Source organism: Bradyrhizobium sp. ISRA430 (genome assembly GCF_029909975.1).
Taxonomy (GTDB): domain Bacteria; phylum Pseudomonadota; class Alphaproteobacteria; order Rhizobiales; family Xanthobacteraceae; genus Bradyrhizobium.
On record NZ_CP094516.1, the window covers coordinates 3,042,947 to 3,158,289 of the forward strand.

82 protein-coding genes and 1 pseudogene (2 of these 83 running past the window's edge) are annotated in these 115,343 nt (G+C 63.0%); 41 read left to right on the plus strand and 42 right to left on the minus strand.

The window, feature by feature from the left end:
- Both fsrB and MTX21_RS14800 read right to left on the minus strand, forming a co-directional pair.
- Positions 1-1,209, minus strand: partial view of a siderophore utilization protein FsrB gene (fsrB, locus tag MTX21_RS14795; protein ID WP_280965537.1) — the 5' portion only. The gene continues 81 nt to the left of window position 1, outside the view; the window shows 1,209 of its 1,290 coding nt (coding positions 1-1,209); its start codon is at positions 1,207-1,209; the stop codon falls past the left edge of the window.
- An 85-nt stretch (positions 1,210-1,294) separates the two neighbouring features.
- Complete coding sequence (locus tag MTX21_RS14800; protein ID WP_280971054.1) at positions 1,295-3,283, minus strand: TonB-dependent siderophore receptor; 1,989 nt, start codon at positions 3,281-3,283, stop codon at positions 1,295-1,297.
- 1,181 nt (positions 3,284-4,464) lie between these two features.
- On the opposite strand from MTX21_RS14800, the gene MTX21_RS14805 reads away from it, so the two are divergent.
- Both MTX21_RS14805 and MTX21_RS14810 read left to right on the plus strand, forming a co-directional pair.
- Positions 4,465-6,213 (plus strand): hypothetical protein, encoded by a 1,749-nt coding sequence (locus MTX21_RS14805; protein ID WP_280965538.1) that lies wholly within the window; start codon positions 4,465-4,467, stop codon positions 6,211-6,213.
- A gap of 72 nt (positions 6,214-6,285) precedes the next feature.
- Complete coding sequence (locus MTX21_RS14810) at positions 6,286-6,576, plus strand: TonB-dependent receptor plug domain-containing protein (protein WP_280965539.1); 291 nt, start codon at positions 6,286-6,288, stop codon at positions 6,574-6,576.
- A gap of 58 nt (positions 6,577-6,634) precedes the next feature.
- Here the strand turns inward: MTX21_RS14810 and hutU are convergent, their stop codons facing one another.
- From hutU to hutI, 3 genes are read right to left on the minus strand one after another with little or no spacing between them, the layout of a single operon-like run.
- A complete protein-coding gene (hutU, locus tag MTX21_RS14815; protein WP_280965540.1) occupies positions 6,635-8,305 on the minus strand; it encodes a urocanate hydratase in 1,671 nt (556 codons plus the stop codon).
- A gap of 10 nt (positions 8,306-8,315) precedes the next feature.
- Complete coding sequence (gene hutH / locus MTX21_RS14820) at positions 8,316-9,887, minus strand: histidine ammonia-lyase (RefSeq protein WP_280965541.1); 1,572 nt, start codon at positions 9,885-9,887, stop codon at positions 8,316-8,318.
- Complete coding sequence (hutI, locus tag MTX21_RS14825; protein ID WP_280965542.1) at positions 9,884-11,098, minus strand: imidazolonepropionase; 1,215 nt, start codon at positions 11,096-11,098, stop codon at positions 9,884-9,886. Before hutI ends, hutH begins: the two co-directional genes overlap by 4 nt.
- Before the next feature lie 84 nt (positions 11,099-11,182).
- Between hutI and MTX21_RS14830 the strand changes: the two genes are divergently transcribed.
- The 6 genes from MTX21_RS14830 to MTX21_RS14855 all read left to right on the plus strand — a co-directional run bounded on the left by MTX21_RS14830 (position 11,183) and on the right by MTX21_RS14855 (position 17,206).
- Entirely contained in the window at positions 11,183-12,541 is a 1,359-nt protein-coding gene (locus tag MTX21_RS14830) for a formimidoylglutamate deiminase (protein ID WP_280965543.1), read from the plus strand.
- Positions 12,538-13,266 (plus strand): histidine utilization repressor, encoded by a 729-nt coding sequence (hutC, locus tag MTX21_RS14835; protein ID WP_280965544.1) that lies wholly within the window; start codon positions 12,538-12,540, stop codon positions 13,264-13,266. The genes MTX21_RS14830 and hutC overlap by 4 nt, the downstream gene beginning before the upstream one ends.
- Positions 13,267-13,380: 114 nt before the next feature.
- Positions 13,381-14,346, plus strand: a complete 966-nt coding sequence (locus tag MTX21_RS14840; protein ID WP_280965545.1) for an ABC transporter substrate-binding protein — start codon at positions 13,381-13,383, stop codon at positions 14,344-14,346.
- A gap of 79 nt (positions 14,347-14,425) precedes the next feature.
- Positions 14,426-15,199: an ABC transporter permease gene (locus MTX21_RS14845; RefSeq protein WP_280971055.1), complete on the plus strand. Its 774-nt coding sequence runs from the start codon at positions 14,426-14,428 to the stop codon at positions 15,197-15,199.
- Complete coding sequence (locus MTX21_RS14850; RefSeq protein ID WP_280965546.1) at positions 15,196-15,981, plus strand: ABC transporter ATP-binding protein; 786 nt, start codon at positions 15,196-15,198, stop codon at positions 15,979-15,981. The genes MTX21_RS14845 and MTX21_RS14850 overlap by 4 nt, the downstream gene beginning before the upstream one ends.
- Positions 15,974-17,206, plus strand: a complete 1,233-nt coding sequence (locus MTX21_RS14855; RefSeq protein ID WP_280965547.1) for a Zn-dependent hydrolase — start codon at positions 15,974-15,976, stop codon at positions 17,204-17,206. Before MTX21_RS14850 ends, MTX21_RS14855 begins: the two co-directional genes overlap by 8 nt.
- A gap of 239 nt (positions 17,207-17,445) precedes the next feature.
- Here MTX21_RS14855 and MTX21_RS14860 read toward each other — a convergent pair whose 3' ends face one another.
- Positions 17,446-17,907 carry a hypothetical protein gene (locus MTX21_RS14860; RefSeq protein WP_280965548.1) on the minus strand — a complete coding sequence of 154 codons (462 nt, stop codon included), beginning with the start codon at positions 17,905-17,907 and terminating at the stop codon, positions 17,446-17,448.
- A 398-nt stretch (positions 17,908-18,305) separates the two neighbouring features.
- On the opposite strand from MTX21_RS14860, the gene MTX21_RS14865 reads away from it, so the two are divergent.
- On the plus strand, positions 18,306-19,232 hold the full coding sequence (locus MTX21_RS14865) for a catalase family peroxidase (protein ID WP_280965549.1): 927 nt from the start codon (positions 18,306-18,308) through the stop codon (positions 19,230-19,232).
- A gap of 15 nt (positions 19,233-19,247) precedes the next feature.
- Here MTX21_RS14865 and MTX21_RS14870 read toward each other — a convergent pair whose 3' ends face one another.
- Together MTX21_RS14870 and bamA are read right to left on the minus strand one after the other, a co-directional pair.
- Positions 19,248-20,180: an AraC family transcriptional regulator gene (locus MTX21_RS14870; RefSeq protein WP_280965550.1), complete on the minus strand. Its 933-nt coding sequence runs from the start codon at positions 20,178-20,180 to the stop codon at positions 19,248-19,250.
- Positions 20,181-20,524: 344 nt separating this feature from the next.
- Positions 20,525-23,035, minus strand: coding sequence for an outer membrane protein assembly factor BamA (gene bamA, locus MTX21_RS14875; RefSeq protein WP_280965551.1), 2,511 nt, complete (start codon positions 23,033-23,035; stop codon positions 20,525-20,527).
- A 335-nt stretch (positions 23,036-23,370) separates the two neighbouring features.
- Between bamA and MTX21_RS14880 the strand changes: the two genes are divergently transcribed.
- From MTX21_RS14880 to MTX21_RS14905, 6 genes are all read left to right on the plus strand, one after another.
- Positions 23,371-23,727 (plus strand): hypothetical protein, encoded by a 357-nt coding sequence (locus MTX21_RS14880; RefSeq protein ID WP_280971056.1) that lies wholly within the window; start codon positions 23,371-23,373, stop codon positions 23,725-23,727.
- 304 nt (positions 23,728-24,031) lie between these two features.
- Positions 24,032-25,480, plus strand: a complete 1,449-nt coding sequence (locus MTX21_RS14885; protein WP_280965552.1) for an efflux transporter outer membrane subunit — start codon at positions 24,032-24,034, stop codon at positions 25,478-25,480.
- The gene (locus tag MTX21_RS14890) at positions 25,477-26,703 is read left to right on the plus strand and encodes an efflux RND transporter periplasmic adaptor subunit (protein ID WP_280965553.1); all 1,227 of its coding nucleotides are present in this window, start codon (positions 25,477-25,479) and stop codon (positions 26,701-26,703) included. The genes MTX21_RS14885 and MTX21_RS14890 overlap by 4 nt, the downstream gene beginning before the upstream one ends.
- Before the next feature lies 1 nt (position 26,704).
- A complete protein-coding gene (locus MTX21_RS14895) occupies positions 26,705-28,666 on the plus strand; it encodes a MacB family efflux pump subunit (protein ID WP_280965554.1) in 1,962 nt (653 codons plus the stop codon).
- Between the two features lie 90 nt (positions 28,667-28,756).
- Positions 28,757-29,470 carry a response regulator gene (locus tag MTX21_RS14900; protein ID WP_280971057.1) on the plus strand — a complete coding sequence of 238 codons (714 nt, stop codon included), beginning with the start codon at positions 28,757-28,759 and terminating at the stop codon, positions 29,468-29,470.
- Positions 29,467-30,783: an ATP-binding protein gene (locus tag MTX21_RS14905; RefSeq protein ID WP_280965555.1), complete on the plus strand. Its 1,317-nt coding sequence runs from the start codon at positions 29,467-29,469 to the stop codon at positions 30,781-30,783. The genes MTX21_RS14900 and MTX21_RS14905 overlap by 4 nt, the downstream gene beginning before the upstream one ends.
- A 52-nt stretch (positions 30,784-30,835) precedes the next feature.
- On the opposite strand, the gene MTX21_RS14910 is transcribed toward MTX21_RS14905, so the two are convergent.
- The 8 genes from MTX21_RS14910 to MTX21_RS14945 all read right to left on the minus strand — a co-directional run bounded on the left by MTX21_RS14910 (position 30,836) and on the right by MTX21_RS14945 (position 40,678).
- On the minus strand, positions 30,836-33,163 hold the full coding sequence (locus MTX21_RS14910; protein ID WP_280965556.1) for a hypothetical protein: 2,328 nt from the start codon (positions 33,161-33,163) through the stop codon (positions 30,836-30,838).
- 274 nt (positions 33,164-33,437) lie between these two features.
- Positions 33,438-33,902 (minus strand): hypothetical protein, encoded by a 465-nt coding sequence (locus MTX21_RS14915; RefSeq protein ID WP_280965557.1) that lies wholly within the window; start codon positions 33,900-33,902, stop codon positions 33,438-33,440.
- Positions 33,886-34,800 (minus strand): DUF2950 domain-containing protein, encoded by a 915-nt coding sequence (locus MTX21_RS14920; protein ID WP_280965558.1) that lies wholly within the window; start codon positions 34,798-34,800, stop codon positions 33,886-33,888. The genes MTX21_RS14915 and MTX21_RS14920 overlap by 17 nt, the downstream gene beginning before the upstream one ends.
- Positions 34,797-36,485 (minus strand): DUF3300 domain-containing protein, encoded by a 1,689-nt coding sequence (locus MTX21_RS14925; RefSeq protein ID WP_280965559.1) that lies wholly within the window; start codon positions 36,483-36,485, stop codon positions 34,797-34,799. The genes MTX21_RS14920 and MTX21_RS14925 overlap by 4 nt, the downstream gene beginning before the upstream one ends.
- A gap of 127 nt (positions 36,486-36,612) precedes the next feature.
- Complete coding sequence (locus MTX21_RS14930) at positions 36,613-38,514, minus strand: ATP-binding protein (protein WP_280965560.1); 1,902 nt, start codon at positions 38,512-38,514, stop codon at positions 36,613-36,615.
- 84 nt (positions 38,515-38,598) lie between these two features.
- Positions 38,599-39,009, minus strand: coding sequence for a hypothetical protein (locus MTX21_RS14935; RefSeq protein WP_280965561.1), 411 nt, complete (start codon positions 39,007-39,009; stop codon positions 38,599-38,601).
- A gap of 24 nt (positions 39,010-39,033) precedes the next feature.
- Positions 39,034-40,266: an HlyD family secretion protein gene (locus MTX21_RS14940; protein WP_280965562.1), complete on the minus strand. Its 1,233-nt coding sequence runs from the start codon at positions 40,264-40,266 to the stop codon at positions 39,034-39,036.
- Entirely contained in the window at positions 40,259-40,678 is a 420-nt protein-coding gene (locus tag MTX21_RS14945) for a hypothetical protein (protein WP_280971058.1), read from the minus strand. The genes MTX21_RS14940 and MTX21_RS14945 overlap by 8 nt, the downstream gene beginning before the upstream one ends.
- Before the next feature lie 178 nt (positions 40,679-40,856).
- Between MTX21_RS14945 and MTX21_RS14950 the strand changes: the two genes are divergently transcribed.
- Positions 40,857-41,312, plus strand: coding sequence for a hypothetical protein (locus MTX21_RS14950; RefSeq protein ID WP_280965563.1), 456 nt, complete (start codon positions 40,857-40,859; stop codon positions 41,310-41,312).
- Between the two features lie 37 nt (positions 41,313-41,349).
- A complete protein-coding gene (ppk2, locus tag MTX21_RS14955; protein ID WP_280965564.1) occupies positions 41,350-42,150 on the plus strand; it encodes a polyphosphate kinase 2 in 801 nt (266 codons plus the stop codon).
- A gap of 51 nt (positions 42,151-42,201) precedes the next feature.
- Here the strand turns inward: ppk2 and MTX21_RS14960 are convergent, their stop codons facing one another.
- The 3 genes from MTX21_RS14960 to MTX21_RS14970 form a co-directional block, all read right to left on the minus strand.
- Positions 42,202-42,633: a hypothetical protein gene (locus tag MTX21_RS14960; protein ID WP_280965565.1), complete on the minus strand. Its 432-nt coding sequence runs from the start codon at positions 42,631-42,633 to the stop codon at positions 42,202-42,204.
- A 315-nt stretch (positions 42,634-42,948) separates the two neighbouring features.
- The gene (locus tag MTX21_RS14965; RefSeq protein ID WP_280965566.1) at positions 42,949-44,646 is read right to left on the minus strand and encodes a SulP family inorganic anion transporter; all 1,698 of its coding nucleotides are present in this window, start codon (positions 44,644-44,646) and stop codon (positions 42,949-42,951) included.
- A complete protein-coding gene (locus MTX21_RS14970) occupies positions 44,643-44,864 on the minus strand; it encodes a hypothetical protein (protein ID WP_280965567.1) in 222 nt (73 codons plus the stop codon). Before MTX21_RS14970 ends, MTX21_RS14965 begins: the two co-directional genes overlap by 4 nt.
- Before the next feature lie 53 nt (positions 44,865-44,917).
- On the opposite strand from MTX21_RS14970, the gene MTX21_RS14975 reads away from it, so the two are divergent.
- Both MTX21_RS14975 and MTX21_RS14980 read left to right on the plus strand, forming a co-directional pair.
- A complete protein-coding gene (locus tag MTX21_RS14975; protein ID WP_280965568.1) occupies positions 44,918-45,805 on the plus strand; it encodes a dienelactone hydrolase family protein in 888 nt (295 codons plus the stop codon).
- A 23-nt stretch (positions 45,806-45,828) separates the two neighbouring features.
- The gene (locus MTX21_RS14980) at positions 45,829-46,410 is read left to right on the plus strand and encodes an invasion associated locus B family protein (RefSeq protein WP_280965569.1); all 582 of its coding nucleotides are present in this window, start codon (positions 45,829-45,831) and stop codon (positions 46,408-46,410) included.
- A 13-nt stretch (positions 46,411-46,423) separates the two neighbouring features.
- Here the strand turns inward: MTX21_RS14980 and MTX21_RS14985 are convergent, their stop codons facing one another.
- Both MTX21_RS14985 and MTX21_RS14990 read right to left on the minus strand, forming a co-directional pair.
- Complete coding sequence (locus MTX21_RS14985; protein WP_280971383.1) at positions 46,424-46,792, minus strand: response regulator; 369 nt, start codon at positions 46,790-46,792, stop codon at positions 46,424-46,426.
- Between the two features lie 188 nt (positions 46,793-46,980).
- Positions 46,981-47,604, minus strand: coding sequence for a response regulator (locus MTX21_RS14990; RefSeq protein ID WP_280965571.1), 624 nt, complete (start codon positions 47,602-47,604; stop codon positions 46,981-46,983).
- Between the two features lie 317 nt (positions 47,605-47,921).
- Between MTX21_RS14990 and MTX21_RS14995 the strand changes: the two genes are divergently transcribed.
- Positions 47,922-48,605 carry a helix-turn-helix domain-containing protein gene (locus tag MTX21_RS14995; RefSeq protein ID WP_280965572.1) on the plus strand — a complete coding sequence of 228 codons (684 nt, stop codon included), beginning with the start codon at positions 47,922-47,924 and terminating at the stop codon, positions 48,603-48,605.
- A 182-nt stretch (positions 48,606-48,787) separates the two neighbouring features.
- Here MTX21_RS14995 and MTX21_RS15000 read toward each other — a convergent pair whose 3' ends face one another.
- Positions 48,788-49,315 (minus strand): potassium channel family protein, encoded by a 528-nt coding sequence (locus MTX21_RS15000; RefSeq protein ID WP_280965573.1) that lies wholly within the window; start codon positions 49,313-49,315, stop codon positions 48,788-48,790.
- A 170-nt stretch (positions 49,316-49,485) separates the two neighbouring features.
- Here MTX21_RS15000 and MTX21_RS15005 point away from each other — a divergent pair, with 170 nt between their 5' ends.
- Both MTX21_RS15005 and MTX21_RS15010 read left to right on the plus strand, forming a co-directional pair.
- A complete protein-coding gene (locus MTX21_RS15005) occupies positions 49,486-50,133 on the plus strand; it encodes a 3-oxoacid CoA-transferase subunit A (RefSeq protein WP_280965574.1) in 648 nt (215 codons plus the stop codon).
- A 4-nt stretch (positions 50,134-50,137) separates the two neighbouring features.
- Positions 50,138-50,788 carry a 3-oxoacid CoA-transferase subunit B gene (locus tag MTX21_RS15010; RefSeq protein WP_280965575.1) on the plus strand — a complete coding sequence of 217 codons (651 nt, stop codon included), beginning with the start codon at positions 50,138-50,140 and terminating at the stop codon, positions 50,786-50,788.
- A gap of 465 nt (positions 50,789-51,253) precedes the next feature.
- Here MTX21_RS15010 and MTX21_RS15015 read toward each other — a convergent pair whose 3' ends face one another.
- Entirely contained in the window at positions 51,254-52,285 is a 1,032-nt protein-coding gene (locus MTX21_RS15015) for an IS110 family transposase (protein WP_280964601.1), read from the minus strand.
- A gap of 138 nt (positions 52,286-52,423) precedes the next feature.
- Complete coding sequence (locus MTX21_RS15020; protein ID WP_280971059.1) at positions 52,424-53,974, minus strand: winged helix-turn-helix domain-containing protein; 1,551 nt, start codon at positions 53,972-53,974, stop codon at positions 52,424-52,426.
- A 160-nt stretch (positions 53,975-54,134) separates the two neighbouring features.
- Between MTX21_RS15020 and MTX21_RS15025 the strand changes: the two genes are divergently transcribed.
- Together MTX21_RS15025 and MTX21_RS15030 are read left to right on the plus strand one after the other, a co-directional pair.
- Positions 54,135-55,112 carry a tripartite tricarboxylate transporter substrate-binding protein gene (locus MTX21_RS15025; RefSeq protein WP_280965576.1) on the plus strand — a complete coding sequence of 326 codons (978 nt, stop codon included), beginning with the start codon at positions 54,135-54,137 and terminating at the stop codon, positions 55,110-55,112.
- A 25-nt stretch (positions 55,113-55,137) separates the two neighbouring features.
- Positions 55,138-56,154, plus strand: a complete 1,017-nt coding sequence (locus tag MTX21_RS15030) for a methyltransferase (RefSeq protein ID WP_280965577.1) — start codon at positions 55,138-55,140, stop codon at positions 56,152-56,154.
- A 119-nt stretch (positions 56,155-56,273) separates the two neighbouring features.
- On the opposite strand, the gene fabI is transcribed toward MTX21_RS15030, so the two are convergent.
- From fabI to MTX21_RS15055, 5 genes are all read right to left on the minus strand, one after another.
- A complete protein-coding gene (gene fabI, locus MTX21_RS15035) occupies positions 56,274-57,062 on the minus strand; it encodes an enoyl-ACP reductase FabI (protein WP_280965578.1) in 789 nt (262 codons plus the stop codon).
- Positions 57,059-58,273, minus strand: a complete 1,215-nt coding sequence (locus MTX21_RS15040) for an acetate/propionate family kinase (RefSeq protein ID WP_280965579.1) — start codon at positions 58,271-58,273, stop codon at positions 57,059-57,061. Before MTX21_RS15040 ends, fabI begins: the two co-directional genes overlap by 4 nt.
- A 5-nt stretch (positions 58,274-58,278) precedes the next feature.
- Positions 58,279-59,238, minus strand: coding sequence for a phosphate acetyltransferase (locus tag MTX21_RS15045; RefSeq protein WP_280965580.1), 960 nt, complete (start codon positions 59,236-59,238; stop codon positions 58,279-58,281).
- 29 nt (positions 59,239-59,267) lie between these two features.
- Entirely contained in the window at positions 59,268-61,490 is a 2,223-nt protein-coding gene (locus MTX21_RS15050; RefSeq protein ID WP_280965581.1) for a DUF3141 domain-containing protein, read from the minus strand.
- 64 nt (positions 61,491-61,554) lie between these two features.
- Positions 61,555-62,700 carry an AI-2E family transporter gene (locus MTX21_RS15055; protein WP_280965582.1) on the minus strand — a complete coding sequence of 382 codons (1,146 nt, stop codon included), beginning with the start codon at positions 62,698-62,700 and terminating at the stop codon, positions 61,555-61,557.
- 649 nt (positions 62,701-63,349) lie between these two features.
- Here MTX21_RS15055 and MTX21_RS15060 point away from each other — a divergent pair.
- From MTX21_RS15060 to MTX21_RS15075, 4 genes are all read left to right on the plus strand, one after another.
- Positions 63,350-68,734, plus strand: a complete 5,385-nt coding sequence (locus MTX21_RS15060; protein WP_280965583.1) for a hypothetical protein — start codon at positions 63,350-63,352, stop codon at positions 68,732-68,734.
- A 146-nt stretch (positions 68,735-68,880) separates the two neighbouring features.
- Positions 68,881-79,788 carry an Ig-like domain-containing protein gene (locus MTX21_RS15065; RefSeq protein ID WP_280965584.1) on the plus strand — a complete coding sequence of 3,636 codons (10,908 nt, stop codon included), beginning with the start codon at positions 68,881-68,883 and terminating at the stop codon, positions 79,786-79,788.
- Between the two features lie 62 nt (positions 79,789-79,850).
- Entirely contained in the window at positions 79,851-81,623 is a 1,773-nt protein-coding gene (locus tag MTX21_RS15070; RefSeq protein ID WP_280965585.1) for a type I secretion system permease/ATPase, read from the plus strand.
- A 27-nt stretch (positions 81,624-81,650) separates the two neighbouring features.
- On the plus strand, positions 81,651-82,985 hold the full coding sequence (locus MTX21_RS15075; RefSeq protein ID WP_280971384.1) for an HlyD family type I secretion periplasmic adaptor subunit: 1,335 nt from the start codon (positions 81,651-81,653) through the stop codon (positions 82,983-82,985).
- Between the two features lie 100 nt (positions 82,986-83,085).
- Here the strand turns inward: MTX21_RS15075 and MTX21_RS15080 are convergent, their stop codons facing one another.
- Genes MTX21_RS15080 through MTX21_RS15090 form a run of 3 tightly spaced genes read right to left on the minus strand, consistent with a single transcriptional unit; the run spans position 83,086 to position 85,578 of the window.
- On the minus strand, positions 83,086-83,625 hold the full coding sequence (locus MTX21_RS15080) for a DUF4863 family protein (RefSeq protein WP_280965587.1): 540 nt from the start codon (positions 83,623-83,625) through the stop codon (positions 83,086-83,088).
- A 25-nt stretch (positions 83,626-83,650) separates the two neighbouring features.
- Positions 83,651-84,370: a nitroreductase gene (locus tag MTX21_RS15085; RefSeq protein WP_280965588.1), complete on the minus strand. Its 720-nt coding sequence runs from the start codon at positions 84,368-84,370 to the stop codon at positions 83,651-83,653.
- Positions 84,346-85,578 carry an ABC transporter substrate-binding protein gene (locus MTX21_RS15090; RefSeq protein ID WP_280965589.1) on the minus strand — a complete coding sequence of 411 codons (1,233 nt, stop codon included), beginning with the start codon at positions 85,576-85,578 and terminating at the stop codon, positions 84,346-84,348. Before MTX21_RS15090 ends, MTX21_RS15085 begins: the two co-directional genes overlap by 25 nt.
- 217 nt (positions 85,579-85,795) lie before the next feature.
- On the opposite strand from MTX21_RS15090, the gene MTX21_RS15095 reads away from it, so the two are divergent.
- Positions 85,796-86,779 carry a LysR family transcriptional regulator gene (locus tag MTX21_RS15095; RefSeq protein ID WP_280965590.1) on the plus strand — a complete coding sequence of 328 codons (984 nt, stop codon included), beginning with the start codon at positions 85,796-85,798 and terminating at the stop codon, positions 86,777-86,779.
- Between the two features lie 170 nt (positions 86,780-86,949).
- Here the strand turns inward: MTX21_RS15095 and MTX21_RS15100 are convergent, their stop codons facing one another.
- Positions 86,950-88,536: a porin gene (locus MTX21_RS15100; protein ID WP_280965591.1), complete on the minus strand. Its 1,587-nt coding sequence runs from the start codon at positions 88,534-88,536 to the stop codon at positions 86,950-86,952.
- Positions 88,537-89,399: 863 nt separating this feature from the next.
- On the opposite strand from MTX21_RS15100, the gene MTX21_RS15105 reads away from it, so the two are divergent.
- Positions 89,400-89,780, plus strand: a complete 381-nt coding sequence (locus MTX21_RS15105; protein WP_280965592.1) for a hypothetical protein — start codon at positions 89,400-89,402, stop codon at positions 89,778-89,780.
- Positions 89,781-89,990: 210 nt separating this feature from the next.
- On the opposite strand, the gene MTX21_RS15110 is transcribed toward MTX21_RS15105, so the two are convergent.
- From MTX21_RS15110 to MTX21_RS15130, 5 genes are all read right to left on the minus strand, one after another.
- Entirely contained in the window at positions 89,991-91,235 is a 1,245-nt protein-coding gene (locus MTX21_RS15110; protein ID WP_280965593.1) for a PAS domain-containing sensor histidine kinase, read from the minus strand.
- 285 nt (positions 91,236-91,520) lie between these two features.
- Complete coding sequence (locus tag MTX21_RS15115) at positions 91,521-92,036, minus strand: hypothetical protein (protein WP_280965594.1); 516 nt, start codon at positions 92,034-92,036, stop codon at positions 91,521-91,523.
- A 102-nt stretch (positions 92,037-92,138) separates the two neighbouring features.
- On the minus strand, positions 92,139-93,152 hold the full coding sequence (locus MTX21_RS15120) for an HAD family hydrolase (protein WP_280965595.1): 1,014 nt from the start codon (positions 93,150-93,152) through the stop codon (positions 92,139-92,141).
- Between the two features lie 72 nt (positions 93,153-93,224).
- Positions 93,225-94,832 (minus strand): arylsulfatase, encoded by a 1,608-nt coding sequence (locus MTX21_RS15125; protein ID WP_280971060.1) that lies wholly within the window; start codon positions 94,830-94,832, stop codon positions 93,225-93,227.
- A 137-nt stretch (positions 94,833-94,969) separates the two neighbouring features.
- A complete protein-coding gene (locus tag MTX21_RS15130; RefSeq protein ID WP_280965596.1) occupies positions 94,970-95,254 on the minus strand; it encodes a hypothetical protein in 285 nt (94 codons plus the stop codon).
- A 386-nt stretch (positions 95,255-95,640) separates the two neighbouring features.
- On the opposite strand from MTX21_RS15130, the gene MTX21_RS15135 reads away from it, so the two are divergent.
- Positions 95,641-97,443, plus strand: a complete 1,803-nt coding sequence (locus MTX21_RS15135; protein WP_280965597.1) for a tetratricopeptide repeat protein — start codon at positions 95,641-95,643, stop codon at positions 97,441-97,443.
- A gap of 166 nt (positions 97,444-97,609) precedes the next feature.
- Positions 97,610-99,997, plus strand: a complete 2,388-nt coding sequence (locus MTX21_RS15140; protein ID WP_280965598.1) for a tetratricopeptide repeat protein — start codon at positions 97,610-97,612, stop codon at positions 99,995-99,997.
- 216 nt (positions 99,998-100,213) lie between these two features.
- Here the strand turns inward: MTX21_RS15140 and MTX21_RS15145 are convergent, their stop codons facing one another.
- On the minus strand, positions 100,214-100,981 hold the full coding sequence (locus tag MTX21_RS15145) for an outer membrane beta-barrel protein (RefSeq protein ID WP_280971061.1): 768 nt from the start codon (positions 100,979-100,981) through the stop codon (positions 100,214-100,216).
- Between the two features lie 526 nt (positions 100,982-101,507).
- Here MTX21_RS15145 and MTX21_RS15150 point away from each other — a divergent pair.
- On the plus strand, positions 101,508-101,894 hold the full coding sequence (locus MTX21_RS15150; protein WP_280965599.1) for a helix-turn-helix domain-containing protein: 387 nt from the start codon (positions 101,508-101,510) through the stop codon (positions 101,892-101,894).
- Positions 101,895-102,070: 176 nt separating this feature from the next.
- Here MTX21_RS15150 and MTX21_RS15155 read toward each other — a convergent pair whose 3' ends face one another.
- Both MTX21_RS15155 and MTX21_RS15160 read right to left on the minus strand, forming a co-directional pair.
- Positions 102,071-103,453, minus strand: coding sequence for a cation:dicarboxylase symporter family transporter (locus MTX21_RS15155; RefSeq protein WP_280965600.1), 1,383 nt, complete (start codon positions 103,451-103,453; stop codon positions 102,071-102,073).
- Positions 103,454-103,507: 54 nt separating this feature from the next.
- On the minus strand, positions 103,508-104,593 hold the full coding sequence (locus tag MTX21_RS15160) for a 4-oxalomesaconate tautomerase (RefSeq protein WP_280965601.1): 1,086 nt from the start codon (positions 104,591-104,593) through the stop codon (positions 103,508-103,510).
- A 90-nt stretch (positions 104,594-104,683) separates the two neighbouring features.
- Between MTX21_RS15160 and MTX21_RS15165 the strand changes: the two genes are divergently transcribed.
- Both MTX21_RS15165 and MTX21_RS15170 read left to right on the plus strand, forming a co-directional pair.
- Positions 104,684-105,583 carry a LysR family transcriptional regulator gene (locus tag MTX21_RS15165; protein WP_280965602.1) on the plus strand — a complete coding sequence of 300 codons (900 nt, stop codon included), beginning with the start codon at positions 104,684-104,686 and terminating at the stop codon, positions 105,581-105,583.
- A 449-nt stretch (positions 105,584-106,032) separates the two neighbouring features.
- Complete coding sequence (locus MTX21_RS15170; protein ID WP_280965603.1) at positions 106,033-107,403, plus strand: integrase family protein; 1,371 nt, start codon at positions 106,033-106,035, stop codon at positions 107,401-107,403.
- A gap of 639 nt (positions 107,404-108,042) precedes the next feature.
- Here the strand turns inward: MTX21_RS15170 and MTX21_RS15175 are convergent.
- Positions 108,043-108,903: pseudogene (locus MTX21_RS15175) on the minus strand (LysR family transcriptional regulator); the annotation flags it as partial.
- A gap of 140 nt (positions 108,904-109,043) precedes the next feature.
- Here MTX21_RS15175 and gcl point away from each other — a divergent pair.
- From gcl to MTX21_RS15205, 6 genes are all read left to right on the plus strand, one after another.
- Positions 109,044-110,819: a glyoxylate carboligase gene (gene gcl, locus MTX21_RS15180; RefSeq protein WP_280965604.1), complete on the plus strand. Its 1,776-nt coding sequence runs from the start codon at positions 109,044-109,046 to the stop codon at positions 110,817-110,819.
- Between the two features lie 19 nt (positions 110,820-110,838).
- On the plus strand, positions 110,839-111,654 hold the full coding sequence (gene hyi / locus MTX21_RS15185; protein WP_280971062.1) for a hydroxypyruvate isomerase: 816 nt from the start codon (positions 110,839-110,841) through the stop codon (positions 111,652-111,654).
- Complete coding sequence (gene glxR / locus MTX21_RS15190; protein WP_280965605.1) at positions 111,651-112,535, plus strand: 2-hydroxy-3-oxopropionate reductase; 885 nt, start codon at positions 111,651-111,653, stop codon at positions 112,533-112,535. The genes hyi and glxR overlap by 4 nt, the downstream gene beginning before the upstream one ends.
- 63 nt (positions 112,536-112,598) lie before the next feature.
- Positions 112,599-113,912 carry a C4-dicarboxylate transporter DctA gene (locus tag MTX21_RS15195; RefSeq protein WP_280965606.1) on the plus strand — a complete coding sequence of 438 codons (1,314 nt, stop codon included), beginning with the start codon at positions 112,599-112,601 and terminating at the stop codon, positions 113,910-113,912.
- Positions 113,913-113,989: 77 nt separating this feature from the next.
- Positions 113,990-114,817, plus strand: coding sequence for a transporter substrate-binding domain-containing protein (locus MTX21_RS15200; RefSeq protein ID WP_280965607.1), 828 nt, complete (start codon positions 113,990-113,992; stop codon positions 114,815-114,817).
- Positions 114,814-115,343 carry the start of a glycerate kinase gene (locus MTX21_RS15205; protein WP_280965608.1) on the plus strand. Its footprint extends 790 nt past the window's final position, so only the first 530 of its 1,320 coding nucleotides appear in the window; its start codon is at positions 114,814-114,816; its stop codon lies off the right edge, out of view. The genes MTX21_RS15200 and MTX21_RS15205 overlap by 4 nt, the downstream gene beginning before the upstream one ends.

Consider the following 115,343-nt stretch of genomic DNA (forward strand, 5'->3'; position numbering starts at 1 on the left):
CCAGATCACGACGCCGGTCACCGAGAGTGCCGCCACCACGAAGCCCATGATCGAGATCAGGATGCGGCCGAACAGTCCGGCGATGCGGCCAGAGTGCAGCGGAAACTGCGCCTGCACGAAGATATCGGCGGCGGTGCCGACCCAGGGCAGCCGCTCGCCGAGCGGATGTCCGTCCTCGCTGTCGTAGTAGAGCTGCGCCGGGCCGACGCCGCCGGCACCATGATCATCGCCGGGACGAAAGAAGGCCGCGGCATAGACGCCATGGGCCGGGCCGTAATTGATCGAGCCGACCGGCGTGGTCCAGCCGCGACTGCGGCCGTCGGCGGCAGCGCGTGCGGCGATGTCGGCAAAGGAGACCTTGGGCTCGATCGGATCGTCCAGATTACGGTACGGCCTCTGCTCATAGGGTGTCGGCGTGTAGTTCGACACCATCTTCATCAGCGGAGAGAAGACCTCGAAGTAGAGATTGAGCGAGAACGCCGTGAAGGCGATCACGAACAGCAGGCTCCAGGTCCAGAGGCTGAAGGCGCGGTGAATGTCGAAGTTGATGCGGTAGGCGCTGCCGCTGGTCTTGATGGTCCAGGCCGGCCTCCAGCGTGCGAAGAAACCGCGCGCGAGCTGACGCCTGACTGCGGGTGCCTGCGTGGCATTGGCGCTGCGCCGCATCGGTAGCGTGAGATAGAATCCGACGAAGCAATCAATAGTCCAGATGATGGCGATGACGCCCAGAAGGCGCATGCCCCAGCGGTCGCTGCCCCAGAATTCCGGGATGTGCATCGTGTAATGCAGCTTGTAGAGGAACGAGACGAAATTCTCCCGCGTCACCGGCCACACCGCGCCCCAATAGCGGCGCCCGAGCTCGGCGCCGGTGTTGGGATCGAGGAAGATCTGATTGTAATCGAGCGTGTAGCGCTTGCCGGTCGCGGGATCGATCCGCGGCAGCACGAAGAACCACAGCGACTGGCCCTCCTCCGGTGTCATGAACAAATAGACCACGCGCGCACGGGGATCGCGTTGCTCGATCAGCTTGGCGAGCTCAATCGAGGGCATCGCGGGTCCCTGACTGGTTACATCATAGAAACGCCGGTTCAGGACCTCGTCGATCTCGTGATCCCACGAGATTATCGCGCCGGTTATCCCCGAGAAGAACAGAAAGCCTGCGGTCAGCAAGCCGGCCCAGCGATGGAGTCGCCCGAACATCGATCTCATGGCATTCACAACTCGTTGCTGCCCGTCATTGACGAGGTTGCCACCGCCGGTCAACACCACCGGCGGCGACGGATCGTCGCGAAGGTCACCAGCGATAAGTGACCTTGCCGATTGCCTTGCGTCCCTCGGCGTAGAAGCAGCCCGACAGGCTGTAGCAGGCGGCGACATAGCGCGTGTCGGCAAGGTTGGTGACGTTCAGCGACAGGCGCCAATTGTCTTTGGTGTAGGCAAGCAGTGCATCCAGCACGGTGGATGATCCGACCTTGAACGTATTGGCATCATCGCCCCAGGTCGCACCGACGTAACGGATGCCGCCGCCGAACTGCAGGCCGGCAAGCGGCCCGCTCTGCAGCGTGTAGTCGCTCCACAGCGAGGCACGATTGAGCGGCACGGTGGGCGGCGCCTTGCCGAGATTCACCGGATCTTGCGACAGCACGGCATCGACATAGGCATAGGCGGCGCGCAGATTCCAGCCATCGGCGAGCGACATTGTGCCTTCGAGCTCGATGCCGCGCGACTTCACCTGGCCTATCTGATCCGCGAGATAGGTCGGGGGCGGATACGTCACGACGTTGTCGCGCGTCAGGTCGAAGGCGGCGAAGGTGAACAGGGCGTTCCAGCCGATCGGCTGGTACTTGACGCCGACCTCGTACTGCACCCCAGTCTCGGGATTGAGGAGCTGGCCCGCGGGGCCAGTCGCGAGTATCGGCAGGAACGACTCGGAATAGCTGAAATACGGCGCGATGCCGTTGTCGAAATTGTACATCACCGCGGCGCGGCCGGTGAAGGCCGAGGCATCGGCCGTGGCTGACGTGTTGAAGAGATCGGCGTTGACCTTCGTCGTGACGAAATCCTGGCGGCCGCCGAGCAGGAACGATAGCCGGCCGAGCTTGATCTGGTCCTGCGCGTAGAAACCGACCTGGGATTGCTTGACGCCGGTGTTGTCGGTCATGGCGCCGATGGTCCAGTCGTAGCTATAGACCGGCGCAAAGACATTGATCTCGGGAGCCGAGGTCGTGACACCAAAGGCTGTATCGCGGAACGTGGTGTTACGATAGTCGATCCCGACCAGCGTGGTGTGGCTGAGGAAGCCGGTGGCGAACTTGCCCTGGAGCTGATTATCCACCGCGAACGAGTTGATGTACGAGTTGCTGGTGCTGCCGACATGCGCGAGCAGACCCGCAGCCTCATTGGTGTAGCCGGCGCCGTAGAACACCTTCTCCTCGTTGTGCTGATAGGCGTAGCGCAGGTTTTGCCGGAAGGTGATGGCCTCGTTGAAGTCGTGCGAGAGCTGGTAGCCCGCAGTGGCGATCTCGGTGTTGAACGCATCGAAGCTGGGCACGCCGGCGAAGAAGGAGACCGGGATGGTGCGGCCGTTGTTCGGCCACACGGTGCCCGAGGCCGGCAGGAACTGCAGGCCCCACCCTGCCCGGTCTCTCTGATAGTTGGCCAGGAACGTGATGGTGGTGTCGTCGTTCGGCCTGAAGGTGACGGCGGGCGCGATGAAAATGCGGTTGTCCTTGGTGAAGTCGACCTGGGTCTCGCCGTCGCGCACGACGCCGGTCAGACGCCACAGCACGGTGCCTTCCTTGTTGGCGGGACCGCCCATGTCGAACTGGCCCTGATAGCGGTTGAAGCTGCCGCCCGAGACCGAGACTTCGCCGAATTGTTGCGCGGTCGGCAGCTTGGTCACGTAATTGAGGATGCCGCCGGTGCCGCTGCCGCCATACATCGCCGAGGACGGTCCCTTGAGAACCTCGAGGCGCTCGGCGCCGTAGGGATCGAGACCGTTGAAATGCACGTAGTTGCTCGACGGAATCCGCAGACCGTCGATGTAGAGCCCCGGCATGGTCATGTCGAAGCCGCGGATCTGAAGGCCGCCGAAGCGGGTGTCCGAACCGCCATTGACGTCGCCGCTGACGCCCGCGGTGTAGCGCAGCGCCTCACCGATCGAGACTGCGTCCTGGTTCCTGATCTGATCGGTGGTGATGACGGACACCGATTGGGGGGTCTCGATGAGCGGTGTGTCCGTCTTCGTCGCTGTGCCGCTGCTCGTCGCCACGAAGCCGCGCACCGGACCGTTGGCACGCTCTCCACTCCGGGCAGTCGATGCGGCCTGCGTTGGCGCTGCCTGCTGCGCCGGAGAACGACGCGCGGCGCGTGTGGTGCGCGTGGCCGCCGTGCGTCGCGACGACGGGACCGCTGCGGGACGTACGCTTTGCACCGGCGCGTCGACGGTGACTGAAGGAAGCTGCGTTTGCGCTTGCACCGCATTGCTTGTCAGCGAGAGAGCAAATGCGCTGGCAGAGATCAGGCAGGCCGATAAGACCGTTTGCTTTCGTGTGGTGAAAGACAAGTCATCAAAGCATAGAAATTTCACGTTCGCGACGCCCCGCAAGTAGGCCGGCTTTTTGCCGGGTATGATTGTTGGTGCCTCGCTCTATCGCAGCCATCTTCGAACTTCGATGCGTGCGCCGTTAGAATTTCTCCAGAGCAGCCATGTTGCGACGATCTGTCCGCTGCTTGTTTAGAAGTGTTCAAACACAGCGCGATTGATGCCGCGCATGACGCCATCGAGAGGCGCGGTGCGGATCACGATCCGGCATCGCCGTACGAGACTGAGAGATCCGCCAGCGACCTCACGGATTAGTCACGCGCATTGAACCCAGCGTGAGCCTTTGCGAGTTCATGCGACAGATCGGAATATCTCGCGGCTTGAGCGATCCCTTTCAATGGATCGCCTGGGAGCCTTCTCATGACAAAGATATACGTCGTCGCTGCCTTGCGGCTCGTTCTGTCACTCGCGACACCCAATGCGGCACAGGCCTGGTCCGGACCGGCATCCGTCGGTATCGCGCCGCCCACAGCCATTGCATGCCCCGAGAACGATGAGCGAACGGAATGCAGCTCCGCCGTGCTTGCGCGCGGCATGGCTGTCGCGCTCGCGCGCAAGGCGATGCAACCGCACCCCTACGTTCGCCGGAGCGCGCAACACTCGACCAATTCACCGCCTCCATCGCCGCGATCCCCGGCTCATGAAGAAGATCCGTTGGCGTCGATGCATTTCGAATGAACGGCACGGCCGCGTCACAGCCGCGATTGTCGCAGCAAGCGACTGAACCGTTTGCGGAGCGCTCGTGGATGCGCCGGCTCAATCGGGCCGCATCCATTGACATCGACGTGACGACCGGGGCAATTTTCGCTTTGCTGGCGAATCAGCATGTCTCATGCCGGGTACCTCTTGGACAATTTCCAGTGCTTTCGAGACTGATAGCGTTGCTGCGCCGCCTTCCTGCGGTGCAATGGGCGTTCGGCAGGCTTCGGCCTTCGCCGCAGGTCGATGCCGCGAGCATCGCGCCGGTCGCTCTGGAACCCCCTCCGGCCGCTGTTGTCGATAGCACGGAAGCTTCTCCGGCGGCTTGCACTGAGGCCGGCATCGGCAGCGAGCCATCTCACGACATCATCACAGAGGTCGCCCCGATTGCCGTGGAGAGCGAGACGATCGCGGATCTCGCGGAAGAGCCTTCGGAAGGCCGCCCCGATGTCGGCACTGTCTCATCCTGCACCACGCTTGCGGACGTCGAGCCGGTCATCGCAAATGACGCTCCGGTCCTCGTTGTCGATAGCTCGGACCACTCCGATGCGCCGGTCATCAGCATCGCCGGCGATCCAGGCCCCAGCGGCGCGGAGGAGGTCGAGCCGGTCGCCGCGGACGGACCAGCTATTCTTGAGGTCACCGAGAGCTCGCCGGGAACCCCGGCAGATATTGTCGGCGATGGGTCACTCGGCAGCAGGGCCGCTGACGTCGAGCCGGTCACGCTAGACGCCTCTGCGGTCACCCCAACTGTGCTCCCGAAAGATCTTCAGGCCGATCGTCCGGATGTCAGCATCGACTACGACACCGCAGAGATCGAGGCTGTCACGGTCGAAAGCACGCCGGCCGCCATCGTTGAAGCAGCGGAGGCTTCTCCGGCGGCTTGCACCGAAGCCGGCATCGGCAGCGAGCCGTCTCACGATATCTCCCCAGATGTCACGCGGGTTGCCGTGGAGAGCGCGACGATCGCGGATCTTGCGGAAGAGCCTTCTCAAGGCGGCCCCGATGCCGGCACTGACTCATCCTGCACCATGCTTGCGGACGTCGGGCCGGTCATCGCAGATGACGCTCCGGTCGTCGTTGTCGATAGCTCGGGCCAATCCGATGCACCGGAGGTCAGCACCGCCGGCGATCCAAGCCACGGCGACACTGTGGATGTTGGGCCGGTCGCCGCGGATGAACCAGCCATTGTCGAGGTCGCCGAGGTTGAATCTATTGCGGCAGACGTGTCTCCAGCCGCGCCGGTCGGGCACGCGGAAGATCGTCCTGACGAGAGCGCAGAGGGCGCGCCGGAGGCGTTGACGGATATTTCCGGTGACGCGCCATCCAGCAGCACGGTCGCCGACGGCGAGCCTGTCATGGTAGACGCCTCTGCGGCCGCCCCGATCGATCTTGCCGAAACTGCTCCGGTCGATTGTCCTGAGGGCAGCATCAGCAGCGACACCGCTGCCAGCAAGGCCGTAACCGTCGAAAGTGCTCCAACCGCATTGGCCGACGCGGCTGAGACCTCCGACGAGCCGGTCGCGGTTGTCACCTCTCCTTCGGCGGAAAGCCGCGATGTTCCGAAGGCCCCGGTCAAAGCCGCAGAGCCCGTTGATCGCGCCACGCTGATCCGGCGGCGTTGGGCGGAAACCGGGATAAGGATGTGGAACCCGCGGCTGCATGGCACCGGCGAGGCCGCGCTGAACATTCAGGGGCGCATCGAGCTGTTGCCGCCTGCGCCCGGCGAGACGATGCCGCGCTACGACAAGCTCGAATTCAGGATGCTCGGCGGACAGATCGTCTGCGAGGGCGTCATTGTCGAGGCGCCCGTGCATTCGGGCCAGCGCAGCTTCACCGTGCTCGCCGAACGGCGCCATGCCGAGCGTGCGCGCGAAGCAAGCGCGGGACGTCAGGCCGTGCTGGCCTGATCCTTTGACGTGCAACCGCCCCCCGCGATGTGGTAGGCTGACATCCCGACATGGAGGTCGCTGGGAGGTCGCATGCCCGCCAAGCTTCTGCGAACGATCGTGATCGCGGCCGTGTGCGTCTCACATGCGGCCTTCGCCGCTTCGGCCGAACGGCCGCGCTATGTGACGGCCTCGAAACCGGCGTCTTCCGTTGATCCGGCAGCACCTTACAAGGCAAATCAACTGTCGTCGTCGCGCAGCGAGACGATCCTGAAAACGCCCGGGCAGACCACTGTGCTCACGCGACAGGTCCTCGACGACATGAATGCGACGAGCCTGAGGGATGCCATGCGCTCGACCGCGGGCGTGACGGTCGGGCGATAGCGCGTATTCCTCCTGCGTCATGCGCAAAACCAGCACGTGCTGAAGCGCAGAGCCGCGACTACCTCGCCAGGCTCGGCAGGTCGAGCCCGTTGGCGTGGGCGCAGTCGATCGCGGTGTCGTAGCCCGCATCGGCATGGCGCATGACGCCGGTGGCGGGGTCGTTCCACAGCACGCGTTCGATCCGCTTTGCCGCCTCCGGCGTGCCGTCGGCGACGATCACCATGCCGGCGTGCTGAGAATAGCCGATGCCGACGCCGCCGCCGTGATGCAGCGAGACCCAGGTCGCGCCGCTCGCGCAATTCAAGAGCGCGTTGAGCAAAGGCCAGTCGGACACCGCGTCCGATCCGTCGCGCATCGCCTCGGTCTCCCGGTTGGGGCTGGCCACCGAACCACTGTCGAGATGATCGCGGCCGATCACGACCGGCGCCTTGAGCTCGCCGCGCGCCACCATCTCGTTGAAGGCAAGGCCGAGCCGGTGGCGGTCGCCGAGCCCGACCCAACAGATCCGCGCCGGCAAGCCCTGAAACTTGATGCGGGATTTCGCCATGTCGAGCCAGTTGTGCAGATGCTTGTCGTGCGGCATCAGCTCTTTCACCTTGGCGTCAGTCTTGAAGATGTCCTCGGGATCGCCCGACAGCGCCGCCCAGCGGAATGGACCCACGCCGCGGCAGAACAGCGGGCGGATATAGGCGGGAACGAAGCCGGGGAAATCAAACGCGTTCTTCAGGCCCATGTCCTGCGCCATCTGGCGAATGTTGTTGCCATAGTCGAGCGTCGGGATGCCCTGCGCGTGGAAATCCAGCATGGCCTGGACGTGATCGACCATCGAGGTCTTTGAGGCGCGCTCGACCGCCTTGGGATCGGAGGTGCGCTTGGCCTCCCATTCGGCGAGCGTCCAGCCCTTCGGCAAGTAGCCGTTGATCGGATCATGTGCACTGGTCTGATCGGTCACGATGTCGGGCTTGACGCCGCGGCGCACCAACTCCGGAAAGATCTCCGCGGCATTGCCGAGCAGACCGACCGAGACGGGAGTCTTGGTTGTCGTCGCTTCCGCCATGATCGCCAGCGCCTCGTCGAGCGTCGCGGCCTGACGATCGAGATAGCCGGTGCGCAGCCGCATCTCGATGCGGCTCGGCTGGCATTCGACCGCGAGCAGCGAGGCGCCGGCCATGGTGGCAGCCAGCGGCTGCGCGCCGCCCATGCCGCCGAGGCCGGCGGTGAGGATCCACTTTCCCGCGAGGCTGCCACCATAGTGGCGACGGCCGACCTCGACGAAGGTTTCGTAGGTGCCCTGCACGATGCCCTGGCTGCCGATATAGATCCACGAACCCGCCGTCATCTGGCCGAACATCATCAGACCCTGACGATCAAGCTCGTTAAAATGATCGAGCGTCGCCCAGTGCGGAACGATATTCGAGTTCGCGATCAGAACGCGCGGCGCATCCGCATGGGTACGGAAGATGCCGACCGGCTTGCCGGATTGGACCAGCAAGGTCTGGTCGCCTTCGAGCTTGCGCAGCGAAGCCGTGATCCGATCAAAGCTCTCCCAGTCGCGCGCCGCGCGGCCAATGCCGCCATAGACGACGAGCTCGCTTGGCCGCTCCGCCACGTCCGGATCGAGATTGTTCATGAGCATGCGCAGCGGCGCTTCCGTCAGCCAGCTCTTGGCGCTGATGTCGCCGCCGCGGGGGGCGCGAATGATGCGGTCATTGTCCAGTCGGCGGTTCATGAAGACCTCTTTAGCCAAGTCTCGAGTCAAGTCTCGGAAACGGATCGGTTGAAAGCATTGAGAGCGCGACGGCGGGCAGCGCATCGGCTTCGATCAGCGCGGCTGCGTTTGCGAGATCACCGGCCATGTAGCGGTCGGCACCGAGTGCGGGCACCTGTTCGCGAAGCGCAGCGATGACGGCGACGAGCGGCGCGCTCGTGGCATGCGGAGCGCGCAGCGTGATGCCCTGCGCGGCGACCAGGAGCTCGATGCCGAGGATGGAGGCAAGATTGTCCGCCATGTCGGAAAGGCGCCGCGCGGCATGCGCCGCCATCGAGACGTGATCTTCCTGGTTGGCGCTGGTCGGCGTCGAATCGATCGAGCAGGCGAGCGCGCGCTGCTTGTTCTCGGCATAGAGCGCGGCTGCCGTGACCTCGGCAATCATGAAACCGGAATTGAGACCGGGATCTGGCGTCAGGAACGGCGGCAGGCCGAAGTTGAGCGCGGGGTCGACCAGAGTCGCGATGCGTCGCTCGCTGATCGCGCCGGTCTCCGACAGCGCCAGCGCGATTGCGTCGGCAGCAAAGGCCACCGGCTCGGCGTGGAAATTGCCGCCGGAGACGATCTCGCCGGTCTCGACCAGCACAAGCGGATTGTCGGTGACGGCATTGGCCTCGACGATCAGGGTTCGCGCGGCCTGCGCGATCAGGTCGAGCGCAGCACCCGCGACCTGCGGCTGGCAGCGCAGGCAATAGGGATCCTGCACGCGCTCGTCGCCCTCGAGATGCGACAGCCTGATATCGCTGCCCTCAAGCAGTGCGGTCAGCGTTACCGCCGCGGCGATCTGCCCGGCATGGCCGCGCAATTGCTGGATTTCGGGGCGGAACGGCGCCGTCGACGCCATCGCCGCATCGACCGACAGCGCGCCGGTGACGAGCGCGGCGCGGGCGAGGCGATGCGCGCGCAGCACGCCCGAGATGGCGTAGGCGGTCGAGAACTGCGTGCCGTTGATCAGCGCGAGGCCCTCTTTGGGGCCGAGTGTCAACGGTGCGAGGCCCGCGGCGGCGAGTGCCTCGCCGCCGGGCACGGTCTTGCCGTCGACGATGGCCTCTCCCTCGCCGATCATGACGGCCGTCATGTGGGCGAGCGGCGCGAGGTCGCCGGAGGCGCCGACCGAACCCTGCTGCGGCACCAGCGGGTAGACGCGGCGCGCCAGCATTGCCTGCAACTGCTCGATCACCTCGCGGCGCACGCCGGAAGCACCGCGCCCGAGCGAAACGATCTTCAGCGCCATCATCAACCGCACGATCGGTTCAGGCGTTGCCGGCCCGACGCCGCAGCAGTGCGAGACGATGAGATTGCGCTGGAGCAGCACGGTCTGGTCCGGCGGAATCCGCTTCGACGCGAGCTTCCCGAAGCCGGTGTTGATGCCGTAGGTCGGCGTGGCGGCCTGCGCGGCCTTTGCGACGATCTCCGCCGCCGCCTCGACTCGCGGCCAGAACGACGGATCAAGAATGACGGAAGCGCCCGCGAGCACGCGTGCGAGATCGTCGAGGCCAACCGTTCCCGGCGCGACGATGATCGGTGCGCTCGCCTCCGTCACTGCCCCCTCCACACCCGCCGATGCAGCGGGTTGAAGCCGATGCGGTAGACCAGCTCGGCGGGACGCTCGATGTCCCAGATCGCGAGGTCGCACCATTTGCCGGCTTCGAGAGTGCCGGTTTCAGCGAGCATGCCCAGCGCGCGCGCGCCTTCACGCGTGACGCCGGCGAGGCACTCGGCCACCGTCATTCGGAATAGCGTCGCGCCCATGTTCATCGTGAGCAGCAGCGAGGTCAACGGCGAGCTGCCGGGATTGCAGTCGGTCGCAAGCGCCATGCTGACGCCGTGCTTGCGGAACATGTCGACCGGCGGCTTCTGCGTCTCGCGGATGAAATAGAAGGCGCCAGGCAGCAGCACAGCCACCGTGCCAGCCTTCGCCATCGACGCCACACCCGCCTCATCCGTGTGCTCGAGATGATCGGCCGAGAGCGCCGAAAATTTTGCAGCGAGTGCCGCGCCGCTGAGGTTCGACAATTGATCGGCGTGCAGCTTGACCGGAAGCCCAAGCGCCCGCGCTGCCTCGAACACCCGCGCAGTCTGCACACCGGAGAACGCAATGCCCTCCATGAAAGCATCGACGGCGTCGGCTAGACCCGCCTTCGCCACCGCGGGAAGCATCTCCTTGCAGACGAGATCGATGTAGCGGTCCTTGTCGCCATTGGCTTCAGGCGGCAACGCGTGCGCGCCGAGAAAGGACGTGCGGATCGCGACCGGCCGCACCCGGCCGAGGCTGCGCGCGGCCGCGAGCTGCCGCGTCTCGGTTTCGGTGTCGAGGCCGTAGCCGGACTTGATCTCAACGGTGGTTGCGCCCTCGCCGATCAGCGCATCGAGCCGCGGCAGCGCGCTCGCGACGAGATCGGCCTCGCTCGCCTTGCGCGTCGCGGCCACGGTGGAGACGATGCCGCCACCGGCGCGCGCGATCTCCTCGTAGCTCGCGCCCTTCAGGCGCAGCTCGAACTCGTGCGCGCGGTTGCCGCCATAGACGAGATGGGTGTGACAGTCGACGAGGCCTGGCGTGATCCAGCGACCCTCGCAATCGATGCGTTCGACCGCATCGGCATCCGCCGGGAAGTCCGCCTGCGCGCCGGCATAGACGATGCGGCCGCCGCGCGCGGCGATCAGGCTATGCTCCATCTCGCCGAGATCGGGATGGTCGGCCCGCATCGTGGCGAGCCGGGCGTTGTACCAGATCCGGTCGAAGCGCTCTGCCATGCGGTGGTCCCTCGCCCTGGGATGCTTGACATATATGTCTAGACATATAATCGTGGCGCGGTTCTGTCCAGCCGGCATGGAAACATGACACGACTGCATTTCGCCTCCGCGCTGCTGCCTTCGGGCTGGGCCAATGACGTGCAGGTGGTCGTCACCGCCGGCGCGATTGCCGCGGTGACTGCCGGCGTGGCGCCGGAGGCCAGCGACGAACGCCACCAAATCGCGCTTCCCGGGCTGGCGAGCCTGCACAGTCATGCGTTTCAGCGCGGCATGGCGGGATTGGCCGAGCTGCGCGGCGACTCGACCGATACGTTCTGGACCTGGCGCGAGACGATGTATCGCTTCGCGCTGGGGATGACGCCGGACGACGTCGCGGCTGTCGCGACGCTGCTTTATGTCGAGATGCTGGAACAGGGTTTTACCCGCGTCGGCGAATTCCATTACCTGCATCACGACCGCGACGGCGCGCCCTATGCCGACATCGCCGAGATGGCCACGCGCATTGCACAGGCTGCCGACACCTCCGGCATCGGGCTCACGCTGCTGCCGAGCTTCTATGCGCACGGCTCTTTTGGCGGCAGGGCGCCGCATGACGGGCAGCGCCGCTTCATCTGCTCGGTCGATCAGTTCGCCGCACTGATGGCTGCTTCGCGCAGGGCAATCAGCACATTGCCGGATGCCAATATCGGCATCGCGCCGCACAGTCTGCGCGCCGTGACGCCGGACGAGCTCGCGGCGATCATTCCGCTCGCAGACGGCGGTCCCGTGCATATTCATGCCGCCGAGCAGGTCAAGGAGGTCGAGGATTGCCTCGCCTGGTCGGACCGGCGGCCGGTGCAATGGCTGCTGGAGAACGCGCCCCTCGATCAACGCTGGTGCCTCATCCACGCGACCCACACCACGCCCGAGGAAGTCGCTGCGTTCGCCGGCACCGGCGCGGTTGCCGGCCTTTGCCCGGTGACCGAGGCAAGCCTCGGCGACGGCATCTTTCAGGCTCGCGAGTTCCTCGATGCCGGAGGCGTATTCGGTGTCGGCACCGATTCCAACGTGCTAGTGGGCGTCGCCGACGAGCTGCGTCAGCTCGAATACGGCCAGCGGCTGAGGCATCGCGAGCGCAACGTCCTCTCGGGCGGCGCGGGTCAATCGACGGGACGCGCCCTGTACGGCCACGCACTTGCGGGCGGCGCGCGGGCGCTGGCGCAGAAAACCGTCGGCCTCGCGCCGGGCGCGCGCGCCGACATCATCACGCTCGACGCCGAACATCCGTCGCTGGCGGGACGCCGCGGCGATGCCGTCATCGATGGCTGGATCTTTGCGGCCGGCACCGGTGCGATCGATTGCGTCTGGGCCGGCGGCAACAAGCTCGTCGAAAGCGGACGGCACAGGCTACGCGTCAAGGCACGGGAGCAATTCAGCGCAGCGGTGCGGAGGCTCCTCGCATGAGTCTCGCCACCAATGCTGCCGACAAGCCGACGCTCTACAAGCGGATCCGGGCCGACATCGAGAAGCGCATCCTGACCGGCGAATGGCCGCCCGGGCATCGTATCCCCTTCGAGCACCAGTTAATGGCGCGCTATGGCTGCTCGCGCATGACAGTGAACAAGGCACTGTCCGAGCTTGCGCAGGCCGACCTGATCGAGCGGCGGCGCCGCGCCGGCTCCTTCGTGCGCCGCCCGCAACACATGTCGGCCGTGCTCAAGATCGCCGACATCCGCGCCGAGATCACCGCACTCGGGCGCGCTTACGGCTACGAGCTGATCCATCGTAGCCAGCGCGCAGCAACCGCCGCCGATCGCGTCCGTCTGGGGGTCAAGAAGGCCGGCAAAGTGGTCGCGATCGCCTGCCGGCACAGCGCCGACAACGTGCCGTTTGCGGTCGAGGACAGGCTGATCGATCTTGCCTCCGTACCGGAGGCCGCGAGCGCGGACTTTGCACGCGAACCGCCCGGTTCGTGGCTGCTTCATCATGTCCCATGGACCGAAGCCGAGCACACGATCAGCGCCATTGTTGCGGATGATCGCACGGCGGAGGCGCTCGACATCGCCGTTGGCGCGCCCTGCCTGGTGATCGACCGCTATACGTGGCGCAGCGCACGTACCATCACCGCCGTGCGGCTGCTCTATCCCGGTGACTCTCACCGCCTTGTCGCCCGATTCCAGGGAGGCTGAGAGCAGGATGTCGGCACATTTCGTGCAACGCTTCGGGCAACGGTCCATGCGGACAGGACCGATATGAAGAGATCAACAGGACGTCAATCCATCGATTGCAAGAGGACCACAATCATGCGTAGTTCAAAACTATTCGCGACCATCATTGCTCTCGCGGTGTCCGGATCCGCGCTTGCGGTGTCCAGCCCGGCGCTCGCCGACGACGTCAAGGTCGGCGTCGGCATCTCCGGATGGACCGGCTTTGCGCCGCTGACGCTCGCCAAGGAGGCCGGCATCTTCAAGAAGAATGGCCTCGACGTGACGATCAAGAAGATCCCGCAGAAGGATCGCCACCTCGCTATCGCCTCCGGCGACGTCCAGTGCGCGGCAACCACCGTCGAGACCTGGATTTCGTGGAACGCCAACGGCGTCGCAACCAAGCAGATCTTCCAGCTCGACAAGAGCTTTGGCGCCGACGGCATGGCCGTGCGCAATGACGTCGCCGCGATCAAGGATCTGAAGGGCAAGACGGTTGCGGCTTCCGCGCCGGGCACCTCGCCCTATTTCGCGCTGGCCTGGATGCTCAAGAAGAACGGCCTTTCGGTGAAGGATGTCACCGTCGTCAACCTGGAGCCGGCCGCGGCTGCGCAAGCCTTCGTCTCCGGCCAGAACGATGCGGCGATGACCTATGAGCCGTATCTGTCGACCGTGCGCGCCGCGCCCGACAAGGGCAAGATCATCGCGACCACGCTCGACTATCCGATGGTCATGGACACCTTCGGCTGCACGCCGAAATTCCTGACCGACAATCCGAAGGCAGCCAAGGCGCTCGCCGACAGCTATTTCGAGGCGTTGGACATGATCGCCAAGGATCAGGCCAAGGCCTACGAGATCATGGGCGCCGACGTGAAGCAGAGCGGCGAGCAGTTCGGCAACTCGGCGAAGTATCTGCGCTGGCAGGACAAGGCCGCGAACCAGAAGTTCTTCGCCGGCGATTTCCTGACCTTCAACAAGGACGCCGCCGAGCTCCTGCTCGAGATCGGTATCATCAAGGCTGCGCCGAAGGTCGAGGACCTCTTCGACGCGAGCTACATCAAGTAAACTGCCTTGAGAGCTGCCGGTCCCGCTTCGCGGCGGGGCCGGCGCATGACTTAAGCTACCGGTTCGGATAGATCGTTTGATGCGTCCCCTGGATCCCGTGACATCGAAGCAGCGCGCGGCCTACGGCCTTGCGTTCTTCGTGCTGTTCGTTGCCCTCTGGTCGTGGGCGACGTTCGGCGGCCATGTATCGAAGACCTTCCTCGCCAACCCGTTGACCATGGTGCAGGAAGGTGTTGACCTGCTGACCCAGCATGGCTTCATGTTCGACATCGGCATGACTATCTGGCGCGTCGTCGGCGGGTTCGCGCTGGCCGCGATTCTCGCGGTGCCGCTTGGCGTACTGATGGGCGCCTACAAGCCGATCGAGGCGTTCCTCGAACCCTTCGTCTCGTTCGCGCGGTATCTTCCCGCCTCAGCCTTCATTCCGCTGCTGATCCTGTGGGCCGGCATCGGCGAATTGCAAAAGCTGCTCGTCATCTTCATCGGCTCGGTGTTCCAGGTCATCCTGATGGTGGCGGTGACCGTGGGCGCCACGCGGCGCGACCTGGTCGAGGCCGCCTACACGTTAGGGGCCAGCGACCGCGGCATCATCCGCCGCGTGCTGCTGCCCTCCTCCGCACCGGAGATCGCCGAGATCCTGCGGCTGGTGCTCGGCTGGGCCTGGACCTACGTCATCGTCGCCGAGCTGATCGGCTCGTCATCGGGCATCGGACACATGATCACCGACAGCCAGGCGCTGCTCAACACCGGCCAGATCATCTTCGGCATCATCGTCATCGGCCTGATCGGCCTCATCTCCGATTTCCTGTTCAAGGCGTTCAACGCCTGGCTGTTCCCGTGGAAGCTCGCATGACGACGCTGAAGATCGAGCAGGTCTCGCGAACCTTCCCCGCGCGCCACGGCAACGCCCCGACCAAGGCGCTGGAGCCGACCGATCTTGTGATCGGCAACAACGATTTCGTCACCATCCTCGGTCCCTCCGGCTGCGGGAAGTCCACGCTTCTTCGCATCGTTGCCGGGCTCGACCGCCCGACCAGCGGGCGCGTCACGCTCGACGGCCGCGAGGTAACCGGCCCCGGCGCCGATCGCGGCATGGTGTTCCAGTCCTACACGCTGTTCCCCTGGCTGACCGTGCGCGAAAACATCGCCTTCGGCCTGCGTGAGCGCGGCGTTCCGCTGAGCGAGCGCCACAGGATCGCGGACGCATTCATCCGCCGGGTCGGCCTCACCGGCTTCGAGAACCACTGGCCGAAGCAACTCTCGGGCGGCATGCAACAGCGCACGGCGATCGCGCGTGCGCTCGCCAATGATCCGAAGATCCTCTTGCTCGACGAGCCCTTCGGCGCGCTGGACAACCAGACCCGCGCGCTGATGCAGGAGATGCTGCTCGGGATTTGGGAGCGCGACCAGAAGACCGTGCTGTTCGTGACGCACGACATCGAGGAGGCGATCTTCCTCGGCAGCCGCGTCATCGTCATGAGCGCGCGTCCCGGCCGCATCAAGGCCGAGATTGCCGTGGACCTGCCGCATCCGCGCTCCTACAAGATCAAGACCACGCCGGAGTTCGTCCGGCTGAAGGAACGGCTGGTCGAAGAGATCCGCACCGAGGCGTTGAAGGTTGCCGAACATGCCTGAGACACAGTCGCGCGCCAATGGCGAACGCGTTCTCGCCGATCTCAACGCGCTGCGCGCCATCGGCGCCTACAAGACCGGCGTGCACAAGCCGACCTTCTCCGAGCCGCACAAGCAGTCGCTGGAATGGTTGATGCAGAAGCTGCCCGAGGCAGGCCTCACCGGCTCAATCGACGGCATCGGCAATGTCTTCGGCACCAGCGCAAGACTGGGACCGAAGCTGCTGGCGGGATCGCATCTGGAAAGCCAGAACTACGCCGGCTGGCTCGACGGGCCGCTCGGCGTCGTCTATGCGCTCGAAGCCGCGCGCGTGCTCAATTCTGATCCCTCGCTCAAGGGAGCGGTCGAGGTTGCCGCCTGGTGCGACGAGGAAGGACATTTCGGGCACTTCCTCGGCTCGCGCTCCTATGTCGGACAGGTGACCGAGGCCGACATCGACGTAGCGCGCGACCGCACCAGCGGCCGGACCATGCGCGAGGCGCTCGCCGACATGGGGCTTGCCGGACGCGCGCGTGTCGCCGCCGAGCCGGGGCGCCATGTCGGATATCTGGAGGCGCATATCGAGCAAGGCGACACGCTCGAAAGCGGACGGCTCGCGATCGGCGTCGTGACCTCCATCGTCGGTATCTGGCAGTACCGCATCGATTTCACCGGCGAGCAGAACCATGCCGGCACCACCCGCATGGCCGCGCGCAAGGACGCAGGGCTCGCGCTGGCAAAGTTCTGCGTGGCGATCGACGAACGCTTCCCGGCCGCATGCGGACCGCGCACCGTCTGGACCACCGGCCGCATCACGCTCGATCCGGGCGCGCCGAGCATCATTCCCGGCAGCGCCGAGATGCTGTTCCAGATCCGCGACGACAACCCGGCCGTGATTGCGCGGCTGGAAGAGCTGCTGCGCACGATGGCGGATGAGACCAACGCGAAAGGTCGCTGCACCGTGACGGTGGAGCGGATCCGCACCGGCGCCCCGGCCATGATGGATTCCCGCTTCCAGGAGGCGATCGAGGCGGCAAGCAGCGCGCTTGCGGACGGACGATCGCTCCGCATGCCCAGTGGCGCCGGCCATGATGCGCAGATGCTCGCGACCGTCATGCCCGCGGGCATGCTGTTCGTGCCGTCGATCGCCGGCATCAGCCACCATTGGACCGAAAATACCGCCGACGCCGATATCGTCACGGGCGCACAGGTCTTCGTCGAGGCCTGCCGGCGTATCCTCGGCGGCTAGATGACCTCCGTATTTCGGGAGCTTGCTCTCCCTCACGGGGCCAGCCTGACCTAGACCAAGAGACTAGGAGCCGAGCCTGTCGATCAGCCATCGCCGCGCATCCTTACCCAACGAAAGGATGGGAGGCTGCTGTGTTGCAGGAACAGGCCGACGGATTGGTCGCAGATCCGCCCGAACGCGCCTTGAATGACAAGGCGCGCTCCGGACGGCGCGACGAGGCCCGAACGCGAAAACCATGCTCACGTCTGAGTATCAACCTGGTTGGTACGGCCGGATGACGTCACCTGCTGCGCGGCATAGGCAGCCGCCGCGCTCGAGGCCGGCGAATATCTTGCGAAGGCTTCGGCGAGTTCCTCGGCAGTCTCGGTCAGCTCCTTCATGACGGCCAGATTATCCGTCGGTTGACCTCCGGAGGAGTGACGGACCTCGAAGGAGATCCCGTTCGGGAGGTCCACGTGGATCTTGTCCAATCCGACGACACCCGGCCCGTCGTCGTTGCCGGCGCCGGAGGCCCCGTTCGTCCCGTCGGTGCTCGTGGCCTGATGGCCGGAAGTATCCCGGCGCGCCAGCCTCTCCACGAAATCTTCAATGGTCTTGAGCGTGGCGCTGTCGAGACCGGCATTGCCGAAGCTGACGACTCCAATCGACATGCCATTGGGCAGATCTACCTTGATCGCGTCGTAAGGCGCATCGGCGTTCATGCCGGGCGCCAGCGTCGAGCCACTCTCTTGCGATCCTGTTGTCGACGTCGATTTCGTCTGACGGACGGAAGAAGGCCAGCTCACTGCGCTTCCGCCGGCGATGCTGCTGATGCTCATGCACGAACTCCACTGTGATTGCGAACGCTTAGGTAGCGAGCAACAGACGTGCCAATTCGGAGAGCCAGCACCGTCAATGGCTTATCGCGAATTGTGCGAGGCGCGCGCTTCACACCGGCAAACCCGTCTCGGCAAAAGCTGCCACACAGCTCGCACGCACTACGAAATTCCGGCGGCGCACGTCGAGCATGGTTAGGCAAAACGTGGCTGTTTCGGGAAAGACGACAGGCGCGCATGATGCCTACAACACACGTTGAAAAGCACAATCCCGAGGAGCCGCGATGTCTCAGCCCGCAAGCGGCGCAGCGACGCCTGCGTTGATTGTTGATACCCTGAAGGCGGTCGCCGGCAATCCGCCCAAGGTCCGCGCGAGCTTTGCCAAGGGCTGCTGCGTGCGCGGCACCTATACCCCGTCGGACCGCGCGGCTGAGGTCACGAGATCCCTGAGCTTCACGCGGCCATCGCGCGTGCTGGCCCGCTTCTCGGTCGGCGGCGGTAATCCCAAGGTGCCGGATACCAACAATCTCGTCCTGCGGGGCTTCAGCTTCAAGCTCGGCGACGACGCACATCGCTCGGACATTCTCGTGGAAAGCGCCCCGGTCCATTTTGCGAGGACGCTCGACCAGATGCTTGCCTTCCTCGAGGCCCGCATTCCGGGAGCCGACGGCAAGCCCGATATGGAGAAGGTCAAAGCCTTCTCCGCAGCCAACCCCGAAACGCTGAATCAGGCAAATTACATCGCCGCGCGTCGGCTGCCCGCAAGCTTTGCCGGAACAACCTATTGGGGCGTGCACGCGTTTCCCGCAACGAATGCGAGGGGAGAGACGCGCTTTATCAAGTTCAAGGTCATTCCCGTCGGCGGTGACGTGACCTTGACCGAGGACGAGGCCAGGACGAAATCCGCCGACTTCCTACGCTACGACCTCGAACGCCGGATCGCTGCCGGCGATGTCCGCTTCAACGTGATGGCTTTGCTCGGCCGTCCCGGCGATCCCACCATGGACGTGACCATGCGGTGGCCGGATGAGGACAATCGGGAAGAGATGCGGCTGGGTACGATCGTCATCACCGCCTTTGAGGCGGACGAGGCCTGCGACGCATCCATCTTCAACCCGGCGAATCTCGCCGACGGCATCGGCCAGCCACTGGACGAAATCTTCGCGGCGCGGCGCGCCGCCTACACCATTTCACTGGCAAAGCGTCGCTGACATTCCCCGGCGAGATCACGTCTCGCGACCCGGCGCGCCCTGCGTTTCGCGCCGCCACGCGCCCGGACTGACACCGACCAGCGCGGAGAACACCCGCGTAAAATGACTTTGATTGGCAAAGCCCGCCGATATCGCGATCTCCGACAGTGGCAGATCGCGTACGCTCATCAACTGCTTGGCGGCCTTCACGCGCTGCTGCAGCAGCCACTGGTGCGGCGGCAGTCCGGTGGAGATGCGAAATGCCCGCGAGAAATGGCTGACCGAGAGGCCAAGCTCGGCTGCGATCGCCTGCAACGTCAGCTTGCCGCCGAGATCTGACTCGAGCCTGTCGCAGGCGCGCCGCACCTGCCACGGCGCAAGACCGCCGCGGCTGGGTTCGGCCGCGCGCTGAAGTCCGCCATAGGTCTGCGCCACGTGTGCCGTCAGCGCGAACATCATATGGTCGATGAAAAGCTGGTTGGTCTCGTCCGGCCGGCGCAGCCCCTGCTGTAATGAAGCACCGATGTGGCGGACGATGGCGTCGTCATGCCCGATGCCAATCCGACAATCGAGCTCGTCCACGCGTGGCGCGCCGGACTGTTCCGCGATGCCGTCGAGCGCCGAGCGCGGAATGTAGAAGAACAGGGAGTGGAACGGCTTGTCGATCACGTAGCGCGGGTCGCGCTTGAGGTCGTACAGATAAGTCGTGCCCGCGTGGACGTTCGCCGTCATGATGCATTTGCCACGCTCCCAGAGCTCGCAGTCAGGGTAATTGTGGAGCTTCAGGCTGACGAGAAATGCGTCCTCGGCGGCGAGCGAGCCGGACAGACCCGGCACCGGATTGTCATTCCGCGTCTCGGTAACCGCAAGTTCGGTACTGCGCAGCGAACGCGTGACCAGCGAAGGCGGCGCCTCCTTGAGATGCAGGAACTGCCCGAGCTTCTGTCCGTAGGCGCCAGCCCGTGTCATCGATATATCCCTTCCGTGGAAGTCCAAGCGCAGGCCACAGCATCCTGCAACTCCAAGGAACCCATTATCGGGTATTCGCCCACCGCTGTCCACGGTCGCTCCGGACAAGCGTGACGGCAGGCTCTGGTGCGCCTCTCGGATGAGGGAAGAGAATTCCGTAACGATTTCAGAGCGCCTTCGCCTCACCCGCCAGTTCGGACAACACGCGATCAAGCCCGCAAGGACACATCACGACTTTTCACAAACGCACGGCAAAATGCGTCCCGGCGGAGAACGAACATGCGGAATGCAAGGGTCATCATCGTCACGGGCGGTAGCGCCGGCATTCGGCGAGCGGCGTCCCGCTAGAACGACGTGCCGCCGCCGAACCTGAACTCCTGGACGGTGTCGTATTTGCCCTTCGTGATCGGCACGGCGTAGTCGAAGCGCAGCGGTCCGAATGGCGATGCCCAGATCAGGCCGACGCCGACCGACGAACGCACCACGTTGCCGTCGTCATATTGAAGTCCGCAGGTGGGGCAAGCCGCCGTGTTGACCTCGCCCGTGGCCGACCAGGATGTCGGTCCCTTGTAATCCCAAAGCGATCCGGCGTCGGCGTAGACCGCGCCCTTCAGGCCGACTTCCTTTGGCAGAAACCAGAACGGCATCTGCAACTCCACCGACGCACCCCAATACTTGGTGCCGCCGAGCGCATCGCCGGTCGCGCCGAAGCTGGCATAGGTGATGTCGCGTGGGCCGATGCCGTTGGAGGCGAAGCCGCGCACGAGGTTCGGGCCCATCTGGAAATGGTCCAGCATGCGCAGATCCTGGTCGCCGATCTTGTTGAGGATGCCGCCCTGAAGATGGATCACGCCGACGATCTCGGACACCAGCGACTGGTAGTATTTCGCATCAACGGCGGACTTCAGGTAGGTGACGTCGCCACCGACCCCGGCGAAATCCTGCCGGAAGTCGATCAGCAATCCATCCGTCGGGTTCTTGGTATTGTCGAGCGTGTTGTAGCTCAGCGTATAGCCGAGCGCCGAAGTCCAGGTCGCTCCATTCGCCAGCTCCTTTCGGACGGGCAGGCTCGATTCGCCGTCACCATAGCAGCCGTATCCATAGACACTCGAATCCGTCGAATTGGTCGGATCCACGCCGCCCAGGATACTCTTGATGTAAGCCGGCGTCGGATTGTAGGCCAGTGAGGTATTGGACGCATTGTTGTTGCAATTGTTATACGCGCTGGCGAGCGTGATGCTCTGCTGATAGAGCGAGTAGCGGAGCTGGAGCGAGAGATCCTCCCGCAGCGCGAGGCCGATGCGCGGGGAGAAACCCAGCGTCGTCACGCCGTAGCTCGTGTAGCTGTTCGCCAATTGCTGGCGCCATGAGACGTCCATTCCGAGCGCCATCCGGTAATCGAGCAGGTAAGGCTCGACGAATGACAACGATATGCCGCGCGAATACTGGCCGTAGCTGACGGACGCCTTGCCGTAGAGCCCGCGCCCGAGCAGGTTGCGCTCGGAGATCGAGACTTCAGCCAGCGCGCCGTCGGTCGTGGAGTAGCCGCCGGATATCGAGAAGTCGCCGGTCGACTTCTCCTCGAGATCGACAATCAGGACCACGCGGTCGCTGGAGGAGCCGGGCTCCGTGTTGATCTTGACGCTCTTGAAGTAGTCGAGGTTCTTCAGCCTGCGCTCGGCGCGGTCGACCAGCGCGCGGTTGTAGGCATCACCCTCGGATATGTCGAATTCGCGCCGGATCACGTAGTCGCGCGTTCGCGTATTGCCGCGGATGTTGATGCGCTCGATGTAAGTGCGCGGCCCCTCGTCGATATTGAATACGACGGACACGGTGTGCGCCTCGAAATTGCGGTCGCCGCCGGGACGCACCACCGCGAAGGCATAGCCGCGCCGGGAGGCCTCGATCTGCATCTCCTCGATCGATTTCTCGACCGATTCGACGTTGTAGAGCGAGCCGACACTGACGCGCGAATAGGACCGCATCGAAGCCGCGTCGAAGCTTGGAATGCTGGAGCGGAAATCGACCGATCCGACGCGGTACTGCTGGCCTTCCTCGATCTTGAAGGTGACGAGAAAGCCCTTCTTGTCCGGATCGTACTCCGTAAGTGCGGCGACCACCTGCGCATCGGCGAAGCCGTGCTTGAGGTAGAAGCGGCGAATCAGGTCGCGGTCAGCCTCCACGCGGTCAGGATCATAGATGTCGTTGTTACCGAGGAAGCTGAGCAAATTGCTCTCATGCGTCTTGATCACGTCGCGCAGACGCGAGGCCGAGAAGGCACTGTTGCCGATGAACTCGATCGACTTTACTGACGTCTTGGCGCCCTCCTCGACCGTGAAGATGAGATCGACTCGGTTGTTCGGTTGCTCGATGATCTCGGGCGTGACGCGCACGTCGTAGCGGCCGGAGCGGCGATAGATCTCGGCGATCCGCAGCGTATCCGACTGCACCATGGCGCGGGAGAACGTACCACGCGGCTTGGACTGGACCTCGGCGGAGAGCTGTTCGTCCTTGATCTTCTTGTTGCCCTCGAAGGCGACGCGGCCGATCACCGCGTTTTCGATCACCGAGACCACGACGCGACCGCCGACCCGGTCGATCTTCACATCCTGAAACAGACCGGTCTCGATCAACGCCTTGAGCGCATCGTCAATGGCGGGCTGATCGAGGCGGCCACCGGGACCCGGCTTGAAATAGGAGCGGACCGTGTCGGCCTCCACCCGGCGGTTGCCCTCGACAACGATAGTATCGGCGGTCTGCGCGACCGCCTGCGGCGGAGCTAGCAGGCAAAGTGAAACAGCAATCGATACGCCGTACACCGCGGCTACGATCAACCAGGCTCGCCAGACAGACATTCCGCACCTCAAGTCCACATGACTTGCTCTGAAACGGGAAAGCTGTGGCCGCGGTGTGGCTCCAAAGTTGCCGCATTGTTTCCGGTGGTTGAATTTGATCCGGCGTTCGATCGCACCCGATGCGCGTAACGGAGCATTCGCCGTGACCGCGTATTCTTCTTGCGCCCGGAATAATCCGGCATCATGCCGGTCGCCGCATACGCGCGCCGCGACAGCGCTCAGCAACATCGCGCAAAAAGTGAATTCTTTACCCGCAGTGAAGCCGATGCGAGAGGCATCGGCATCTGATGACCTGCATGGGACGCCCGCCGATGAATCCGTTTGCCACAACCAGAATGGTTCTAATTGCAATCCTCGCTTCGACACTGACTTGCAGGGCGGATACGGCCACCAAGCGCGATCGAGAACAGACGTCAAAAAGCGGCGTGTATGAGTATGGTTCGCCCGGTCCCAATCGTTCCTACCAATCGGGGCCCCACACGCGCATCTATGTCAGCAAGCGTTCATGGCTCGATGGGGGGACCGAGGTGCTCCCAGGCGAGCGCAAGTTCAGCGGCTATGCCTTTCCGCCGGGCATCTCGTTCGCCCGCGAGAACAACAACCGGCCGCTCGATCGCCAACCGCTAAGCCCCGCCTCGGATCTCGGCAGATTTTGCGCAGCGAATCCCGCTCTCCTGGTAGCTCGGCCATGATCACCGCAAAGCCTTCGGCGACCGAGACGTCGCGCAACATCTGTTTACATTCAGCAACATTCTGCCTGCCGAAACGCCACGATCAACGGGCTATTGACGGCGACCTGGCTCGCAGCGCGGCCGGCTCCCCTGTGAGCACAGCCAGCGCTTTGCTCCTCCTGGAGGGCCAGGCCAACGGATTTCAGTCGAATTGATGTCGCCAAAATTATTCGCTGCCGTGCCTCTGGCAGTCGCAAAGGAGAGCCATCATCGGACGTCCTGCTCGTTCTGCCTCATCCTGTCGCGTGTCGGATCATTCTGCCTTATGCTGACGGTCGGTAGTTCATTGACCGGTTGTGCGGTGGGTCCGGACTATGCCGGCCCGCGCACGCCGAACCTGCCTTCGCAGTGGAGCGGCAAGGCCGCCTCGCGGCACGACACCGGACGGCTGGATCGCTGGTGGCTGCGCCTGCGCGATCCCCTGCTCAGCCGGCTCATCGAACAAGCCGTCGACGCGAACCCGAGCGTCGCGAAGGCGAAAGCGGTCGTGCGCGAAGCGCGCGCCACGCTGCAACAAACCGCGGCCGGCTTGTTCCCCTCCCTCAGCGGCACGGCCTCGATGACAAACGACAAGACGAGCGCGGGCTCCGCTTCGGTCCTCGTCGACAGCGCCCCCTACGCGCTGCACCAGGCGAGCTTCGATTCGAGCTGGGAGCTCGACCTGTTCGGCGGCACGCAGCGCGGCATCGAGGCGGCGTTGCGCGCCGAGCAATCGGCCGAAGCGGACCTGCGCGACAGCCTCGTCACGCTCATCGGCGACGTCGCCGCTTACTATGTCGAAGCGCGAGGCTATCAGGCGCGGATCGCGCTGGCGATGCGGACCGCAGCCTCGCAGCGCGACACCGAGTGGCTCACCCGTTCGAAGTACGAAGCCGGCAGCGCCACCGCCGTGGATCTGGCCAAGGCAGCCGCTCAGGCCGCCAGCACGGAGGCGAACGTTCCCGCCTATCAGGCCGCGCTCGCGGCCGACGTCCACCGGCTCGGAATCTTGCTCGGACGTCCACCCGACGGCGTCGCGTCGCTGCTCGCGCAGTCCGCGCCGGTGCCTGCGCCGCGCATGCCGTTGCCGGCGGGCATCCCCGCCGATCTCCTCACCAACCGTCCCGATGTGGCGAGCGCCGAACGCAAGCTTGCACAGGCCACGGCCAAGATCGGCCAGGCCGAAGCGGACCGATATCCCGCCGTCTCCTTGACCGGCTCGGTGGGAACCTCCGCCTTGCGCACCGGCGATCTCGCCAAATACTCCAGCGTTAGCTGGTCGGTCGGGCCTTCGGTCACGGTGCCGGTCTTCGACGCCGGCAAGCGCCATGCGGCCGTCAGGGTTGCCGAGGCACAACGGGATCAGGCGTTCGCCACGTTCCACGCGACGCTGCTGACTGCACTCGAGGACGTCGAGAACGCGCTGATCTCGCTCTCGCGCGAACGCATTCGCTCTGCCAAGCTCACCGAGGCGGCGACGAACTACCGCGAGGCGGCGCGGCTGTCGCGGTCGCTGTTCGAGAGCGGCAGCGCGAGCTTCATCGACGTGCTGGACGCCGAGCGCTCGCTCTATTCGGCCGAGGATTCGCTCATTCAAAGCAAGGTCTCGGCGGCCAAGGACTACATCGCGCTCGCGAAGGCGCTCGGCGGCGGCTGGGTCGATCCGATCGACGTGTCCACGCCGATCATCGTCGATGTGAACACCGGACCTCACGTGCGAGAGGCACTCAAGTGACGCGCCTGATCACGGCAAAGCGCGTGAAGATCACCGCTTCCCTCTTTACCGCCGCGGTAACCGGGGTCGTTGCGGCCGCGCATTTTCCGGGCACATCCGGCAAGACCCAATCCTACATCACGGCGCCTGTCACGGTCAGCGATCTGCGCGAGGAGGTGCTTGCGAGCGGCACACTTAAGCCGGCACGGCTAACGGCCGTGGGCGCGCAGGTCTCGGGGCGGATCACCGCGCTCAACGTCAAGGTGGGTGACACCGTCAAGGCCGGTGATGTCATCGCCCAGATCGATCCCGTCACCAAGCAGAACGACCTGCGCAATTCCGAAGCGTCGCTGAAGAACTATCGCGCGCAGAAGCTCGAGAAGGAGGCAACGCTCGCGCTTGCCGAGGCGAACCTGGCGCGCCAGCAGTCGACGTTTGCGCAGCGGGCGACCTCGCGAGGCGATTTTGACAGCGCGGAGGCGACCGTACGCCAGACCCGTGCCCAGATCGCCGCACTGGAGGCTCTGATCATGGGAGCCGAGGCGAGCGTGGAGACAGCCAGGGTGAACCTAGAATACACCCGCATCACCGCTCCGATCGACGGCACGGTTCTCGCTACCGTGGTGCAGGAAGGCCAGACGGTGAATGCCGTTCAGTCCGCCCCGACCATCGTCGTGCTCGGACAGCTCGACACCATGACGGTCAGGGCGGAGATCTCCGAGGCCGACATCGTCAAGGTCAGGACGGGACAACCGCTCTACTTCACCATTCTCGGCGATCAGGACCATCGCTATGAGGCACACCTGGAGCAGATCGAGCCAGCGCCCGAATCCATCAAGAACGACGCGAGCTTCTCCTCGACCACGACTTCGACCTCGAGCACGACCTCGTCAAGCTCCAGCAGCACGGCAATCTACTATATCGGCGTGTTCAAGGTGCCGAACCCCGATCTTTCGCTGCGGACCTACATGACGGCCGAGGTACACATCGTCACCGGTGAGGCCAGTCGCGTAAGAACCATTCCCGCGCTGGCCGTAACGCGACGATCCGACGGCCGCCGCACGGTTCGCGTCGCGAGCGCGTCCGGAGAGATTCACGAGCGCGAGGTCAAGATCGGTCTCAGCGACCGCACCACCGTCGAGATCAAATCCGGCCTCGATGAAGGCGAACGGGTCGTCACCGGAGAAGCAAACGAAACGCAGACGGCATCGCGGGGAATGCCCGGTCCGCCGGCAGGACCCTAGCATGACCGATCCGATCATTGCACTCGACACCGTCCGCCGGGAGTTTTCGGCCGGCGACACCACGGTAGTCGCACTCGACGATCTCTCCTTCAGCATCCAACCGGGCGAGATGGTCGCGATCATCGGCTCGTCCGGTTCAGGCAAATCGACACTTCTCAACATCCTCGGCTGCCTGGACCGTCCGACGTCCGGCGCCTATCGCGTCGCCGGCAAGAACGTCTCCGAGTTCGACCCGGACGCGCTGGCGGCGCTGCGCCGCGAGCATTTCGGCTTCATTTTTCAGCGCTACCATCTCTTGGGCGACCTGACGGCCGCCGAGAACGTCGAGATTCCCGCGATCTATGCCGGGATGAAGGCCCGCGAGCGTCGCTCGCGCGCGGATAGGCTGCTCTCCCGGTTAGGGGTGAACGAACGGCGCGGGCACCGCCCCAACCAGCTCTCCGGCGGCCAGCAGCAGCGCGTCTCGATCGCGCGAGCGCTGATCAACGGCGCCGAGGTCATCCTGGCCGACGAGCCGACCGGCGCGCTCGATCGGCGCAGCGGCGACGAGGTCCTGAGGATATTGGCCGAGCTGCACCACGAGGGCCGGACGATCATCATCGTCACCCACGATTCCGACGTCGCTGCGCGGGCCGAGCGCATCATCGAGCTGCGCGACGGCAAGATCGTCTCCGACCGCCGCACTGGACCGACGGACACACCGGATTCGCCCCGGCGGGACGCCCGGGCCTCGTGGGACAGCGGCCTCAGCTGGTCGAGCGCATTGCGGCGCTTGAGCGAGGCGGCGCAGATGGCGCTGGTATCGATGGCCGCGCACCGCCTCCGTGCATTCCTGACCATGCTCGGCATCATTATCGGCATCGCCGCAGTGTCGTCCGTCGTCGCGCTCGGCAACGCGTCCCAGCGCAAGGTCCTGTCCGACATCTCAAGCCTCGGCACCAACACGATCGAGGTCTTTCCCGGCAAGGATTTTGGCGATGCGCGCGCCGGCAAGATCAAGACGCTGGTCCTCGACGACGCCCGTGCCCTCGACCGGCAAAGCTTCATCGCCGGCGTGACGCCGACGGTCTCGACCAGCACCACGGTCCGATACCGCGGCAACGAATCCAACGTGCTGGTCAACGGCGTCGGCGAGAGCTACTTCCAGGTTAAGGGCGCCAAGCTCGCGAAAGGCCGCCTGTTCGATGCTGACGCGGTCCGCAACATCGAACGGCAGGTTGTCATCGACGACAATACCCGCAAGACGTTCTTCGCCGATGACCAGACCTCAGGGCTCGGCCGCGTCATCTGGCTCGGCAAGGTGCCCTGCCGCATCGTCGGCGTCATCGCCCAGCAGCAAGGCGGCTTCGGCTCGAACCAGAACCTGGCGGTCTATCTCCCCTACACCACCGTGCAGGCCCAGTTCACCGGCGACCGCTCGCTCCGCAGCATCCTGCTTCGGATCAGCGACGAGATCTCAACCACGCTGGCGCAGGATGCCGTCACGACGCTCCTGACGCAGCGGCACAACACCAAGGATTTCGTCATTCTCAACACCGACGACATCCGCCGCACGATCACCAGCGCGACGCAGACCCTCGCCTTCCTCGTCGCGGCGATCGCGGTCATCTCCCTGATCGTCGGCGGGATCGGCGTGATGAACATCATGCTGGTATCCGTGTCCGAGCGGATCAACGAGATCGGCGTCCGCATGGCGGTCGGCGCCCGGCGCAGCGATATCCTCCAGCAGTTCCTGGTTGAAGCGACGCTGATCTCCTCCATCGCCGGCATTGCGGGCATCCTCGTCGCGATCCTGCTCGGCGTCGCGATCAATCTCGCAATGCCGGGTTTTCAAGTCAGCTATTCGCCGTTCTCGATCGGAGCGGCCTTCCTGACCTCCACCGGGATCGGCGTTGCCTTCGGCTATTTCCCCGCCCGGCGTGCCGCGTTCCTCGATCCCGTGGTGGCATTGACCCGTGACTGACCCTAGGATTGCACCATGACCATAGTTTCCCGGGCGCGACATTCGCCCGCAATTCGAGCACCGATCGACGATCCGGATTTGATCCACTTCATGGCCAGCGGCACGCAAAGCATCTTGATCGTCGAGGACGATCAGCAGACCAAGGACCTCATCGCACGCTACCTGCGCGAGCACGCATTTGCGGTTGGCGCAGTCACGAACGGCCGCGAGATGGACCGCTATCTCTCGCAGAACCGGGTCGATCTGATCGTGCTCGATCTGATGCTGCCGGGAGAGGACGGCTTAAGCCTCTGCCGCCGCCTGCGCGTTGAGTCGACGACGCCGATCATCATCCTCACCGCGAAGGGCGAGGATCTCGATCGCATCCTCGGTCTCGAGATGGGCGCCGACGACTATCTGCCGAAGCCGTTCAACCCACGCGAGCTGCTTGCCAGGATCAATGCGGTGTTGCGCCGACAGTCGGGCGGGTCGGCGGCGGGGCCGACCGCGACGCGGCTCAAGTTCCGGAATTGGACGATCGATCTCCGGCTGCGCGAATTGCGCGATCCCGAGGGCGCACAGGTGCCCGTGACCAGCGCCGAATTCGATCTCCTTCAGGCCTTCTGCGAACGGCCCGGCCGGATCCTCACCCGCGACAACCTCTTGAGCATGACGCGCAGCCGGCCCGGCGGCGCCTTCGGCCGCAGCATCGACGTGCTGGTGAGCCGGTTGCGCCGCAAGCTCGACAGGAGCGAAGGCACCTCCATGATCAGGACCGTGCGGACCGGCGGCTACATCTTCACGCCGGAGGTGGAGCAGCCGTGAGCCGCGCAGCCGACATCGCGGCGCTCTTCAGCCTCAGGCGGATCAGCGGCCAGATCGCGGCCTTGATCCTGGTCTCGCTCGTCCTGATCCATGTCCTGATCGCCGGATATTTCCTGCTCAACCGGCCGAAGCTGCTGACGAACAGGCCGATGGAGCAGTTCGAGCTGGCCGCGCGGATCATTTCCAGCACGCCGCGATCCGAGCGCGGCATCGTTCTGCAAAACATCGACCGCACCTTCCCCGCGCTGAAGCTGCAATTGAGAGAGGGCGGCCCCGGTTCTGTCGCGCCACCGCCCGGCCGAAGCCTCACGACAATCCCCTCACCGCTCGACGGTCAGGTCGATATCGTTAGAGGCGCGTCGTCGGAGGACGATCGGGTATGGTTCTATCTGCCGAACAACGAGGTGCTTGAGGCCACCGTCGGATCACCGAACCTGCCGCCGTTCGTCAGCGGCCTCTGGACGAGCACGCTGCTGTTCCTGGTCGCAAGCGTCACGCTTCTTGGCGTATGGGCCGGCCGCGCGCTCAGCTCGCCCCTATCCGCCTTCGCACGCGCGGCGGAAGATTTCAGCTTGAGCCGGTCCTCCGCCCCCCTGCCCGAAACCGGTCCCGAGGAGATCCGCTCGACCGCCAAGGCGCTCAACCGGATGCGCGAGCGGATTACCGCGCTGATGAACGACAGAACGCGGATGCTGGCGGCCATCAGCCACGACCTTCGGACCCCGATCACCCGCCTGCGGTTGCGCTCGGAATACATTGACGATTCGACGCAGCGCGCGCAGACGCTGCGCGACCTCGATCAGATGCAGTCGATGCTCGAGTCCGTCCTGTCGCTGCTGCGCAGCGAGAGCGCCGTCAAGCCGACACTGGTGGACCTCGCCGCGCTGTTGCAGATGGTCTGCGAGCAGTTTTCCGATTGCGGGCATGCGGTTGCCTATCAGGGGCCCGATCGGGCCGCGGTCACCGTACGGCCGGATGAGATCATCCGCGCGGTCGGGAATCTCGTCGAGAATGCAACGCGGTTCGGGACCGAGGTAATCGTCGCGCTCTCGCTCGCCGGCGACCACATCGTCATCGAGGTCTGCGACGACGGCCCTGGAATCCCGGACGAGAAAAAGGCGGCGATGCTGGAGCCCTTCGTGCGGGGTGAAGAAGCCCGCACCATGGACGAGACCGCGGGGTTCGGGCTGGGCCTAGCGATCGCGCAGGCCATCGCGGCTGCCCATGGTGGATCGCTCCTGCTGCGCGACAACGAGCCTAAGGGTCTTTGCGCCCGCTTGCTGCTTTCGAGCGCCACCCAACGCACGTGCTGACTTGCGCGGAGGACATTGGACGAGCCGGCCTCGCCACGGGGACGAACGCCGTCTACGCCGGATTTGACTTGCAGCTTGATGATTGCATTTCCTGCCAGATGGCCTTCAAACGCGGAAGGTTCTGGTTGCTCTCCTTCCCGCCTCCGGAATTGGAATTCGGATCGCCTTCGGTCTGGCGATGGATCCGACGCTGGACGAGCGGCGATTCCCACCAGCTCATGGACAGGGGTTTGTCGCCATCGGGCGAGATGCGGAGCTGGATCACGAGCTTGTCGCACTCCGGAATGGCAGCGTGCAACCAGGTGCGCAATGCATCGACAGCCTGCACGCCATGCGCCGTCCGGGCGTTGAAGACCGTGGTGATCGGAGCGGTGACCTCGCTGAGCACTTCACCCGCGGTTGCCGTCGGGCGTGACGGAACCTGCGGATCATTGGCAACGTCGTCAGCGGGACCGAGCTGATCGGCAGGATCATTCGAGATCACGATCACGAGCGGCTTGAGTTGCGGAGCGATCGCATGCAGGGCCAAGGCCAATTCCCTGGCGGTCAGCGTGCCGTAATTCTCGAAATAGCCTCCGTCCACGATGCGATCGACGAGCCGATACTCCTGATTGCGGACCGAACCCGGCGGCGAGATCAGCGGGAAGCGCGCCGAGTTGAGCGCAGCCGTGCTCAGACGAATATCGTTGTTCTGCGGCGTGCTGTACAGAAATTGCCCGGACATGCCCAATCGATCACGCTGGTGCCGGGAAGCGTTCTGCGTCCGCAGCAATTGATGAAAACTGTCAGCCTCCACGAACAACGGACAGGGGCTCGCTGCGACGGCCGTCGGGCATTGGCCCTGCGGCACATAGCTCATCGCCAGCGGCGTGGTCAGGATCCGGCGGCCGATCGCCTCGGAGGTGCCATTGAGGACCAGCAGCGGGATCCAGTGTCCCGGCTGCGGCCGTAACGAAAGAAATGGACAGTCCAGGCCCCGGCAGTCCGATTCTGTCGCTTGCTTTGCCATGGGCACGACATCGCGGAAGCGATTGCGCCAACTGTCTTCCAGCACCGCGGCGCGGTCGCGGAAGGCGAAGGGCAGCGCATCGTTGAAGGCAAAGCCGAGAAAACCGGCCGTGAGGAAGTCCCCGCTGGTCAAGGCCTCGAAACAGTCACGCCAATTGTTGACCTTGAATCCCCACCACTGATCGACCGCCGCGTTCACGCAAGGCGGCTTGTCGGCGACCGGTGATGACGCGCCCAGCGCTGCGGTGACCATCACCGCTCCCATTGCGCCGCCTGATACGGCTGAAATCGCGAACAAACGGTTGCGGACATCGCGGGAGCTCAGCGTCTTGATTCCATACGACTCCCCTTGGTCGGTATCGATGAAGTAGCCCACCATGCTTGCCATCATGAAACCGGCCCGGCTTGCTCCACCGGCCGCCGCGACGATGATCGGACGTGGACAATTCCGGACGGGCGTATTGTTGGAGGCCTTCGGATTGCAACCGTTCTCTGTCATCCAAAGGTTGATCGCCTCCTCGATCTTCATGGGTGCGGCGTCCTTGGACGCCACTCGGCGCACCGTGTGGTTATCGCCGAATATGACGGCGACGATCGCAACCAGCATGGCCAGTCCCGTGATCAACGGCGCGCGACGTTGCCGTCCAAGGCCGGACAGATAGGTCAGAAACGGCAACCATCCGCCGAGGATGAACGGAATCGCCATCGACCGCGGAAACCAGGCGGCCACGCGATCGGCGCCCAGCAGAAATATCAACGCAAAGATGACGAACACAGCGGCGAGGATGAGCCTGCCGAAGTCGCGGCTCTCTTCGTCTGCCGCCCCGCTTTTGCGTCCCGGAGAGACCGCCTGCCAGAACCATCCGAGCTTGGCATTGAGGCGCCCGAGCAGGCCTCTCGGCCTGAAATGGCGGGGCCGCAGGTAGATCCAGGCCAGATATGCACCGGCACCGAGCGCGACCAGAACTGCCAATGCGAGCAGCGCATGCTCGACACGCTGCACGACGTCCTGCTCGTCCAGCGTCGGAATGTTCATGTAGGAGCGCAGGATCGAGACCTCGACGGCCACGAATGTCAGCAATCCCAGCAGACGGGGCAGATAGACTGCCGCGCCCTCAAGGCACGGGGTTGCATTCACGGGCAGCCTGGAATCGCTGTTGACCAGCATGCGGGCGGCATAATGGGTCGGCAGGGCCCAGAGCAGCGTCAGCACAAACACGAACAGAACCATCCGCAGCCACGTGTCGGCCAGATCCGTAAACTCCGTGAACAGGTCCTGCGCCTGCGGCGCGACACCGAGCAGAAGCCATCCGAGCACGGTCGTTGTCGCCGGCACGCGGAGGACCCACAGGACGAGCGCAGCGCTGAGCACGCATTGCCACCATCGCGGTATCGGCGGCGGACCGCACGGCTTCACCGTTTTTTCTCGACCTGCTTCAGTCGAAAAACGCTCGCTCATCGTCACGACGCGTCTCCCCTCGCGCATTGACCGGTTCATAAGCCCCGAAATTCGCCGGCGCGTGTGAGGCAATTCACTTTCGACGAAGAAATCGATCGAGTCTCCCGCAGGAAAGGGACGAGCGTTCACTCTTTCAGCACGATGCAAGGCCCCTGCCGCAATCACTGGACCGGCAAAAGGCGTCGGATCATCTCAGCGCGATTGCAATCTGGCTGATGTTCGCCGCAAGCTCCAGGCCGGCTTTCGGGCCTTGCAGCACGATCGTGACGCCCTTCTCGTTGCGCAAGTGGACGCCGTTGACGCCGCCGACCAGGGCGAAGCCGCCGCCGACAGAGCTGTAGGTGCCGGCGAAGTCGCTGACCTCGCGGATACCCGATGCCCAGCCGTCGAGCCGGCCGACCGTGGCGCCGACCGTGATGCCGAAGCTCATGCCAGTGATTTTGAAGGGATAGGCCTTGCCGCGGTAGGTCAGCACACCGCTGCCGGTGCCGCCGCCGATCAGGAGACCGGCCTTGACGATCTTGATCCGGACATGGCCGACGGCCTGCGCGAGGCATGGCGTGACCGGCACGGCGAGCGCCAGCAGGACAATCGCGATCAAGCGGCCTGCGCGCAGGCGCAACGCCATTCGCTGGTCATGGCTTTGCGGCATCGACTTTCTTCCAGGTCTGATCTGGATCGAACAGCGTCGTACGCTCTGCGATGAACTCGGTCCGCTTGCCCAAGTCCTTCTGGTAGACCGTGCCGGCATGATTGACCAGGAAGGTCATGGCGCCGGAGTTGCCGTATTCCGCAGGCCACGCAATCAGTCCATAGCCGCCGATCATCTTGCCCTTGACGACATAGTTGAGCGCGCCGCCGGGAGCGTCGGGCCCCTGGCCCTTCAGGATACGGAAGTAGTAGCCGTGATACGGCGCCGGCCCCGCATCGCCCGCCCTGTAACCCTCCTTCGATGCTTCGGCCGCCAGCGCGCCGAGCGGGCTCGGATCGTTGTCGTCGCGCCAGAACAGGCCATCCTTCCTGCCGGGCGTGGAGACGATGCGCTGGGCGTAGACGCCCACGCCCTCGCCGCGATCCTTCTCGGCATATTCGTTCTGCGCATCGGCATAGGCGAGCGCGGTCTGGATCGCATCCAGCTCGTTGCGACCGATCCGGCGATACAGCACTTCCTTCCGCCCCTCGTCGGTATCGAACTCCCAGCCGCCTTTGGTGTTGACCAGCGGAATCGGGAACGGGAAGTCGTCCGGCCCGAGCATCAGCGTCGCCGTCTTGTTGCCCTCCGCCTTGATCGCGTGCTTGGCGTCGTACATCGACGTGAAGCGCTGGCGCGTGTCGGCGTCTGCGACCTCGTCACCGGAGGAGACGATGTCTTCGGCGGCCTTGCCGAGCACTTTCAGGATGTCGCGGGGGCCGCTCTTGACCGCGGACGCCAGCGCGGCGGCCGCGTCTTCCGGCGTCTTGTAGGCCTCCTGTGCTTGTGACGCACCGGGCAGCGCCAACGCCACGAGGCTCAGCACGGCCGCACCTCGAAGCGATTTCAGACCGATCATGGCGACACCTCCGCAGGAATCCTCGCACCGCCAGCCAGCCAGTCGCCGTAGGTGCGGAATTTCAATCCGAGCTTTTCGTAATAGACCCGCAGATATCCATCGCTGCCGCGGGTCACGGCGTCCGGCATCACCCGCTCGACCTCCTGCGCGATGACGCCGACATAGGCCTTGTCGCTCCCGATATAGCTAAAGCGGTAATAGCCGAGGCCGTTGGCGAGATGACCGAGGAGAACGACGTCGTGCTTCAGCGCGAGATCGGAGCGACGGCCACCGCCGCCGCCTCCGCGGAAGCCGCCTCCACCGCCTCCGCCACGGAAGCCACCACCGCCACCGCGCCCGGCAAAGCTCGCGCCGCCGCCACCGCGCGGCATGCTCGCCATGCTCGCGCGGCCGCGAGCCGATGCCGCGGCCGCCGCGCGGCCGGATGAAACATTCATGGCGCCACCGCGATTGCCGCCGCCGGCGCCGGCCCGGTTGCCCGCACCGCCACCTCCGCGGTTGGCGGCCTTTGCACGATCGCCGCCGCCCTTGGCGCGATCACCGGCGCCCTTGGCGCGATCGCCGGCACCGGCACGATCGCCGCCGCCGGGCCGGTCGCGCGAACCTGCACGGTCACCGCCACGATCACCTGCGCCTGCCCGATCGCCACCGCGATTGCCGGCGCGATCACCCGCGCGATCTCCGGCACGGTCACCGGCGCGATCGCCCGCCCGATCCCCGGCGCCCTGATTGGGCCGCAGCACCTGCTGGCCATCACGGCCGCGGAACTCCATCCGGTCGGACGCACCGGCCTTCAGATTGTTGTTGCCGAAACGCTGCTGGACGTTGGTGTTGTTGTAGCGCACGCCCTGGCGATGCGCCGGATTGTGCTGCCAGCCGTTTGCGATGTTGGTCGTGCGATGATTGACGTAAACGTTGCGGTTACCCCAGTTGCAGCCGCCGCCCCAGTAATTGCCCCAGCGCCCGATCGCCCAAGCCGTGCCGAAGGCGATGCCGGCTGCGACCATGCCGGCGCCGATATAGGAGGGATAGCCGAAGTAGTACGGCGGATAGTCCGCATAAGGCCAACTACCATAGACCGTGGCCGGATCGTAGTACGGCACGTACATCGTCTGGGGATCGGCCTGCTGGATCACGACGACCTGCCTGCCTTCCTGGTTCTGGACGCTGACCTTCTGCTGCTTGGTCGTAACCAGCTTCTTGTTGTCATAGGCCTTGTTGCGCAGGCGCTGGATCGCATCCATCACGTCGGGCTGCTGCGCGAGAAAGGCATCGCCGAGATTCTTGGTCCATTCGAGCTTGTCGCTCATCATCGAGAGAACATCGGCGGTGCTGGCGAGCGCCTTGACGCTGTCGTCCCAGGCCTGCTTGTCGACTTCTGCCTTGAGCGCATCGCCCTTCAGGGTCTTGCGCTCCTTCAGCCAGCGGTCGGCCTGCACCACCTCGAGCGGATAGGTCGATGCGGCCAGCACGTTGGCGAGGAGTTCGTCGGGATAGAGCGCGATCGGCGCGACCAGCGCTTCGAGCTGTTCGGGCTTCAGAAGCTCCGCGGTCGGCGCCGGCGGACTTGAAGGCTGCGCCTGCGTGCTCGGGGTCGCCGGCTTGTCGGCGGTCTGCGCCGTTGCAGCGACCGGGATCGCCATCAGCAGCGCAAGCGCCATCAGGGTCTTGCCGCAGAGAAACATCACCACCTCCCATGGACCTCCAGTCCAGGAAGATCGGGGTCGGAGCATGGGTGTATGTTGATCAAGATCAACGAAAGGGCACCCTCACGCTGTTGCAACGCGGGAGAGACGGCTCGAGGCGTGGCCGTCAACGGATGATCGGCAACCTGATCGTGAACAGCGCCCCGCCCGATGGCTGGGTCATCGCTGCGATCGTGCCGTGATGAGCTTCGACGATGGTCTTGGCGATCGCAAGGCCCATACCCATGCCCTGCGGCTTGGTGGTGAAGAACGGATTGAAGACATTTGTAAGATCTGAAGCCGCGATCCCCGGACCGGTATCGACGACCCTGATCTCGGCCTGGTTGCCGATACGCTCGGTCGAGACGCTGACCTCACGCTTCTTCATGTCCGCGTCCGAGACCGCGTCCATCGCATTGATGATCAGGTTGAGAATGACCTGCTGGAGCTGGACCGGATCGCCCTTGACGTGAAGATCGGCGACGGCGGGCATATAGGTCAATACGATCCGGCGCCCTTCGGCGACGGCGGCTACGAAGCCGATCACGTCGCGCACCGTGTCATTGAGCTCGATATCCCGGATCTCGAACGGCGCTTTCTTCAACACGCTGCGCAGCCTGCGGATCACCTCGCTCGCGCGTTGATCGTCGCGCCTGATATCGGCAAGGATCTGCCGGATCTCATCGAGGTCCGGCGAGGTACCCTGGAGCATCAGCTCCGCGGTTTCCGTGTTGGTCAGGATGGATCCGAGCGGCTGATTGAGTTCATGCGCGATCGACGTCGTCAACTCGCCGACGGCAGAGTAGCGATTGACGTGGGCGAGCTCGGCGAGGCGCTGACGCGATTCGACCTCGGCGACTTGGCGGCGGTGGCGTTCATGGAGCAATCCGCTGATTAGGCCCGCCTGCACCAGGATCACGGCCATGATCAACAATATCTGCCATCGGTAGCTTTCCCAGGGGTGCGGCTCGCGAAACAGGATTTCGCTACCTGGCGGCAAATCGCTTTCGCTGATGCCCCAGCGGTTCAATTCGCGCCAATCATATTTCGGCGGCCCAAATCCGATCGGCTCATACTTGATATTGGCGGGCTTCTCGCCGCCGAGAATGCGGATGGCGGCACCGACGGTCTTTGAACTGGTTTCCGCGACCGAATGCATGGGCCCTCCGACCGTGCTGCCGCCGAAGAATGGCTCCTGGTAGGAAAAGATTGGCCTGTTCGCAACCGCATGCAGATTGCGCAGGGCGATATCGCCCTCGTGGACGATGCCGGCGGCATCAACCGACATCAGCCCCCAGAACAGCACCGTGTGGGGCGGAAGACTCGATGCGCGTTTCAATATCTCATCGAATGACAAGTCGGAGTACCAGACGAGGTCAAGCCGGCCATCCATGGGCTTCAGCTCCCGCTTCACCTCGTCGATCCAGAACCTTTCGAGCGGTGAGGCGCCAACCACAACGGCGACCGTCCTGGTAGCGGGCAGGACCTGGAGGATGTTCTTGAAGGCAGCCGTGAAATCGTTACGGACCGCTACGACGACGTCGTTGTCGGTGAGATCGAGCCGATTCATAAGCCGCTGCTCGACCGCGGTCAGCACCATCGGCGTATCCGGAAAGAGCTTTCCCCGGTATTTCTGCACGAACTGTGCTGCGGGTGCGCCGATGCTCAGCACGATATCGGGCGGCGCTCCATGGTAAAGTGAGCCGAGATATTCGACGAAGGGCGCTTCCGGCCCCGGATTGTTGAAGCGTGCGGTAAGGAGCGCATGCTCCTGAATGTCGAGAGGCCAGGGCGACTGCCGCTCGAGCTCGGCCTTAATGCTGCGCGCATATTCGCTCCATGGCCGAAACTCGCGACCGAAGGAATGCAGCACCAATATGTGCTTGGGCTCGCTTCGCGTGAGGGCGTTCGACTCGTCGGCGTCGGCGGGCTCAGACAGGATACACACAGCGAACAGGAGGGCAAGACACAGCAGCGCCGCCGCGGCTCGCCACGGCTTGATCGACGCAATGGTCGTGCGCCCGCTCATCCTTCTCCTCGGCAGCTTCCGATCCCGCTCTCCAGGATAATTCTAGCGGGGATCGTCGAGCGCCGACAACCCGTTCACCTGTCGCTATTTCGGACAGCGATGGTAGCGGATCTCCATATCCTCCATACCCGGGAACAGGCGGACGAGACTGTCGGAATTGAGCTCCTTGAGACTGAACTGAACGCTGGAGAGCATCATGTCGGTCGCGCAGGCGGCAATCAGGCTGACGTTCGGCCCGTTATCCTTCCTGGCCTTGATCCGGCAACGTGCGAACTTGCCGATCATCTGGTCACCATCGATGATGAAGCCGCCACCATAGACATCCGACATATCCGTGAAGCCGAGCTGCGCCCCCTGGCGCGCGAAGACCTTCGTGCAGTTATCGGCATCGCTGGCCCAGGCACCGTTGAGATCGAGCGCGCCGGCGCGGCTGCCCGTGATGAGCAGCGATGCGAGCAGAAGCGCGCCCGGCGCGAGTACCTTTCGCAAATCCATTCTCGTTGTCCTTCCTTCGCACGGTTAATGGCCGCTCAGCACCAGCGTCTGGATCGGCAATAGCAGCGCCTGGATGCGCAGCAAGAGCGCATGCACGAGGCCGACGCCGTCGATGACGTGCAGCGCAATCCTCCGGCTGGTGGGGGTGTCCTTGGCCGAGATTTCCTCGTGATTGCTGGTGTACGCATTAACGATGCAGCTACTGCCCGGCGTCACGCCGTCGAGACCGCCCTTGTAGAGCGGCTCCAGGAACACCAGGATCGTGCCGGGACGTACTGCATTTTGCGCTTCAATCAACTGCTCGCCGGAACGGAACTGTCCGGCGGCGATGTAGTCCTGCACCGCCGTGATCACCATCGGGATGATGACCCATGGCTTCGAGATGCAAGTCGCCTCGGCCACCATGCCCGTCTGCATCACCTGCGCCTCGATCTGGCCAAAGCCCGCCTGGAGCGCCTTGCGGCCCGCGCCCTCGGGGATGAGAACGCCTGCGGGACGCATGAGCTGGTTGACGACGTCACCAGGGCGGATCAGGAATTGCTCAACCCGCCCGTCGACACCGGCGCGGACGATGGTCTTGTCGAGATCGACCTGGGCTTGATCAAGCGCCGCCTCGGCGCTCGCCTTTTGCGCCGGCAGCAACGTCGATACCTGCAGGTTCGCAGATTGTTTGGCTGCGGTCGCGGCATCGACGCCGGCCTGGCGCTGATCGACCAGCACCTGGAGCTTCTCGATGTCGCGCTGCGGAACGATGCCGGGATTGCGGCGCTGGAGCTCGGTCTTGACCTCGAGCTCATCCTTGGCCTGCTGATAATTGGCTTTTGCTTCGCCGATCTGCGCCTCCGCCTTGACCACGTCGGCCTCTGCCGCCTGCATGGCGGCGTCGACCTCGGCAACCTTCCGCTTTGCTGTTTCAAAAGCGGCCCGCTGCTTCGAGCTGTCGAGCGTGAACAGCACCTCGCCCTTCTTCACCGGCGCGCTAAGGCCGATCTTGACGTCGGCGACGCGGCCCGAACCTTCAGGCAGGATCGGCACAGTACGAAAATACAATGTCGCCGACGACGTCGACGGATGGAAGTAGAAAATTACCGTGATCAACGAGATCGTCAGCATGAGGCAACCGGTGATACCCCAGCGCAGCTCGTACCAGATCGAGAAGAAGGTGATCTCCTTACCCAAGCGCTTGCCCTGCACGTAACGCCGGTAGAGGTAATCGGGCAGAATCGTCACAAGGGAGCAAATCATGAGCTCAAGCATGGCTGTGCTCCTTGGCCTTGCTCGTGTCCGGCTTGTCCGTAGCAACAGCAGCTGAACCGGGTTGCGCCCCCTCGCCCTCCTCCCCAGGCGTCGCATCGGCGATCTTCTCGACCGAATCGGCGATGCTGCGCAGCGGCGTGCCGAAATCGGGGATGTCGATCAGCGCGAGCAACAGGCCCGCGATCCAGAAGATGTGCATGTGCGTGAACAGCGAGATCAGGCCGAGCACGGCGACGAACTCGAATTGCAGCTTCTGCGACTTGTGCGCCATCCGCTCAGGAAGACTGTGCAGCTTCCAATAGAGTGTCCCGACCCAGAGCACGGTGCCGATCAGGAACACCCCCATCACCACCATCAGCGTATCGGTCCCGCTTCCCGGCGCGAGATAGAAGGGCAGATGGTGCGGCGCCATCGGATGAAGCTGATCGTTCAAATGTCTCTCCCCGTCGGGATCCGAAATCGCGGAGCACGTGCGGCACTCTGCGCAGGTGGGATCGGAGTTTGCTTGATTTGAATCAAGGGATTGCCTCCCACCCGACATAGCCTCCCCCCAAAGTCGAACCGCTCACAGCCATTGAGGAGCCGCAACCATGCCCGGCCTCGACGAACTCATTCCCAACGCCGCCCAGATCCGGAAGGAAGCCGCCCTCAAGGAGGCCGAGAAGGCCGAGGAATATGCCCGTCTCGCGGCCGCCGCCGACGCCGAAAAGCGCGCTCTGATTGAGCGCCTCGGCAAGCCGTCAGGCAAGACCGAAGAGGAGAAAATCCAGCTCGCTTCGACCATCATCCAGCGTGCGGTGCGCAACGGCCAGACCCAGGTTCAGGTCTATCGCTTCCCCAACACGCTGTGCACGGACAGGGGGCGCGCTATCAACCAGCAGGAGAAGGGCTGGGAGAACACGCTGACCGGCATCCCGAAAGAAATCTTCGAGCTCTGGACCGACTATCTGAAGCCGCGCGGCTATCGCATCGCCTATCAGATCATCGATTTTCCGGGCGGCGTGCCGGGCGATGTCGGCGTGACCATTTCCTGGGGCGATGATTGACGGCCACCAGAGGGGTTTAAGCAGCGAAAGGACAGGCATGGCCAAGGACGAAGCCACGGCGCGGATGAAGCGGAAGGACTATGAGAAGGAGCTGGAGAAGCTCCAGGTCGAGCTGTGTCACCTCCAGGATTATGTGAGGGAAAACAAGCTCCGGGTCATCGTCCTGTTCGAAGGCCGGGACGCGGCCGGCAAGGGCGGCACGATCAAGGCGATCACAGAAAAGGTCAGCCCGCGCGTATTTCGCGTCGTCGCGCTGCCGGCACCCTCGGACCGTGAAAAGACCCAGCTCTTCTTCCAGCGCTACATGGAGAAATTTCCTGCCGGCGGCGAGATCGTGATCTTCGACCGGAGCTGGTACAACCGCGCGGGCGTCGAATATGTGATGGACTTTTGCACACCCGCCGAGCACCAGCGGTTTCTGAACCTGTGCCCCCAGATGGAAAAATACGTCATCGAGGGCGGCATCGTCCTGATCAAATTCTGGCTCGAGGTCGGTATGGACGAGCAGGAGCGGCGTTTCAACGCCCGCATCGACGATCCCGTGCGGCAATGGAAATTGAGCCCGATGGATCTGGAATCCTACCGGCGCTGGTACGACTATTCGCGGGCGCGCGATCTGATGCTGAAGAGCACGAGCACGAAGGATGCGCCCTGGTACATCATCCGCTCAGACGACAAGCGCCGGGCACGGCTGAACTGCATCGCGCATCTCCTGAGCGCGATCCCCTACAAGCGTGTCAAGAAGGACAAGATCAGGCTGCCGAAGCGCACCAACAACGGACGCTACAACGATCAGGCCAGCCTGAAGGGAATGAACTTCGTCGCCGAGCGATATTGAGAGGGGACCAGGTCGCGATGACGCGGCCTGTTCCTCTACCTACGTCCTGCCCTACTTCAGCCGGATCGTGACGCCGCCGACCGCGGCCGACACTTCCGCGCCGACCCTCGGACCGCTGAGCTGCAGGATCACGCCATTGCTGTTCTGGAGCTGAACGGCACCTGCGCCCGCCGCGACCGCGCCGCCTGCCCCGCCCGCCGCGTAGGAGCCTTCGATGGATTGCGGTCCCCGCAGATTGAGGGCCCGGCCGACAAATTTGGTGGTCGAGGCCCCGATCGTGAAGCCGACGCTCATGCCCGAGACTGTGAAGGGGTACTTCTTGCCCCTATACAGCAGCACGCCCTCTCCGCCACCGACACCGACGACGAACCCGCCCTTGGTGAAGACGACCGCAACCTGGCCGGTATCGGCACGCGAGGGCGTGCTGAGGCCGGCGACGGCCGCGAAGGCAACCAGAGCAGTCCCGAACACAACTCTTCTCATGACTTTCGTTCCTCTCAGTGTGTGATGCCGGCTACTGCGCCAGCAGCATCGCGAAGTGACCGAAGATGGTGGGCAGGATGGCCGACCGGCAACATCAAGAGGGCGCGCAAGAGACGGCTGCCCGCGCGGATCGACGTGCCCCGGCGCGGACTTGGCTCCTTGGACATGCGCCTCTCTCGATCCCCTTCAACAAAGCTCGTGCGGGATCGTGCGTACGGTACCGGCCGCTGCATTGATCCAAGTCAACGGTCGAGCGCATTCTGACAAAGCCGACGGTCTCCGCTAGGCCCTCGCGTCGCAAAACGGCACCGTCAATCAGGCCGTGCGTTGAGGCATATCGGCGTGATCGTCGCCGAGAACACTGTCGAGTGACCGTAGCCACTGGCCACTGTCGGTTCTCTCCGCCAGCCCTTCCGCCCGCAGCAGGTCGCGCAACTGCGCATGCGCGCCGACGATACAGAACGTGACCTGACGAGAGACAAGCTCGTGGTAGAGGTCGTGCAACATGCGCGCCCCGGCCAGATCGATATAGGGCGACGCCGAGAGGTCGCAAACCACCAGCCGGATGCCCGGCGAGTTCCGGATCGCGACCAGGACCGTCTCCAGGATCATCTCGGCGTTGATGTAGAGCAGCGAGGCTTCGGGCCGGAACGCGATGACCCCCACCAGTGGTTCGACGCCGTCGTGCCTGGCGCGGTCGGAGTAGCGGCCGCTGCCTGGCAAACGGCCGAGAAAGGCGACGTTCGGCTGCGAGGCCCGCGCCAACAGCAGGAAGATCGACGCAATCGATGCCAGCAGGACGCCCTGGAGGATGCCGAGCAGCAGCACAGAGACCAACGCAATGGCGGCGGCGTAGAAATCGATCCGGCTGACCTGCCACATGCGCAGCAGCGCGCGGACATCCACCAGCCTATAGACGGCGGCAAAGACGATGGCCGCCAGCACCGCCTTGGGCAGGTTGGTCAGGAGCCCCGTGAAGAACAGCAGGCATAGCCCGAGCGTCAGCGAACAGATCACCAGGGCCAGCGGCGTCCGCGCGCCGGCGCTGTCATTGACGGCCGATTGCGACAGGCCGCCGGCGACGGGATAGCCATGGCCGAAGGCGGCCGCGAAATTCGCGGCTCCCAGCCCCAAAAATTCCTGCCGGACGTCGAGGGGATAGCCGTGCTTCGCGGCAAAGCTGCGGGCCGCCGAGACACCTTCGATATAGGCCAGCAACACGCATCCGGCGGCGAGCGGAAAGAGATCGTCGAATTCCAGCAGACCGAATGTCGGCAGCCCCAAGGCCGGCAAACCTTCCGGAATCTTCCCAGTGACGGGCACACCGAGAGACGGAAAGCCAAGGAGTGTTGCCACCGCAATCGACAACGCTACGATGGTGATACCGACCGGCTTTCCCGGCAGAAGCCGCTCCCCGAGTAGGAGCAATAGCAGCGCAACGGCGCCGATCGCGAGCACGAGCGGGTCGATATTGCCGAGCTGCCCTGTCAGCTTGATGGCACGGTCGAAGAAATTGTGGCCGCCGCCGGCGACACCCAGCAGGCTCGGCAACTGGCTCATGATGATAGTCAGCCCAGCACCGGCTTTGAAGCCAACCAGGATGCTGTCGCTGACAAGGCGGACGAGCACGCTGAGCTTAAACAGCCAGGCGATGAGACACAGTGTCGCCACCGCGAAAGCCGCAAGGCTTGCGATCTGCGCGTAGCGCACCGCATCACCGCCGGCGAGCACGCCGACGGTACCGGCAATCATCAGGGAGATCGCCGAGGTCGGACCGATTGCGAGCTGCCGCGACGCTCCGAACAAGGCGTAGCCCATGCCGCCGAGCATGTAGCCGTAAACGCCGACTTGCGGCGCCAGCCCGGCCAGCGCCGCATAAGCAAGCGAAACTGGAATCGCGTAAGCGGCCAGGGTGACGCCGGCAACCGCGTCAGCCGACAGCCAATTGCGCTGATAGGTGGCGAGCCAACCGGCGGGCGGAAAGTACCGCATCCACTCAGACCGCGCACTCATCGCGGCTCCAGAAGTTGGACCTCGCAGCGCGGCAACACGACGAACAAGGTCACGGCAGGAATGCTCATGTTGGCGATGCGGATTTGTCGCAGGTTCTGTATGTTCTCACAGGCGGCAAGCGAGGCTTGATCTGGATCAAGCAATTCCGCTCTGCCGCAACGCAAATCGGCGCAAAGTGCCGCACGAATTGCGAGTACGGACTGCGTCAGGTGGATCATCGGCACCCCATCGGAGATCTCCTGTTGCTGTTGACGGAGCCGAGGAGGTCGCGATGCATCGCCATCCGCCTGCAATTCTGTGGCCCTTGACGGCCGCCCTGCTCCTCATTGCTACTCTCGCTGCGCCCGCGCGTGCCGAGAACGATGTGCGTATCCAGGAAGAGATCTGGGCGCTGCCGCTCCCGCTGCCGATGTTCGCCTATCTGGTGCGCCCGGTCGGCGATGGTCGTTTCCCGCTGGTCATCATGAACCACGGTGTCTCGCTCAACCCGACCGACCGCAGCTTCTTTCCCCTGGTCGAATTCCGCGATGCTGCCAAATGGTTCGCCAAGCGGGGCTATCTCGTGGTGGCGCCGGTCGGCAGCGGCTATGGCGCTGCCGCGATCGACATTCCCGATCGCGCGCTCTACGGCCCGTTCTTCTCCAAGGTCGGCAGGTGCACCAACCCCAACTTCCACGACGCGGGCCTTGCGGTCGCGCAGGTCGATCTCTGGATCATCGACTACATGGCCGCGGAGAAACGGATCCTCCCAAAGGACGTGATCGTGGTCGGGCAATCCGCCGGCGGCTGGGCCTCGATCGCGCTGTCGAGCGTGAACCCGCCGCAAGTGAAGGCCATCATCACCTTCGCCGCCGGCCGCGGCGGCCGCGTCGGCGGCAAGCCGAATAACAATTGCGCACCCGACAAGCTGGTCGAAGCCACCGCCGATTTCGGCCGCACCTCGCGCGTGCCGATGCTGTGGATCTACATCGAGAACGATACCTTTTTCGGGCCGGATCTGTCGAAGCGCATGCATCGGGCCTTCACCGCCGCCGGTGGCCGTGCCGAATACCACCTGATGCCGCCGTTCGGCAACGAGGGGCATTTCTTCATCGGCTCGCCGGACGCGATTCCACTCTGGTCGCCGCTCGTCACGAAGTTTCTCGACGAGCGGAGATAATGCCAACGCTTGGAGCCAGAATCATGATCAGTGCTCGTGATTGCCTCGCAGGTCTTGTGCTCGCCATTGCCGCGGTCGCGACATCTGCCGGCGTCGTTGCGCAAAAGACCGCACAGCCGGACAATCCGGCCGAGGTCGCAACGCGCGGCCAGCGCGAGGCCAGGGATATCAGTTATGGAGATTGGCAAAAGCTCTGCTTCAAGGCGGGCGGCGCGCCAATACTGTGCCGTACGTCCATTACCGGAAAGTTTCCGACCGGCCAGATGGCCGTGCGCGTGGACCTGATCGAGCGCGAGGATGCGCCGGCGGCACGGCTGCAATTGTTCGTGCCCGTCGGCATGTACCTGCAACAGCCGGCGAAGCTGACCATCGATCAAGGCTCCCCGCACCGGGTGCCCTATAGCTGGTGCGTTACCAATGCTTGCATCGCGGCCGATGTTGCAGATCCCGGAATCATCAAGGAGATGGAATCCGGAACGACGCTGGCCCTCGAGGTCGTCGATTCCAATCTTCTCGCACTGACGACATCGATCCCGTTGGCGCAGTTTGCGCCCGTCCACAAGGGAGCGCCGTCGAAGATGCTGGAGCAATATGTCGACGAATGATCAGACGTGCGGTCTATGGGATAGACGCCCGCGTGACCGACTCGATCAGGGATTGCGCCGTGAATGGCTTGGTCAGATAGGCGATGCACCCCGATGCGATCGCGGCAGCGCGGTTCGCCGCGCAGTCATTGCCGGTGATGTAGATGACCGGAGCCGTGGCGCCCGCGGCCGCCAGCTTTTGCCGCAGATCGATGCCGGACTTGCCATCGAGATTGATGTCGAGGACGAAGCAGATTGCCTTGTCGAAATTGCCGTGATCGAGCAAGGCGGTTCCGGAATCGAACAGCTTGGCCACGAAGCCGTGCTCGCGCAACAGCCTGTTCATGCTGGTCCGCATGGATAGGTCATCATCGACGACAAAGACGGAATCGCGCGTCGGCAAGGCTGTCGACCTCCGCGGAATTGAGCGAATTGCGGGACGGTGATGCAGCGGGATGCAGACCCGTGCTATGCCCACCAGCCGAACGCTCTCGCACCATTGCGCACGCCGGGTCGCGCACTGTCAATAAACTACGATATTGTCCCTTGGGGAAGTTTCACCGCCGAAACCGCATCGCGATGACGATGCAGCTAATGGTCGTTCGAATCGAGCATTCCCAGTCGTTCCGCGATCGACACGAGCTCAGCAAGCGAATGTACCTGCATCTTCTCCATCACCTGATGGCGGTGCGCTTTCACCGTGCGCTCGGTCGTTCCGAGCTCATACGCGATCTGCTTGTTGATCCTGCCGCGCACGATGAGATCGAACACCTGCCGCTCGCGCTGTGTCAGCGTAGTGAGGTGGGCGCGAAACGTATCGAGCCTGCCGCGCTGCGCGCGCGCCGCTTGCTGGCGCGCCAGCGCGCGCTCGATCGCGTCGATCAACTGCTCCGACGATATCGGTTTTGTCAAAAAATCCTCCGCGCCGGCCTTAATGGCCCGCACAGTGGTCGGCGTGTCGGCGTGTCCGGTGAGGAAGATGATCGGCAGCGTCGAGCCTTGTTCGATCAGGCGGGTCTGCAAGTCGGGGCCACTCAGTCCCGGTATCCGCACGTCGAGCAGGATGCATCCCGGCCGTTGGTCGTCCGGCGCGGCATCCAGAAGCTCCTGCGCAGACGCATAGGTTGCGACGTCATAGCCGGCGAGCTTGAGCCGGCGCTCGATCGCCGTCCGAAAGGAGTCGTCGTCGTCGACCACGTGAACGAGGCCAGGCAAGCTTCACCTCTCGCCAGGTGCGCGGAGAACCATCGAAATGCCCTCGCTCTGCAAATTGCTACAAATGGTTCGATCGTCGAAATTTCTGCTTCGCAATACGATACACCTCAAACGCGGCACCAACTTCTCACTCCGCGCAGCAAATAACCGACCAAAACCCGTGCTGCCCCTTGGTACATTGAACCTTGGGACAATGGTTGAGAATACGGCCTTGGTCGTAAATCAACTTCAGCGGGAGTAAGATAGCGCGGCGTATTCCTTGCTGTAATATTTTTTGTCTGACGGACCAATCCAGCGATGAGTTGAGGAGTTGGCCTATGTTTGTTCGCATCACAACGGATCCCGCCCTGCGTCCCAATTCCCTCCGTGACCTCGGAATGACCGGTAATTCTAATGCGCTCGTCAGTTTAAGCGAATTTTCTTACAAGAAAGGCACCGAGATCTACGGCGAGAAGGAGCCGGCCGAATACGTCTATCAGGTCCGGTCCGGTGCAGTGCGGAGCTACAAGCTGCTGTCGGACGGTCGCCGGCAGATCGGCGCCTTTCATCTCGCGGGCGACATCTTCGGGCTCGAGAACGGCAGCGAGCACCGGTTCACGACCGAAGCCATCGTCGACACCACGGTGCGCCTGATCCGACGGCAAAGCCTCGAAATGGTCGCCGAGAGCGATGCCCTGGTTGCCAGAAACCTGCTCAGCATGACCACCAGCAATCTCCAGCATGCCGAGGACCACATGCTGCTGCTGGGCCGCAAGACCTCGCTGGAGCGGGTCGCAGCCTTCCTGCTCGAGATGGACAAGCGGTTGACGGCGTCCGGCGTCATGGCGTTGCCGATGTCGCGGCGCGATATCGCCGATTATCTCGGGCTGACGTTGGAAACCGTGTCCCGCGCCCTGTCGCGCCTGCACGAGTACGGCGTACTCGGATTTGTCGGGAATACCCAGCGTCAGATCGTGCTGCTGGACCGGCACCAGCTCGCGAGCCTCGATCTACAGCCTTGAACGGGCGAAAACAGCGAGTTCGCGCCGCGCATCGTCCAGGATGAGCACATACGGCGGAACCCCCATGGCCCCCTCCTCGGCGAGTGGCACAAACTGCACATCACGCAGGCTCCATCCGCTGCTACCATCAAGCCATGTGGAGCGAGATCGCATTTCGGGTCGCGGTGATTGTGTTCGGGACGTTACCGGTCGCGTTCACGGCCATTATCCTTTTCCTGGGGTAAGATCGCCCCTGCCGATGCCGTCGGTTCGCATCCGGCCAGCGGCGGTCTGGAGCCCCGCGCATCGGTCAGTCCGAGGTGCTCGAGCGTCTTGCGCAAGACTTCGAACAAGATGGCGGCCGACCAGCCGAACAGCAGAACGCCGTTCATGGCAGTCATCGGGCCGATGAGCCGCCATTCGCGCACCGGCGTGATATCGCCGTAGCCGAGCGTGGTGTAGTTGACGAAGGCAAAATAGAGCAAACCGCTCCCCGGCGCTGCGGCTCGGACGATGCCATAGGTTCCGGCCCAGACCAGGATTTCCAGCGTGTGGGCGAGCTGCAACACCGCCGCCGTAGCGACCATCACGCCCATCAAGTGCAACCTCGGCCGTGCCGTTTTCCGCAGGCCGGCGCTGCGCGCAATCCAGACGGCGACGACCGTCACCAGCGCGTGGATTCCGATATTGATCGCGCTCACGAGCGCGCCGACGAGAAACTGAAGCAGCATAGCGGCCGACCAGACCTCAACTTGCCTCGCTCTGGCGCGAAGCGCTGAACCGTGTCGACATCGCACATCGCGACGGCGGCGAACCTTGACGCAGATCAACGGTGCGAGACAGCGCTCCGTCAACATCCCTCTGCCGCTAGCTCGTGCGCCTGCCGACCGGAGGTCCGATCATGAAGGCCGTTTCCGTCGAAGAAGCCGTTGCGATGATCCCGACCGGCGCGAGCATCATGGTGGGCGGCTTCATGGGCGTCGGGACGCCCGAGCGTCTGCTTGATGAAGTCGTGCGGCAGCACAAGTCGGGACTGTCGCTGATCTGCAATGACGCATCCACGCCCGGCAAGGGCGTCGGCAAGCTGTTCGACGCGGCACTCGTGTCCCGGCTGACGGCAACCCATATCGGACTCAACCCGAAGGCGCAGCAGCAGATGCTGGCGAGCCAGGTCACCGTCGACCTGGTCCCCCAGGGCACCCTGGTCGAACGCATTCGCGCAGGCGGCTGTGGACTTGGCGGTGTACTCACGCCGACCGGCGTCGGCACGCTGGTTGCCGAAGGCAAACGCCAAATCGAGGTCGACGGCAAGCCGTTCCTGGTGGAGACCGCGCTGCGGGCGCAGTTCGCGCTGGTGCACGCCTTTCTTGCCGATTATCTCGGAAACCTTGCCTACGCCCTGACCGCGCGCAACTTCAATCCGATCATGGCGATGGCCGCCGACACCGTCATCGTCACGGCGGAGAACATCGTACCGGTCGGCGTCATCGCGCCCGATCACGTCATGACGCCGGCACCACTCGTCGACTTCCTCATTACGAACGGGTGAGATCATGGATGCTCAGGTCATCATCGCCCGACGCGTCGCCAGGGAGTTGAAGAACGGCGACCTCGTCAATCTCGGCATCGGTATCCCGACACTGGTCGCGAACTACGTTCCGTCCGATCTCAAGGTCTTCTTCCAGTCCGAGAACGGCCTGATCGGCACCGGCCCGATTCCTGAGCAAGGGATGGCCCATCCCCTGCTCACCGATGCTGGCGGCCGCCCGATCAGCGCGCTGCCCGGAGCCGCCACATTCGACAGCGCGATGTCGTTCGGCCTGATCCGCGGCGGCCATGTCGACGTCACCGTGCTCGGCGGGCTCCAGGTCGATGCGCACGGCCTTCTCGCCAACTGGATGATCCCGGGCAAGATGGTCCCGGGCATGGGCGGTGCCATGGACCTCGTCAGCGGCGCCAGGCGCGTCATTGTCGCGATGCAGCACGCGGCCAAGGGCAAGTCGAAGATCGTCGCCAAATGCACCCTGCCCCTGACCTCGGCGCGGCCGGTGAGCCTGGTCGTCACCGACATGGCCGTGATCGGCTTTCCCGACGGCAAGGCGACGCTGCTGGAAACCGCGCCTGGCGTCAGCATCGGCGAGGTCTTGGCGGTGACGGACGCCGAACTCGCCGTTCCCGATACCGTGCCGGAGATGAAGATCTGACGAGGGCACCATGCGGCTATCCAGCACTGATCGCCCTCGACTAGCGTTGAACACAAAAAATGAAAAACAACCCCATGCAAAGTAGCCTTGGGGTTGAGTGCATGGAGCTTTCCCTCAGCGAACCCCTTTGACACGTCGGGCAAAACACCGGCACGATGACATGATCAGCCCAACTGTCCTGACCGGCCCGAGGTCCGAAGGGCCATGTGTGGACGGCTCCGGGTTGGCAAGAAGAATCTTCACTTTGCAGCATTGGTCGGAGCAGCCATGTGTTCGGCCTGTTTACGCGGTACGCATGACCGCTGGCCATAATGCCCTCCGCGGATCAGGTCCCGGTCAATAGCACGCATTCGACGATGCTGTGGCCCAAGTGGGTTGTCCTGATCGCCGGATCGACCGGCGCTGCATTAGTGCTGTTCGCCCTTCCAACCGTTACGTCACACCCGGATGACCGGTGTGATCTCGTCACGCCGCGAGAGCGACGGGTTCATTGTAACGTTCGTTCCTTGCCATCATCGCCCAAGCCATCCGGGCGAGTTTGTTGGCGAGCGCAATGGCGGCGACCTTGGTGGGGCGCCGGGCCAACAATCGGGTGAGCCAGGGCCGATGATTGGTGCCATGGATCTTGGCATAGCGGATCACTGCGAGCGCGCCAGCCGTGAACAGGCTACGCAAATAGCGATCCCCTTGTTTGCTGATATTGCCAAGCTTGTCCTTGCCCCCGCTCGAGTTCTGCTTCGGCACGAGCCCAACCCAGGCCGAGAAGTCTCGTCCCGATCGGAAAGCCTTGGGATCCGCAATGCTGGCGACCAGAGCTGTTGCCAGCGCCGGCCCGACGCCGGGGATCGCGTCCAGCCGTTTGCTCGTCACGCTTGATCGATGCCAGGCGATGATGCGTCGGTCGAACTCCAGGATTTGAGCCTTCAGTGCGCGCAATTGACTGCCGAGAGCAGCAAGACACGCACGGGCCACCTCGGGGAGCCGGTGGTCGGCTGTATCGGCGACGACTTCCAGCAGTTGCTCGACACCCCTGCGCCCGACAGGGGCAACAATCCCGAACTCGGCGAGATAGGCGCGGATTGAGTTGATCACGGCAGTCTGCTGGCGGATGAAGAGATGGCGCGCCCGGTGAAGCATCAGACAGCTTTGTTGCTCGACCGTCTTGGTCGGCACGAACCGCATGTTGGGTCTCGTGACTGCCTCGCAAATTGCCTCCGCGTCGGTGCTGTCGTTCTTCTGCCGCTTGACGTAGGGCTTCACATAGGCCGGAGGCATCAATCGCACCGTATGCCCTAACAACTGCAACTCGCGGGACCAATGGTGCGATGATGCGCAAGCCTCGATCCCCACCAGGCATGGCGGCAGCTTCTGGAAAAACGCCAGGACGTGCCGGCGCCTCAACTGGCGGCGTATGACCACCTGGCCGGCTGCATCAACGCCGTGTACCTGAAAGACGGACTTCGCGATATCCAAACCGATAGTCGAAATTGGCTGCATAGGCCGCTCCTCCGAATCGTGGGAGCCTCAAAACGGCGCCCATTCCTTGGCACTCTCGTGCCGGTGGAGGAGCCGTCCACAGCATCAACAGCAGAAATTCGCAAGATCAATCCTCAGGCTCGGCTACTAGCCCGACATTCACTTCTCGGGAAGTCCTGCCTTGCGTAGACCCTCGGCGATACGCGTTCGCTGCACGAGACAGGTCGGATTGTCAGTTGGACAACTTGCGTGGAATTGGGCGATGCTGAAATCAGGAGCGAGGATGAGCCCCGCCTGCACGAAAGCCCGAGCTTCCTCGCCCCGCCCGAGATGAGCCAACGCGGCGGCGAGAAAGAAATGTACGAAGGGGGCAATGTTCCGGTTGGTCTCGATTGATCGCTTGAACCAGTGAACGGCAGCTTCATCGGCCCCGAGATATGACTGCGCGACGCCTGCCGTGTTCATCCAGGAAGAGGCCTTGCTGTCGCGGGGAGAGAGCCGAAATGCCTCCATGATGTGGGCTTCCGTCTCCTCGGCCCGACCCAGATTGCACTTGCCAAGTCCGATCCATGCATGGGCGGTGGCCAGATTCCGATCGAGCGCCAATGCCCGCTCACATTCGGCAATGCCCTGGGCGGCGCGTTTTGTGAAAATCTGGACGACACCCATCAAGCAATGCGCCCTCGCGTGATTGGGCGTGTGAGCAAGTATCCGGGCCAAGGACGCCTCGACCATCCGCAGGGGCGCCGTCCGGTCGATCAGCATGGAGGTAGCCCGCATGGTGTCGACATCGGCCATGCCCACCATCGCCTCGACGTTAGTGGCGTCCAGGCGGAGCGCTTGTTCGAAGAACGGGCGCGCCTGCGACAGGCTTGCGGGATCCGTCCCTCGATTCAGATACGCCATGCCCTGGAAATACAGGTCCATCGAATCCGGATTCGGCGCTCGCGCTGCGCGCCGTGCCTCCACCGTGACCAGCTCGGTTCCCAGTTGATTGGCAAGGCGGGCACCGATCTCGTCCTGCATGTCGAAGAGGTCGGCGACCTGTTTGTCGAATCGTTCGCCCCACAAATGGTTGCCGGCCTCGGCATTGATGAGCTGAACGTTGATGCGCATACGGCCTCCAGCGCGCTGTACCGAGCCCTCGAGCACGTAGCGAACGCCGAGTTCGCGGCCGACCTGCTGCAGATCGACATGCTTTCCTTTGTAGGTGAAGGCGGTGTTGCGGCCGATCACGAAGATGCCGGCCATCCGCGATAGATCCGTGGTCAGGCTTTGGGTCACGCCGTCAACGAAATAATCCTGCGCAGGATCCGGGCTCAGATTGGCGAAGGGCAGAACAACGAGAGACGGCTTACCTGCGGTGGGAGTCGTCGAGTTCATGACGGTTGCTGTCGGCGGCGCTTCGCGGACCGCCGCGACGAAGCGGACGCCCTTGCGCGGAAACGTCTTGATGAGGCGCTGCTCGTCCCCGGAATCGCCGATCGCCTTCCGCAACGCGTTGAGGCGCGTGGTCAGAGCGACGTCCGAGACGGCGCGACCCTGCCAGATGGCGCTGATCAGATCGTCCTTGCTGACGACGCGCTCGCGGTTGCCGATCAGATATCCGAGCAGGTCGAACACCTGCGGTGCGATGGCGACGACCTCCGGCCCGCGACAAAGCTCGCGTCGCTCGGTATCGAGCGAAAATTTGTCAAAGAAATAGCGCAAGGCGCTTCCCCGCAACGGCAGTCGATCGTTGAAATCCGTCTGCTCAAGAATAAACTGCCGGTAAGGAAAAAGTAAGCCGGCGAACAAGCCTCTCGGTCCTCGACGTAATACACCTAACGGTAGAAGCCGTGCTAGTTCGGCTGGCTTAGGGAGACAGGTGATGATTACGCGTCGTGATGTGCTGACCGCGTCGGCCGGTATCGCGCTCTCCGCCGCATATCGCGCACCGACGGCGCTCGCGCAGCCGCTGGCAAGAACCGCGTACATCCTTACGGGCTTCTCGCCGGGGCTGCAGGACGCCATGGCGCGTCTCGTGGCCGGGCAGATGAGTGACTATGCGGAAAGCATCGTGGTCGAGACCCGGCCGGGCGCAGCCGGTCGCATTGCGGTGGAGGCGGTGAGGAATTCCGATTCCGACGGATCGGTCATGCTGTTCGGGCCACTTGGCTTCATGATGTTGTTCCCGCACATTTACAAGACGCTGAGATACCAGCCACGTGATTTTACGCCGGTGTCGACCGTCGCCTCGGCCCCTGCATTTCTGACGCTCGGTCCGATGGTGCCCCCCGAGGTGACGACGGTTGCCGACTTTGCCATCTGGTGCCGCGCCAACCCGAAGCTCGCCACCTATGGCACGCCGGGCGTCGGAACCACGTTGCATTTTCTCGGTATGATGCTCGGCCGCAGCGCGGGCTTCGATTTTCTTCACGTCCCCTATCAAGGCGTTGGCGCGATCCAGGATCTGGTCAAGGGCGTGATTGCAGCGGCCATCATGCCGGTCGGCAGTTCGCTCGGACTCGTCCAGTCTGGAGATCTTCGTGCGTTGGCGACCACCGGGCCGCGCCGCTGCCCGTTTGTGCCAACGGTACCCACGGTGCGGGAAGCCGGATATCCGTCACTCGAGGACCTCACATGGTTTGGTTTCTTCGTTCCGGCGAAGACGCCGGTGCCCATCGTCGACAAGCTCAATGCCGCGATCCAGGCGGCCTTGCGTACCGAAGAGGTCAAGGCCGGCCTGGTAAAGCTGGCCGTAGAGCCCGATGCGATTGCGAGGGACGACTTCGCTCGGCTGATCGCATCCGAATCCGGTCGGTGGAAAGCGATCGTGCAGGCAACGGGGTTCGTCCCGACCGATTGAACCCGGCATCGAGAGAAGGCAGCACATGAGCAGACCAGCATCCGTGCATGATCTCGTGCAGTCGCATCGCATCACCGCGGTGATCTATGCGGCGGCGAGGCTCAATCTCGCCGAGGCCATCGGCGATCAGGCGAAATCGGTGGCCGAACTCGCCAGGCTTGTCTCCGCCGACGAAAGTGCATTGCGCAGACTGCTCGTTGGCCTGACGACACTTGGCCTCTGCAGGCAAGTCGACCGGAACCGGTTTGCCATGACCGATCTCGGCCGGCAGCTCGATGAGACCGCCGATCCATCCTTCAAGGACTGGGTCCTCTTTGAGGGCGAGATGCTCGTGCAATCCTGGAGCGGACTGGTCGATTCGGTTCGCACCGGCAAGACCGCGACGCAGTTGCGCGGTGACGGTGACGATCGCTATGCCGTGACGGGCCGCGCGACGGAATGGACCCGCCGGTTCAACGCCGCGATGGTCAGCCTTACGCGAACCATCGTTCCAAAGATCGTTGCGGCCCACGACTTCGCGGCCGCACGCGTCGTCATGGATGTCGGCGGCGGCACCGGCGAATTGATCGGCGGCGTGCTCCAGCGCAACCCCCATCTTGAGGGGATCGCCTTCGACCTTGCGCGTTGCGAGGCAGACGCGCGTGCGCATTTCGATCGGCTCGGAATCGCCGACCGCTGCAGGTTCGTCGCAGGCAGTTTCTTCGAAAAGGTCCCAAGCGGCGCGGACACTATCCTGATGAAGAGCATCATTCACAATTGGAACGACGACCGTTGCGAGGTCATTCTGCGCAACTGCCGGGACGCGCTGCCGTCCAGCGGGACGCTGATCGTCATCGAGCGGATGGTGCCGGAGCCTGCCACGACGGAACCCGAGGATCGCTCCTGCGTCATGAGCGACCTCAACATGCTGCGCGGACCCGGTGGCTGCGAGCGCACGGAAGCTGAGTATCGCAGGCTGGCCATATTGGCCGGCTTCGCTTTCGTAGGCACGACGGGCATCGGCCCGTTCAGCTTGGTCAAATTCAGGAAAGTCGGGAATTGAAGGGGCTTTCCCTTGTAGCGCGTGAGGACACTGATTGCGCAGACCACCGCGCCTCAATGACGAATCCAAACTTCCCCAGAGGATGATGGGATAAAACTTCCGCGTCGTCCGCCTCGCGTTCAATCGATGATGTGATAGCCGCCATCGATGTAGAGAACGCTGCCGGTCATCAGCCTGGCGCCGTCGAGTGCCAGGAACGCGGTGGCATTGCCAACGTCGTCGATGCTGACGAGGCTACGCGCCGGCGCCTTCGACTGCGCCTTGTTCATGAGCTCGTCGAACTCGGGGATGCCTGACGCCGCGCGGGTCGCCAGCGGGCCCGGCGAGATTGCATGCACGCGGATGCCTTTCGGGCCAAGCTCCGCGGCGATGTAACGGACAGATGCCTCCAGCGCCGCTTTCGCCACGCCCATGATGTTGTAGTTCTCCACCACCATCTGGCTGCCGTAGTAGGTCATGGTGAACATCGTGCCGCCGTTCTTCATCAGGGGCTCGGCGAGATGGGCCATGCGCAGGAACGACCAGCACGACACGTCCATGGTCTTGAGGAAGCCGTCACGACCGACATCCACGACGCGGCCGTGCAAGGCCTCCTTGGGCGCGAAGGCGATGGAATGAAGCAGGAAGTCGAGCTGACCCCACTCCTTCGCGATGCGCTCGAACACCGCCTCGGTCTGGCCTTCGGCCATGACATCGAGCGGCATGAAGATCGGCGCCTCCAGCGCCTGCGCCAGCGGCTCGACATGCTTTTTGGCGCGGTCGTTCAGATAGGTGACGGCGAGATCGGCCCCGAGCGCGCGAAACGCCCGCGCGCAACCCCAGGCGATCGACTGATCATTGGCGATGCCGACGACCAGGCCCTTCTTTCCCTTGAGGGCCACTTTGCTATCCGGAAATACGGGGATCATGACGCCCTCTCAGATCTTAGGCTGCGCGATTGACCGTTCATCAACAGCGACAGCGTGTGCTGCGCGATCATCAGCTCCTCGTCGGTCGGGACGACATAGACGGGGATGAGGCTACCGGCGCGCGAGATCAGCCGCGCATGACGCGCGTTCTCGGTGGCATCGAGTGCAACGCCGAGCCATCCGAGCTGCTCCGCGATGCGCGCGCGCAGGGATACGGAGTTTTCGCCGATCCCGGCCGTGAAGACGAAGGCGTCCAGACCCTGCAGGGCCGCCGTCAGCATGCCGGCGTTGAGGCCGATCCGGTAGACGAAATAGTCGATCGCGAGCCGCGCATGCGGATCCGTGCTCGCTTCCAGCTCCCGCATGTCGTTGCTGACGCCGGAAAGGCCTTTCAGGCCGCACTCGCGGTAGAGGAAGTCCTGCAGTTTCGCCGCCGGCATTCCCTTCTCGGAGATGAGATAGAGCACCACGCCGGGATCGATTTGTCCCGGACGCGTTCCCATCGGCAGGCCGTCGAGCGCGGTGAAGCCCATGGTGCTTTCGACACTACGCCCGTCCTTCAGCGCGCACATCGAGGCGCCGCTGCCGAGATGAGCGACGATCACCCGCCGCCTGGCGATATCCGGCGCCACGCTCGGCAAGGTTCTGGCGATATACTCGTAGGACAGGCCATGGAAGCCGTAGCGCCGCACGCCCTCGGCGTGGAGCTGATGCGGAATGGCGTAGTGATCGGCGACCGCGTCATGCGTGCGGTGGAATGCCGTGTCGAAGCACGCGACCTGAGGCAGCGTCGGGAAGTTCGCCAGCAGCGATCGGATGGGCGCAAGGTTGTGCGGCTGATGCAGTGGCGCGAGCGGAACGAACCGTTCGAGGCGAGCCACGACGCCGTGGTCGATCAGGACCGGCCGCGCATAGTCCGGGCCGCCATGCACGACGCGATGACCGACCGCAATCGGCGTGACCCGGAGTTCGTCCCGCAGCCAGTCTCCGGCAACCGCCATCGCGGCCGGAACGTCCGCCACGGCCTCGATCGGATAGGCGCGGTCGGCCAACGGATCGCCGCCTGCGCCGGTCGCCCGCAGGCGTGGCCGGCTGCCGATGCCGTCCATCTGTCCCTTGATATGCCGGCGAAGCGTCCCCTCGCCTTCAACCGAATAGACCTGGAACTTGACGCTGGAGGAGCCGGCATTGATGACCAGGATCGTGTCCATGGCGGTCACGCGGCAACCGTCGGCGCCGTCTGGCGCCGGGCGCGGGCATAGAGCGCCGCCACCGCGCAGGATGCCATCCGCGCGCGCGGTGAATCCGCGCGCGAGGTCAGGACGACCGGCACCCTCGCGCCAAGCACGATGCCGGCGCTATCCGCCTTGGCGAAATAGGCGAGGTTCTTGGCGAGCATGTTGCCGGATTCGAGATCCGGAACGACCAGGATCTGCGCACGGCCGGCGACCTCGGAGGCGATGCCCTTGATCCGCGCCGCTTCCATGTCGATGGCATTGTCGAAGGCCAAGGGACCGTCGAGCACGCCGCCGGTGATCTGCCCACGATCAGCCATCTTGCAGAGGGCTGCGGCTTCGATCGTCGAGGGGATTTTCGAGGTCACCGTCTCGACCGCCGACAGAATCGCAACGCGCGGCGTCTTGCCAAAGCCGGCCTGATTGTAGAGATCGATCGCGTTCTGGATGATGTCGCGTTTGGCGTCCAGATCCGGAAAAATGTTGATGGCGGCGTCCGTCACGAAGATGGTCTCGGCGTAGGCCGGCACGTCCATGACGAAGACATGGCTGATGCGCCGGTCAGTGCGCAGGCCGCCGACCTTGGCGGTCACGGCGCGCATCAGCTCGTCTGTGTGCAGGCTGCCCTTCATCAGCAGCTCGCCCCTGGCAGCATGAATCAGTTCGACGCCCTTCGCGGCTGCCGCCTCACTATGCGGCGCGTCGACGATCTCGAAGCCGGAGACGTCAAGTTCGAATTTAGCAGCCGTGTCCCTGATCTTCTTCTCGGGCCCGACCAGGACCGGCCGGATGATGCCGGCGCTCGCGCTGTCGACGGCGCCGCGGAGCGAGGTCTCGTCGCAGGGATCCACGACCATGGTCGGGGTTGGCGGTGCGGCTCTGGCCGCCGCGATCAGGCGCTCATACTTGCTGCCGGGCTTGGCTTGCGTCGTGTCCGACATGGTGTCACTCCCGATCCTGCCAATCCGCGTTACGATGCCCTTGCCTTGGAGTCGAAAGGGGCGACGTTCGAGGTCGACTCCCCTTCGCCGTCCAGACCGAACAGCTCGGCGACGTGCTTCAGACGCTTGGCGCGTTCACCGGTGATGTCCGCGCTCGCCGACAGCACCTCGCGCATCGCCGCGAAGGCCCCGCGCCGTAGCGTCATGTCGTCGGGCAACAGCCGCGGGATGGTGGCCAGGGCGCCCTCGCGGTCCAGCAGCAGCATGAAAAACTGCTCGCGCACCAGCATCTTGAATTCCGACAGCGTCAGCCGAGGACCGGCGTGGTCGCGCCGAACCTGCCGCAGCGCCTCGATGCTTCGCTCGTCGACCATGCCGCGCGCGGAGCCGACATAAAGCAGCGCGCGAAGTGCGGCTTCGCGAAGTCCACCCTCGCCGATCCTCGACTTCAGCTCGGCGATCCGCTTCGCCAGCATGGCGCGGTGCTCCGGCGACATCTCACGCCGGCGCGTTGGCACGGCATTCGGGTCGACGCCGACGGCAGCCTGGAGCACGGGCGAGCCGTAGACGTTGAGGAAGATCATCTCGCTCAGCGCCTCCTGCGCGTCGCGCCAGCTATCGAGCGCGTGGACGATCTGTTTCGAGATCTGTTCCTGGAACGCCAGGAACGGATTGTCATCCGAAGCCGGCCTGCGATTGTCCTCGACACGGTCGGCGGCCGCCTTGACGGTGGACATCCAGGGATTTTGACTGCTGAACGCCTCATATTGCAATCGCAGCGGATGCATCTTGCGCGCCCATTCGGCGATCTGCGGTGTCACCATCCGCTTGACCCAAGGCTGCACGAACTTCTGGTAGGCCGCGAGATTGAGCTCGGAGATGCGCTTGGCAGCGGCAAAGCGGCGCTCGTCCTCCGGCGAATTGCCGCCCATCGCACGGATATCGTCGAGCGTTCGGGCCTCGCAGCGCATCACCCACTGGCCGGCCGCGAGATCAGCATTAACCGTCTCGGGGCCGCGGGCCTCGAACGTGGCTTCATAGAGCCCGGGCGGTAGCACGTCGATCAGATCGATATTGCTCGAGAATTCCGCATGCTCCTTCTTCGCGACGCCGCCGGAGACGAAGATGCCGAGATGACCGACACTTTCGTGGACGGTGTAGACGATGGTCTGGCCATAGGCCCTGATCTCATCGACGTCGGCGTAGCAGTCGAGGATCCAGTCCAGCGCCTGCTGCGGCGGGGTGATGTTGTCACCCTTGGAGCAGAACACCACGATCGGCGAGCGGATGTTGCGCAGATCCACCTTCTGTCCGTCGGACATCTCGATGCGACCCGCGGCGAGATTGTTGCCGATGAACAGTTCATCGACGATGAACTGGATCTCCTCGGCATTGAGATTGACGTGCCCGCCCCACCAACGCTCGAAATCGAGGTAGCGCTCGGCCTCGGTGTCGACCTTCGCATAGACGTTGTATTGCTTGGTCCAGAGCGTGTTGGAGGGGTTCTGGCTCTCGAAGTTCTGCACCAGCCAGGCACCGTCGAACTTTCCGGCGCCAAGGTCGCTCGTCAGCGCCGTCAGCCAGCTTCCGCCCAAGAGGCCGCCGGAATAGCGCATCGGATATTTTCCGTGCACGCCTGCCCAGTAGGCCAGCGGCGCGCCGGCGATGATCAGGGGGCCGAACAGCTCGGGCCGCAGCGACGCCAGGATCATGATGGCCCAGCCGGCCTGGCAGTTTCCGATCACGCACGGCTTGCCGTCAGCCTCGGGATGACGGCTGATGACCGTCTCGAGGAACTTCGCTTCCGCACGCGCGATCCGCTCGATGGTCTGGCCCGGCACCGGCTCGGGCAGGAAGCCGATGAAATAGCAGGGATGTCCCGCCTTCATCGCAACGCCGATCTCGCTGTCCGCCTTGAAGCCGCCGATCCCCGGGCCGTGGCCGGCGCGCGGATCGACCACGACGAACGGCCGCCGGCCCATATCGATCTCGACATCGCTGGGCGGAATGATGCGCACCAGCGCGTAGTTGACCGGCTCGTCCAGCGTCCGGCCGTCAATGATCAATTCGGCGGCATATTGCAGGACGTGCGGGGCGGTCTGTGCGACATGCTCGCGATACTGGTCGCCGCGCTGGCGCATGATGTCCAGGAACAGGACGCTGCGCTGTCCCGCATCGACCATGTATTCCACGGCGGAGGACACCCAGCCCGACATTGGGCCGCCCGGCAGTCTTACGTTTTTCATCGACATATTCGACCTCGCCGTCGCAGGCCCCCATTCAAGGAGGTCTGCAATCCCCCGACGTTGACATAGGTCAACGGTCGGCGACGACGTCCGAGGCCGGCGTGGCGCGATCGATCCGGATCCAGGCCGCCGCCAGTTCCCAGGCAACCGACAGGATGATCGGCCCGATGAAGAGACCGATGATCCCGTGCGCGAGCGTCCCGCCGATCACCCCGATCAGGATTACGAGCGTCGGCGTCGTCAGGCCGCGGCCCATGACGAGCGGTTTTAAGATGTTGTCGAGCAGACCGACGACGACGAGATAGACCGTCAGGAGCAAGGCCGTGGTCACGTCCTTGTCCATCCAGATCCAGATGAGCACGGGAAGAAGGACGATGGTGGCACCGATCTGCACGATCGACAGCAGCAGCACGATGACGGCGAGCAAGCCGGCGCTCAGGAGGCCTGCGAGCTTGAAGCCGATGCCCGCCAAAAGCGCCTGCACGATCGCGACGCCGATGATGCCCTGCGACACCGCGCGGATGGTCGCGCCGGCAAGCTCCAGAAAATGCTCGCTCTGCTCCGGCACGATGCGGAACAGGAAGCCGCGGACCGCGCCGACGAGCTGCGGCCCGTACGGGAATAGGAAGCCGGCGACGAGCACCGACAGCAGAAACTCGAGCGTGCCGAGACCGGCGCTGCCCGCGAATGACAACATCATCCCGGCGAGCGGCTTCAGATATGGCGCGATCTCGCGCAGAGCCGCCCGGATATTGGTGTAGGCTTCAGTCCAGAGATCGTAGAGCCATGGTCCGACCAGCGGCCAACCCTTAATCTGCTCGGGAGCGGCCTGAAGCGCGAAATCGCCGGTGGCGATCTGGCTTGCGAGATCCCTAATCCCTTCGACGGCGCTGAGGCCAAGCCAGGTGGCAGGACCAATGACGATACCAAGCGTGACCAAGGTGAGAATGGCCGCGGCGATCCGGGGCCGGCCACCGAGGCGCTTGGCAAGCCAGCCGAACGCCGGATAGAACGCCACCGCAAGCACCGCGCTCCAGGTCAGGATCGGCACGAAGGGCTTGATGATGAGGAAGGTCCAGACGATCAGCAGCGCCAGCAATCCGAGCCGGATCACGAACTGAATGATGTCGTCCGCGGACAGGAGCTGGCGAAGTGTCTTCAAGGCTTGAGGCCCGGGTCTTGAGCAGTGACACACGCGCGGAGCGTAACGTCCCATCTCGCCCAGCAGGCTTGATCCAGATCAAGCGGGGCGTAGCCCCAGGGCCGGCTACTGCGGATGTGCTCGCGCACGAAGACCGCAGCGGCAGTTTGGCCTCGCTCGCTCAGTTCACCTGGCTTCGGCCTGCGACCCGATGCCGCCGGTCCTCAGATCTGATCCGTTCTGTCAATGCCTGGCGCATGACGAAATCAGGTTCGGCCTGCTGTCCTGCGTTCACCTATCGCCGACGCGAGAGTGCTTCGAGCTCTCGGCCTGCGTCGATTCAACCAATACTCATCCCGCTTTAGCGCTTTGCCTGCCAAAGCGGCCGCCAATCTTCATTCGCTTCAACGAGGGAGCACCAGACTTTCCGGCAGGCTGGTTGCGGCGTCCGCCCGTGATTCCCGCTCTCGATCGGCCATCAGACCAAGTCTGACATGCGACAGGGAATCCTGCTGGACCGATTGCACGCTTTGCATTGTGGTAGCACGTCAACGCCTGGGCTTCGACTGGCTCTCCGAGGGGGAAACTAATCGCGTCTTCCTGCATCACGCACGCAACTCATCTCCGCGCCAGCCCTGACAACGTTTGAAAACATTGCGCCGCTTCAGACGGCCCGCAACGTCGCTGTCATGGCTAGGGCGAGATCGCTTGAGGAATGGCAGACATGGCGACCACGATTGGTAACTTGATCACGCTTGACGGGCAGTTCTCCGATTGGCCAGCGGCCGAAGCCATCATGACGCCGTCAAACACCGTCGCCGGATATCAGGTCTATGGCGCTCTTCTCGACGATCAGACACTCGGCAAGACGTATCTGATCGGCATCAACGCGACACTGGCGACCGACCCGACCATCGCTGCATTCACCTACATCTATCTGAACACGGATCAGAGCAGAACGACCGGCTATAGCCCGTTCGGCAGCGTGGGGGCCGAGTACTTCGTCCAGTTCATCGCCAGCCAGGGCGGCGCGCTCCAGCCCTATCTCTATTCGGTCGATTCCGCCGGAGTTGCCACCCAGATCAACGGTGGAGCGCCGCTCGACTTCGGCATCTCGGCCGACGGTGAAAGTGTCGAGATCGCGATCCCGCAAACCCTGCTGACGCCATCGGGCGGCACCGCGCCGACCTCGATCAATTTCGCGGCCCTGATCAACAATGGGCAGGCTGCGCTGCCCGGGGATTTCAGCAACAGCCCGCAATACACCATCACCGATACGTCCGTTCCGGCAAGCCCTCCCGTCACGATCGGAAACTTGATCACGCTCGATGGTCAGTTTGCGGATTGGCCCGCGGCCGATTCCGTCGAGAGGCCGGGAAATGCCGTCGCGAATTACCAGATCGACGGCGCCCTGATCGACGATGCGACCCTCGGCAAGACTTACGTCATCGGCATTGAGGCGACCGCCGCGGAAGATCCGGTCATCGCATCAAACACCTTCATCTATCTGAACACGGACCAGAACGCCACGACCGGCTACAAAGTGTTCGGCAGCACGATTGGCGCGGAATATTACGTGAAGTTCGCGCCCGACGTGAACAACAACAATACGCTTAAGCCCTATCTGTATTCCGTGGCGCCGAATGGCGCCGAGACCCTGCTCAACAACGGCGCGCCGCTCAATTTTGCCATGTCGGCCGATGGCAAGAGCGTCGAATTGGCGATCCCGCAGGCACTGTTGACGCCCGCCGGCGGCGCCGCGCCCACCTCGATCAATTTTGCCGCCCTGGTCAACAATGGCGCGGTCGCACTGCCGGGCGATTTCAGCGGTCCGCAATACACCATTACCGATCCCTCGACGCTGATCCCGGTCGATCATACGGTCAAGAAAGTCGCAATCATCTATTCGGCAACGACGGCCGCCCTGTATTTCGGCGGCGCCGGCAGCGGCGGCGAGTCGGGCTCAGGATCGGTTCCTGGTGCCAGCGGGGCGGGACAGACCGCCTATGCCGACCTGTTCATGGCCGCGCAACACCAGGCGGCGGCAGCCGGCGTCTCCTATGACCTCCTGACCGAGGCCGACCTGACCAACGTCGCCAAGCTCTCGCAGTACAGCGCGCTGATCTTCCCGAGCATGGAGAATGTCCAGTCGAGCCAGGTGTCCGCGATCGTGAGCGCACTGACCCACGTGGTCTACGATTACCATGTGCCGATCATTACCGCCGGCAATTTCCTGACCAACGACGAGACCGGCGCGCCGCTATCCGGCAATTCCTACGCCAACATGCAGTCGCTGCTGAACGTCACGCTGGGCCAGTCCGGTAGCGCGACGTATTCAGTGACGGCCAACGCGGATGCACTGGCCAGCAACAATTCCGTGGTCTCCGGCTACACCGCCGGCGAGCTGATCGGCGGCGCCAGCGGCCAATTCGCCGGCCAGCCGGCAGGCTATTACACCAACACCGGCTATCTCACCTTCAACGGCGTGACGCAGCCCGCCACGGTGCTGGCGGATATCAACATCCAGGGCGGAGGCTCGGTGGCCGGCGTGGTGCAAACGACCACGGGCGGCACCAACACCGTATTTTCGACCACCGGCCTGCTCGGCGACAGCAATCTGCTGCAGCACGCGATCCAGAACGCCGTGTTCGGCACGACGCCGAGCCTGACGATCGATGTCTCCCGTATGCAGGGCGTGCTCGCCTCGCGCACCGATCTCGACCAATCGCAGTTCCCGTCCGACGTCTCGCCCGAGGGCGGCGGCGCGGGCATCTACGCCCAGTTGATCCCGATCCTGCAGCAATGGAAGCAGCAGTATAATTTCGTCGGCAGCTACTACGCCAATATCGGCGACGACGCCAATACGGCCAACGCGAACTTCACGAATTGGTCCGTGTCCGCCCCGATCTACAAGGCCCTCATGGCGATGGGCAACGAGATCGGCACCCACTCCTATACCCATCTCATCAATCCGCCCACGGTCGACGCCAACGGCAATCCGGTGCCGACCACGATCATCAACGGCGAGGTTGTCTCCACCTGGAACGAGAATACCAACACGCTCTATGTCACGGCGCCCGCCAACGGCTCGGCGCCGAACTGGACCTTCGCCTACGAGTTCGGGCAATCGAAGTCGATCCTTGAGCAGCAGCTCGGCATCACGCTTGCTGGCGCGGCGGTGCCCGGCGCCAATGACTTCATCGCGACGTCGGCGCAGATTCTGCCCTACTTCCAGAGTACGGCGGGCCTCACCGGCTACGTCACCGGCGGCTGGACCGGCGCCGGTGCGGGCTATCCCAATGCCTTCGGCTACATCGATCCGAGCAACACCAACTCGGTCTATATCGCGCCCAATGTCACGTTCGATTTCACCGAGATCGGATACCAGCACAAGACGCCGGCGCAGGCGCTGGCCGATTGGCAGACACTGTTCGGTCAGCTCTCGGCGAACTCGTCGGCACCGATCATCGTTTGGCCGTGGCACGACTATGGGCCGACAAACTGGGACACCAACGGCACCGGCGCAGATTCGGGCTACAACACGCAGATGTTCACGGACTTCATCGCCTACGCTTACAACCAGGGCTATGAGTTCGTCACTGTCTCCGATCTCGCCGCGCGCATTGCCGCACAGCAAAAGGCGACGCTGACCGAGACCACCAATGGCAACGTGATCACCGCGACGATCACACCGGACCCGACGGCGCCCGATCTCGGCGCGATGGCATTGAATGTCACCAACGGTGCCGGCCAGATCATTCAGAACGCGGGCAATTGGTACGCTTACGACAACGACAGCATCTTCCTGCCGAGGAATGGCGGCACCTTCAACGTCACGCTCGGTACCAGCGCGGACGATGTCACACATATCAACTACCTGCCGATGCGGGCTGACCTGCTCTCCGTGACCGGCGATGGTACGAACCTGGCGTTTTCGATGACGGGCGACGGCGAGGTCGACGTCCATGTCCAGACGCCGGGGGTGAACATCGTCTCGATCCAGGGCGCCCTGACCGCAACGCTGTTCGGATACGATCTGGCGCTGATGTTCAATGATGGCGCGTTGGCCGTCGATCCAAACGGACCACAGGGCTTGGCGGTCCGGCATGACGTCACCATCACGGATGGGGCCGCCGCGGTTGCATCGAGCGGCAACGACATCATCTTCGGCGGTTCGGCCAACGATACAATCAGTGCCCTGGACGGCAACGACACCATCAGCGGCGGTGGCGGGAATGACATCATCGATGGCGGAACCGGTACCAACACGGCAGTCTATTCTGGTCTTACCACCGACTACACTTTCACCTTGAATGCTGACGGCAGCGTCATTGCTGCCGACATGCGCGATGGCTCGCCCGACGGCACCGACACCGACATCAATATCCAGAATTTCCAGTTTGGTGACGGCAGCGTGGTGGCCAAGGCTTTACTGCCATTTTCCGCCATCATGGGAACGGCGGGCAACGATACTCTGACCAACTCCGCCGTCATCCCCAGCACGGGCCAGACCCTCTTCGGGCTGGGCGGCGACGACACGTTGACCGCCGGCACCGGAGGCAACGCCATTCTGGACGGTGGCGATGGCAATGACACGCTGACCGACGCGGGCGCGAGCGCTCCGGTAAGCATCGTCGATACCATGATCGGCGGAGCGGGCGACGACACCTATGTCGTGACGCGGGCCAATGACATCATCATTGAACAACCCAATGGCGGTACTGACACGGTTCGCACCAACCTTGCCAGCCTCGTGCTGGCCGACAACGTCGAGAACGTGGTCTACACGGGCACGACTGGTATCTCTCTCACCGGCAACGCCTCGGCAAACACGTTCAGCGGCTTTCACGGCACCACCACTTTCAACGGAGGCGACGGCACCGACACCGTCTTGTTCACGGGCGAGTTCGGCCAATACACCAAGACGCAGAATGCCGATGGCAGCATCAAGCTTGTCGATACAAGAACAGCTTCGCCGGACGGCACCGCGACATTCAGCAACGTCGAGATGTTCCAGTTCAGCGACGGGCTGGTCCTCACCGCGGCGCAGCTCGGTCCGGCGGCCGTCGTCAATGGAACGTCCGGCAACGACACCCTAACGAGCACGATGGCCGGCGCCATCATTTCCGGACTCGCGGGCAATGACACCATGACGGCCGGCGCCGCCAATCAGATCCTCAATGGCGGAGCCGGTAACGATACGCTGAGGGACAATGGCAAGACCGGCGTAGTCTTGTTCGGCGGAGCGGGCAACGACACCTACGTCGTGACCAGCGCAGGGACCGTCGTTACCGAGCTTGCGGGGAATGGTACGGACGCCGTTCAGACCTCCCTTTCGAGCTATCAGCTCTCCGTCAATATCGAGAGCCTCACCTATACGGGAAGCGGAAGCTTTACCTCGACCGCAACTGCGGCAGGACAAACGATTTCCGGCGGCTCTGGAGCCGATACGCTCAGCGACGGCGGATTCGGCAGTGTCACACTCCGCGGCAATGGCGGCGCCGACAAGTTCTTCGTGAGCAGCGCTTCGACTTCAGTCGTCGAAACGGGCAGCGCGAGCTCGAGCGTGACCACCACACTGTCCAGCTATACGCTGACGAACAACGTCCAGAACCTGACCTACACTGGATCCGCCGCCTTCACCGGCACTGGCAACTCATCGGCAAATACCATCACGGGCAGCACAGGCAACGACACGCTGTCCGGTGGTGGTGGCGGCGATACGCTGATCGGCGGCGCCGGTAACGACCGCATGTCAGGCGGAGGCGGAGGCGTCGACAATTTCGTGTTCGCGCCGATCAATCCCACCACGGTGAACGGCGTCTACAACGCCGGCTTCGGCAGCGATGTGATCACCGACTTCAACGCGAATGCGCTCAGCTCCGATCACGACGTCCTGCAGCTCTCCGCGTCGATGTTCGCCGCGGGCACCACCGCATCGGCGATCGCCAATGGAACGGCGCACAATGCTGCGGGCGGCCTCGTTACGGTTGTGCAGTCGGGATCCAACGTCGTGATCACGGTGGACCCGACCGACACGATCACGCTCAACAGCGTTTCGCTTACGCTGCTCAAGCTCGGCGCCACCACCGACATCCATCTCGTCTGACCGAAAGGGACCGAATCCGGCCGACTTAAGCATCACACATCATCGTTCGCAGCCAATCACATTTGTTCTCTTTATCTCGGGCGACTTTCATACGGAACTCTTATCGCAAACCTTCGATCGCGTTGCATTTTTATGGGGCCAGTCACATGATCACCTCGCATCACGAGATTGCTTTCATCGACCGTAACGTGGACCAACTGACCGCGCTGCTGGCAGGTTTGCGAGCAGAGGTCGAGCCGATCGTGCTGTCGGCCGATGCTCCCGCTCCGCGGCAGATGGCGGACGTCCTGAAGCATCGGTCGGACCTCGCGGCCATTCACCTGATCGCGCATGGCGCGCCGGGACAGGTGAACTGCGGAACGAGCGCGCTCACACTCGAGACGATCGAAAACGAGGACGAGGATCTCGCGGCAATCGGCCGCGCACTGGGCAACGGCGGCTCACTCCAGCTATGGGCGTGCAACGCGGCCAGAGGCGCGCGCGGCACGGCGTTCGTCGATGCCTTGGCGCGGGCGACGGGCGCACAGGTGTTGGCTGCAACGGGTCTGGTCGGTGCCGCTGCGCTCGGTGGCGGCTGGGAGCTTCACGCGCGCTCGGGCGCGAATCATGCCCAGGCGCCGCTGACGGCGCAGGGAATCGGGAACTACGCGGCCGTGATGGCGGCAAAGACCTGGACCGGCGGCGGCAGCACGGGCAATCCGAACAGCGGAAACTGGAGTTCTTCGGGCAATTGGAGCCCGAGCGGCGTTCCCGCGGCCGGTGATGACGTCACGATCGGCGGCAACTCCGGCGGCAGCTATACCGTTACCCTCGACGTCAGCTCCGCGGCGCTCAATTCGCTGACCATGAATTTCAACAATACGGCGACGCTGTTGATCGGCAGCGGCAAAACGCTCAACGTGACCAATACCGTAAGCCTGAACTCGACCAACATCATCTCGATGTCGGGCGGCACGGTCAACGCAGGCACCCTCGCGCTGATAGCCCCAAGCGCCAACGTGACCGGTTTTGGCACGCTGAGTATCTCCGGTCATTACACCGGGACGGGCAAGTTGACTGCAAACGGCGGCACGCTCGATGTGTTCGGGACAGTCGACAGCGGCGTTGTCTTGACGATCGGCACTTCCTCCAATTCGAACCTGAAGCTTGAAGGCACGGCGACCTCGGCTGCGATCACCATCAACAACGCCAACCAGACGCTCGAAATCGGCGCCAGCGGCAGCCTGACGCTAACCGCGGCGGAAAGCATCACCAATGGCAAGATCCAGCTCGACGGCGGCACGCTGACCGATGCGTCCGGCCTGACGATCGGTGCCAGTGCGACCTTGATCGGTTCGGGCACGGTGGCGGCGAACATCGCCGCCGGCACCGGCACGATCACGGCCAGCGGCGGTGTGCTGAATTTGAACGGCACCGTGGCCAGCGGCAACGCGTTTACGATTGCGAGCGCGTCGGCATCGACGCTGAAGTTCTCCGGCACGTCGACCATGGCGACTGCGGTCTCGATCACCAGCGCCAACCAGACGCTCGAGGTTGGAGCCGGCGGCAATCTGACGATCGGCTCAACCGAAATCGTTACCAACGGCAAGATTGTATTGAGCGGCGGCACGCTGACCGACAGCAACGGCATCGTCATCAGCAGCGGCGCGACACTGAGCGGCACTGGCACGGCAGGTGCGATCACGCTCTCGGGTGGAACGATCACGCAGACCGGCGGCACACTCACGTTGGCAAGCATCATTGGCAGCGGAAATGTCAATGGCACCATCACCAATGCGGCGATTACCGCCAAGGGCGGCACGCTAGACCTGTTCGGCTCGATTGCCGGAACCAGCACGCTCGCCATCGACTTCAGTGCAGCGACGATTTTGAAGATCGATGGGACGGTATCTTCCGGCGCGATTTCGATCGTCAGTTCCAACCAGACGCTGGAGATCGGCGCCACCGGTAGCCTGACGCTGACCTCGGCGCAAAGCATCACCAACGGCAAGATCCAGCTCGACGGCGGCACGCTGACCGATGCGTTCGGCCTCTCGATCGATAATGCCGCGACGTTGATCGGAAAGGGTATAGTTGCGGCAACGGTGAATACCAGTGGCATCGGAACCATCACGGCGAGCGGCGGTACGCTCGAGTTTTCCAGCGCTGTCGGCAGCACAAGCGCCGCCTCGTTCCACATCGCCAACGTCGCCGGCTCGGTGCTGAAGTTCGATGGTGCCGTCGGCACGGCCTCGATTCATCCGACCATCACGTTCGATGGCGGCCAGGGCGTTCTCGATCTCTCGTCGGACACGCTTCCGAATTTCCATGGCACCATAGCCAATTTCGCGGGCGGCGAAGGCATCAAGGTCAATGGCGCGGCCGCCGCCGTGCTCGATTCATCGGGCACCTTCATCACCGTTTATGACTCCGCGCACAACTCTCTTGGGACCCTCAATCTGTCCACTTCATATGCCGGCAGTGAGTTTACCGTCTCGAGCGGCACCATTTCGGTAAACGCGGACACGACGACGCCAACCGGCGGAACGCCGGACCTGATCGATGCGTCCGATTCCGGCGTGCTGCATACCGACAACATTACGAATGTCACCGCACCTGCGTTCACCGTCACGCTCGATGGGACGGTCGCGGTTGGTGATACCGTTCAGTTGCTGCTTGACGGCTCGCCGCTGGCGCATGCCGTAACGCATACGATCTCGTTCGCTGATCTCAGCGCCGGCAAGGTGACTCTCACGGTGACGGCAGGCGACCTCGGTGCCGATGGCATCAAGTCGATTTCGGCCAAGTTTAGCGACGTGGCTGGGCACACATCGACAACCTCGGCGCTGGCGATTACACTTGATACCACGGCACCGACGGGCGGGGCGCCCGACCTGACCGCAATCTCCGATACCGGTTCGTCAAGCACCGACGACCTCACCAATGAGACGGCGCCGACCTTCCAGGTCGCGCTCGATCCGTCTGTGCAGGCGGGCGACACGGTCGAGCTTAAGCTCGGCGGGGCATCGCTGGCGAATCCGGTACTGCATACGATTACGGCAGCCGAAGTTGCGGCTCAGTCCGTTCAGTTGACGGTGACGGCCGGCGACCTGGGCGCCGATGGCACGAAGTCGCTCACCGCGGTCTTTACCGATGCCGCCGGGAATACATCGACGACCTCGGCAACGGTCATCACGCTCGACACGACGCCGCCGACGGCGAGCATCACGCTTGACGCCATCACTCCCGACAATATCCTCAACGCAGCAGAGGCCGGCAGCACGGTCACCGTAACCGGCACGGTCGGCGGCGACGTCCATGATGGCGACACCGTCACCCTGACGGTGAACGGCACCACCTATACCGGCATGGTCTCGGGCACGACGTTCAGCATCGGTATCGCTGGCAGCAATCTCACCGCCGATGGCGACCGTACGGTCGACGCCAGCGTCACCACGGCTGACGCCGCCGGCAATGCGACCACGGCCACGGCGACCAAGGCCTACGCGGTCGACACGGTGGCGCCGACCGCCACCCTGGCAGTCAATGACATCACCGCGGACAACGTGCTCAATGCAGCGGAGGCCAGCGCCACGGTCGCCGTGACCGGCACGGTCGGCGGCGATGTCCATGATGGCGACACCGTCGCCTTGACGGTGAATGGTACCGCCTACAACGGCGTGGTCTCGGGTACGACCTTCAGCATCGGCATCAACGGCAGCGATCTCGTCGCCGACGCCGATCACACGGTCGACGCCAGCGTCACGACCACCGATCCGGCCGGCAACAGCACCACGGCCACGGCGACGAAGGCCTATACGGTCGATACTACGGCGCCGACGGCGAGCATCGCCGTGGACGCCATCACCTCCGACAACGTCCTCAACGCAGCGGAGGCCGGCGGCACCGTGGCGGTGACCGGTACGGTCGGCGGCGACGTCCATGATGGCGACACCGTCACCCTGACGGTGAACGGCACTGCCTACACCGGCGCTGCCAGCAACGGTGGCTTCAGCATCAACGTCGCGGGCAGCGATCTCGCCGCCGATGGCGACCACGCGGTCGACGCCAGCGTCACCACCACCGATCCGGCCGGCAACAGCACGACCGCCACGGCGACCAAAGTCTATGCGGTCGACACTACGGCGCCGACGGCGAGCATCGCCGTGGACGCCATCACCTCCGACAACGTCCTCAACGCAGCGGAGGCCGGCGGCACCGTGGCGGTGACCGGTACGGTCGGCGGCGACGTTCATGATGGTGACACCGTCACCCTGACGGTAAACGGCAATGCTTATACCGGCACAGTCTCGGGCACGACCTTCAGCATCGGCGTGGCTGGCAGCGATCTCACCGCCGACGGCGATCATGCGGTTGACGCCAGCGTCACCACCACGGACACAGCGGGCAACAGCACCACTGCAACGACAACCAAAACCTATGCAGTCGATACTGCCGCGCCGAGCGCCAGCATCACGCTCGACGCTATCACTGCAGACAACGTGCTTAACGCGGCGGAGGCGGCCGGCACCGTGGCGGTGACCGGTACGGTCGGCGGCGACGTCCATGAGGGCGACACCGTCACCCTGACAGTGAACAGCACCGCTTACACTGGCGTGGTCAGCGGTACGACCTTCAGCATCAACGTCGCAGGCAGCGATCTCGCCGCCGATGGCGACCATGCGGTCGACGCCAGCGTCACCACCACCGATCAGGCCGGCAACAGCACCACGGCCACGGCGGCGAAGGCCTATACGGTCGATACCACGGCGCCGACGGCGAGCATCGCCGTGGACGCCATCACTCCCGACAACGTCCTCAATGCAGCCGAGGCCGGCGGCACTGTGGCAGTGGCCGGCACGGTCGGCGGAGACGTCCACGATGGCGACACAGTCACTCTGACGGTGAATGGCACTGCCTATACCGGCGTGGTCTCGGGCACGACGTTCAGCATCCATGTCAACGGCAGCGATCTCGCCGCCGATGGCGACCATACTGTCGACGCCAGCGTCACCACGACCGATGCAGCCGGCAATAGCACGACCGCGACGGCAACCAAAGCCTATGCGGTGGACACTGTGGCGCCGACCGCCAGCTTGGGGGTGAACGACATCACCGCGGATAACGTCCTCAACGCAGCGGAAGCCGGCGGAACTATCGCTGTGACCGGCACGGTCGGCGGCGACGTGCATGACGGCGACACCGTCACCCTGACGGTGAACGGCACGGCCTATTCCGGCGCGGTCTCGGGCACGACGTTCAGCATCGGTGTCGCCGGCAGCGATCTCGCGGCCGATCTCGATCACACGGTCGACGCAAGCGTCACCACAATCGACGCAGCCGGCAATAGCACGACGGCGACGACAACCAAAGCCTATGCGGTGGACACCGTGGCGCCAACCGCCAGCCTGGCGGTGGACGCCATTACCACGGACAACGTCCTCAACGCAGCGGAAGCCGGTGGAACTATCGCTGTGACCGGCACGGTCGGCGGCGACGTCCATGACGGCGACACTGTCACCCTGACGGTGAACGGCAACGCCTATACCGGCGTGGTCAGCGGCACGACTTTCAGCATCGGCGTGGCTGGCAGCGATCTCGCCACCGACGCCGATCACACGGTCGACGCCAGCGTTGCCACCACGGACGCAGCGGGCAACAGCACGACCGCAACGACAACCAAGGTCTATGCGGTCGACACTGTGGCGCCCACCGCCAGCGTCGCACTCGACGCCATCACTGCCGACAACGTCCTCAATGCAGCGGAGGCGGCCGGCACCGTGGCGGTGACCGGCACGATCGGCGGCGACGTCCATGATGGCGACACCGTCACCCTGACGGTGAACGGCAACGCCTATGCCGGCACGGTTTCGGGCACGACCTTCAGCATCGGCGTCGTCGGCAGCGATCTCGCCGCGGACGGCGACCATACGGTCGACGCCAGCGTCACCACGACCGACGCGGCCGGCAACAGTACGACCGCAACGACGACTAAGGCCTACGCGGTCGACACCACGGCCACCGCCAGCATCGCGCTCGACAGCATCACTGCTGACAACGTTCTCAACGCAGCGGAAGCTGGCGGCACCGTCGCAGTGACCGGCACGGTCGGCGGCGATGTCCATGATGGCGACACCGTCACCCTGACGGTGAATGGTAGCGCCTACGCCGGCGCGGTCTCGGGCACGACGTTCAGCATCAATGTGGCGGGCAATGATCTCGCGGCCGATGCAGACCGTACGGTCGATGCCAGCGTCACCACGACCGACGCTGCCGGCAACAGCACGACCGCCACTGCGACCAAAGGCTACGCGGTCGACACTGTGGCGCCGGCCGCCACCCTGGCCGTGAACGACATCACCTCCGACAACGTCCTCAATGCAGCGGAGGCCGGCGGGACGGTCGCGGTGACCGGAACGGTCGGCGGCGACGTCCATGACGGCGACACCGTTACCCTGACGGTGAACGGCACGGCCTACACCGGAACGGTCTCGGGCACGAGCTTCAGCATCAGTGTCGCTGGCAGCGATCTCGCCGCCGATGGCGACCATACGGTCGACGCCGGCGTCACCACGACCGATGCGGCCGGCAATTCAACGACCACGACCACCACCAAGCTGTACACAGTCGACACCGTGGCACCGGCCGCCAGCCTGGCCGTGAACGACATCACCTCCGACAACGTCCTCAATGCAGCGGAGGCCGGCGGGACGGTCGCGGTGACCGGTACGGTCGGCGGCGACGTCCATGATGGCGACACCGTCACCCTGACGGTGAATGGCAATGCCTATATCGGCGCGGTTTCGAGTATGACGTTCAGCATCAGCGTCAACGGCAGCGATCTCGCGGCCGATGGCGACCATACGGTCGACGCCAGCGTCACCACGACCGATGCAGCCGGCAACAGCTCGACCGCCACCGCGACCAAGGCCTACACGGTCGACACCGCGGCGCCGACCGCCAGCCTGGCGGTCAACGACATCACCCCCGACAACGTCCTCAACGCAGCGGAGGCCGGCAGCACGGTCGCCGTGACCGGCACGGTTGGCGGCGACGTCCATGACGGCGACACCGTCACCCTGACTGTGAACGGCAACGCCTATACCGGCACGGTCTCGGGCACGACCTTCAGCATCGGCGTGGCTGGCAGTGATCTCGCCACCGACGCCGATCACACGGTCGACGCCAGCGTCACCACGACCGATGCGGCCGGCAATTCAACGACCGCGACCACAATCAAGCTATACACGGTCGACACCGTGGCACCGACCGCCAGCCTGGCCGTCAACGACATCACCTCCGACAACGTCCTCAACGCAGCGGAGGCCAACGGCACCGTGGCGGTGACCGGCACGGTGGGCGGCGACGTTCATGCTGGCGACACCGTCACCCTCACGGTGAACGGCAATGCCTATACCGGCACAGTCTCCGGCACGACGTTCAGCATCGGCGTCGCCGGCAGCGATCTCGCGGCCGACGGCGACCATACCGTCGACGCCAGCGTCACCACGGCCGATGCAGCCGGCAACAGCACGACCGCCACGGCGGCCAAGAGCTACACGGTTGACACCACCGGAACAGCCAGCATCGCAGTCAGCAACATCACCACGGACAACGTTCTCAACGCAACGGAGGCTGGCAGCACGATCGCCGTGACCGGCACGGTCGGCGGCGACGTCCATGACGGCGACACCGTTACCCTGACGGTGAACGGCAACGCCTATACCGGAACAGTGTCGGGTACGAGCTTCAGCATCGCCGTCGCCGGCAGCGATCTCGCCGCCGATGGCGACCATACGGTCGACGCCAGCGTCACCACCACCGACGCCGCAGGGAACAGCACGACCGCTACCGCGACCAAGGCCTACACGGTCGATACCGTGGCGCCGGCCGCCAGCCTGACGGTGAACGACGTCACCGCGGACAACGTCCTCAACGCAGCGGAGGCCGGCAGCACGGTCACCGTGACCGGGACGGTCGGCGGCGACGTTCATGATGGCGACACCATCACCCTGACGGTGAACGGCAATGCCTACGCCGGAACAGTTTCGGGCACGAGCTTCAACATCGGCGTCGCCGGCAGCGATCTCGCGGCCGATCTCAACCATACGGTCGATGCCAGCGTCACCACCACCGATGCGGCAGGGAACAGCACGACCGCGACCGCGACCAAGGCCTACACGATCGATACGGTGGCACCGATCGCCAGCCTGACGGTGAACGACATCACCGCGGACGACGTCCTCAACGCAGCGGAAGCCAGCAGCACGGTGGCGGTGACCGGCACGGTCGGCGGCGACGTTCATGATGGCGACACCATCACCCTGACGGTGAACGGCAATGCCTATACCGGCACAGTCTCGGGCACGACGTTCAGCATCACCGTCAACGGCAGCGATCTCGCGGCCGATCTCGACCATACGGTCGATGCCAGCGTCACCACAGCCGACGCGGCAGGGAACAGCACGACCGCGACCGCGACCAAGGCCTACACGGTCGATACCGTGGCGCCGATCGCCAGCCTGACGGTGAACGACATCACCACGGACAACGTCCTCAACGCAACGGAGGCCGGCAGCACCGTGGCGGTGACCGGCACGGTCGGCGGCGACGTTCACAGCGGTGACACCGTCACTCTGACGGTAAACGGCACCGCTTATACCGGAACCGTGTCGGGCACGACCTTCAGCATCGGAGTCGCCGGCAGCGATCTCGCGGCCGATGGCGACCATACTGTCGATGCCAGCGTCACCACGACCGATGCGGCCGGCAACAGCACGACTGCCACGGCGAGCAAGACCTACACGGTAGATACCGCTGGAACAGCCAGCATCGCCGTCAACGACATCACTGCGGACAACGTCATCAACGCGGCGGAGGCCGGCAGCACGATTGCCGTGACCGGCACGGTGGGCGGCGACGCCCATGACGGCGACACCGTTACCCTGACGGTGAACGGCAATGCCTATACCGGCACAGTCTCGGGCACAAACTTCAGCATCACCGTCAACGGCAGCGATCTCGCGGCCGATGCCGACCATACGGTCGATGCCAGCGTCACCACGACCGACGCGGTTGGCAACTCAACCACTGCGAGCGCGATCAAGACCTATACTGTCGACACCGTGGCGCCGACCGCTAGCCTGGCGATGAACGCCATCACCCCCGACAACGTCCTCAACGCAGCGGAGGCCGGCAGCACGGTCGCCGTGACCGGCACGGTCGGCGGCGACGTACACAGCGGCGACATCGTCACCCTGACGGTAAACGGCATGGCCTACACCGGCACGGTCTCGGGCACGAGCTTCAGCATCGGCGTGGCCGGCAGCGATATCGCTGCCGATAGCGACCATACGGTCGACGCGAGCGTCACCACGACTGACGCGGCCGGCAACGCGACCACGGCCACGGCGACCAAGAGCTACGCGGTCGACACCACCGCCGATTCAGCGCCAACGGCCGCGGTTGACATCACGCCGACCACAATCGACGCTACCGGCAAGAGCTCAGTCGCGTACACGATTGCGGGCGTCGATCCCGATGCGACCGCCAGCGTCACCTTCACAAGCAGCGGTGGCGGCTCCGTGACGGTCAATGCGCTGGGCAATGGTACGCACAATATCGACCTGACGTCCCTGAGTGACGGGACCGTCACTGCAACGATCGCACTGACGGATATTGCCGGCAACAGTGCGACCGGTATCGGTGACACCGCGAGCCTGACCACCAGCTCAGGCGGCATCACCCAAAACGGCACGTCGGGCCCCGACGTCATGACAGGCACGCCTTTCGACGACACGTTGAACGGCCTCGGCGGCGACGACACCCTGATCGGAAATGGCGGTAACGACAATCTCCAGGGCGGAGCCGGCAACGATACGTTCATGTACAAGGTCGGTGACGGAGCCGACACCATGAACGGCGGTGCGGGCACCGACAGCCTCTACATCACGGGAACTGCCGGCGACGACACCATCCACGTCGTCGCATCCAGCAGCACCCTCACCGGGCTCGAGGGAGGCACACTTGCCGGTATCGAGCGCGTGTATCTCGATCTCGGTGCTGGAAATGCGGACACGCTGAGCTATGCCGGCACGACCGCCAGCCTGACCGTCAACCTGCTGCAGTCGAATGCGACCGGGTTCACCTCGATCGCAGGCGTCGAGAACGTGACCGGCGGCTCTGGCAGCGATGATCTTACCGGAGATGCCCACGACAACGTGCTCGACGGCGGAGCCGGCAGCGACACCATCATCGGCGGTGGCGGAAATGACGTGATCTTCGGTGGCGCCGGCAATGATTTGATCATCTACAAGGTCGGCGATGGCGTCGATACCATCGACGGCGGCGCCGGTACCGATACGCTGGAAATTGACGGAACGTCCGGCACCGACGTCCTCAACGTCGTGGTGACAGGCTCCACAATCACCGGTCTTGCCGGAGGGACAGTTACCAACGTGGAGAAGGTGGAGCTCAATCTTCTTGGCAGCACGAACGACATGCTAAGCTACGCCGGGACCACGTCGAACATCACCGTCAATCTGGCCAACCAGGCCGGGACGGGATTTGTCTCGGTCGCCGGCGTCGAGCACGTCACGGGAGGTAGCGGCAACGATACCCTGACCGGCAATTCGGCGGCCAACCAGCTCATCGGTGGCGACGGCAACGACAAGATCAACGGTGGTGCCGGAGCCGACACGCTCACCGGCGGCGATGGCAGCGATACATTCGTCTACACGTCGCTCGCAAACTCGCGCGTGGCCGCGTTCGACACCATCAACGACTTTACGACCGGTGTCGACAAGCTCCAGATCGGTCACGCGCTCAACGGCCTGACCACCGGCTTGACGAAAACCACCGGTATCACCGGCGACCTGGCGACGGATCTCGCGAGCATCCTCAACAACACGAACCTCAAGGCCAATGGTGCCGCGGAAGTCACCATCGCCAGCGGTAGCGACGCCGGCACCTACGTGATCATCAACGATGGAGCGGCCGGCTATAAGGCCGGAAACGACGCCGTCATCAAGCTGGCTGGCGCCCCGCTCCTGCACACCACGGACTTCATCATCTGACCAGGCATGTGCTCGGTTGATGAGAGCAGTCTGACGCGAGCGCAATTTGGCGGAGTCACACGATGAAACTCGGACTCTTCAACAAGAGGTCAGCCGCCACCCCGCCAACGGGAGGAGGGAGAGGGATCTATCGGCACAAGGATGAGCTGCGCGGCCTTCTCCTATCGTGCAAGAGCTACTTCGTCACGGCTCTGATCTTCAGCCTGGCAATCAACCTGCTGTATCTCGCCGGGCCGCTTTACATGCTTCAGGTCTATGATCGCGTCGTATCGAGCGCGAGCATCGTCACGCTTGTGATGCTCACGCTCCTGTTGTTGATTGCCTTCGCAGCGCTTGCCGCCCTCGACATGATCCGGGCGCGGATTCTCGCACGCGCGTCGGTTCGGCTCGACCAGCGGATGGCGGGACGCGTGATCTCGGCAATCGTCGATGCGTCGCTGAAGACGGGTGTCGCAAAGAGCCAGTATCTCCGCGATTTCGACAATTTTCGGCAATGCGTTACCGGTGCCGGGATTCACGCCATCTTCGACCTCCCGTGGGCGCCAATCTACGTTGCGGTGATCTTTGTCCTGCACCCGCTGCTGGGAGCCTTCGCGCTTGCCTCCGCAGTCGCGCTGCTGCTCCTCGCGCTCCTGAATGAACGCTGGGTGCGCACGCCGCTCACCGAAGCCCACGAAGCCAGTGCCAGAAGCTACGGTTTCACCGACATGAGCCTTCGCAACTCGGAGGCCATACAGGCGATGGGCATGCTTGATGGCCTACTTCACAGGTGGGGGCGCGACCGCAATCTGGCGCTGGATCGCCAGGTGGTCGCGAGCGATCGCGCTGCGGCCATGTCGAGCCTGACCCGCTTCCTTCGGTTGTCCGTGCAATCCATCATTCTTGGCCTTGGCGCCTATCTCGTGATCGAACGCGTCACGACGGTCGGCGCGATGTTTGCGGCCTCGATCCTGCTCGGTCGTGCGATGCAGCCGGTCGAGCAGATCGTGGGTGTCTGGCGCAGCATCGCGTCTGCGCGCAACTCCTACAGGCGCGTCGAGGCGCTTCTCAAGTCGATTCCGGCCGCCGAGCCGCGACTTTCGCTGCCGAAACCCGCAGGCGACCTGTCCGTCGAAAACGTGAGCTATTCGCTTCAGGGAAGCAAGCGACCGATCCTCCGCAACATAAGCTTCGACGTCTCGGCGGGCGAACTTCTTGGCCTCGTCGGGCCTTCGGGTGCCGGAAAATCGACGCTTGCGCGCCAGATCATCGGCGTGCTGGCGCCGTCAGCCGGCTCGGTTCGTCTCGATGGCGCCGACGTATCGACCTGGCCGCGAGGCGCGTTCGGCCGGTATGTCGGCTACCTGCCGCAGGACATCGAATTGTTCGCCGATACCGTCGCGGCCAACATCAGCCGGTTCAACAAAGGTAGCGATGAGAGCGTCATCGAGGCTGCAAAGCTTGCCGGCGTTCATGAGATGATCTTGCGCCTTCCGGACGGATACGACACACAGGTCGGTGAAGGCGGCGCGGTCCTCTCCGGCGGCTATCGCCAGCGGATCGGGCTGGCGCGCGCGATCTATGGAAATCCGCGCCTTGTCGTGCTCGATGAGCCCGCATCGAACCTCGATGTCGATGGCGACGCCGCGCTGACGGAGTGCCTCGTGCAACTGAAGAAGGCCGGGACCACCGTCGTCATCATATCCCATCGTCCGAGCACGCTCGGTGTGGTCGACAAGATTGTGATGATCCGAGACGGTGCAGTGGAGTTGTTCGGTCCGCGAGGCGAGATCTTGGCACGGTTGACCAAGCCGGTGGTCGTTCCGGCTGCGGCATCGAAAAGTCTCGCTTCATAGACGAGCCGGAGCCGCGCAGGAGGATACATGACGAGAGCTGCGATTTCAGCGACGTGGCCGGCGGCCCTTGCCGACCCAGTGGGTCCCAGCGATTCCTACCGTGGATCGGCCGTCGCTGGATGGCTTGTTATACTCGCATTCTTTGGCGGCCTCGGCGTGTGGTCCGTGACGGCACCGCTCAATGGTGCCGTCGTAGCGAATGGCATCGTGAAGGTCGACGGCAACAGAAAGAGCGTTCAGCATCTCGATGGTGGTATCGTCAAGGAATTGCGAGTCAGAGAGGGAGATCAGGTCGAGGTCGGCGAGACTCTCATCGTCCTCGACGACACGCAGGCGCGCGCCGAGTTCGATGTGCTGTCCGAACAATTTACCGTCCTGCGAGCCACGGAAGAGAGGCTCCGGACGGAATTCACCGGTGGCTCCAGTCTCGTTGTGCCGGCTGACGTCGGCGAGGAAACCCAGGCCAGGAGCATTTGGGACAATCAGGTCCGGCAGTTTGAGAGCCGGCGCGTGGCGTTGGACGGTCAGCGCAACATCATCAGGGAGAAGATCTCGCAGCTCGAGCACCAGATTGTTGGCGGCGAAGCGCAGGTGAGAGCTCTCAACGCGCAACTCGACTCTGTTCGCGAAGAAATGAAGTCGATTGCACCTCTGGTGGACAAGGGACTTATCGCGAGGCCACGCTATCTGCAGCTCGAGCGGGCTGGTGCCGGGCTCGACGGACAATCGGCCGATGCCATGGCAAACATAGCCAAGGCCCGGCAAGCAATTGCCGAACAGCAGCAGCAGATCGTGCAGCTCGACAACGACCGCATGGCCGACGTAACCAAGGAGCTGCGCGACGTCCAGGCGAAGCTTCTCGAAGTCATTCCGCGTCTCGCCAATGCCGGCGCCGTTCTGACGCGAATGGAGATTCGCTCGCCGTACGCCGGTCGTGTCGTTGGCCTGACCGTCTTTTCCGTCGGCGGCGTGATTCAGCGGGGAGAGAAGATTCTGGACGTGGTCCCCGAAAAGGACGCGCTCGTGGTCGAAACCCAGGTTGCGGTCGAGGATATCAGCGAAGTCCGGCCCAAGATGCGCGCTGAGGTGCACCTGACCGCATACAAGCAGCGGATCACTCCGATCGTTCACGGCACCGTGCTTCAGGTCTCGGCGGATCGGCTCACGGAAAACCGGACGGGTACGCCGTACTACACCGCCCTGCTCAAGCTCGACGAGGCCGAGCTTGCGGACATGCCGAACGTTCAGCTCTATCCTGGCATGCCGGCCACGGTCATGGTCCCCACCACGGAGCGGACAGCATTTGAATATCTTGTGGGTCCGCTCGTGATGTCGTTCAAACACGGATTTCGGCAGAAATAGCGGACGGTTCTCGTCCGCTTCCGGAAGAGGCGAGGCATTGGCCGTGCGGCCGAGGCCTACGATGATGCCGTCAGAAGCGCCGCGGGCGCCCCGTCGGCCATCAGGCTGGAGCCTTGAAATCGTAGGAGATGCGTCCCGCCGGCAGATAGAACAGCGCGATGACTGCGCCGCCCCTGACCTCCGGATAGTGCCGGCTGCCGGGATCCGGCGCCGTCCAGCCCGGTCCCTGCCAGCCCTGAAGTCCCCTCAATTCCGCGCCCTTGTTCAGGGGCACCACCAGGTTAAGCTCGCCATAGGGATGGCCGTGATACTGCCCGCGCAGCACGTCTTGATCGTCCTCGTCCTTGAAGCGGCGTGGATCGGCGCTGTTCATGTAGACGGCAGTGATGCTGAACTGGAATGTTTCGGGCATCGGTTCCAGGATGCGGCTGCGTCGGTAGTTCGGACCCTCCACTTCCTGATTCGCCGCCCAGCCCTCCTCGACGCCAATCTTGATGAGGCGCGAGAGGTCCTGATAGAGCGCACTTTCCTCGCCGTATGTATCGTTGAGCCAACGCTCCATCTTGGCGCCGGGCGTCATATCCTTGACTTCCCGTAGAAACGGGATGCTGCGCTGGATGAGATCTTCTCGGCTTCCCATGGCCATCTCCTTGTCGCGTTTGTTGTTAAGCTTCGAAACCCGCAAACGTGGCGAATGCATCGACGTCCGCTCGCGGCATCAATCTTTCCCTCGCCTCCGCCTTGGCGCGGCCGATCGAGATGCCGCACACCACCATCTGCTCTGCGGGAATGGAGAGCAGCGGGCGCAGGATCCGGTGATATTTGGCAAATGTTTCCTGCGGACACGAATGCAGCCCGCGCCCCGCCGCGGCCAGCAATACGTTTTGAATGAACATGCCGAGATCGAGCCAGCTCCCGACTTCGAGGCGGCGGTCGATGGTAACGATCAATCCCACCGGCGCGCCAAAGAATGCGTAGTTCCTGGCGGTTTGCCTGCCCCTCGCTTCGATATCCGTTTGCGCGATGCCGAGCGAGCCGTAGAACAGCCGACCGAACTCCTGCCGCCGATCGAGGTATGGCTCAGGCAAGTCGCTTGCATAATATCGGTACTCGGACACGTGTTCGTTTCGTGCTTCCCCGTGCGCGCGCAGAAGGGCCGCCGACACCTTCTCCTTCATTGCGCCGGCAAGCACGTGGACGTGCCAGGGCTGGATGTTCGCGCCGCTCGGTGCGAATCGCGCCACGCGGAGGATCTGCTCGATGGTCTGTCGCGGGACCGGATCACCGGAGAACTCTCGGCATGCGAATCGGGAAGCGATGATGTCGTCGATCCGATTCCGCGCAACGTCGCGCTTACCGATCACGACTTCTTCAAGAGCGGACATCCCCCTTCCTCCATCGGCTTGAACGCTTCCTCTCCGGGAATTGTCGCGAGCAGCTCGTAGTAATCGAACTTGTACCTGGACTCCTCCGGAGCCTTGACGCGGAACAGATACATGTCGCGGACCAGCCGACCGTCCTGACGGATGCGGCCGTTCCTCGTCATGAAGTCATTCACGGGCATTTCGCGCATCTTGGCAGCGACAGTCGGACCATCCAGCGTGCCCGCCGCCTCGACCGCCTTGAGGTAGTGCATGACGGCGCCATAGGTGCCTGCGTGGATCATGGTGGGGACCTTCCGGGCCTTCTCGATGAAGCGCCTCGACCATGCGCGCGTCTCATCGTTGAGGTCCCAGTAGAATGCCGAACTGAGCATCAAACCCTGGGCGCTCTGCAGCCCCAGACTGTGAATGTCGGCAATGAACACGATCAGACCGGCGAGCTTCTGCTGGCGCGTCACCCCGAACTCCCCCGCCTGCTTGACTGCGTTGATGAAATCGCCACCGGCGTCGGCGAGCGCGATCACGTCCGCCCCGGAAGCCTGTGCCTGCAGCAGGAAGGAGGAGAAATCGGGCGTGTTGATCGGATGCTTCACCGAACCGACGACCCTGCCGCCCGTGGCATCGATCACCTTGCGGCTATCAGCCTCGAGCTGGGCGCCGAGGGAATAATCGGCCGAAAGGAAGAACCAGGACTTCGCGCCGAGACGCGAGATCGCTTTGGTCGTGCCTTGCGACAGTGCGTAGGTGTCATAGGTCCAGTGAATGCCGGTCACCGAGCATTCATCACCGGTCAGGCGCGACGTCGCGGCGCCGGTGGCGAGAAACAGCTTCTTCTTGTCGCGGGTGATGCCCTGCACCGCCAGAGCAACGGCGGAATTGGGTACGTCGAGGATTACCTCGACGCCCTCGTTCTCCAGCCATCGTCGCGCAACCGCCGATCCCACATCGGCCTTGTTCTGATGGTCACCGGCGACGATCTGGACGGCGCGCCCCAGCACCTTGCCCTTGAAGTCGTCGACGGCCATCTGCGCCGCGACCACCGAGCCCTGGCCGCCATTGTCGGCGTAAAGGGAGGACATATCGGTAAGCACCCCAAGCTTGACCGGGCCATCCTGTGCAGTCGCGGACGTCGTCGCGAAGAGCGCCAACGCCAGGATCGCCCCGACCGCACTACCCTTGAAAACCCCCATCGACATCCCGCTGCATTTCATGGCCGCCTCCTCCAGACAACGCGCGGCGATAATGACGGGATCGCTCCATTGCGGAAGTGAAACTCTTGCAGATTGGTCCTGAACGGGGTTCAGCTTGCCGACACCACGGCATCGCCGCCTGCTATGGGCGGCCCGCGCAGTTGCGTCGCCGTCGTGCCTCGCTTTAACTTGAGCTGCTTATTGACGCGCGATCCGCTCATAGACGGAAATCCTTATCGTGTCCGTTTCCTTCAAGACATTTGACTTGAACCTGCTCAAGGTCTTCGACGCCGTCATGGAGGAACGCAGCGTGCTGCGCGCCAGCCAGAAGGTCGCATTGAGCCAGTCCGCCGTAAGCCACTCGCTCGCGCGGCTCCGCGAAATGCTCGAAGACGAGCTGTTCGTGCGGACGGCAAGTGGAATGCAGCCGACGGCGCGCGCGCTGACGATGGCGCCGCAAGTTCGCGCGGCGCTGCGATCGCTCGAATCGGCGGTCGAACTGCCGACCTTCGTCCCGGCGGCCTCCACCAAGCAATTCACGCTTGCCGCCAACGACTTCACCACGATGGTGCTGGCGTCTCCGCTCCTCGGAATCCTCGGTCGCGAGGCGCCGGCGGTCGACCTGATCATCAAGCCGGTGACGCGGATCGATCTTGCCGAACAGATCGATCTCGGCCGCATCGACGTCGCCATCGGCGTCTTTTCGATTCCGCCAAGCCGCTTCCGCACGGCGCTGCTGTTCGAATATGACGATGTGCTGATCGTCGGGGGAAGGCGTAAGCTCGGACGGCTCGACAAGGCGAAGCTTGCACGCCTGCCGCTGGTCGTCGTGTCCTTCGGTGGCGAGCAGGAAGGCGCGATCGGAGGCTTCATCTCCGAGCGGGGTCTTGCCAGGCGTTCGGAAATGTACGACCGCGTCGCGCTCGAACGAGCGCTATCCGAAAGTGATCGGCGGCCGCGGATCGCGGTTTCCTTGCCGCATTTTCTTGCGCTGCCCGCACTGCTCGTCGATTCCGAGCTCGCGGCCATCGTCCCGCGTCCGCTGGCACAAGCGCTTGCACAATCCCATGCGATCACGACCTACGAGCTGCCCTACACCACGACGCCCGTCGAGGTACGGCTGCTGTGGCACGAACGTGTCGAGGGCGAGCCATCGCACGAATGGCTTCACGAAATCCTGCGGCGCGCAACCGAGGACCTCCGGCGCAGAGCGCCGACCTGACACGAACCACGGCGAAGTCTGCGCCTATAGCCTTGGGGTTAGCATCGCATCCTGCGCGATAAGGCTTCTTTTCTGTGACCTCTCGCCAGCCCATCCAAGCCCCACATTCAAAAAAGAAGAACCCCGGCGGTTTCCCGCCGGGGTTCTCAATTCAAGTCGTTAGACCGGAATTACCAGTTGCGCTGAGCGCGGAGGAGCAGAACGACCGTGTCCTGATCCTTGAGCTCGTAAGTCGCAGCCGGCTTGGCGGGAATAATGTTGACCGCCGTCGTAGTAACCGTGCCAGCGTACTTCTGGTCGACACGGGTCCAGCTCACGTCGGCCGAGAAGGTCAGGTTCTTGACCGGGGTCCAACGGGTGATGAGACCCACCGTCCCGACATTGAAGTCAGGGTTACAAGACGTGACACCAACGACAGACGAGAACAGGCCACCGGTGCCGCAGAGGAACGACTTAGCCAAGCCACCGAACTGAGCCTGAGCGTAAGCACCGTAGATCGAGGTGTTCCAGTACGGATCCCAGTTGTGGGTGTATGCGCCACGGAAGCCCCAGGTCTTGACCGATTCCTGCGAGCTGCCGTTGATGTACACGGTGTCCGGAGCCGTGACAGCAGCGATGCTGCCGTAAGCGCCGGGCAGACCCGAGCTGCCGTACATCACGTAGGTGCTGCCCGCGAGGTTCTGGAAGTTGTAGCGGGTCGCACCATCCGTGTAGACCGCCTGCATGTTGATCGTGTCACCCGCGCCGGTCGGGATGTTCTTGATCGACAGAGCGAGCTGAACCGCCCAGCCCCACTTGTCGTCGGGGTGGCCAGTGACTTCGCTCGCGCCGTAGTAACCGACGTGGTTGTCCTTCGCGGCAACCGACGCCTGGAACAGACCCCAGGCCTGGTCGACACGGACCATACCGACGAGGTTCGGCGAGCGCGTACCACCGATGGCACCGGTGCCGATACCACCGGAAAGAATGCCGGCCGAAGTAGCGCCGCTCATGTTCAGGTTACCAGCCTGATAGTACTGGGTCACGTCTTCCGCCGAGAACGACGCCGTGATGCCCTGACCGAAGTCAGCGGTGTAGGTGAACTGGTTGACACCAGTGACCGTGCCGGAACCGCCGACGAGACCGTCGAAGTTGTTGCCCGGATAGTTGGTCCAGGGAGCGTCGAACTGCGACACTGCCTTACCCATCGTGAAGCCGGCGAACTGGATGAAGGCATAGTACACGCCGAGCGAACCGGCCGAGGTATTGCCGTCGGTGCCGTTCACCGAGCCCGAACCCGAGCCCACCAAGGCGTTGCCGGCAGCGCTCAGGCCCAGCGTGCCGCTGTACTGAGTCGCACCGAAGGCGCTACCCGTGCCGACGTAGTTGCCGGTCGTCCAGGAGAACACGCCATCGAAGAACGTACGGACGACGCCGTACTCGGTCGCGGTGCGCGTGTCGATGTTGAGATCTTCACGAGCGCGCATGGTGTAGTAGTTGGTCAAACGGTTGCGTGCACCGTTTGCACCCTGCGAGCTGACGTTGAATTGACCATTGATGTCCGAGTTGGTGTTCAGCGCGACTTCAGCGCGCAGATAACCACCCAGCTTGATGCAGGTGTCAGTGCCCGGGATGTAGTAGAATCCGGCACCGTACAGGGAGCAGATCTTCACGTATTCGACCGCCTTGGCCTTTACGGGGAGATCGGCTGCCTGTGCTCCGCCCACGGCGATCAGACCCGCCGCAGAACCGAGCAAAAGGCTCTTAACCAACTTCATGTTAAACCTCCAAGTTGCTCTATTTAGGGAAGGTTCCGGATCCGCTGGGTGACTACACCCTAAGGTAGGTTCCCTTGTCCCTTAACCCACCGCTTAGCCGCTTCGCGCCTTCGGACACACCCGCATGAACGCGAGGGACTTAAGCGAACCACCTAAAACGGGACGACCTCGGGATGCCCCCCTCCGTCGCGGGTTCGATAAGAACCGAAGAGCCGTGATCAATCAACGAAAGACCGCGCGGTTTTGCCCCTGAACGGAACGTTTTCGCGCCAATGTTGCACAAATATCACGCAGCCGTGAGGGGTGAGGCCCGACTTAATTCATTGAATCTATTAGGCAAATCTAGATGCGCCCGCCAATCGTCCCAAGGCGCCTCGCGAACCGTTGCCGCGGTGCGACGGCGCGGTTCGTCCCCCATCCAGGGGACAACTCGATTCGAAGACACGGGATTCTTGCGGAGATTCTCGAGACGATTCCGATCGTCCTGGGGAGCTCCTCGACGGTGCTCAAGACAGCGAGGTCCGGCTTTTGCCGCAGTAATACCTGGGACCTAAAGCAGCGACGCCGGCCGCTCTGAGGGGGAGCAACAGTCGTTTTCCTGGGCAACAACCTAACCGCGACCGAACTCCAACGGTCAGGAACATGGCGTGTCAATGCCGGGGCTTCGCTCGCGCGCGACCGAGCGGCCAAGCCGCTGCAACGCTCCCACCTGCATCTTCGCTGGCCAAGCCGCACGCGCAGAAAAGCCATCGTGACCAAACATCAAATTCTGATTTGAGGCTGTATCAATTCATCGTTGCAATCAGGGAACGAAAGGCTTCTCGACGCTTTGCATTGAGTTGATCAACGCAAGGAGTGACACGATGCGACCGAACAAAGTCTTGCTGACAATTGCGCTCCTCGCTGCCGCTGCAACCGCGCTGCCCAACACGGCGGACGCGCGTCGCATGGGCGGCGGCGCTCGCGCGGCTCACTTCCACGGCGGCGGCGTCAGGCCCGGCTGGCACGGCGGCGGAACAAGATGGCACGCTGGCGGCGGCGCACGATATGCCGGCGGACGCTACTATCACGGCGGCTACTATGGCCGTGGATGGGGCTGGCCCGGCGCCGCGGCAGCCGGTGTGGCTACCGGCGCGGCTCTTGGTGCCGCTGCGGCTTATGGATCGTCCTACGGTTCTTGCTATCAGACACAGAACGTATGGAATGGCTACGCTTACGTTACGCGTACCGTAAACGTCTGTTAGCAGCGTTTGCGATCGGCCGCGCCGACTGGAGCAACGATGGCACGGCTCGGCCAGATGCTTAAGTAGCAGCCACAAGTGACGGCATCCACCAGCGCGACGGGTGCCGATGCGGGGCACGCGCTCTTCAGGGCATTGCCGCGAGCGGCTCGCCGGGTTGGGCCGAAGTCACATCCGCTCTTGTGGCGAGCGCACGTGCGTTACCACGCAGCATCAATCATCGGCAGGCGGAGCCGATCGCGGCAGGATGATTGAAACGGTTGTACCTTCACCCGACGCGCTCTCGAGCACCATGCGTCCGCCCAATCGGTCCACCACGATATGGCGCGCAATGTGCAGGCCAAGTCCGGTCGCGCCCTCGTGACGTCGGGTCGTGAAGAACGGATCGAACGCGCACCGTCTCACTTCGGGAGTCATGCCGACTCCATCGTCGGCCACGCACACCTCGATGTCGTTCCCGGCGGCAAGTACGCGAACATCGATCGCCCCCTTACCATCGCCGGGGAATGCATGCGCCATCGCGTTGATGACGAGATTGGTCAAAACCTGCCCGAATTCGCCGGGGTAGCCGTCCGTGAAGAGGCCAGGCTCGCACCGGACGTTCAGCGAAATGCGGCTCTCGCGATGCTTCCGTCCCAAATGCGACAAAGCCAGCTCCGTGAATTGGCTCACGTCGAAGCTGCGCCGCTCGGACGAACTGGAATCGACCGCTGCCTGCTTGAACAATTGAACGCGGTCAGCCGCTCGGCTGAGATTTGAGACCAATTGCCGAGCGGCGGCCTGGACGAGATCAACGAACTCGTTCAGCGCCGAACGGCGCACAACACCGGACGTGATCGCGGCAGCGAATAAATCGGCCTTGCGCTCCAGCGTCGACGCCACCGTTAGGCCGATGCCGACGGGACTATTGATCTCATGGGCGATGCCGGCAACCATACGGCCGAGGGCGGCGAGCTTTTCCGCTTCGATCAAGGATTCCTGAGTTTCGCGCAAGTGACGCAAGGCCATTTCGGCGGCGTCCTTGGCTTGTCGAATTTCACGCTCCGCGCGCTTGCGCTCGGTGATTTCCTCGGCGGCAACGTTGACGGCAACGATCTCGCCAGAGGGCGCCCTCAGCGGATGCCAATAGGTGATCCATGCCCGCTCCTCGATCTGATCGGGACGCTGTCCTGCGACTTCGATGCCAACGACTGGCTCTCCGGTCTCCATGATCGAGCGGACGATCGCCTCAACGGCATCGGCCAGCGCAGGCACGCAGTCTCTCACGAAACGACCGAGATGGTCCTCAACCGAGATGCCGCATATTTCGGTGAGCCGCTGGTTGATCTGCAAGTATCGGCAATCCGGCGACAGACAAGCAAGACCGATGGGGGCCGTGTCGTAGATGAGCTTCAAGGCGGGCTGGTGCGGAAACAGCACCAGATCCGGAGCGCGCGCTGCTGTGGGCGAATTCGTCAATGACACCTCGCCGCTTCTTCTTTCCGGTCGACCTTACCGCCACCTGCGCCGGTCGTTCAAGGCGCCTGGCCTGCGACAAAGGCGGGCAGGCGCTCGAATTCGGCACATGTTCGCCGCCGGTGCCGTTGGAGCCATCAGAGTCAAAAGAGATGCTTTGCAACTACCGGCTTTCATTCTCTCGTCCTCGTTTCAATTCGAGTCTTCAAGCTCGGATAGACGAAGAGATAGGCATCTGTCGCAATCTTCTGCGCTTCCGGGAAAAGCGATTTGGCTTCGCACCTTTCATCAAGGGCAATAGTCCCAGAACCCTTGGGTCCGTGAGGGATCGGTGTAGTACCAGCACATGCCGGCCGCGGGAGCTGCACCTGCCCAGGCAGCCGCGCTTGCCGCAGTGACGAAGCCGAGCGCGGCTCCAGCGGCAATTGCTCCTCCCGCAGGCCAGCGATACCAGCCGGGCCGCGCCCAACCGCCACGGCCGTAGACGGCGGTTCTGCCGCGAACTGCAACGTTCCCACGTGGTCCCACCACCGCAGTGCGGCCGCGATATGCACCGCCCCGCGGGCCGACCACTGCACCTCCACGATGCACAACTGCGCCGCCTCGTGGTCCAACATAGGCGCGTCCGCCACGTGCGCCGGCACGGACCTGAATGAAAACATCCTCCTGCTGCGCAGCGACCGATGACGGGATCGCAGCGGGACTCAATGGTGCAGCGATGCTGGTCGCTGGCAATGCCGAGGCCGAGACGGCGAGAGTGGCAACCAGGGCGGCCCGAAACGCAAACTTGGTAAGTCCGACCATCTTCATTCCTCCCTTTGCCCGGCGCGGAATCGTGTTTCCTGACATGCGCCACCACCCAACGATTGAGCACCGGCCTCACGACGTCTGCGGACCGGAGACAATCTACTGGAAGCTGAATATGCGCTTCCAATCGTCTTTCATGCTGACAACGGTCCATTTGTTCGCCGCTGCCGCATCCAGAGCCTTGTCGAGACGGCCAAACGACGATTTCCGATCGTATGAATATTCGCGCTCGGCATCGGTGTGATGGACGATCAGGCCGAAGCGTCGGCCGCCCTGCCCCGTTGTCCATTGCAGCATCTGGAAGTCACCATCCGAGTTGCCGAAGGCGGCAATCGGTCGACGTCCGATGTGCGAATTGATGCCGACCGGCTTACCGGGACCGTCATCGACCAGATCAATTGCCGGCAAACGCATCAAGGCCGGATGCCCGCCGTCGATCTCGAACTTGGTCTTGATGCTGGATCCCACAACCTGCTCGGGCGGGATGCCATAAACCTTCTCGCTCCATGGCCGCATGAATTCGATGCCACCGCCGGAGACGATGAACGTCTTGAAACCGTTGGCGCGCAGATAGGCAAGCAATTCCAGCATCGGCTGATAGACCAGCTCGGTATACAGTCGACCGAACTTCGGATGACGCGCGGTCGCAATCCAATCGCTGGCGATTTTCTCGAACTCTGCCGTAGTCATGCCGGCATGGGTCGCCATGACGAGCTCAACCAGCCCCTTTTCGCCGGATTTGGCGAGCGCAGCGATGTCGTTGTCGAGCACCGCCTTGAAGGGCTGCTTCTTTCTCCACTCCGGATGCTTGCCGGCCAGCGCCTTGACCCGGTCCAGGGCGAAGGCGAGCTGCACATACATCGGCTGCTCGCACCAGAGTGTGCCGTCGTTGTCGAATGTAGCAATTCGCTCGGGCGCAGGAACGAAGTCCGGCGACCCTTCGCGCGTGACCGCCGAGACGAAGTCCACGATCGACCTCTTCGGCTGCCCCTCCGACCATGACGGGAGGGGATCGTCCTGTGCCACGGCAACATGGTTGGAGAGAGAGAGAGTGGCAGTCGACACCAGCAAGCCTGCCACTATCGCGCGTCGATCAACCCACGTTCCTTTCATAACCCCCGTCCCGTTCATGAGAAGCGAAGACCGAGCGGCCCCGACACTCTCGGGGCCGTTCCATGCGCCTGATCAATTGCCTGTAGGCAGGCCGATACTGAAGCCTTCCTTCGCAAGCTGATCCCTGAAGAACTGGAACCGCTCGTACTGTTGGATAGTGATCGGCCCCGCGTAGGTCTCGCTCTGGATCTTCCGTGGAGGATACTTCACGTACGTCTGCATCAGATCCTTCACGGCGGCATTGATCGTGACCAGGGACCAAGTGTGCTCCGTGTAATTGTTCATGAAGATGTCGTAGCGCTCTTGCGGGTCTTGCCAGAGGTCGAACACCTGCGGAACGGTCGCCACATATGATTCCGGTCCCTTCCAGCCAAGGTTGCTGTCGACAGCAAGCCCGCCGGTCTTTGCGCCGTTATCACCGCGCAAATTGAACACGGCCTTGTAGTTGCCGACGCGCGCCGCGCCGGGCGAGAGCTCAGACTCCGTGAAGTAGAACCAGCTCTTGCGCTCCGACTTTCCGGTCCCGAACAGGATCGGCGACATGTCGTAGCTGTCGAAGACGATCGGTTTACCTTCGCGGTCGTTCTCGGGCAGCTTGATGCCGGCGAGCTTCCCGAAGGTCGCCATGTAGTCGAGACCGCCGACGATGTCGGAATTCTTCGTTCCGGCCTTGATCCCCGGTCCCCAGGCAATCGAGGGAACGCGGTTGCCGCCTTCACGAACCGTGCCTTTCGTGCCACGGAATGGCGTGTACCCCGCATCCGGATAGACGTCCTGCCATGCACCATTGTCCGTCGTCCAGAACACGTAGGTGTTCTTGTCGAGCCCAAGGGAGCGGACCTTATCCATGATACGCCCGATACGCGTATCGTTCTCCACGACGGAATCCGCGTATTTGCTCTTCGACAGCGACTTCCCCTGGAATTCGGGAGCCGGCATGTTTGGCTGATGCACCTTCATGAAGTTGATGCTCATGAAGAAGGGCTGTGTCGATCCCCTGTTGCGGTCCAGATAATCGAGCGAGGCCTTCTCGACATAATCGTCAAAGAACGGAATGCCGACGACGCCCTTGTCGGGCGTGTTGACATACTGCCCATTGATCTTGAAATCCTCCTTCGCGGGCTGGCCAGCGTTTCCGGACAGCGCTCCCTTGGTCACGCGCTCGAACATCGCCCTGAGCTCGGGGTCCATATAGGGAAACCAGGTGGGATCGGCATACGTGTAGGCATTGAGATGATACAAGCCTGCGTATTTCATCTCATCGTAGCCTTGCGCGTTCGGTAGTGCGTAGTCGGCTTCACCGAGATGCCATTTGCCCGTGAAGAATGTCTTGTAACCACCGGTCTTCAGGACCGACGCCAATGTCCACTCGGCTGCATGCATACCGCCGCCCTGGCCCTGGAATGCCACCGTCGTCATGCCGCTGCGGTTGGGAATGCGACCGGTTTGCACGGCGGCCCGACCGGGCGTGCAGCTTGGCTGCGCATAGAAGGACATGAACTGCACACCTTCTGACGCCAGACGATCGATGCTTGGCGTCGGCATGCCGCGATTTTCACCGCCTCCGTACGCGGCGGAGTCTCCATAGCCGAAATCGTCCGACAGGATCAGGATGATGTTCGGCTTCTGCACTGGCGCCTGGGCGTAAGCCGCGGTGCCAAGCAGCGGCACGGCCAGTATCGCGCAGCCAAACCGCCTGAGCCTTTCGATGGTGTTCTTCACGGGTCAGATCTCCATTGTTGGTATCGTGCGGTTGAGACGAAGGCAGCAGATGTCGCCAACCACGGTGAAGCCCTCCCGCGTCCACGTCGCCACACTCAGGGACGACTCAGATGGGCGAGGATTTCCTCCTCCAGTTCGACGAGCAGGTGGTTGTATTCTTTCACGCGTCGATCTCTCTCAGGATCCGCTTCCTCCAAAGTTTTCTGCCAATGACGAAGCGCCTTCGTCGCCTCCTCGTAGTCCGAACAAATCGATCTAAATGATGCGTCGCGACCAAAGCGGCGCCGAATATCCAGCTCGCGCTGGGGAAACCGGGCCACGATGGATCGGAACTCCTCCATAGAGACAACCAGGTCGATGGAGTGGCGACGTGCATCCAAGGATCATCACATCTTGCGATCATGACAGCAGGGCTGTCAGAACAGCGTTCTCGTAGCGTGCCAGCATCGCCTCGCGCACGCGCCAAACAAGGTGCGAACAGGTTCGCACCCCAGGTGCGAACACGAACACCGCACGCAGCAACGGCGGAATACGGAAAAATACATAAAGTTGTAATGTAGAGTGTTGCTGCAGTGCCGCGCTCGCTCACGACCGCGACGCCATCATCGCTCGAGGCCTACGACGAAATGCGCGACCCTCGTCATCCCTTTGGCACAAAATGCATACTCGTGTGACCGACAGCGTCACTCACTCGTGAGTTGAAGAGCCTTGGTTGCCAAGCCGACCGTTACCCGAGTAAGGTGCACATTCGACAGTTTAAGGTTTAATGAGTGAGTTGCCGAATTTTCCCGCGGTAGACGCTGATGTCTCCGGCGTGACTCGGCGTGAAGGCGCCGAGGTAACGGCTGAGGACGTGCGTGCGGAGCTTGAGCGAATTTGCTCGAGTCCGCGCTTTCAGGCGAGCGAGAGGCGACGTCAGTTTTTGCGCTTCGTCGTGGGCGAAACGCTTGCCGGCCGTGCAGAGAGCCTGAAGGGCTTTACAATTGCCTTGGCCGTGTTCGGCCGCGACGAGTCCTTCGATCCTCAAGCAGACCCTGTGGTTCGCCTCGAAGCGAGACGGCTGCGACGCGATCTCGACAGCTATTACATGGATGCCGGCCAGAAGGACGCAGTCCGCATCTCAATTCCGAAGGGATCATACGTCCCCACTTTTGAGTGGTATAACGCACCCGCCGCTCCGATCGAACGCGAGCCTAGTTTTCACGAAACTCCAGCTCAGCCTGCGGGAGGTGCAAAGCCGGCGAGCCCAACACCGGGCATTCGTGCCTGGCCAATCGTCGCAACCATTGCCGCCATGCTCGCACTAGGCGCGGTGTTGTGGGGCTTATCCTACGTGCCGGCACATTTCCGTTCGGGCTCGCCGAAGGAGCCTGCCCTTCTGGTCATGCCATTCGAGTCATTGAGCCCGGGAGAGAGTGCTCGCTACCTTGCTGTTGGACTAAGCCAGGAGCTGACCAGCAATCTATTCCGATTTCCGAGCATTCGACTCTATACCTTCCCGCCAGGCTCCAACCAGGACAAGAGCGTCGCCGCGACGGAGCTGGGACGCAATCTTGGCGCTTCATACATTGTGAATGGAGGCGTTCAGACAGATGCCGAACAAGTTCGCGTCATGACGACTCTGTCGAATGCGGCAACCGGCCAGATCGTGTGGACCCGGACTGATACGCGACCGTCCGATCCGCAATCGCTCATAGGCGTTCAAAAAGATCTCGCGAGCGAGATTGCGACCGTGATCGGTCAGCCCTACGGCATAGTCAATCGCGATATCGCCAGTAGCCCGTCTGCACCCAACGTATCGAACATGGAAAGTTACCTGTGCGTCTTGCGCGGGTACGGGTACCGCCGCAGCTTTGCGAGAGCGGAGTTCGAGCCCGTCTTGCGGTGTCTCGAACAGACCGTTCAGCGGGATCCGGAGTACAGTGATGCATGGGCGATGCTCGGTTGGCTGCATGTCGACGCTGGACGCCTCGGATATACCGGCGACGGCAACCGGCAAACCGAATATGCGCGGTCGCTCGAGGCGACGTCTCGCGCGGTCGCCATTCAACCGAACAACGCTATGGCTCTGAAGGCTCGGGCAAGCGCCTATTTCTACACAGGACGCTACGCCGAAAGCGAGGATCTGACGCGTCAAGCGGCGGCTCTCAATCCCAACGACCCCGAGGTCCTGGCCCAGCTCGGCTGGCGGCTTGCTGTGCGGGGGAATTTCGAAGAGGGCATCCCCATTCTCAAGCGTGCGATCGAGCGTACTTTGAGTCCTCCAGGCTGGTATTTTCATTTGATCGCCATCGATCTGTATCTGAAGGGCGACTATTCGCAGATGCTCAGAGTTGCCGAACGCTCCGCGATGGACGATCCCGGCTTCAGTCAATTCTTGCTTGCGGTAGCGAATGCAGAGCTCGGAGACCGCAAGGCCACCCGGCGCGCGTTGGACAAGATGTCTCAGTATGAGCCCGTGGGGCGCGATCCCAAGGGATTCCTGCAGCGGCACGGCGCGACTGACCCGCTCGTCAAGACGCTCATGGTCGGCCTGGAGAAGGCGCGTGCGCTAGCCGTAATGAAATGAAGGGCCAGGCGGTTCGTTGACATTCTCACTCGCGCCTTGTGAAATCCGGAGCGTCCGGCGCAGCGCCAAAATTGCAGTGCACTCGGGGGAAGCAGATTTGCCAAAATCCAAATCGGTCTCCGGTCGATCGCGTAAGCGCCCCAGACACGGCAGCGAGGAGAGCCGCGTGGCGCCGGGTCGAACGCTGCTCGATCGCCGCTGGGGCATCATCGCCCTGATCAGCGTTGTCCTGATTGTCGGAGGCGCCGTGTTTTGGCTGTCCGTCGCCGGTTCGTCCTTCGACCAGACGGCAGCCAAGGCGCCGCCTGCCGTCGCTAATTATGTTGGCAGCCAATCCTGCGCCGTTTGCCATCCGACCGAGACGGGCCTTTGGCAGCAATCGCAGCACAAGCTGGCGATGGCACATGCAACCGAAGCGACCGTTCTCGGCGACTTCAACGGCGTGACATTTGAACATTTTGGCGTGCGTAGCCGCTTTTTCCGCAAGGACGGCAAGTTCTTCGTCGAAACTGACGGGCCCGACGGAAACCTGGCCGAGTACGAAATCAAATACACATTCGGCGTCGATCCCCTTCAGCAATACCTGATCGAATTTCCCGACGGACGCCTGCAGGCGCTATCGATCGCGTGGGATGCGCGCCCCAAGGAAAAGGGAGGACAGCGCTGGTTTCATCTCTATCCCAACGAAAAGATCGATCACACGGACCCGCTTCACTGGACCCGGTTGAACCAAAACTGGAACTTCATGTGCAGCGAATGCCATTCCACCGGCGTTCGGAAGAACTACGATGCGTCCAAGGATCGGTTCAACACCACGTGGGCCGAGATAAGTGTGGGCTGCGAGACATGCCATGGACAGGGTTCGAACCATGTTGCCTGGGCCGCATCGCAGAAGAAGCTTTGGCCGTTCGGCAAATCGGACAGCGAGACGATGGGTCTTCTGGTCCGCTTTTCGGAGCGGTTGAACGCGTCCTGGTCGCTCGAAAAAGCTTCTTCCACGGCATCGCGCAACCCGCCGCCCGCAACGCTGCGAACGGAAGTCGAAACCTGCGGCCTCTGTCATGCCAGGCGGAGCCAGATCTCCGAAGACTGGATTCCCGGCCAGTGGCTATCCGAGACACATTTGGTTCTGCCTCTGTCGAGGGGTCTCTACCACGCCGACGGCCAAATGCTGGACGAGGTCTACAACTACGAATCATTCAAGCAGAGCAAGATGTTCGCCGCCGGCGTAACCTGCAGCAATTGTCACGACCCCCACAGCGGCAAAACGCGGCTGGCAGGAGACGGCGTTTGCCTGCAATGCCACGCCCCCGAGAAATTCGCCGCCGTATCCCATCACCATCATGCCGAAGCAAATCCCCCGCCGGCCTGCGCGTCGTGCCACATGCCCGTCCACACCTACATGGTCGTGGATTCCCGGCATGACCACAGCTTCCGTGTGCCCCGCCCTGACCTTTCCGTTCAGCTCGGCACCCCCAACGCCTGTAACGATTGCCATACAGACAAGACAGCGGAATGGGCAGCGGCCGCGATCGAGAAGTGGCACGGACCCGAGCGCAAGGGATTCCAAACCTACGGCCCGGCCTTCCACGCTGCCTGGACCGATGGCACCAACCCTGCGGCCTTGCTTGCCCATATTGCGGGCGACCAGCACAATCCCGGTTTCGCCCGCGCCGGGGCTCTCGCGGAGTTGAACGCTTATTTGTCTGCGGAAACAGTCAAGATCGCGAGTACGGCCCTTGGCGACTCCGACCCAATGGTTCGCATTGGTGCGCTCGACATGCTCGACGGCATGCCTCTACAACAGCTCTGGCCTATCGCCGGAAAGGCGCTTGCGGATCCGGTGCGAGGCGTCCGTATTCGCGCCGTTTCCCTGCTGGCGGGATTACCCGCCTCCTCGCAGCCGCCGGAGTATCGTGCACCATATGAGAAGGCTGTGGCGGAATTCACGGAAGCGCAAAGGCTGAACGCCGATCGTCCGGAAGGACGGACCAACCTTGGAAATCTTTTCGCGCGCGAAGGCCAATTGGATCGTGCCGAAGCAGAATACGTCGCAGCATTGCGCCTTAGCGGCGAGTATGTTCCGGCGACCATCAATCTCGCGGACCTCTATGCACGACAGAAGCGCGAGGATCGTGTTGAAGCCGTTTTGCGCAAGTCAATCGAGCAAGTTCCGCGGAATGCCGCCCTTCATCATGCGCTTGGCCTCTCATTTGTCCGTTCGCGACATCAGCAGGACGCATTGGAGGAGTTGCGCCTGGCCAGTGAACTCCAACCAGCCCAGGCGCGCTATGCATATGTCTATGCGGTCGCACTCAATTCGGCAGGTCGGGTTTCCGACGCGATACGGCAACTCGAAGAAAACGTCGCCCGTCACCCTTCGCATCGCGAGACTTTGGCCGCGCTGGTGACGATCAATCAGCGGGCCGGCGATCTGCCAAGCGCCCTGAAATACGCCGAGCAACTAGCGAAAATCATCCCGGACGATCCCAACATCACGCGCCTGGTCAAGGAATTGAGGGAGGCCGTCGCTAAGGCTCCGCGCCCAAATTGAAAGGCCGGCAATTCGCGGCGAAGATGACGTCGCGGCAACGCTTGCTCCGGAATGCTGCCTGGTCGTTGTGACGAATTGCGAGAAGCCGGCCCTTCGAAAGCCATCGATCAATTGAGCACGCCACAGCGGCACTTTGGCGCACAGGCCAACCAGACGATCCAAAAAACAAAGGCCGGCTGTGACAGCCGGCCTTTGCATGCATCGGGTGATCGGAAATCAGTATCGGGCTGCCACCGGAGCACCAACACCGCCCCAACCGAAGCGATAGTTCAGACGGAGCGTAACCATGTCGATGTCCTGGTCGACACGATTGATCGCTCCCGCGACAATCGGATTGACCACGGAGAACGAGTTGTTGTTATGCCCCATGAACAGGTGATCGTATTCGACGCCAACCGACCAGTTCGGCGTAAAGCCGTATTCGAAGCCGACACCGACGGTCGCACCCCACCGCGTCGAGTCGGCCGATGCGAGCGTCGTGCCTGTGGCGGTGTCCAGAATGCTAAAGGTGTTGCCGGTGACCGCAGCACCGCCCTTGACGTAGAGCAACGCGGCATTCCAGGCATAACCAATCTGCCCGGTGAAAAGGCCGATGCCGTCGGTTTTCACGCGCGTCGAGAAGGCAGGATTGATCAGGCTGACCCGCGTCCGGTTGAGATCCGCCCAGTCGCCCTGAGCTTCGAGACCGAAGACCCAACCAGCGGACTGCCACCGATAGCCGACCTGGCCACCGATCACGCCGCCTGAACGATCGCTACATGCATCGGCGACGATCGCACCACCGGCAGTGAGGAAATCCCAGCAATTGTGGCTGTTTGCCCAACCGCCGTTGGCGCCGATGTAGAAACCTGTCCAGTCATACACCGCGACCACCGGAGCGGGCGGAGCCTTGGTGTACGGCCGTGCGGCCAGATCGGCAGCGCTTGCGGGAGCCGACATCCCGATTGCCAAGGCGCCAATCGCGCCGACAAAGATTTTCTTCATCTCGCAGTATCCCTTCCGTTTTTGCTTTGCCGAAATGAGTCGCACCCCCAATCGCAACCTCCGCGAACATTTGTACCTGAATACGCTGTAGAGAGATGTCTCCGGGCCGCCACAGTCGGGCAAATTCGGAACGCCACGAAGCTCAGGCGAGGTGCTGGTGTGCCACGAACCGATCGACATGGAGGCGCCTCCGCCGGGCAGCGCTTTCATCGACAGGCCATTGATACATCGAAAGGATTTTCAGCTTGGTCACTGCTCTCCGCGGTGATCGCGGCTCAGCCGTGTCGGCCGCCCTAACCTAGCGCGATCCCTGCACGGCGGATTTTCTGGGAGCTCGGCGCTCGATCCAGGCATACCGCCGGGCAGCCGCACCCGAACGCGCAATGCTGGACACCCCTTCCCCCGCCTCGAGCAGGGGCACCACAGCGACTTCTTCGGCTCACTCCCGCATTTTCGCGGCTCGTTTGACGGCCTGGTCCTGAGACCGCGCGATCTGAGCGCGCCGATTTCGACGGCCGACCCGACGATGGCATTCTATGTCCGGCGCTATCTTGACGAGGTCGTTGCGCGGCCTGCCGTCATGATGGATGCCACTGTTCGCCAACTGATTTTCACGCTGCTCCCATCGGGTCGCTGCACCAGCGAGTTGGTGTCGCGTCATTTAGGGATCGATCGCCGCACTCTGACCCGGCGGCTGGCCGCGCGCGGTGCAACCTTCTCTGACATTCTCGCTGCTGTTCGCGTCGAACTGGTCCAGCGCCATATCAAGGTAGAAGGAAGGTCTCTCGCCGAGACTGCCCAACTTCTTGGCTTCTCCGGACTGCCGGCGTTTTCACGATGGTTTACGACGAACTTCGGTATGTCTGCATCGCATTGGCGTGCGGAGGATTCGGGACGAGGGCACAGGCCCTGAGCCGTACGCAGGCGTATGAACGATGGACAACGCTATCCAACTACTCTCCGAATGTTGCTGAGCAACTCCAAATCGCGGAGGCGCAACACACGATTCTTGCCGCGTGCTCTCCGCGCGAAGTTGTGTCGAGCGGAGGGCGCGCCGGTTGGATGCGGGATGTCTCGTCGTAGGCTGCTTCAGATCGATGAGGCGGAGACACCAGGCCGAAATGCGGGCTGCTCGTCGGTCTCGATCTCAATAGTTGCAGGCTTGGCGCTGGCTGACCCATTGAGCTCATTGTGGAGGCGTGCAAGATCGCACTCTCCCTCCCAGATTGCGATCGCAATGCAAGCGACTGCATTGCTCACCAGGCTGGTCAGCGCACGCGCTTCCGACAGGAAGCGATCGATGCCTGCAATGATGACGACGCCAGCGACCGGCAAGGTGTCCGGCATGGCCGCAAGTGTCGCCACCAGCGCCGCAAAGCCGCTTCCCGTGACGCCGGCGGCTCCCTTCGAGGTAAGCAGCATCACGAAGATCATCGACATGATCTGCCAATTCGAGAGGTGGACATCCATAGCCTGCGCCAGAAACAGCGAGGCGAGCGTCAGGTAGATTGCCGTGCCATCCAGGTTGAATGAATAACCGAGCGGCAGCGTCAATCCGACTGACCCCTTGCTGCAACCGAGCCGCTCCAGCTTGTACAGGAGCGCCGGCAGCACGGGCTCGGTGGAGGAGGTGCCGAGTACGACCAGCAGCTCCTCGCGGATGTAGCGCAGCAGCTTGAACAGGCTGAGGCCATTGATGCGGGCGAGCAACCACAGCGCTCCAAAAACGAAAATCCCGCAAGCCACGTAGAGCGTCAGAATCAGCAGGCCAAGATTTCCGATGGTGCGAATGCCGTTCTTTGCGACGATGAACGCGATGGCGCCAAATGCACCAAGAGGCGCCAGCTTCATCAGGAAACTGAAGGCAGCGAACAGCGCCCTGGAGAATGATTCGAGGCCGCGCAGAAACGGTTCTCCCGCGCCCCCGATCTTGCGGAGCCCAAAGCCAGTGATGATCGCAATGAACAGTACGGGGAGCACCTCGCCTTCTGCAAACGGAGTGAAGAAGCTGCGCGGGATGACATGCAACAGCATCTCGACGGCGTCGAGCTTCTTCGCTGATCTTGCGTACCGTGCGGCCTCCGTCGGATCGATCGCGTGAACGTCAATGTGCAGACCTACGCCCGGCTGCAGCGCTTCGACCGAGATCAGGCCGACGAACAGCGCAACCGCCGTCAACACGTAAAACAGTGCCATGGCCTTCAGCAACGTCGAACCGACACTTCGTTCGCGCCCAATGCCGGCAATACCGAGCACGATCGTGCAGAACACGACCGGCACGATCATCATTTTGACGACCTTGACGAAACCATCTCCGAGCGGCTTCACGAGGACTCCGGCCTCTGGAACGAAGTGCCCCAGCAGAATGCCGCCGGTCACCCCCACGAGCACCTGGAAGTAGAGCGTCTGATAGAATCTGTTGGACTTATCCCTTCCATCTGTCGCTGCACGAGCTACCTGCATGGTCTGCATGTTGCCTCCCAATTTGCATTATTTGTTAGCGAGCGGGCTTTTCGCCCTGTCGGTTCAGGCTGCAGCCAGCGGCACGGCGGCCTGCGGGAGGCGGGCAAACACTGCGCCTTCGAAGATCCGCCTCGCCGTGCGGACGACTGATACGGTGGGCACCTTCGCTCCTTCGGCCCAGGAGAGTTCGAGCTCCATCTGACCTGACGGATGCTCAATCTTGACAGTGGTCGGAAGCCCATTGCTAACAAACGCGTGGGCGACTGAGCCAGGAATGGCGCACGCCGTTGCCAGCGCGACGGCGCCGGTCACCGCAAATGTCCTATGACAGGCATGCGGCATGAAGTATCGGGCGGAGACGGTGCCGCCATGTAGCGCCGGCGCAATCAGAACGGGCTTAGGGATGACGAGCCCGGGTAACAGCCCCATGCGTACGGCGGCCGCACGCCTCACCGCTTCGAGCCGAGTCATGAACGCGCGATCCGCATCAAGTTCGCTCGGCCGCTCCAGCCCGCTCTTGCCAAGATCTTCCGCCCGCATGATCAGGAGAGGTGTCGCGGCGTCGATGCAGGTGATCGGCACATTCTCCACCACGTCGGTAGCGCTGCCCGTTGGCAGCAGGAGCCCGGTCTTGGATCCGGCTGCATCAAGGAAAGTGAGATGGATTGGCGCGGCGCCGCCGGGCACGCCGTCGATACTCGTTGCGCCCTCATAGGTGACGGCGCCTTCGGGCGTCTGCACGGTCGCCGCAACCAGTTTGCCGGTGTTCACATTGTGGATGCGAACCGTCGTGCGCCCGTCCCGAGCACGTACAAGGCCTTGCTCTATGGCAAAAGGAGCGACTGCCGACAGCATGTTGCCGCAGTTGGGTGAGGTGTCCACCGCGCATTCGGCGACTTTTACCTGGGCAAACAGGTAGTCGACGTCAGCATCGGGATGCGTCGATGGCCCTACGATGGCAACCTTGCTGGTCAGCGGACTACCACCGCCGATGCCGTCGATCTGCAACTCATGTCCGGCGCCGAGCGCGGAGATCAGCAGTTGATCGCGTTCGGCGACATTGCTCGGAAGGTCGGTCGCCAGAAAGAACGGTCCTCTCGATGTGCCGCCACGCATCAGGACGCAGGGAACGCGAACGGAACGAAGCATGGCAGCGAAATCCTTCGGCTGGTTTGCGTCTAGACCCTGGCGGAAGACCTCTTTGTTGTGAAATGCAAAGATTTGGATTATTGATGCGCAATGCGCATCAATTTCGAGCTGCTCGACATTCGTGCCTTCCTGGCGGTCCTCGACCTGGGCAGCTTTAGCAAGGCAGCCAACTCCTTGAACCTATCGCAGCCGGCGCTGTCGCGGCGCATTCAGTCGCTCGAGGGAGCCATCGGGGCTCCTCTGCTTGAGCGCACCACGCGGCATGTTGCACCGACTGCAGTCGGCCAATCGCTGGCGCCGTTGATGCGGCGCCTGCTCGATGAGTTTGAGGAGTCCCTCCTCGGCACGACCGGCGCCGCCGCTCGCCAGACCGGGCAGATCACGCTCGCCTGCGTTCCAACAGCAGTGTTCTATTTCCTGCCGAAGGCCATCGAGCAGTTCAACGCCCGCTTTCCTCACATCCGATTCCGGATTCTCGACCTCTCGGCAAATGAGGGGCTGGCAAGCGTGGCAAACGGCGAAGCCGAGTTCGGCATCAATCTGACCGGCAGTACGGACCCCGATCTCAGCTTTACTCCGCTGCTGGACGATCCGTTCGTGCTGGCCTGCCGGCGCGACCACGCTCTGGCGACCAAGCGTCGCCTGACCTGGAAAGACCTCGAAGACGAAATCCTGATCGGCGTGAGCCGCGCGAGCGGCAATCGTCTGATCCTCGAAGCGGCGTTGATGAAATCAAAGGTGCGGCTCAACTTTCATTTCGAAGTCAATCACCTCACCACCTCGTTAGGCCTGGTCGAACGCGGGCTCGGCGTGTCCGTGTTGCCAAAGCTGGCGACGCCACCGCCCGGACACCCCATCATCGTAACAAGATCGATTGGCGAACCTGAGATCAAACGCACGATCGGCATTGTCGAGCGGCGCGCTGCGCGCCTCTCCCCAGCAGCCCAACGCTTCCGCGATATGCTGGTTGCCACCTGGCAGCGCGGATAGGCCGTAGCTTAGTCGCACATTCAAGGGATCGCGCTGGCTCCGGCTCTGCAGCGGGGCGATACCCTGCAACTGCGCGCTGTATCGAATGGGGTGAAGATACAGAAACAAAGGCAAGCCGGACGGCAATCCGGCCGCGCGACGTCCGCCGCAAAAAAACGTCGCAAGAGACCCGTTTTGTTCTCGATGAGCTTTCGGCGACCTATTGAGGAAGGACGCCTTCGCGATGGTGGGCGCACCAGGGCTCGAACCTGGGACCCGCTGATTAAGAGTTCAAGCCCATCCCTTCTCTGCAGTTTCCAAATGCACGCCGCGCTACGACGAACATTCGATAGGCCCTTTGTTTATAGGAGTTTCTCGCATAGCTTCGCGCTCCGTCGAACTTAAACCTCCAAATAGCTCAATCCGCCAACACCGTTTGAAAACCGTTTTGGCGGGCCTGGACTCTCGTAATGACCGATATTCGAATTTCTCTCACCGACAAGGCAATCGCTCAACTACCCGCCCCGAAGGAAGGCTGGTACCTGGCTCGTGATACAGAATTGAAAGGCTTTTTCGTAGTTATCGGAAAGCGACGCAGGACCTTTACCGTCCAAGGCGACCTTAGGCAGGGAGGCAAGCGGGCTTCATCCATTAGGGTTTCCATTGGCGATGCTAGTGAGATGTCGACCCGAGCTGCGCGCGCCACTGCCAAAGAGTACTTGGCCCAGATTAGCCGCGGACGGCACCCGAAGAACGACAAACAAGCCTACGGAGCGCATCCCGCTCCGGCGATGGCAATTGGCGGGACAGTCGCGAGCATCACTCTCAAGCAGGCCTGGGAGCGGTATCTCGAGGCTCATCTGATGCGGAAGAACCGCAGCGAAAAGACCATCGAGGGCTACCGCGACCACGTCGATCGCATTTTTGCAGAATGGCTCGACACCACACTCCATGAGCTCGCGACCGATCCGGCTCGGGTGGCCAAGAAGCACGACGAGGTCACAAGGGAGAACGGGCCGTACATGGCCAATGGCAGCATGCGGACCCTGCGAGCCATCTATAATCATGCTCGGAAGACGAACAGGTCGTTGCCGTCAGATAACCCAGCCGATGCGGTCGACTGGAATGTCGAGGAGCGCCGCAACACTGGGATGGGATCGGCCGACCTGAAAGGCTGGTTTGCGCAGCTCGCCGCCCTCAACAACCCCGTGCGTAGAGAGTTCCACCTCTTCACTCTCCTTTGCGGTTCTCGGCCTACTGCGCTCCAGGAAGCCAAGCCAGAACACATCGATTTTCGGCGCCGCACGCTGCACATTCCCAAACCAAAGGGCGGCAGGAAGAAGGCCTTCGATATTCCGCTGTCACGTCAGATGATCCTCTGCCTCATCCGCGCAATCCGGTTCGGTAGACAGATGTATCCTCTGCAAACACGAGCGTGGGTGTTTCCAGCCGACAGCGCGTCGGGGCATTTAGCGGAAACCAAGGAGGACCGGGAAATGCTATCGAAATGGGGCAACGACCTCCGTCAAACCTTCCGTACGATTGCAACCGCAGCCGGCGTATCCGAAGTCGACGCCAAGCTCTTGATGAACCATGCCATTCCCGGAGTAAACGCGGGCTACATTACGCGGCACAAGCTTCTCGAAGATCATCTGCGCGGCCAGCAGCAGGCGATCAGCAGCGCGGTATTTGCCGCTTTGAGCGCATCGATTGCCCAAGATCATGAGTTGCAGGATTGGCTCGGGAGAGGCGCGTACCGGCGTGCAACCCGTGGCACCATTTCCGGGGGGAAGCAGGGTGTGGTCCGATCCGTTGCCCAAATGGAGCAAGGATCGATCTGAGGCTCAGCGCGTTTGAGTTCGGCGCGTTATATGGGCCTGTGAATCGGTCCAGTCCATCATGGGCGCCGCGGCAAATTTCCAGTCTAAACCATTCATTTCATTGATCTATTTTGACTCCGATCGATCCTTCATGTGATTGGACCGACTGAGGAATTTGGTCTGATCAAGCTTCAGCAGATTGCGTCTTCTAGGATCATATGGGTCTGGATTGGAAGCGAAAATCGGGCTTTCGGATTCTCAGTGCACACGTCGTGCACACGAGAACCCGCTTGCACACTACTCCCGCGCAACGTGCATCAGCGGCGCTACACTCTAATTGAGGATCATTCACGGACAAGCGTCGGATTCTTGATCGCGGCCCTTGGTTGCGCGGGCGAGCTTTCCCCACACCAACACGAACCTGCGATATCGTCTCCAATAAGGAGAGCACTGCAAGCGCGCTGTTCGGCAAATCGTAGAAAGGCGGCCAAATTCTTACTACCCGCTAACTCGTACCCGACCGAGACGTCGCTTTTTCCGAACAACGCCTTCTTCGTGCTTGCCGGTATGTGGCAGGTCGTCACTACTATTCCTGTTCGCCCGACTCTTTGCATCCTTGGCTGCGACCACCCCAAGTGATGGGGCTGCCGGCAGCAGCTCACGTGCAAGCTCGACAAATCTTGCCACAACAGGATTGCCGTCCGGCCGGAAGACCATTTTCACGTCGGCCGCCGGCGCGGGCTCACGGAGGGGGCGATAGATGACGCCTCGCCGCGAAAGGTGGCGAACGCTCTCCGGCACCAGCGCCACACCCAGACCGCCGGCGACAAGACTTGTCAACGAATAGGCCTCGACCACTTGCTGGCTTATGCGCGGGATGAATCCCGCCTCGACACAGCAGTCGCGAAGGTACTGAGCAAATCGCGAATCCTCGAGACGAAGAAACACGTGGTCGTCATTGCGCAGATCTGCGAGACGCAAGCGATCGCGCCTGGATAGAGGGTGACCTCTTGGAAGAGCGACCCAAACCTGCTCCCGCCAGGCGACTTCGGTGACGAGTTCGGGATCCTCCGTCGGGCTTCGAAGAAAACTGATGTCGGTCTTTCGGGCGTGCAGGGACTCGAGTTGGGCAAGCGGCGCCATCTCATGCAGCCGCACCATTACTTCGGGATGTTGCCTGCTATAGGCGGCGATGATTGAGGTGAGCGGGCCCAGCAGCACGGAGCCGGTGGCGCCGATGTCAAGCTTGCCACTCTTGCCCGAGCCGATCGCTTGCGTCTGTTCGACGGCCTGCCCGACCTGGCCCAATATCGATCGTGTGTGGTCAAGGAACGCAACCCCGGCCGGAGTCAGCTCGACCCTGCGGCTGGTGCGCAGAAAGAGCGTAGTCTTCAACTCGGTTTCGAGATCTTGGATCTGCTGGCTGAGCGGGGGCTGCGAAATCCGCAATCGAGCGGCCGCTGCCGTAAAACTCAACTCCTCGGCAACGACGAGGAAATAGCGAAGGTGGCGAAGCTCCACGTCGACCTCAAGTCGATATGAAATGCATATAGATCAAGTCGAACAATATATTGGACGACTTGATAGTCAAGTGCAAGGCTTGCTGTCACGCCCCAGCGATAACAAGAACAACAACGGGAGGCGAATAACGGGAGGAAATGATGCCGAAGATGACCGCGGCAGCAGCGGCGGTGCGCGTCATGGAGAAGGAAGGCGTCCGATGCGCCTTCGGCGTACCCGGGGCTGCTATCAATCCGCTTTACGCCGCCCTACGCCCTCGCAACGAGATCAAACACTTTCTCGCCCGGCACGTCGAAGGTGCCTCGCACATGGCCGAGGGCTACACGCGGGCAAGGCCGGGTAACATCGGAGTATGCATCGGCACCTCAGGCCCAGCCGGAACCGATATGATCACCGGTCTCTACTCCGCGTGGGCGGATTCCATCCCAATCCTCTGCATCACCGGACAGGCGCCGCGTGCCCGCCTCCACAAAGAGGACTTTCAGGCGGTAGACATCGAGTCGATCGCCAAGCCGGTGACAAAATGGGCCGTCACGGTGCGGGAGCCTGCGCTTGTGCCACGGGCTTTCCAACAGGCATTTCACCTGATGCGCTCTGGCCGTCCCGGGCCTGTGCTGATTGATCTTCCCTTCGACGTGCAGATGGGCGAGGTGGAATTCGACATCGAAACGTACGAGCCACTGGCAGTCTATAAGCCGGCGGCCACACCGGCGCAGATCGAGAAAGCACTCACGATGCTGAACGCGTCGCAGCGCCCGCTCATTGTTGCGGGCGGCGGCATTATCAATGCGGACGCTTGCTCGCTGCTCGTCGAATTCGCCGAGATCATGGGTGTCCCGGTCGTCCCAACTCTCATGGGCTGGGGTTCGATTCCGGACGACCATGCGCTGATGGTCGGCATGGTCGGTCTACAGACCGCACATCAGTACGGGAACGCAACGCTAATTGCTTCAGATTTCGTTCTCGGGATCGGCAATCGCTGGGCCAATCGGCATACCGGTTCGATCGATGTCTATACCGAGGGCCGGACGTTTGTTCACGTTGACATCGAGCCCACCCAGATCGGCCGCGTCTTCGCACCCGATTACGGCATCGTGTCGGATGCAAAAGCAGCGCTCGAGCTGTTCGTCGCGATCGCCCGCGAGTGGAAAGCGTCCGGCCGGCTCAAGGATCGGACGAATTGGGTCGCAGAGTGCCGGGAGCGCAAGCGCACGATGCTGCGCCGCACGCATTTTGACGACGTGCCGCTCAAGCCGCAACGCGTCTATGAGGAGATGAACAAGGCATTCGGGCGGGACACCTGCTATGTCAGCACGATTGGCCTCTCCCAGATCGCTGCCGCCCAATTCCTGCACGTCTATCACCCGCGCCATTGGATCAATTGCGGTCAGGCAGGCCCTCTCGGCTGGACCATTCCGGCAGCGCTAGGTGTGCGAGCGGCCGATCCAGATCGAAGCATTGTCGCGATCTCCGGCGATTACGACTTCCAATTCATGATGGAGGAGCTGGCGGTTGGCGCCCATTTCAAGCTGCCCTATCTGCATGTCGTCGTGAACAATTCGTACCTCGGCCTGATCCGACAATCGCAGCGCGGTTTCAATATGGATCACTGTGTGCAGCTGTCGTTCGAGAACATCAACTCGCCTGAGGTCAACGGCTACGGTGTCGATCATGTCGCAGTCGCCCACGGCCTCGGCTGCAAGGCGATCCGAGTTTTCCGCCCAGAGCAAATTCAGCCCGCCTTTGATCAAGCAAAGGTATGGATGGAGGAATGCAAGGTTCCGGTTGTGGTGGAATTCATCCTCGAACGCATCACAAACGTCTCCATGGGTACGGAGATCAATGCAATTACCGAGTTCGAGGAATTGGCCAAAGACAAGGCGGACGCTCCCACGGCAATCGCATTGTTGGACTGAACAAACAGGCGAGGACTCCATGCCTAAATTCGCGGCTAATCTCACCATGCTCTACAATGAGTATCCGTTCTTGGATCGCTTCGCCGCCGCTCGCGCTGACGGCTTTGCGGCCGTCGAATTCCTGTTTCCTTACGCGTACCCCAAAGAGCAGATCGCGGAAACACTTCAGCAAAATTTGCTCAAACAAGTGCTGCACAACCTGCCGGCCGGCAACTGGGAGGCCGGCGAGCGCGGCATTGCCTGCCTGCCTGATCGCACCGGCGAATTCCAGGAGGGCGTCGGCCGCGCGATCGAATATGCGACGGCGCTTGCCTGTCCGCAGGTGAATTGCTTGACCGGGATCGCACCGCCTGGCGCCGATCCCGATCGCGTACGCGCGACCCTGGTCGAAAACCTGAAATTCGCGGCGGACAAGCTGGAAGCGGCCGGCATTCGTCTGCTGATCGAGCCGATCAATGATAAGGACATTCCGGGCTTTTGGCTGAACTATGCAGACCAGGCGGTTGCGCTTGTCGATGAGCTCGGGTCGAGGAACGTATTCGTCCAATACGACCTGTACCACCAGCAGCGAATGAGTGGCGAACTCGCCGCCACATTCCGACGCCTGAAAGATCGCATCGCCCACATTCAGGTTGCTGATAATCCCGGACGCAACGAGCCCGGAACGGGAGAGATCAACTACCCCTTCCTCTTCGATCAGCTCGACTGCGATCGATACATCGGCTGGATCGGCTGCGAGTATAAGCCGAAGACCACGACTTCGGCCGGTCTCGGCTGGGCGGCGGCTTATCTGCGACGTGGATCCGATGTTCCGCAACAAGGAGTCAGCACATGAAGGTGGGTTTTATCGGTCTCGGGATCATGGGCGCGCCAATGGCCGGGCACCTCATCAAGGGCGGCCATGACCTATTTCTCAACACCCGTACAAAGGTGCCAGACGATCTCATCGCGGTCGGCGGCACCGCCTGCGCATCGGCTACAGAGGTTGCCCGAAAGGCCGATGTGATCATCACCATGGTTCCGGACACGCCGGACGTCGAAGCCGTACTGTTCGGCAAAGGCGGCGTTGCGGAAGGCCTCTCGAAGGGCAAGATCGTCGTCGATATGAGTTCGATCTCGCCGCTCGAGACGAAGCGTTTCGCCGAAAAGATACGGGCGCTTGGTTGCGACTATCTGGATGCGCCGGTTTCCGGCGGTGAAGTAGGCGCCAAAGCGGCGTCATTGACAATCATGGTTGGCGGATCTCCGACCGCGTTCGAGCGGGTGAAGCCGCTGTTCGAGCTCATGGGAAAAAATGTCACGCTCGTTGGCGGCAACGGTGACGGCCAGACGACGAAAGTCGCGAACCAGATCATTGTGGCGCTCACGATCGAGGCCGTCGGCGAGGCGTTGTTGTTCGCTGCCAAAGCGGGCGCCAATCCGGCAAATGTGCGCAAGGCGCTCACGGGCGGCTTCGCCTCCTCGCGCATTCTCGAGGTGCACGGCGAACGCATGCTCCAACGGCGATTCGACCCGGGCTTTCGCATCGAATTGCATCAGAAGGACCTGAACCTTGCCCTGCAGGGCGCCAAGGCACTGAAACTCAGCCTGCCGAACACGGCGACATGCCAGGAGCTGTTCAATGCCTGCACGGCCCATGGCGGCTCGGCGTGGGATCATTCAGCCATGGTGCGCGCGCTGGAGATCATGGCGAACCACGAGATCAGCACCGGCTAACGACTGACAAGCCACAGTAGCGTGATGGACGCCATCAGACAAAGGCGGACGGGAGGAGCCAAGATGTCATTCTTCAAATCGCTATTCGGTCAAGTCGTCGTCGCGCTCGTTCTCGGGATCGTTCTCGGGATCGCGTGGCCGGACTTCGCGGTTTCGCTGAAACCGCTCGGCGACGGCTTTATCAAGCTCATCAAGATGGTCATCGCCCCGCTGGTGTTCGGCGTGGTGGTCCATGGAATCGTGGGCGCCGGCGACTTGAGGAAGGTCGGGCGCGTCGGCATCAAGGCCATCCTGTACTTCGAGGTTGTCACGACGATCGCGCTCTTTCTCGGCATCCTGCTGGCCTATGCGCTCGAGCCCGGCGTCGGCATGAATATCGATCCGAGCTCGCTCGATCCGAAGGCCATGGCCTCCTATACGCAACATGTCGGCCAGGTCACGGGCACCGTCGATTTCCTGCTCCGGATCATTCCGACCACTGTAGTGGACGCCTTCTCTAAGGGCGACATCTTACAGGTGCTCGTGATCTCGATCATGTTCGGGGCAGGCCTGGCCTTGCTTGGCGAATATGGCGAGCCTCTGGCCCACTCGATCGAGCGTATTACCCGTGTTCTCTTCAAGGTCATTGGCTTCATCGTGAAGCTCGCGCCCTTAGGCGTTCTCGGCGCGATCGCATTCACGGTGGGCAAGTACGGCATCGGATCGCTCAAGCAGCTCGGTTATCTGGTCCTGCTGTTCTACGTGACAGTGACGATCTTCGTGGTCGTGGTCCTCGGCGTGATCATGCAGCTCGTCGGTCTCAGCATCTTCAAATTTCTCCGCTATTTGCGAGAAGAGTTGATGATCGTGCTCGGCACCGCGTCATCTGACAGCGTGCTGCCGCAGGTCATGCGCAAATTGGAGGCACTCGGAATCAAGGACTCGACCGTCGGTCTCGTCATTCCGACAGGTTACTCGTTCAATCTCGACGGGTTTTCGATCTATCTCACGCTGGCAGCGGTCTTCATTGCGCAGGCGACGAATACCCCGCTTTCGATCACCGATCTTCTGTTGATCCTGGGCGTCTCCCTGCTCACGTCCAAGGGGGCCCACGGAGTGCCGGGTTCCGCCATCGTCGTACTGGCGGCGACGCTCTCGGCCATTCCGGTCATTCCGGCGATCGGGCTTGTGCTCGTACTCTCGGTCGACTGGTTCATGGGCATGGCGCGTGCGCTCTCGAACCTGATCGGTAATTGCGTTGCGACGGTCGTGATCGCGGCCTGGGAGGGCGACATTGATCGTCGGCAGGCAAAGCGTGTGCTCAACGGCGAGATCAGGGTGTCGACCGAAGAGGTGCTGGCTGCACCAGCCGAGGTCATCAAGCCTGCGACGGCCTGACGACTGATTACACTGATGGGGCGGGACCTCGTGTCGACGATCAAGGGGAGCGATTGAGCCGCGCAACTTAAGATTGGATGGCGGCAATTGTCTCGGAGGCGAACATGCACGCAATGAACAAAGTTCGGTTAGCCGGTTTGCTGGGCGCGTTCATGTCGGTTCTTTGCTGGATGCCAGGACCGGCGCTGGCTGACGATCTCGACCGCATTATCGAGACCGGTCTTGTCAGGATTGCGGTGCCGCAGGACCTGCCGCCCTTCGGCTCGATCCAGAACGGTCAGGTCGAAGGTTACGACGTGGATGTCGCAAGACTTGTCGCCACCGACCTCGGCGTGCGCTTGCAGTTGGTCCCGGTCACCAGCGTCAACCGCATTCCCGCATTGCTGACCGAAAGGGTCGATCTGGTCATCGCCAATCTGGGAATCTCTCCTGACCGGGCTAAGACAATTTCCTTCTCGACGCCATACGCGCCGTTCTTCTCCGGCGTGTTTGGCGCGCCTGACCTTGTCGTGAAAGATCCTGCCGATCTGCAAGGAAGAAAGACCGCAGTGACCCGCGATACGATCGAGGATCGCGACCTCACAAAGATCGCGCCGCAAAGCGCGGAGATCGTGCGCTTCGACGATAACGATGCGACCATCTCCGCGTTTCTGTCCGGCAAAGCCGATTTGATCGCAACTGGCAATGTCGTGGTGGCCGCCCTACTGAAGCAGAATCCGCAGAAAAGGATCGAGGCGAAATTCCGTATCAAGCAATCGCCCGCGGGCATCGGCCTGCGGCGCGGCGCACCCGAGCTTCTCAATTGGGTGAGCGTCTTCGTGTTCCAGAGAAAGCTCAACGGAGACCTTGACCGCTTGTCGCGCCAGTGGTTCGGCGAGCCGCTGCCGGAGCTGCCGATCCTATGAATGCGGCCGCCACCAGCGTTGCACTCATGCCGCCATGCGACCTATTGCGGGCGATGTTCGACGCGGCGATCAAGGTCGCTCTACCGGAGCACACGATCTCGCCGCACCTGCCGCCAAAGCCGAAGGGCCGCACCATTGTGGTCGGGGCCGGCAAGGCATCGGCTGCGATGGCGAAGGCCGTGGAAGACCTCTGGTCAGGGCCGATCGAGGGACTGGCTGTGACCCGCTATGGGCACGCTGCGCCATGCCGGCGGATCGAGATCGTCGAAGCCGCTCACCCCGTTCCTGATGCCAAGGGCGAGCACGCCGCTCGGCGCATTCTCGACCTCGTCTCGGGTCTCACCAAGGACGATGTTGTGCTTGTGCTCATCTCGGGCGGCGGCTCGGCGCTGTTGGCCCTCCCTGCTCCCGGGCTCACGCTCGAGGACAAGCAGGCTATCAACAGCGCCCTGCTGCGTTCGGGCGCCTCGATCGACGAGATGAATTGCGTGCGCAAACACCTTTCGGCCATCAAGGGCGGCCGGCT

What these genes read in the sequence shown, in the direction of transcription:
- MTX21_RS14895 (WP_280965554.1), top strand. Translation starts at nt 26,705, where the DNA reads ATGACCGATCCGATCATTGCACTCGACACCGTCCGCCGGGAGTTTTCG.
- MTX21_RS15150 (WP_280965599.1), top strand. Translation starts at nt 101,508, where the DNA reads ATGGCATTCTATGTCCGGCGCTATCTTGACGAGGTCGTTGCGCGGCCT.
- MTX21_RS15065 (WP_280965584.1), top strand. Translation starts at nt 68,881, where the DNA reads ATGATCACCTCGCATCACGAGATTGCTTTCATCGACCGTAACGTGGAC.
- MTX21_RS14840 (WP_280965545.1), top strand. Translation starts at nt 13,381, where the DNA reads ATGCGTAGTTCAAAACTATTCGCGACCATCATTGCTCTCGCGGTGTCC.
- MTX21_RS14995 (WP_280965572.1), top strand. Translation starts at nt 47,922, where the DNA reads ATGTTTGTTCGCATCACAACGGATCCCGCCCTGCGTCCCAATTCCCTC.
- MTX21_RS15015 (WP_280964601.1), bottom strand. Translation starts at nt 52,285, where the DNA reads ATGCAGCCAATTTCGACTATCGGTTTGGATATCGCGAAGTCCGTCTTT.
- MTX21_RS15085 (WP_280965588.1), bottom strand. Translation starts at nt 84,370, where the DNA reads ATGTCCGCTCTTGAAGAAGTCGTGATCGGTAAGCGCGACGTTGCGCGG.
- MTX21_RS15100 (WP_280965591.1), bottom strand. Translation starts at nt 88,536, where the DNA reads ATGAAGTTGGTTAAGAGCCTTTTGCTCGGTTCTGCGGCGGGTCTGATC.
- hutC (WP_280965544.1), top strand. Translation starts at nt 12,538, where the DNA reads ATGAGTCTCGCCACCAATGCTGCCGACAAGCCGACGCTCTACAAGCGG.
- MTX21_RS15005 (WP_280965574.1), top strand. Translation starts at nt 49,486, where the DNA reads ATGAAGGCCGTTTCCGTCGAAGAAGCCGTTGCGATGATCCCGACCGGC.
- MTX21_RS15070 (WP_280965585.1), top strand. Translation starts at nt 79,851, where the DNA reads ATGAAACTCGGACTCTTCAACAAGAGGTCAGCCGCCACCCCGCCAACG.
- MTX21_RS15060 (WP_280965583.1), top strand. Translation starts at nt 63,350, where the DNA reads ATGGCGACCACGATTGGTAACTTGATCACGCTTGACGGGCAGTTCTCC.
- MTX21_RS14880 (WP_280971056.1), top strand. Translation starts at nt 23,371, where the DNA reads ATGGTTCTAATTGCAATCCTCGCTTCGACACTGACTTGCAGGGCGGAT.
- MTX21_RS14860 (WP_280965548.1), bottom strand. Translation starts at nt 17,907, where the DNA reads ATGAACGCCGATGCGCCTTACGACGCGATCAAGGTAGATCTGCCCAAT.
- MTX21_RS14975 (WP_280965568.1), top strand. Translation starts at nt 44,918, where the DNA reads ATGCATCGCCATCCGCCTGCAATTCTGTGGCCCTTGACGGCCGCCCTG.
- MTX21_RS14885 (WP_280965552.1), top strand. Translation starts at nt 24,032, where the DNA reads ATGCTGACGGTCGGTAGTTCATTGACCGGTTGTGCGGTGGGTCCGGAC.
- MTX21_RS15010 (WP_280965575.1), top strand. Translation starts at nt 50,138, where the DNA reads ATGGATGCTCAGGTCATCATCGCCCGACGCGTCGCCAGGGAGTTGAAG.
- MTX21_RS15055 (WP_280965582.1), bottom strand. Translation starts at nt 62,700, where the DNA reads ATGGGACGTTACGCTCCGCGCGTGTGTCACTGCTCAAGACCCGGGCCT.
- hutU (WP_280965540.1), bottom strand. Translation starts at nt 8,305, where the DNA reads ATGAACCGCCGACTGGACAATGACCGCATCATTCGCGCCCCCCGCGGC.
- MTX21_RS15115 (WP_280965594.1), bottom strand. Translation starts at nt 92,036, where the DNA reads ATGGTCGGACTTACCAAGTTTGCGTTTCGGGCCGCCCTGGTTGCCACT.
- MTX21_RS14855 (WP_280965547.1), top strand. Translation starts at nt 15,974, where the DNA reads ATGCCTGAGACACAGTCGCGCGCCAATGGCGAACGCGTTCTCGCCGAT.
- MTX21_RS15030 (WP_280965577.1), top strand. Translation starts at nt 55,138, where the DNA reads ATGAGCAGACCAGCATCCGTGCATGATCTCGTGCAGTCGCATCGCATC.
- glxR (WP_280965605.1), top strand. Translation starts at nt 111,651, where the DNA reads ATGAAGGTGGGTTTTATCGGTCTCGGGATCATGGGCGCGCCAATGGCC.
- MTX21_RS14970 (WP_280965567.1), bottom strand. Translation starts at nt 44,864, where the DNA reads ATGATCCACCTGACGCAGTCCGTACTCGCAATTCGTGCGGCACTTTGC.
- MTX21_RS15160 (WP_280965601.1), bottom strand. Translation starts at nt 104,593, where the DNA reads ATGCTTCGTTCCGTTCGCGTTCCCTGCGTCCTGATGCGTGGCGGCACA.
- MTX21_RS15000 (WP_280965573.1), bottom strand. Translation starts at nt 49,315, where the DNA reads ATGCTGCTTCAGTTTCTCGTCGGCGCGCTCGTGAGCGCGATCAATATC.
- MTX21_RS15080 (WP_280965587.1), bottom strand. Translation starts at nt 83,625, where the DNA reads ATGGGAAGCCGAGAAGATCTCATCCAGCGCAGCATCCCGTTTCTACGG.
- MTX21_RS14850 (WP_280965546.1), top strand. Translation starts at nt 15,196, where the DNA reads ATGACGACGCTGAAGATCGAGCAGGTCTCGCGAACCTTCCCCGCGCGC.
- MTX21_RS15120 (WP_280965595.1), bottom strand. Translation starts at nt 93,152, where the DNA reads ATGAAAGGAACGTGGGTTGATCGACGCGCGATAGTGGCAGGCTTGCTG.
- MTX21_RS14915 (WP_280965557.1), bottom strand. Translation starts at nt 33,902, where the DNA reads ATGCCGCAAAGCCATGACCAGCGAATGGCGTTGCGCCTGCGCGCAGGC.
- MTX21_RS14945 (WP_280971058.1), bottom strand. Translation starts at nt 40,678, where the DNA reads ATGGCGCCGCACCATCTGCCCTTCTATCTCGCGCCGGGAAGCGGGACC.
- gcl (WP_280965604.1), top strand. Translation starts at nt 109,044, where the DNA reads ATGCCGAAGATGACCGCGGCAGCAGCGGCGGTGCGCGTCATGGAGAAG.
- MTX21_RS15090 (WP_280965589.1), bottom strand. Translation starts at nt 85,578, where the DNA reads ATGAAATGCAGCGGGATGTCGATGGGGGTTTTCAAGGGTAGTGCGGTC.
- MTX21_RS15165 (WP_280965602.1), top strand. Translation starts at nt 104,684, where the DNA reads ATGCGCATCAATTTCGAGCTGCTCGACATTCGTGCCTTCCTGGCGGTC.
- MTX21_RS15045 (WP_280965580.1), bottom strand. Translation starts at nt 59,238, where the DNA reads ATGTCGGACACGACGCAAGCCAAGCCCGGCAGCAAGTATGAGCGCCTG.
- hutI (WP_280965542.1), bottom strand. Translation starts at nt 11,098, where the DNA reads ATGGCAGAGCGCTTCGACCGGATCTGGTACAACGCCCGGCTCGCCACG.
- MTX21_RS15155 (WP_280965600.1), bottom strand. Translation starts at nt 103,453, where the DNA reads ATGCAGACCATGCAGGTAGCTCGTGCAGCGACAGATGGAAGGGATAAG.
- bamA (WP_280965551.1), bottom strand. Translation starts at nt 23,035, where the DNA reads ATGTCTGTCTGGCGAGCCTGGTTGATCGTAGCCGCGGTGTACGGCGTA.
- fabI (WP_280965578.1), bottom strand. Translation starts at nt 57,062, where the DNA reads ATGATCCCCGTATTTCCGGATAGCAAAGTGGCCCTCAAGGGAAAGAAG.
- MTX21_RS14810 (WP_280965539.1), top strand. Translation starts at nt 6,286, where the DNA reads ATGCCCGCCAAGCTTCTGCGAACGATCGTGATCGCGGCCGTGTGCGTC.
- MTX21_RS14965 (WP_280965566.1), bottom strand. Translation starts at nt 44,646, where the DNA reads ATGAGTGCGCGGTCTGAGTGGATGCGGTACTTTCCGCCCGCCGGTTGG.
- MTX21_RS15050 (WP_280965581.1), bottom strand. Translation starts at nt 61,490, where the DNA reads ATGTCGATGAAAAACGTAAGACTGCCGGGCGGCCCAATGTCGGGCTGG.
- MTX21_RS14935 (WP_280965561.1), bottom strand. Translation starts at nt 39,009, where the DNA reads ATGGATTTGCGAAAGGTACTCGCGCCGGGCGCGCTTCTGCTCGCATCG.
- MTX21_RS14900 (WP_280971057.1), top strand. Translation starts at nt 28,757, where the DNA reads ATGGCCAGCGGCACGCAAAGCATCTTGATCGTCGAGGACGATCAGCAG.
- MTX21_RS15195 (WP_280965606.1), top strand. Translation starts at nt 112,599, where the DNA reads ATGTCATTCTTCAAATCGCTATTCGGTCAAGTCGTCGTCGCGCTCGTT.
- MTX21_RS14940 (WP_280965562.1), bottom strand. Translation starts at nt 40,266, where the DNA reads ATGCTTGAGCTCATGATTTGCTCCCTTGTGACGATTCTGCCCGATTAC.
- MTX21_RS15170 (WP_280965603.1), top strand. Translation starts at nt 106,033, where the DNA reads ATGACCGATATTCGAATTTCTCTCACCGACAAGGCAATCGCTCAACTA.
- MTX21_RS14830 (WP_280965543.1), top strand. Translation starts at nt 11,183, where the DNA reads ATGACACGACTGCATTTCGCCTCCGCGCTGCTGCCTTCGGGCTGGGCC.
- MTX21_RS14845 (WP_280971055.1), top strand. Translation starts at nt 14,426, where the DNA reads ATGCGTCCCCTGGATCCCGTGACATCGAAGCAGCGCGCGGCCTACGGC.
- MTX21_RS14950 (WP_280965563.1), top strand. Translation starts at nt 40,857, where the DNA reads ATGCCCGGCCTCGACGAACTCATTCCCAACGCCGCCCAGATCCGGAAG.
- MTX21_RS14920 (WP_280965558.1), bottom strand. Translation starts at nt 34,800, where the DNA reads ATGATCGGTCTGAAATCGCTTCGAGGTGCGGCCGTGCTGAGCCTCGTG.
- MTX21_RS14925 (WP_280965559.1), bottom strand. Translation starts at nt 36,485, where the DNA reads ATGTTTCTCTGCGGCAAGACCCTGATGGCGCTTGCGCTGCTGATGGCG.
- MTX21_RS14960 (WP_280965565.1), bottom strand. Translation starts at nt 42,633, where the DNA reads ATGAGAAGAGTTGTGTTCGGGACTGCTCTGGTTGCCTTCGCGGCCGTC.
- MTX21_RS15145 (WP_280971061.1), bottom strand. Translation starts at nt 100,981, where the DNA reads ATGAAGAAAATCTTTGTCGGCGCGATTGGCGCCTTGGCAATCGGGATG.
- MTX21_RS15135 (WP_280965597.1), top strand. Translation starts at nt 95,641, where the DNA reads ATGAGTGAGTTGCCGAATTTTCCCGCGGTAGACGCTGATGTCTCCGGC.
- MTX21_RS14865 (WP_280965549.1), top strand. Translation starts at nt 18,306, where the DNA reads ATGTCTCAGCCCGCAAGCGGCGCAGCGACGCCTGCGTTGATTGTTGAT.
- MTX21_RS14930 (WP_280965560.1), bottom strand. Translation starts at nt 38,514, where the DNA reads ATGAGCGGGCGCACGACCATTGCGTCGATCAAGCCGTGGCGAGCCGCG.
- ppk2 (WP_280965564.1), top strand. Translation starts at nt 41,350, where the DNA reads ATGGCCAAGGACGAAGCCACGGCGCGGATGAAGCGGAAGGACTATGAG.
- MTX21_RS14870 (WP_280965550.1), bottom strand. Translation starts at nt 20,180, where the DNA reads ATGACACGGGCTGGCGCCTACGGACAGAAGCTCGGGCAGTTCCTGCAT.
- MTX21_RS15025 (WP_280965576.1), top strand. Translation starts at nt 54,135, where the DNA reads ATGATTACGCGTCGTGATGTGCTGACCGCGTCGGCCGGTATCGCGCTC.
- MTX21_RS15040 (WP_280965579.1), bottom strand. Translation starts at nt 58,273, where the DNA reads ATGGACACGATCCTGGTCATCAATGCCGGCTCCTCCAGCGTCAAGTTC.
- MTX21_RS15075 (WP_280971384.1), top strand. Translation starts at nt 81,651, where the DNA reads ATGACGAGAGCTGCGATTTCAGCGACGTGGCCGGCGGCCCTTGCCGAC.
- hyi (WP_280971062.1), top strand. Translation starts at nt 110,839, where the DNA reads ATGCCTAAATTCGCGGCTAATCTCACCATGCTCTACAATGAGTATCCG.
- MTX21_RS15105 (WP_280965592.1), top strand. Translation starts at nt 89,400, where the DNA reads ATGCGACCGAACAAAGTCTTGCTGACAATTGCGCTCCTCGCTGCCGCT.
- MTX21_RS15200 (WP_280965607.1), top strand. Translation starts at nt 113,990, where the DNA reads ATGGCGGCAATTGTCTCGGAGGCGAACATGCACGCAATGAACAAAGTT.
- MTX21_RS14980 (WP_280965569.1), top strand. Translation starts at nt 45,829, where the DNA reads ATGATCAGTGCTCGTGATTGCCTCGCAGGTCTTGTGCTCGCCATTGCC.